Genomic DNA, 87456 nt, shown 5'->3' on the forward strand with positions numbered 1-87456 from the left:
TGATATCGGCAGCCATGTTTTTCCGTTCAGATTGTTCAATTTATTGAACACTTTAATCGTCTTCGGCCGGCTTATCCAATCGACCGGGCCGACCTAGACTGGAGGCCTTGCTCTTCTTCTCAGGATGACCGCCATGTCCGCTTCCATCGTCCATTGGGTGGACGGCCGCAAGATGCCTTCGCAGGGATCGCGCGTCGCCGACGTCTTCAATCCCGCCACCGGCGCCGTCTCCGGCCAGGTGGCGCTGGCCGGCGCCACCGACGTCGATGCCGCCGTCGCCAGCGCCCGCCGCGCCTTCCCCGCCTGGGCGGACGTGCCGCCCATCCGCCGGGCGCGCGTGATGTTCCGCTTCCTCGAACTCTTGAACCGCCACAAGGACGAACTGGCCCGCGCGATCACCGCCGAGCACGGCAAGGTGTTCACCGACGCGCAGGGCGAAGTCGCGCGCGGCATCGACATCGTCGAGTTCGCCTGCGGCATTCCGCAACTGCTCAAGACGCAGTTCACCGACCAGGTTTCCACCGGCATGGACAACTGGACCCTGCGCCAGCCGCTGGGCGTGGTGGCGGGCATCACGCCGTTCAACTTCCCGGTAATGGTGCCGATGTGGATGTTCCCCGTGGCCATCGCGGCGGGCAACTGCTTCGTGCTCAAGCCCAGTCCCATCGACCCCACCCCTTCGCTGATGATGGCCGAGCTGCTCAAGGAAGCCGGCCTGCCGGACGGCGTGTTCAACGTCGTGCAGGGCGACAAGGAAGCGGTGGATGCCCTGCTGGCCCACCCCGACGTGGCCGCGGTGTCCTTCGTCGGCTCCACACCCATCGCGCAGAGCATCTACGAGACCGGCGCGCGCAACGGCAAGCGCGTGCAGGCGCTGGGCGGCGCGAAGAACCACATGGTGGTCATGCCCGACGCCGACCTGGACCAGGCCGTGGACGCGCTGGTCGGCGCGGGCTACGGCTCGGCGGGCGAGCGCTGCATGGCCATCTCGGTGGCGGTGCTGGTGGGCGAGGTGGCCGACCGCATCGTGCCGCGCCTGGTCGAGCGCGCGCATGCGCTGAAGGTCAAGAACGGCATGGAGCTCGACGCCGAGATGGGCCCCATCGTGCATGCCGGCGCGCACCGCCGCATCAGCGACTACATCGGCCTGGGCGTGGAAGAAGGCGCGAAGCTGCTGGTGGACGGCCGCCGCTTCGATCCGGCGTCGGCAGGCGCGGGTTGCGAGCGCGGCTTCTGGATGGGCGGCACGCTGTTCGACCATGTCAGACCCGAGATGCGCATCTATCGCGAGGAAATCTTCGGCCCCGTGCTGTCCTGCGTGCGCGTGCCCGACTTCGCCTCGGCGGTCGAGCTGATCAACGCGCACGAATTCGGCAACGGCGTGAGCTGCTTCACCAGCGACGGCAACGTGGCGCGCGAATTCGGCCGTCGCATCCAGGTCGGCATGGTGGGCATCAACGTGCCCATTCCGGTGCCCATGGCCTGGCACGGCTTCGGCGGCTGGAAGCGTTCGCTGTTCGGCGACATGCATGCGTACGGCGAGGAAGGCGTGCGCTTCTACACCAAGCAGAAGAGCATCATGCAGCGGTGGCCGAGCAGCATCGAGAAGGGCGCGGAGTTCGCCATGCCCATTGCCAAGTAGAGGATCCCCCCTACGCGCTTCGCGCGCCCCCCAGGGGGCGATGCGGGTGGACCGGCAAAGCCGGATCCACCGCATCCTGGGTCTGCGTAGGGGGGTTACCTATTCATCAGGAAGTTGACTAATGCGGCGGCGGGGGCTGAGAGGCCCTCGCGCTGCCGGAAGACCACGAAGAGTTCGCGCGCGGCCCAGGGTTCGTCGATGGGGATCAGCGCGAGGTCCAGCGTGCCCACGTACAGTTCGCCGCTGTGCTGCGGCACCACCGCCACGCCCAGGCCGACGTGGACCATGCGGCACAGGGCATCCAGGCTGCTGACGCTGATCTTGACGTGCAGCGTGGCGCCCAGATGTCCGGCTTCCTTGACCAGCAATTGCGTGAGCGACGTCCCCTGCCCCATGCCGACGATGTTCTCGTCCATGAAGTCGCGCAGGCGCACCACGGGCGCCTTGGCCAGGCGATGGCGGCGCGGCACGGCCAGCACCAGGCGGTCGCTGCGGTAGGGCAGGTGCTCGAGCCGCTCTATGCCCGGGACCTTGTTCGAGAAGCCCAGGTCGAAATCGCTTTCGGTCAGGCTGCGCAGCACCTGGCTGCTGGTCTGCTCGTCGATCTGGATGTCCACGTCGGGGAACACGCGCTTGAAGGCGGCGATGTCCTCGGGCAGGAACTGCACGATGGACGACATGTTGCCGACGATGCGTATCGTGCCCTTGGCGCCGGTGGCGTACTGGGACAGCTCGGCTTCCATGCGTTCGATATCGGCCAGCACTTCGCGCGCGTGGCGGTACACGGCCTCGCCTATCGGGGTGACCGAAATGCCGCGTGATTCGCGGTGGATGACCGGCTGCCCGATCACGCCTTCGATCTCGGCGATGCGGCGGCTGACGGCCGAAGGCGCGATGGCCTCGCGCTCGGCCGCGCGCGCGATGTTGCGTTCCTGGCAGACGGCGACGAACAGGCGCAGCGAGGTCAGGTCGAGTTTACGGACGAGATTGCTCATGGTCTTGCCTTCCTGTCGCTGCGCCGATTGTGGCACGGCGGGCGACAGGGGGCAACGCGCTCAGGCGCTCCGGCGCGCGGGCGACAGCCAGGGATACGCCCGCAGGTGCGCATCCTCGAAGGCGCGGATCTGGTCGGCCTTGCGCAGCGTCAGGCCGATGTCGTCCAGGCCGTTCAGCAGGCAGTACTTGCGAAAGGGCGCGATGTCGAAGGCGAACGACGGCGTGCCGTTCGGACCGGACACGGTTTGCGCCTCGAGGTCCACCAGCAGTTGAACCGGCCTTTCCCGCGTCGCCAGCGCGAACAGCGCGTCCACTTCGTCCTCGCGCAGCACGACGGGCAGGAGACCGTTCTGCATCGCGTTGTTGTAGAAGATGTCGCCGAAGCTGGGCGCGATCACGGCGCGAAAGCCATATTGCTGCAAGGCCCACGGCGCGTGTTCGCGCGACGAACCGCAGCCGAAGTTGGCGCGGGCCAGCAGGATGGTCGCGCCCTGGTAGCGCGCCTCGTTCAGCACGAAGTCCGGATTCAGCGGACGGCCGCTGCAATCCTGGCCGGGCTCGCCCTGGTCCAGGTAGCGCCATTCGTCGAACAGATTGGGACCGAAGCCGGTGCGCCGGATGGACTTCAGGAACTGCTTGGGAATGATGGCGTCGGTGTCGACGTTGGCGCGGTCGAGCGGCGCGACGAGCCCTTGCAGACGATCGAATTTTTCCATGATGGACTCCTTACAGGGCGCGCACGTCGACGAAGCGGCCGGCGATGGCCGCGGCGGCCGCCATCGCGGGGCTGACGAGGTGCGTGCGTCCGCCGGCGCCCTGCCGGCCTTCGAAATTGCGGTTGGAGGTCGAGGCGCAGCGCTCCCCCGGCGAAAGCCGGTCGGCGTTCATCGCCATGCACATGGAACAGCCGGACTCGCGCCATTCGAAGCCGGCGTCGATGAAGACGCGGTCCAGGCCTTCCTGTTCCGCCTGCGCCTTCACCAGTCCGGAACCCGGCACCACCATCGCGAGCCGGATGTTCGGCGCCTTGCTGCGGCCCTTGACCACGGCGGCGGCGGCGCGCAGGTCCTCGATGCGCGAGTTGGTGCACGAACCGATGAACACCTTGTCCAGGGGAATGTCGGCGATGGGCGTATTGGCCGCCAGTCCCATGTAGGCCAGCGCCTTGCGCATCCCTTCGCGCCGGACCGGATCGGCTTCGGCGTCGGGGTCCGGTACCCTGCCATCCACGGCCACGACCATCTCGGGAGAAGTGCCCCAGGTCACCTGCGGCACGATGGACGCCGCATCGATCTCCACCACCGTGTCGAACACCGCGTCCTCGTCCGAACGCAGCGTGCGCCACCAGGCCACGGCCTGGTCCCACTGCGCGCCCGACGGCGCGAACGGCCGGCCGCGCAGGTAGTCGATGGTGGTGTCGTCCACCGCGATCATGCCGGCCCGCGCGCCGGCCTCGATGGACATGTTGCAGATGGTCATGCGGCCTTCCATGGACAGCGCGCGTATGGTCGAGCCCGCGTATTCGATGGCGTGGCCGGTGGCGCCCGCGGCGCCTATCCTGCCGATCAGCGCCAGCACGATGTCCTTGGCCACCACGCCGGGCTGCAGCATGCCTTCCACGCGCACCAGCATGGATTTCATCTTGCGCGCAATCAGCGTCTGCGTCGCCAGCACGTGCTCGACTTCCGAGGTGCCGATGCCGTGCGCCAGACAGGCGAAGGCCCCGTGCGTGCTGGTGTGGGAATCCCCGCACACCACCGTCATGCCGGGCAGCGTCGCGCCCTGCTCGGGACCGACCACGTGCTCGATGCCCTGGCGGCGGTCCTGCATGCCGAAGAAGGTCAGGCCGAAGGTGCGGGCGTTGTCCTCCAGCGCGCCCACCTGCGCGCGCGAGAACGGATCGTCGATGCCCTGGCTGCGGTCGGTGGTGGGAACGTTGTGGTCGGCGATCGCCAGACAGGAATCGGCGCGCCACGGCGCGCGGCCGGCCAGCCGCAGGCCCTCGAAGGCCTGCGGGCTCGATACCTCGTTGATCAGGTGCCGGTCGATGTACAAGAGGCAGGTGCCGTCGGGTTCGGCGGCGAAGGCGTGCGTGTCCCAGAGTTTGTCGTAGAGCGTGCGCGGCATGCGGTGTAGCCTTTTCATCATGAACCGCTTCATTCTAGGAGTGGCGCGTTGTTCGAGAGATGATGAATCGAGATGGCTGCCGTCGCGGCGGAAACCGGTTTGCAACGATTTCGCCGATGGAGATGCCAGCCATGCCCATTTGATGCTTCATGAGCGTTCCGAACCTCTCTACAGTGCGGAAAAGGAGTCGTTCATGCAAGACAGCATTCGTTTCGAGGGCCGCGTGCTTTACCTGTCGCGCGATCCGTCCTGTATCCGCCGCCAGCTGGCCGGCGAATCCGTTTCGCTCGCCCAGGCCGGACCGCTGCGCGACGACGTGTCGACCGACGAGATCACGCCGGTCACGACCATGCTGGTGTACGACGAGCGCCTGGGCCGCTATCCCTACGTGGGGTTGAAGGCCGGCGACGAGCTGCCCATAGGCGAGGACGCCGTGCGCCGGGGCGGCTTCGGGATCACGGTAGCGGGCAAGCGCTACGGCAAGGGTTCGTCGCGCGAGCACAGCCCGCTGGCCGAGCTGTCGGCCGGCATACGGCTGATCGTGGCCGAGAGTTTCGAGCGCATCTATCAGCAGAACTGCGACAACATCGGCATCCTGACCACGACGGACTTCGACGTGCTGCGCCGGATCGAGGCCGGCGAGTCCATTCCCATCGAACTGTTCCTGAAGGGCCGCGACGCGCTGACCCAGGCCATCATCCGCAGCGGCGGACTGATGGCCTACAGCCGGCAGGCGCTGCGGGCCGACACGGCTTCCACGCCACGCGCCCCGGGCAAGGGGCTGACGCTGGTCGAGAAGATCATCCACCGGCACCTGCACCCGGACACCGTGGACGCCGGACGCGGCAGCGGCGTGTTCATCCGCGCCGACTGGCGCTTCAGCCACGACTATTTCACCGGCATGAGCGCGCACCTGATGCACCTGGCCTACGGCAAGCCGGCGCCGCTGCGCGATCCGGACCGCATCGTGGCCTTCCACGACCATCTGGTCCTGGCGCCGCAAAGCGTGCCCCACGTCAAGGGTGGTCTCCTGCCGCGCGTGGCGACCCTGGTGCAGGGACACCATGATTTCATCGACGATTATCCGGTGCGCCACTACGGCCAGTTGCCCGACGGCAGCGGGTCGGAGGGCATCTGCCATGCGTTGATGGCCGAGCGCCACGCGCTGCCGGGCGAGGTCGTGGCCGGCACCGATTCGCATACGCCGCATGCCGGCGCGCTGGGCTGCCTGGCGTTCGGCGTGGGCTCGACCGACATGGCCAACAGCTGGGCCACCGGCTACGTTCGCTGCAAGGTGCCGGAGACCCTGCGCGTGGAGGTCTCGGGCACACTGGCGCCCGGCGTCACGGCCAAGGATATCGTGCTGGTGCTGCTGCGGTCCGAGGCCGTGCGCAACGGCGAGGCCATCGGCGCGGTGTTCGAATACGGCGGCGAGGCGGTGCGCGCCATGTCGGTGGACGAGCGCGCCACGCTGACCAACATGGTGGCCGAGCTGGGCGGGTTCACCGGCATCGTCGAACCGGACGAACGCACCGTGGCCTTCCTGAAGGAACGGCGCGGCATCGACTTCGCACTGGAGGACTGGATGGCCAGCGATGCGGATGCCACCTATCGCCGCGTGATCCGCATCGACGGAGCGGATGTGCGGCCCATGGCGGCGCGCCCGGGCGATCCGGGCAACGGCGTGGCCATCGCCGAGCTGGATGGCGAGGTTGCCGTCGACATCGCCTACGGCGGTTCCTGTACCGGCGGCAAGCGCGCCGATTTCGACGCCTACCACGAGGTCCTGAAATGGGGCCTGGACCAGGGGCTGCGCATCGCGCCGCATACCCGTTTCTACCTGCAGTTCGGCACGATGGAGGTCAAGCGCTATTGCGAGCAGCGCGGCTACATGGACGTTTTCGAGCGTGCCGGCGTGGAGCTGGTCATGCCGGGCTGCGGTTCGTGCGCCAATTGCGGGCCGGGCCAGTCGACCTCGGCCTCGCAGGTCACCATCAGCGCGATCAACCGCAATTTCCCGGGCCGCTCGGGGCCCGGGAGCGTGTGGCTGGCCAGCCCATATTCGGTGGCCGCCAGCGCGCTGGCGGGGCGGATCGTGGACTATGGCCGGTTGCGGGGGTAGGCGGACGGGCTATTTCTTCATGCCATCGCCCATGCCGCCCTTCGACATGGAGTCCTTGGCCATTCCGTCCTTCTTCATGCCGTCGTGCTTCATCTTGTCGCCGGCCATGGCATCTTTCTTCATGTCGTCCTTCTTCATGGCGTCCTTGGCGGGCGCGGTCCTGGACATGGAGTCCTTGGCCATGCCGTCCTTGGCCATGTTGTCCTTGCCCATGGTGTCGGCGGCGTGGGCCGTGACGGCGGCCAGGGCCATGCCCAGGGAAAGAACGAGAGGGGTCAGTTTCTTCATGCGTCGCTCCTTGAAGCGTGGGTCGAAAGAGGGCGCGGGGAATCCGCGCCGTATGGAACCTCGGCTCAGCTGCCGCCGAACCAGTTGTATCCCTGGTCTTCCCAGTACCCGCCCGGATAGGCGTTGGTGACGAAAATCGCCTGGACGTGCTTGGGATTCTTGTAGCCAAGCTTGGTCGGCATGCGCAGCTTCATGGGAAAACCGTATTCGCGTGGCAGCGTGCGCCCGTCGTAGCTCAACGTGAGCAGCGTCTGCGGATGCAGGGCCGTCGCCATGTCGATGCTGGTGTAGTAGTCGTCCGCGCACTTGAAGCCCACGTATCGGGCGCCGGTGTCGGCGCCGATGCGGGCCAGGAAGTCCGAGAAGCGCACGCCGCCCCAGCGGCCGATGGCGCTCCAGCCCTCCACGCAGATGTGCCGGGTGATCTGCTCGGCCTGGGGCAGGGCCCGCAAGTCGGCCAGGCGCCATGGCCGGCGGTCGGCCACGCGGCCGGCAATCTCGAGCCGGTAGTCCGCCTCGTTCACCTCGGGGGCGTCTTCCACGCCGTAATAGGCGTTGAAGGGAAAGGGGCGCGTGATCATGGACGCGGGATAGGTCGGCGCCAGGGCGTCCGGATCGAAAAGCCAGCCCTGCACCTTGTCGTTGAAACGGGAAACGGCCGACAGCGCCTGCTCGACACCGGCCTGGCCGGTGATCTCGCAGCCCGACAGCAGGGCCAGCCCGCCCAGGGACAGCGTGCGGGTCAGGAAGGCCCGCCGCTCGGGCCGTTCGATCCGAGGGGCCAGCAGCCGCCGGGCTTCGCGCAACGCCAGGTCGGCATCGGAGGCGGACAGGCGGGAACGTTTTTCCATGGCCGTCCCCTACCTGCCCAGTACCATGGCGCGCAGGGTGCGCGGCACCAGCGCCACCATGGCCAGGTGCACGACCACGAATCCCACCAACGCGGCCATCGCGGCGAAATGCACGCGGCGCGCCATCTCGTAGCCGCCCATCAACTCGCGCAGCATGCCGAACTGCACCGATTTCCACAGCACCAGGCCCGACACGACCAGCAGCGCGACATCGACCATAACGAACAGGTAGGCCAGGCGCTGTACCTGGTTGTACCGGCGCGGATCGTCGTGGGCCAGGCGGCCGCGCAGCGCCGCCGCCAGGTCGCGCAGCACGCCGCGGGGCGAAAGCGGCAGGAAGCGACGGAACAGGCGCCCGGTCGCCAGGTTCAGCGCGAGATAGGCCGCGCCGTTGCCGGCCAGCAGCCACATGGCCGCAAAATGCCATTGCAATGCGCCGGCCAGCCATCCGCCCAGGGTGACCGCCTCCGGGAACGTGAAGCCGAACAGCGGCGAGGCGTTGTAGATGCGCCATCCGCTCGCCACCATGACCAGCACGGCCAGCGCATTCAGGGCATGCGACATGCGCACCCACGCGGGATGGACCGGGGGCAGGCGGGAAGCGGGGGGGTGAATCGCCGGGACGGCCGTCGGGGACATGCGGGCTCTCCGTTCGAGGTTTGCCGCATTGTTGGCCCCCCGCCATACCGGAGTCCTCACGCAAACTTAAAATAAATGTGATGATTTCCCGCGCCGGGATTGGCGAGAATGCGGTCTACGGTTTTCTACAGGCAGGCTCATGGAACGGGTCAAGCGCGTCCTGATCGTCGAGGATGATGCCCATATCGCCGAACTGTTGCGCATGCACCTGCGCGACGAGGGCTATGCCGTCGAGCATGCGGCCGACGGCGAGCAGGGCATGCGCATGCTGGAGGGCGGGACCTGGGATGCGCTGGTCCTGGACCTGATGCTGCCTGGCGTGGACGGACTGGAAATCTGCCGCCGGGCCCGGGCCATGGCGCGCTACACCCCCATCATCATCACCAGTGCGCGTTCCAGCGAAGTCCATCGTATCGTCGGACTGGAACTGGGCGCCGACGACTACCTCGCCAAGCCCTTCTCCTTGCTGGAGCTGGTGGCGCGCGTCAAGGCGCTGCTGCGCCGCGTGGACGCCCTGGCGCGCCATGCGCGCATCGAGGCGGGGTTGCTGTCGTTGCACGGCGTGGACCTGGATCCGCTGGCCCGCACGGCCTGGCTGAACGGCAGGGCCATCGACCTGACCCCGCGCGAGTTCGACCTGCTGGCCTTCTTCGTGCGGCATCCGGACAAGGTGTACTCGCGCATGGACCTGCTGGACGAAGTGTGGGGCTACCAGCACGACGGCTACGAACACACGGTCAATACGCACATCAACCGCCTGCGCACCAAGATCGAGGACGACCCGTCCGAGCCGCGGCGCATCCTGACGGTATGGGGCCGAGGCTACAAGTTCGCCTCGGGCGTGCGGGACGAGGCCGCGGCGCCATGAAACGCCTGTCGCTCACGCAGCGCCTGTCCCTGGTGTTCGCCGTGCTGCTGCTGGCCTGCAGCGGGATCTCGCTGCTGTTCCAGATCCAGGCCACGGCGCGCCACGAACAGGAGGTCGTGCAGCAGTTGTCCAGCGGGCTGGCGGCGCACATCGCCGGTACCGCGCAGTTGATGGACGCGGGCGGCTGGAAGCCGGATGCCGTGCGCGACCTGTTCGACAAGCTGATGGCGGTGAATCCCGCCGTCGAGCTCTACCTGCTCGATCCCGACGGACGCATCGTCGGCCATGCGGCCCCGCCCGGCCGCCTTGTGCGCGATCACATCGACCTGGCACCGGTGCGCCGCCTGATGGCCGGCGCCGAATTGCCCATACTCGGCGACGACCCCCGGAGCACGGACGCGCGCAAGGTGTTCAACGCCGCCCCGGTGCGCGTCGACGGCAAGGAAGCCGGCTACGTCTACGTCATCCTGCAGGGCGAGACGCACGATGCGCTGGCCGCCGGGCTCGCCCGCCATTCGGTGTGGCGCATGACGGGTCTGGCCATGGGACTGGTCGCGCTGCTGGGACTGATCATGGGCCTCGTTGCCTTCCGCCTCATTACCCGCCCCTTGCGCGCACTGGCCGATACCGTGCGCGACTTCGACGCCGCCAGCGACGTGCCCGTGGTGGCGCCGGAGCCGGTGCCCGACGACGGCCGGCGCGACGAGATCGCTACGCTGCGCGCCGCCTTCGCGCAGATGAGCCGGCGCATCGCCGAGCAGTGGCGCGAACTGACCCGCCAGGACCAGCAGCGGCGGGAACTGGTCGCCAACATCTCGCACGACCTGCGCACCCCCCTGACCTCGCTGCATGGCTACCTGGAAACCCTGCGCGTGAAGGACGGTCTGTTGTCCCGGTGCGAGCGCCATCGCTACCTGGACATCGCGCTGGACCAGAGCCGCAAGGTCGGCGTGCTGGCGCAGGCGCTGTTCGAACTGGCGCGCCTGGAGTCGGGCCTGGTCCAGCCCGAGCGGGAAACCTTCGCCCTGCCCGACCTGGTGCAGGACGTCGTGCAGAAGTTCGAGCTGGCGGCCGAGGCGCGGGGCCAGCGCTTGCAGACCGAGATCCCGCCGGCATTGCCGCAGGTGCATGCCGACATCGCGATGATCGAGCGCGTGCTGACCAACCTGCTGGACAACGCCATCCGCCACAATCCACCCGGCACGCAGATCACCGTGGGGCTGGCGGCGGCCGGCAACGGCGTGCGGGTGGACGTCCGTGATACCGGAGCGGGTATCCCCGCGGCGCTGCGGCCCCGCCTGTTCAAGCGGATCCCCGCCTGGGGCCGCAAAGCGCAGGACAGCGGCGGGCTGGGGCTCATGATCGTCCAGCGCATGCTCGCGCTGCATGGCAGCGACATCCGCCTGGTCGAAGACGGCGGACCCGGGACCGTGTTCCGGTTCAGGCTGGGAGTCGACTGAACGGCCGATAGGGCCGGGCGGCCCGCACGCATCCCTATCCGCCTACAATCGGCGGCATCACCGATGCTTCCCCTCGTGCCATGGATACCTCCACCAAGCCCCGGTTCCAGTTCCGGCTGCGGGTCTACCGCGACGCTTCCATCGCGATCGGACCGGGCAAGATCGCGCTGCTGGAAGCCATTCTCGAGGCGGGCTCCATCACCGCCGCCGCCCAGCAGATGGGCATGTCGTACCGCCGAGCCTGGCTGCTGGTGGACGAGTTGAACCGGTCCCTGCGCGAGCCCGCGGTCGAGAGCGCCGCCGGCGGGGCGCGCGGCGGCGGCACGGTCGTGACCGACGCGGGCCGCGAACTCATACGGCGCTACCGTTCGATCGAGGCCACCGCCCGCTCGGCCGCGGCCGAGGACATCGCCGCCATGGCAAGCATGCTCGTCGACTGACGCGAGTCCGGGCCCCGCCCGGCATTCGCTCGCGCTACCGTCCAGCCAGGATTCGCTGTATTCTTCGGAATATGACGAATGCGCTGCTGGATTCCTTCGACGCTTTTCCGCTGATCCTGTCCCTGAAGGTCGCGGCCCTGGCCACCGTGCTGGCCCTGGTCGCGGGCGTGGGCCTGGGCTGGCTGTTCGCGCGCAAGCCGTTTCCGGGCAGTTCGATGGCCGAGGCCGTGTTCATGCTGCCGCTGGTGCTGCCGCCCACGGTCATCGGCTACGCCATCCTGCTGGCGGCGGGCCGGCGCAGCCCCCTGGGCCGCTGGATCTACGAGCACTTCGACTACACCATCATCTTCAGCTGGCACGGCGCGGTCGTGGCCTCGGCCATCGTCGCCCTGCCGCTGGTCCTGAAGTCGGCCAGCGCCGCATTCGGCGGCATCGACCGTACCCTGGAAGCCGCCGCCAGCACGCTGGGCCAGTCGCGCTGGTCGGTGTTCGTGCGCGTGACCCTGCCGCTGGCCTGGCCGGGCATCCTGGCCGGCACCCTGCTGGCTTTCGCGCGCGCCATGGGCGAGTTCGGCGCCTCGCTGATGGTGGCGGGCTCGATTCCCCAACGCACGCAAACGCTTTCCATGGCCATCTACGACGCCACGCAGGCGGGGCAGGACGACCTGGCCCTGCTGCTGGTGCTCATCACCTCGGCCATTTCCATCGCCATCCTGGTGGCCTGCAACCGCTATCTGTCGCTACGCTGAAGGAACCCCATGTCCCGCATCCGCCATGCCGCCCTGTTGCTTGCCTTCGCCCTGCCGTTTCAGGCTTGCGCCCAGGAGATCACCGTATCGGCCGCGGCCAGCCTGACCAACGCCTTCAAGGACCTCGGCAAGCAATTCGAGCAACGGCATCCCGGCACCACGGTGCGGCTCAACTTCGCGGCCTCGGGCACGCTGCTCCAGCAGATGAGCCAGGGCGCGCCGGTGGACGTGTTCGCCAGCGCCGACCAGGCCACGATGGACAAGGCCGTGGCGCAGAACCTGATCGACGTGCCGACGCGGCGCGATTTCGCCGCCAACAGCCTGGTGCTGGTCACGCCCGCGCAGGGCGGTCCCGCCATCGCCTCGCTGCAGGACCTGGCCGGCGCGCCGGTCAAGCGCATCGCCATCGGCAAGCTCGCCACGGTGCCGGTGGGCAACTACACCAGGCAGGCGCTGGACCGCGCCGGCCTGTGGACCGCGCTCGAACCCAAGTTCATCCAGGCCGACAGCGTGCGCCAGGTGCTGGACTACGTGAGCCGGGGCGAGGTGGACGCCGGCTTCGTCTACCGTACCGACGCGGCCATCATGCAGGACAAGGTCAGGATCACGCTGACCGCCGGCGGCCATACGCCGGTGACCTATCCCGTGGCGGTGCTGTCCGGCAGCAAGCACCAGGCGCAGGCCAGGGCCTTCATCGACTTCCTGCTGTCCGCGCCCGGCCAGCAGGTGCTGGACCGCTACGGATTCGGCAAGCCGTGATCGACGTCGACATCGCACTGACGGTGCGCGACGGCAACCGGCGCTTCGACCTGGCCGCGCGCTTCGCTTCCGATGCGCCCTTCGTCGCGCTGTACGGGCCGTCGGGCTCGGGCAAGTCGCTGACCCTGCAGGCGGTGGCCGGACTGCTGCGGCCCGGAGCCGGCCACATCCGGCTGGACGGCCGGACCCTGTTCGACGCCGCGCAAGGCATCGACGTCGCGCCGCCCGCGCGCGGTATCGGCTACCTGTTCCAGCATTACGCGCTGTTCCCGCATCTGTCGGTGCGCCAGAACATCGCCTTCGGCCTGACCTCGTGGCGCCGTCGTCGCCTGTCGCCCGAGGACGGGCGGCGCGTGCAGGCCCTGATCGACCGCTTCGGGCTGACCGCCATGGCCGGCAGCCGGCCCGGCGTGCTGTCGGGCGGCCAGCAACAACGCGTGGCGCTGGCGCGGGCCCTGGCCTGCCAGCCCCGCGCCCTGTTGCTGGACGAACCCTTCGCCGCGTTGAATCCCATGCTGCGCGGCGAACTGCGCAAGGAGCTGGCCGAGGTAGCGCGGCAGTGGGGCATCCCCGTGCTGATGATCACGCATGATATCGACGACGTGCTGAAGCTGGCCGATGTCGCCTTTCTTTACCAGGACGGGCAGGTCACGCGCAAAGTGAAGCTGCGCAGCGGACAAAGCCGCGATTTCGTCCGCCGCGCACTGGGTGACGACGCGCCGGCCGAGACGCCGATGCGCCAGCGCCTGCGCACGCTGCTGAACCCGGGCGCGTCCTGAACGCACGGCGTTAGAATCGTCGATCAGACGACTCTGCGGTGGCACGCTGCGCGCGGCCGCCCGCCATTCCATGCCACCCTTCGACCGTTCCGCCGCCGTGGGCTTCGGCCTCAATCCGCTCGACCGCATGTCCGAGGCGCGCGCCGACGGCGAGTTCGTCCGGGCGCGCCGGCACGATGCGGCGGCCCGGTTCATGGTTTTCGTCGGCGACGTGCCCCTGCTGGATGCGAGCGGCGCCGCGTCTTCCCCCCTGTTCACCGCCGAGGCCTGGATAGGCCTGGGACCCGCGCGGCAGGAGATCTTCCTGGGGCAGGACGAGCAGGGCCGCCCGCTGTTCGCCGTGGCCCTGGACGGCGGGCTGGCCGAGGCGGCCGCCTCCCGGTCCGGGCTGGAACTGCTGGACCTGCGCAGCATCGCCATGCGCGGCCTGTTCCCGCCCGACGTGCTGGGCGAACTGGGCGGCGCCAAGGCCATCCTGAGCTGGCACGACCGGCATCGCTATTGCGCCAACTGCGGCGAGCCCAGCCGCGTGGCCTGCGCGGGCTGGCGCCGCGACTGTCCGGCCTGCGGCGCCCAGCACTTTCCGCGCGTGGACCCGGTGGTGATCATGCTGGCGGTGGACGGCGACCGCTGCCTGCTGGGCCGCCAGCCGCGCTTCGCGGCGGGCATGTACTCGGCCCTGGCGGGTTTCCTGGAGCCGGGCGAGACCATCGAGGACGCCGTGCGGCGCGAGATCCGAGAGGAAGCGGGCATCGCCTGCGCCGAGGTGGCCTACTTCGCGTCGCAGCCCTGGCCCTTCCCGTCGTCGCTGATGATAGGCTGCTTCGCCCGCGCGCAAGGCACCGGCATCGTGATCGACCGCAACGAGCTGGAAGACGCGCGCTGGTTCACCCGCGAGGAAGTCCGCCAGATGCTGGACGGCACGCATCCCGAGGGGCTGTCCGCGCCCAGGCCCTACGCCATCGCCCATCACCTGGTGCGGGCCTTCGTTGAAGGGACCGGTCCCGCGCTGGGTTGAGCGCAGGCCGGGCGGCCTGGGAGCCTGGGGCGCGCGGGGGGACGATCCCCGGAAGCGGGGGGCCGGAGCCGGACCGGCGGATTAGGACTTCCCTCCATATAGTTTCAAAATTGTTTACATCGGAACAAGTTTATGGACGAGCGTGAAGTCGCCGGCCGGGTCGAAGGGCAGCGACTTGTACAGCCCCGGCGCCGCCGAATGGCCCGAGGCCATGAAGAACAGCGTGTAGCCGTCGGGCGGGGCCTTGGCCACGAAGTTCGCGCCCAGCGTGCCGCCCGCGCCGGGCTTGCCCTCGACGTAGGCGGTCTGGCCCAGGCGTTCGGTCAGTTGCTGCGCCAGCAGGCGCGCCTGGATGTCCACCGCGCCGCCGGCGGTGAAACCGTGGATCAGGCGGACGGGCTTGGCGGGCCAGGCATCCTGGGCCAGCGCGCGGGCGCCGGGCAGGGTGGCGGCGGCCCCGGCCAGCGTGGCCAGGTCGCGGATGAATCGGCGGCGTGTCATACCAGGAACCTCCCGGGTTGGGGTCCGCGCTCGACCGGCACGCTCTTGAACGAGCCTTCCTGGAAGAGGCGCAGGCGGGACGCCAGCAGTTCGTCCGTCAGGCGGGCGAGGCGGCCGGCGTCGAAGACGAGGCGGCCGTCGCGCTTGACGAAGCGGCCCGCCACCATGACGTTCTCGATGTCCGAGGTTTCCGCGTACATGACGACGATGTGCGCGGGATTGCCGCCGGCATGGGCGGGAAAGATGTTCATGCCGCGCGTGTCGATCATGATCAGGTCGGCCTGCTTGCCCGGCGCCAGCGAGCCGGTCTTGCCGTCCAGGCCGAAGGCCTTGGCCCCGCCCATGGTGGCCCAGTAGATGGCGTCGCGCGTCAGCGTGGAGTGCTGCGTGCTGGCCGGCCACTTGCCTTCGGCGTGCAGGCTGCGGTTGTCCAGTTCGCGCTGGTGCAGGAAGGCATGGCGCATGACCCACAGCATGGAACTGTTGAAATAGGGATCGCAGTCCGTTCCCAGCGAGGGCGTGGCGCCGTGCTTGACCAGGCGTCCCAGCATGGCCGGCTGCTCGTAGTTCAGCATTTCGGTCAGGTTGGTGGCGGTGATGGTGCAGCCGGCGTCCAGCACGATCTTCAGTTCGGTGTCGTCGAAGCAGTTGCCGTGGCCGATGTTGTGGTCCGGGCCCAGCAAGCCCTCGTGGGCCAGGCGCGGATAGCCGTCCTCGACCACGCGCTTGCCCTTGCGGCCATAGGTGTGGGCGGAGTTGAACAGGCCGTATTCGCGCGCCAGGCGGATGTCGTGGACGGCCACGTCGTACTCGCCCCAGTCCGGGCCCAGGATGGCCATGGCCAGCGTGACGAGCCCGTCGTCGGTGGCCAGCCGGCCGGTGCGCAGGCGATGGATCTCGTCGCGCGGGAAAGGCTGCTTGTAGTAGGGGACGGCGCCCTCGCGCTCGGGCGGCTTGACCGTGCCGCGCGCGAACACGGCGCGTATGCCCGATTCCTCCAGCGCGTCGATGGCGGCGTCGGTCATCTCGGCGTCGCGCAGGATGTGGCACCAGTCGACGATGGTGGTGGTGCCGTTGCGCAACTGGTTCAGCGCGCCCAGCAGGTTGCCCAGGTAGACGTCGCGAGCGGTGTAGTAGGTGGCCAGTTTCTTGTGCAGGTTGGCATGGTAGTCGCGGCTGCCGACCCAGTCGGCGCCGATGCCGCGCAGCTGGAATTCCCAGGTATGGATATGGGCGTTGACCATGCCCGGCATGACGATGCGGTGCGTGCCGTCCACCACCTCGTCGGCGGCCGCGTTCAGGCCGGGGCCGATGGCGGCGATCCTGTCGCCTTCGATGAGGATGTCGGCCTGGGCGAAGTCGCCCACGGCGGGATCCATGGAAAGAATGGAAGCGTTCCTGATCAGCGTGCGGCTCATGTGTCCCCTCGGATGCGATGGCGGAGATCCCCGGGGCCCGGGCCACCAGGCCGTGGGCCGCCGGGTGGGCGGAGGCAGGACGCGCGCGACTGCGTGTGGAAGCCATGTTGACATTTTCCACATCGGCGATAAACATCGTCAGATCAAAAAATTGCTTTCCAATCCGGAAAAAATATGGACCGGTTCGTGGCGATGTCGGTGTTCCGCAAGGTCGTCGAGCACGAAAGCTTCACGCTGGCCGCGCGCCAGCTGGGCATGTCGGTCGGATCGGTCAGCAAGTACCTGACGTGGCTGGAGCTGCACCTGGGCACCTCGCTGGTGGCCCGCACCACGCGCCGCCTGAACGTGACGGAGGCGGGCCGCAGCTACTACGCGCAGTGCGCGCGGCTGCTGGATGACCTGGAGGAAGTCGAGCGTTCGGCCGCGTCGATGCAGACCATGCCGCGCGGCGTGTTGAAGGTGCGCGCGCCGGTTTCGCTGGACTACGCGGGCTTCGGCGTCATGATGGGCGAGTTCCTGCGGCAGTTTCCCGCCGTCAAGGTCGAGATGACGCTGAACGACCGCTTCGTCGACCTGGACGACGAAGGCTACGACGTTGCGCTGGCCCTGGGCAGCAACCAGAAATACGTCAACCACCCCACGCATGCCACCCGCGCCATCGCCCGCATGACGCGCACCGTGGCGGCCTCGCCCGGCTACCTGTCGGGGCGCGAGGCGCCCGCTGCGCCGCAGGACCTGAAGCGGCACGACTGCCTGATCTACGACCGGGGGCCGGCGCCGGACGAATGGCATTTCTCGGATGGCCGCACCGAGCGCATGGTGCATGTGGGCGGCAGCCTGCGCAGCAACAACAGCCAGGTGCTCAAGGATGCGCTGCTGGGCGGCTCGGGCCTGGCCATGCTGCCGACCTTCATGATCGCGCAGGCGCTGGACGAAGGGCGGCTGGTACCGGTGCTGCCCGGCTGGACGCCGGCGTCGCGCACCCTGTACGTGATCCACCCGCGGCCGCGGCATTCGTCGCTGAAGATACGCGAGTTCGTCGAATTCGTGTCGGCGTGCTTCGAGCGGGATCCGCGCTGGCGGCTGGCGTCCTAGCGCGCCAGTCCGATGACCGCGATGATCCGCCCGAAGGCCACGGACCGGTCGATGGTCAGCGAGCCGCCGTGCTGTTCGCAGATGCGCCCGGCCAGCCGCAGCCCGAAGCCGGCATCGGCCGGCAGCTCGAATTCCGGAGGAAAGCCCACGCCTTCGTCCTCGACGATCACGGTGACCAAGCCGGGGCCGTACTCCACGTCGAGATGGACGTTGCCGGCGCCGTACTTGACGGCATTGGTCGCCAGCTCGATCAGGACCGAGCCGAGCGACATCGCGGCTTCCCCATCCAGCGGAACCGCGCCGTTGGAGACGATGGCCAGCATGCGGTCCGAGCGGGGATCGATCAGCGCCGATTGCAGGTGCCGGGCCAGGTCGGCCAGGTAGGTGGCGGCGTCGGGCGCCGCCTCGGGCTCGTGCCGGTAGGCATGGTCGTGCAGCCGCACCAGGCTTTCGATGCGGCTGACCGCGATACCGAGTTCGCGGCGCACGTCCTCGTTGTCGGAGCGCCTGGCCTGGACCTGCAGGGCGCTGGAAAGGAGATGCAGGCCGTTGCGCATGCGATGGTGCAGTTCGCGCAGCCGCAATTCGTGGGTGGTGCTGGCGTCCTCGGAGGACGGAGTGGAGACCGGATCGGCTGGCGGGGCGTCGTGTTGCGGAACGCGCTTGCTTGTCATGTAGGCTGCTGGTGGACCGGATGCGAAGGTCCCGGTTGGAATGGGACGGCGGCCGCTGGGTCCGGGACCGGGACCGGGGGCCACCGCTGCGTCATTTCTCGTTCAGGTCGCCACGCAGCTTGTCGTTGGCTTCGCCGATGCGATCCTTGTCCATGCGAACTCCTCATCGATGGTAAGGGTGCCGTCCGTCGCCGGACTGGGGGAGGAACAGACTGTAGCGTCGAGCCGGGACAGCGGCTAGATGAGTCCGTACCAGCGGCGATAGTATTTCTGTCCCGAAGACGGCGGCCTAGCGGGGACGCGCGTGCCGTCTTCCCTTGGCCGGCGCTTCGTAGCCGGTGACGCCGCGCTGGCGCGCCCAGACGATGGCGTCGCTGCGGCGATGCACGCCGATCTTGCTGTACAGCATCGCGATGTGGTTGCGCACCGTATTGGGCGACACCCGCATCGCCGCCGCGATCTGCTCGTTGTTCTCGCCCTGGCACATGCGTCCCAGGACTTCGTATTCGCGCGGCGTCAGCTCCGACAGCGCCGCGGTGCTGGCAAGCGTGTCCTGCGGACGCCGGATCTGGGCCAGCTTCTCGATGACGGTGCGGCTGAACCACGAGGCGTCCTGCATGACCGCGTCGATGGCCGCGACCAGCTCTTCCTCGCCGCGCTTGCGGTCGGTGATGTCCTGGATCGCCACGAGCACGCAGGCCTGGCCATTGATGGTGGCGGTCTCGGCCGACAGCAGGCAGTCCAGCACGTCTCCCCCGCGCGTGCGCAAGGCGACTTCGGCGTTGCGCACGCTGCCGGTGGCATCCAGGTCGTCCTTCAGCTTGCGATGGACGGCGGCATCGGCCCACAGGTGCAGATCGGCCGGCGTCTTGGCCAGGACTTCCGGGGCCTCGTGGCCGGTGGCGGCGATGAAGGCCTCGTTCACGGCCATCAGCGCGAAGTCGCCGCGATTGCACACCGCCATCGGCACGGGAGCCAGCATGAAGGCCTTCGAGAAGCGTTCCTCGGTCTGGCGCAGGGCGTCCTCGGCGCGGCGGCGGGGCTCCAGGTCCATGAAGGTGAAGAGCATGCACGGGTCCTCGCAGACCTCGAGAGGTTGGCCGGCCACGATCACCAGCTTGGTGCCGCCGTCCTTCAGGCGCAGCGTGGCTTCCATCTGGGGGATGGTGCGTCCCTGTTGGAGCAGGCGTATCGCCTCGTCGCGCCGCGCCGCTTCGTTGAGCACGTCGAGTTCATACATGGAACGACCCAGGACTTCTTCCCGATCATGTCCGGTCATGTCCAGGAAACCCTGGTTGACCTTGAGGTAGCGCAGATCGGTCAGGCCGCAGATGATGGCGGGCGCCGGGTTCGTACTGAAGGCGCGCTCGAAGCGTTCCTCCGCGCCGTACCGGTCCGTCGCGTCCTGGATCACGAGCACCAGGGCCTCGGGTTCCTCGGACGCGCCGGTCAGGACCAGGCCGCGCACCTGGTGAATGCGGCGGAATGATTCGTCGGCGGGGCGGGTCACTTCGACCACGACGTCCGTGAAGCTTTCGCCTGCGAGGACCCGCATGATGGGATACTGGGCGGGAGCCAGGACGTGGTTGTTGCGGTACTTCAGCGTATGGGCGGCAACGTAGTCCTGGGCCGTGCGGCCCAGGGCGGCCAGGTTTCCCGCGCCATGGATGGCCAGCGCCGTTTCGTTCGCCCAGACGACCGAACCGTCGGGATCGAGAAGCACGACGCCCTCGGCCAGCCCCGAAATGATCTGCTGCAGCAGGCGCCGGTCGGCGCGTGGCTTGTCGGTGCTCTTGCTCATCCCGGTGCCCCTGTGGGTTGCGTGGCGACTATCGCCGGATGACGCGGTGGGGCTTCATCTGGAGTCGGACCTGGCGCGATGGTGCCGGGCAGTGTATCCCATCGCCCTGTCGGGCGGACTGAGGTCGCCGCCCCATTGCGCGACGATGTCCTGCAACATCGCTGAAACCGCCTGGCAGGCCGGGGTCATCACGCCCGATTTGGGCAAGGCCAGCGTGACGTAGCGGCGCAGGTCCGGATTGACCAGGCGGGTGGCCTGCAGCGACCCCTGGCGCAGTTCGTGCATGATCGAATAAGGCCCGAGGACGGCATATACCGACTGGGTGGCGGCCAGTTCCTTCTGCGCGGTCAGCGAGTCGGCCTCGATCACCGCCTGCAGCGCGAAGCCCTTGCTGCGGGCGGTCTCGTCCAGGATCGCGCGCCAGTGGGCGGGCCGCCGGGGCAGCACCAGGGGCAGGTCCTGCAGGCGCGCGAAATCGACGGAGGGCGCCCGCGTGAGCGTATCGCCGGGGCGCGCCACGAGATAGGTGTGGCCGGTGGCCAGCAGCCGTTCCTCGGCGCTGGCCGGCTTGTGGAAGCGGAACAGGACGGCCATGTCGACCAGGCCCGCGTCCAGCAGCGCATCGAGTTCCCCGCCCTGCCCCTCGCGCACGTTCAGGCGGATCAGGGGGTATTGCTCGCGCACGCGGCCGAACAGCGTGGTCAGGAGCGGATGGGCGGCCGAAGGCAGGATGCCCAGGCGGACCTCGCCCATGGGCACCGTGGACGTGGAGCGGATCTCGCGGAACAACTGATCGGTGTCGGCCAGCCAGGTGCGCACGCGGGCGATGATGTGCTCGCCCAGTTCGGTCAGGACCACGCCGCGGCCCGTGCGGCGGAACAGCCTGCCGCCGCACTCGCGTTCCAGGTTGCCGATCTGGCGGCTGACGTGCGACTGCACGGTCATGCGCGCGGCCGCCACCTTGGTGAAGCTGCCGCTTTCGGCCACTTCGACGAACAGTTTCAGATCGGCATGGTTCATGGGACGGCGCCTGCGTGAAGACATCTCTATTTTGGCATGTCTGAAATCTCGGATACCAGTCTAGGAAGATATCTGCGCGCTTCCTACACTGCCAGCCGTCACGACATCGCGCGCATCGCGCCCACCACCATGACCGCACCCAATCTGGCACCCGCACCGGCGCCCCTGCGCATCGCCGTCGACATCGGCGGCACGTTCACCGACATGGCCGCGTTCGACGAAAGCGCCGGCACCCTGCATTTCGGCAAGGCCTTGTCCACGCACGGCCGGCTGGTCGAGGGCATCCAGCACACGCTGGACGGCGCCGGCATCGACCTGCGCAACGGCTATCTTTTCCTGCATGGCTCGACCATCGCGATCAATACGCTGCTCGAACGCAACGGCGCGAAGACGGCGCTGCTGATCACCGAGGGATTCCGCGACATCTACGAGATCGGCCGCGTCAACCGCCCCGATGCCTACAACCTGTTCTTCTCCAAGCACACGCCGCTGGTCAAGCGTTCGCTGCGCTATGAAGTCGCCGAGCGGCTGCGCGCGGACGGCAGCGTCCACAAGCCGCTGGACGAGGCGCGGGTGCGCGAGGTCGCGCGCGAGCTCAAGGCGCAGGGCGTGGAGGCGGCGGCGGTGCTGTTGCTGCATTCCTATCGCCAGCCCGACCACGAGAAACGCGTGAAGGAAATCCTGCTCGAGGAACTGCCGCACGCCTTTGTGACCGCCTCGCACGAACTGTCGCAGGAATACCGCGAGTTCGAACGCGTGTCGACCGCCGTCGCCAACGCCTATGTGGGTCCGCGCGTGTCGGCCTATCTGGGCCAGTTGGAGACGCACCTGGGCGAGCGCGGCTTCGGCGGCGACTTCTATGCGGTCCAGTCCACCGGCGGCCTGTTCCCGCTGGAACATGCGCGGCGCGAATGCGTCCGCATGCTGGAATCGGGTCCGGCCGCGGGCGTCATCGGCGCCCAGGCGATCTGCGCGCAGCTCGGGCTGCCCGACGCCATCGCCTTCGACATGGGCGGCACCACGGCCAAGGCCGGCGTGATCAGCGAAGGGCGGCCGCTCACCACGGGCAGCGCGCTGATCGGCGGCTACGAGAAGGCCCTGCCGATCCAGATCCCCATGATGGACATTTTCGAGGTCGGCACCGGCGGCGGCAGCATCGCGCGCGTCGAGCTGGGCAATGCGCTGCGGGTGGGGCCGCGGAGCGCCGGCTCCATGCCGGGCCCGGTCTGCTATGGACGTGGGGGCACCGAGCCCACCGTGACCGATGCCAACCTGGTCCTGGGCCGCCTGGATGCCGGGCACTTCCTGGGCGGCGAGATGCCGCTGGACCTGGAAGGCGCGCGCGCCGCCATGCACGAGCGCATCGCCGCGCCGCTGGGCCTGGAGACGGTCGAGGCCGCGGACGGCATCCTGCGTATCGCGGTGACGGCGATGTCGCACGCCGTCAAGGCCGTCACCACCGAACGCGGCCTGGACGCCGGCAGCTTCACCATGGTGGTCTACGGCGGCGCGGGGCCGCTGCATGCCTCGGCCATCGCGCGCGAGCTCGGCATCCGCCGCGTGCTCATTCCCTACGCGCCGGGCTACTTCTCGGCCTACGGCATGCTGTTCAGCGACCTGCGCTACGACTACGTGCGCTCGGTGTTCCGCCACCTGGACGACCTCTCGTTCGACGAGATCGAGTCGCTGTACGCGTCCATGGAAGAAGAAGGGCGCGCGGCCGTCGCGGCCTCGGCGGTGCGGCCGGACGATATCGTCATCGAGCGTTCGGCCGACATGCGCTACGTCGGCCAGGAGCACGCGGTCACCGTCGACCTGCCCCGCGTGTATTTCGAACGCCAGGACCGCGATGCGATCAAGCGCCATTTCGACGACGTCCACGCCATCCGCTACGGCACCAGCGCGCCGGCCGAGCCGGCCGACATCGTCAGCCTGCGCGTGACCGTGCTGGGCGTGATGCGCAAGCCGCCGCGCCACGCGGTGCGGGCCGGTGGACAGACGCCGCCCGAGGACGCGTTGCGCGCCACCAAGCCGGTGTACTTCCGCTCGCACGGCCAGGTGCCGACGCCGGTGTACCGCCGCGACGCCCTGCTGGCCGGCAACCGTATCCCGGGGCCGGCCCTGATCGAAGAACACGCCTCCACGACCGTCGTCCAGCCGGGCGACGAATTGACCGTGGACGACTGCGGCAACCTGCATGTGGCCATCGGGAGCGAACGTTGATGAACGCGCGAGAAACGAACCAGCCCACCGTCGATCCGGTCACGGTGGAGATCATCCGCAACGGCCTCCTGGCCGTCACGGAGGAAATGAAGACCAACCTGATGAGGACCGCCTACAACCTCATCATCTACGAGGCGCTGGATTTCACCGTGGGCCTGTTCACGCCCGAGGGCGACACGGTGTCCATCGGCCTGGGCCTGCCCATGTTCATCCGCGGGATGTCCGAGACCGTCAAGGCCAAGATCCGCCACTTCGGGCTGGAGAACATCCATCCCGGCGACATCCTGGTCACCAACGACGCCTATGTCACCGGTAGCCACCTGAACCATTTCACCTTCACCATGCCGGTGTTCCACGAAGGCCGCATCGTAGCCTTCACCTGCTGCATGGCGCACTGGCTGGACGTGGGCGGCACGCTGGGCCAGGTCACGACCGACATCTTCTCCGAAGGGATACAGATTCCCATCGTCAAGTACCGCCGCGCGGGCGTGGTCAACCAGGACCTGGTCGACATCATCGCGATGAACGTGCGCCTGCCCGAGCGCGCGCTGGGCGACCTGCGCGCGCAGATCACCGCCATCACCACCGGCGAGCGGCGCTTCCTGGAGCTGGTCCAGCGCTACGGCGCCGACGCCGTGCACGGCTCGATCGCGCAGATCATGGACCAGTCCGAGGCGGTGGCGCGGCAGAACACGCTCAGCATTCCCGACGGCGTCTACGAGGCCGAGTCCTACATGGACGACGACGGCGTGGACGTGGGACGGCGCATTCCCATCCGCGTCAAGGTGATCAAGCAGGGCGACGAGATGACCATCGACCTGTCGGACGTGAGCCGGCAGGTGCGCGGCTTCTACAACTCCGGCTTCACCACCGGCATCGCCTGCGCGCAGGTGGCCTTCAAGTGCCTGACCACGCCCACCGACTATCCGGTCAACGACGGCAGCTTCCGTCCGCTGAAGGTCGTCATGCCCATGGGCACCGTCATCAGCGCCGAACGCCCGTTCCCGATGCGGGTCTGGATGACCTTCCCCATGACCGTCATCGACACCATCTTCAAGGCGCTGGCGCCGGCCATACCCGACCGCGCCATCGCCGGCCACCATGCCGACCTGGTGTTTCCCAACATCCACGGCATCTCGCCCGAGGACGGCCGCCTGTTCATCGTCGGCATCGGCCCGCTGGGCGGCGGCTGGGGCGCGAAGTCGCGCGAGGACGGCGTGTCGGTCACGGTGTGCATCAACGACGGCGATACCCACAACAGTCCCACCGAGCAGCTCGAGGCCAAGTATCCGGTCCTGGTCGAACGCTACGCCATCCGCACCGACAGCGGCGGCGCGGGCACCTATCGCGGCGGGCTGGGCGCGGAGATGGTGGTGCAGGCGCTGTCCCCCTTCGCGGTGACCACGCGCATCGACCGCATGCATTGCAAGCCCTGGGGGCTGGAGGGCGGCCACGAGGCCGCGGGCAACGGCATCGCCATCCGCCGCAAGGGCGAATGGGACGACGGCATGCCCAACGCCAAGATCTTCAACGTGCGGCTGGAGCGCGGCGATGCCTACAAGATGCTGTCGGGCGGAGGAGGCGGCTTCGGCGATCCGCGCGGGCGCGATCCCGAGACCGTGGCCGAGGACGTGCGCGAAGGCTATGTCAGCGCACAGGCGGCGCGCGATGTCTATGGCGTGGCGGTGACCGCGGAAGGCGCGGTGGACCAGGCCGCCACCGAGGCGCTGCGGGGCCGCCGTGCCGCCTGATGCCGCCGCCCGCGCCGCCGCGCTGCTGCGCCTGTGGAACGACGTGGCGCTGCAGCACGTGTCCATGGGCGGTGCCTGCGCGTGCGGCATGGGTGGCGTGACGCTGCGACTGCAGGATTTCGAGCGCGACATCCTGGACTATTTGCGCGACGAGGCCGGGCGCCTGGGCGAGGCCGAGGCCCATGCCCTGCTCGAACGCCACGCCCCGGCCGGGCAGGAGGGTGGCGTGGCGGCGGTGCTGGCGGCGCTGGCCGATCCCGGCAACGATGCCGCGGCCGCCGGCGCCGCATGGCTGCTGGGCCGCCTGGATCGCACCCTGAGTTCTTTCGCGCGCCTGCACGGCGGCGCGCGTTCCGGAGCCTTGCCATGACGGAGACGGACGACCGCATACCGGTCACGGTGCTGACCGGCTTCCTGGGCAGCGGGAAGACCACGCTGCTGAACCGCCTGCTGGCGCGGCCCGCGCTGCGCGACACGGCGGTCATCATCAACGAGTTCGGCGAGGTCGGACTGGACCACCATCTGCTGGAGCAGAGCGCCGAGGACATGGTGCTGCTGGCCAACGGCTGCATCTGCTGCACCATACGCGGCGACCTGGTCGAGGCCTTCGACCGGCTGGACCGGCGGCTGGCGGGCCAGGCCGCGCCGCTGCGGCGGGTGGTGATCGAGACCACCGGGCTGGCCGACCCCGCGCCCATCCTGCACACGCTGATGAGCGAGCCGGAGGTTGCGCGCCGTTATCGGCTGGACCACGTGGCCGCGACCGTCGATGCCTGCAACGGCATCGATACGCTGGACCGGCAGGAGGAAGCCGTGAAGCAGGCGGCGGTGGCCGACCTGCTGGTGCTGACCAAGACCGATCTCGCGTCCGCCGCGCAGTCCGAGGCCCTGCTGCACCGGCTGCGGGCGATCAACCCCGGGGCCGAGCTGGTACGCGCCGGCAAGGACGACGGCGACTGGCTGGCGGCGCCCGACGGCCGTCCGCGTGACGTGCGGCGCTGGCTGCGTGCCGAGGCGCACGAGGCACATGGCGACGCGCACGGACACCCCGCCCATCATGGGCACGGACATGAACACCATCACCATCACGACCGCACCCGCCACGGCGACCGCATCCGCTCGTACGTGGTGACCCGCGACGAACCCGTGTCATGGGCCGGCGTGCAGCGCTGGCTGGCCATGCTGGCCACGCTGCGCGGCCCCGACCTGCTGCGTGTGAAAGGCATCCTCAACGTGGTCGAGCATCCCGGCACGCCGGTGGTCATCCACGGCGTGCAGCACGTGTTCCACCCCCATTCCTTCCTGCCCGCCTGGCCCGACGACGACCATCGCACCCGCATCGTGTTCATCACCCGCGACGTCGAACGCGACCTGGTCGACGACACGCTCAGGATCTTCGAGCGCCGACAACCCTAGCCCCGCCCCATCACAACGACAAGGAGACCGACGTGAAGCCTTTCATCCGATATCTCGCGGGCCTGCTGGCCTGCGCCGCCACCATGGCCGCCAGCGCGCAGGCCTATCCCCAGCGGCCCGTCCGCGTCATCGTGCCCTACCCGCCGGGCGGCACGGTGGACGCGGTGGCGCGCGTGTTCGCCGACAGCCTGGGCCAGCAGCTGGGCCAGACCTTCGTCGTCGAGAACCGCGCCGGCGCCAGCGGATCCATAGGCAGCGAAGCCGTGGCGCGCGCCCCGGCCGACGGCTATACCCTGCTGGTCAACGCCTCCACCTTCGCGGCGGGCCCGTGGCTGCTCAAGTCGCTGCCCTACGACATCCACAAGGACTTCACGCCCATCACCAACCTGGGCGAGGTGCCGCTGCTGGTTACCGCCAACCCCGGCGTGCCAGCCAAAGACCTCAAGTCGTTCATCGCGCTGGCCCACCAGGCGCCCGGCAAATACTTCTTCGGCGCCTCCGCCGCCGGTTCGGCCAGCCACCTGGCCGAAGCCGCCATTAGCTACGAGGCCAAGGCCGACATCCCCGTCGTGCTGTACAAGGGCACCGGCCCGGCGCTGACTGATCTCATGGGCGGGCACATCAGCGCCGTCATCGACGCCGTGCCCTCGTCGCTGCCGCCGGTCAAGGCCGGCCGCACCAAGGCGCTGGCCGTCACCAGCGCCCAGCGCCTGCCTTCGCTGCCCGACGTGCCCACGGTGGCCGAATCGGGATTGCAGGGATTCGAGATGGTGTCCTGGTACGGCCTGTGGGGTCCGGCGGGGCTGCCCGCCGACGTCGTGGCCAAGCTGCACGAGGCCGTGCGCAAGGCCATCGACTCGCCGCGGGTCAAGCAGACCTTGAGCGAACAGGCATTCGTCGGCAAGGGGTCGTCGCCCCAGGCGTTCGCGGACTATGTCCGAGCCGAGAGCGCCAAGTACGGGAAGCTGGTCAAGGCGGCGAACATCACGGTCGAGTGAGAGAGGTAGGCGGTGCCTTGGGTCGGTGGCGAACCGACTCGGATGTTGGCCAGTTTCGAATCAGCGCATTTTCAACTACAGACGCGTGAAGTTCTGAGGGCTCACTAACGTGAGCTCTTACTTAGGGCTTTTCCGGTTTCGTGATTTAAAAACATCGCTTATTTTCTTTATTCACTAATCAGAGAATATTGCGGGAGGGAAACATGAAACGCGTGCTCACAGCTGCAGCATTCGCCTGCGCTGCTACCCTCGTTCACGCCGCGGACCCCTGGCAGAACGCAGACATGGTCGGCCGTGACCTAAACGTGCCTTTGCTTGGTTCGATCGGTCACGTCGGTCTTTGGAGTGGCGCAGTTGGATATGTGATCGAGATGTTGGATGAAGCGACTCCGCTTCAACAGAATACGCTCGCAAACTTCAAGTCGAGGACGTCCTATTGGGGGGCGAGTTATTACTCCTCGCTAATGAGCCGACCGAATGTCCAGGTGTGCAACAACATTGCCTATTGCGACAACCTTATTTCTTATGCGCCGGACTATGCGCTCCAGTGGCAGGCAAGCCTCTGGTGGGCCGCTGGAGCTACATACACGACAACTGTGTTTTATACCCATCCACAACCTGGAGGCTGGTACACCCCAGAATCGCCTCCTTGGGGACCTCCGGCCCAGCCGATCTACAAGGGGCCGACGATGGGTCAGTTCCGATGCGATACCTTCGTACGAGAGGTGTGGAGAACCGGCAATACGGTTCCCGTTGCTTCTTTTCCCGGCACGCAATTGCCCAACACGATGTTTTACGCGTTTAGCATTCGGTAAGGGAGGCCGAGATGACATTCAACATGCGCAATATTGCACTTGCGATCGTCCTTTCTGGCTTGTCCCAGACTCTTGCCGCACAAGACATTTCGGCTAGTCCGGCTGAGACCTATTTGGGCTCTGTAAACGAAGCGGCAAAGAGTCAGAACATCGGCGGTCTGGATGTCGCGACGCGTGCTTTGATCGAGAACCAACGCGTGAGTGCCCAGGCCAAGTTCGACACACTCTGGAAGGCCTACCAGATGTATCGTACCGAGCCGACCCTCGCGGCTTATACCGTAAGTGCTATCGGGTTTCTCAAGCCAGTTGACCGGCTGCAGGCGCTGAAGGACGAGTTTGCACGGAAGGACACACCAAGCAAGAACCGCGTACAGCTGGTCCAGGCCATTGCCGGCCTCTATCGTGCGCCCTCGGCCGGTCCCGCTCTTACCGACGCTGATCAGACCCGGAATGGCGATGTCCTGCTTTTTCTTCAACATGCAGCGGCTGACCAGGATAGCGACGTTGTCCGTGCAGCGGTGCTGGCTTATTCGCGCGCAGTTCCTGGGCCGCGCGCGGCGGCTTTGATCCAGCAGGCGAACCAGCGGGGCGCCCTGGGGGCGGAGCATTTCATGCGGGAATCCATCATCCAGATTCCCGCTTTGCCCGCTGCCGACCAGGACGCGACCATAGATTCCATTCTCGTGCTCGGCGGGCTTCGCGCAAATGGACCGGAAGCCGTCACGCTGACGCGTCTTCTTGGCGCCTACCTGAAGTCCGAAAAGTTCACTGAGTCCATCGGCGCAGGCAGCCGGCAGAAGCTCGATGCGTTCCTCTTGACGCAGGAGCCCGGCCGCACGCCAGGATGGGCCTCCGGAGGATTCCCCTACGTGGACTACAACAATTGGCTGGAGGCCCGGGGGCGCTTGGCCGGCGTATCGGATAGCGCCATGCCGGATTTCATGCTCGGCCAGTTGCTTGGATCGTCTTCCGGTGGAGAGCAGGTCGCTGCGGTCATGGCGGCGCAGTTCGGTCCTACGATTGCTTCGAAGGCCACGGAGCCCCAGCGCAAGCAACTGTTGCGACGATTGTCCAACACCGGGCAGGTCTCGCTTCTGCCCGGGGTGGGGCAACATGACTTGCATGCGCGAGCGGTTCAGATGCTGGCGCGATAGCAAGGCATGAGGGAGGAAATGGCAGCGTTGCTGCCATACCCATCAAGGCGCAGCCGCCAGGATTAGGAAGGTACCGCCGGCGCCACGCCCGCCATGGTCGGCATGGCGGCGCGCATCATGTCGATGAACGCGCGCAATTTGGCCGGATAGTAGCGGGCGTACGGATAGATCAGGTAGACCGGCAGCGAGGCGGCGCGCCACTGGGGCGCGACGTGGCGCAGCCGGCCCTGGCGCAGGTCGTCGGCCACCACCCAGGCCGACGTGATGCCGGCGCCCACGCCGTCCAGCATGGCGGCGCGCAGCGCGTACAGGCTGTCGGTGCTCATGCGCGGGCGGATGGGGAAGCGGTGGCTGAGGCCGTCCGCGCCGCGCGTCAGCACCACCTCGTTGCGGTAGTACATGTTCAACGCGACCCAGGGCAGTCTTTCCAGGGTCGTGATCTCGTCCGGCGGCGCGTCGTCCGGCAGCAGGGACGGCGCGGCCACGACGATGCGGGGTACCTCGGCCAGCAGGATGGCGACGACGTCCGGGTCGTTCACCGCGCCTACCTGGATCGCGCAGTCCAGCCCTTCGGCGATGAAATCGGCGTGGCGGTCCTGCAGCAGCCATTCGACCGAGGCCTCGGGATAGCGCCGCAGGTAGTCGGTCAGCGGCGCCATCATCTGGTCCTGGCCGAAGGCGTGCGGCACCAGCACGCGCAGCGTGCCGCGCGGTTCGTCGTGGGCGCTGCGCAGGTCGGCTTCCATGGCGTCCCAGGTTTCGCCCAGTTCCTTCGCATGGGCGTAGCACCGCTCGCCGTCGCTGGTCAGCATCATGCCGTGGGTGGAGCGCTGCAGCAGGCGCAGTCCCAGCAGGCGTTCCAGCGTCTGCAGCCTGCGGCTGACCGTGGGCTGGGTGGTGCCCAGTTGCACGGCGGCGGCGGACAGGCTCCCGGCTTCGACGATGCGAACGAAGGTCTGCATCAGTTCGATGCGATCGATGGACGGGGAGGCGCCGGTTTTCATGCGTCAAGCGTATAACGAATCTGCGCCTACAGGGGCTACACGACGTAACTACCGCCATGCACAATCCCGTCCACACTTCTGTTTACGGGTTTACGAGCATGTCATCCATACAAATCGCGCATGGTGCGTCCCTATCTGCCGCACCCGCCACGCGGTTGACCACCTCGCTGGTCGGCCTGCTGGCCGCCGGGGCGGGGCTGAGCGTCGCTTCCATCTACTACAGCCAGCCCATGCTGGGGTTGCTGGGCCAGGACCTGGGGGCCGGTGAAGGCACGGTGGGCCTGGTGCCCACCCTGACCCAGCTGGGCTACGCGGCCGGCATCCTGCTGCTGGCGCCGCTGGGCGACCGCTACGACCGCCGCCGCATCATCGTCGGCAAGTCGGCCGTGCTGGCGCTGGCCCTGTTGCTGAGCGGCCTGGCGCCGGGCGTAGGCTGGCTGCTGGCCGCCAGCCTGGCGGTGGGACTGGCGGCCACGCTGGCCCAGGACATCGTGCCGGCGGCCGCGACGCTGGCGCCGGATGCGCAGCGCGGGAAGGCCGTCGGCACCGTCATGACCGGCCTGCTGCTGGGCATCCTGTTGTCGCGCGTGATCAGCGGCTTCGTGGCCGAATACTGGAACTGGCGCGCCATGTTCGTGGTGGCCGCGGTGTCCATCGCCGGCGTGGGCGTGGTGGCGGCGCGCGGCCTGCCGCGCTTCGCGCCCACCGCGCAGCTGGGATACGGCGCGCTGCTGGCTTCCATGGCGCAGTTGTGGCGCCGCCATGGCGCGCTGCGCCGCGCGGTCTACGCGCAGGGCCTGCTGGCGGTGGGCTTCAGCGCCTTCTGGTGCACGCTGGCCGTGATGCTGCATGACCGCTTCCACCTGGGCAGCACGGCCGCCGGCGCCTTCGGCCTGGCCGGCGCGGCGGGCGCCCTGGCCGCGCCCTTCGCGGGCCGGCTGGCCGATCGCCGCGGCTCCGACGGCGTGGCCCGCATCGCCACCATCATCGCGGCCGTCTCGTTCGCCAGCCTGGCGCTGACCGAGGTGCTGCCGGCACAGGCGCAGCTCGCCTTGCTGGTGGCCAGCGCCATCGGCTTCGACTTCGGCGTGCAGGCCTCGCTGGTTGCCAGCCAGACCCAGGTCTACGGCCTGGAGCCCGCGGCGCGCAGCCGCCTGAACGCCCTGCTGGTGGCCGGGATGTTCATCGGCATGGCCGCCGGCGCGGGGCTGGGCAGCCTGGTGTGGGCGCATGCGGGCTGGCTGGGCGTGGTGGGGCTGGCCACCGCGACGGCGCTGGGGGCGTTGGGGGTGAGGATGGCGCGCGTGGGGGGCTAGCAGGAGCGGGAGGCTGTGGGCCTCCCGTTTTTCATGCGATATCAAATGAAAATATTCTTGTAAAAGAACTTGCATATGCAAGTTTATTTGTGAGTAAATAGGCCATCGCAACCATCACGGTTCCTGCGCCATGGCCTCCAGCTCGACGCGTTCCTCCCGCCGCAAGCCGGTCGATCCGGTCGATGACGAGCCGGATGCCTTCTCGGACCAGCGCAGCGAAAAGAAGACGGCCTACCTGCTGCGGCAGGTGTCCGAACGGCTGGCCATCAGCCTGACCGAGGCGTTGCGCCCCTTCAACCAGACCACCAGCGTCTACCGGGTGTTGATCGCGCTTACCCGCCGCGACCATGCCCGCATGCGCGACCTGATCGAGCTGACGCTGATCGAGTCCTCCACGCTCAGCCGCACCATCGGCCGGATGGAGGCGCAGGAGCTGGTCACCGTCGAGCAGGACGATGACGACGGCCGCGCGGTCATCGTTTCGATCACCCAGGCCGGGCGCGACCTGCTCGACGCGATGCTGCCCGCGGTGTCGGCGCAGTACGAGTGGTCGGTGCACGACGTGCCGCCGGCGGACCTGGAGATCCTGCGCACCACGCTGCAGCGCATGCTGCGCAACCTGAAGATTTCTCCCATCAAGTAAGCGGCAATCCCTTCAAGCAGTTCTTGCAGTCGGCCTTTCCTGGAAGGAGGCGGTCATGGAAGAGCAGGGTTCACCCATCTGGATCGATGGCAAGCTGGTGGATTGGGCGGATGCGTCCGTCCATTTCGTCAGCAACAGTTTCCAGTATGGGTTCGGGGTCTTCGAAGGCATACGCGCCTATGACGGCGAGCAGGGCACGTCCATATTCCGGCTCGACGCCCACATCGACCGATTGTTCAAGTCGGCCAAGATCATCGGGCTGGACATTCCCTACACCCGGGAAACCATCGTCGAGGCCTGCCGCGAAACCGTCGCGGCCAGCGGCCACTCGCAGTGCTATCTGCGGCCGGTGGCCTACATCGGCTACGGCGGCATGGGGCTGAACTACACGGGGTGCAAGGTCAGCGTGGGCATCGCGGTCTGGTTCTGGGGCGAATACCTGGGCCAGGGCAAGCTGGAGCAGGGCACACGGATCAAGACTTCGTCCTATACGCGGCATCACATCAATTCGAACATGCCCAAGGCCAAGGCCTGCGGCAACTACATGCTGTTCCAGATGGCACGCACCGATGCGCTGCGCGGCGGCTACGACGAGGCGCTGCTGCTGGACGCCGAGGGGCACGTGGCCGAGGGCTCGGTCGAGAACGTCTTCATCGTGCGCGACGGGCAACTGATCACGCCGCCGCTGACCTATATCCTGGACGGCATCACCCGCGACTCCATCATCCAGCTCGCGCGTGGCGCGGGCCTGGTGGTGCGCGAGGAGTTCTTCACCCGCGACGCCATGTACATCGCCGACGAGGCTTTCTTCGTGGGCACCGGGGCCGAGGTCACGCCGGTGGTGGCGCTGGACGACCGGCCCATCGGCCAGGGCGTGCCCGGGCCGGTGACGCGGCGGCTGCAGTCGCTGTATTTCGATGCCGTGCGCGGACGCGACGAACGCTACGCGCATTGGGTGACCCCGGTGTCCCGCGTTCCCGCCTGAGCGCCATGGATCTCGACTACGCATTGCCGTATCCGTCGCAGCGTTCGCCGGTGCTGGCGCGCAACGTGGTGTGCGCCTCGCAGCCGCTGGCGGCGCAGGCCGGGCTGCGCATGCTGCTGCAAGGCGGCAACGCCGTCGATGCGGCGGTCGCGGCCGCCATCGCGTCCACGGTGGTCGAGCCCACCGCCAACGGCGTGGGCAGCGATGCCTTCGCGATTGTCTGGGACGGCGCGAGCCTGCACGGCCTGAACGCCAGCGGGCGCGCGCCGGCCGCCTGGGATGCGGCGCGTTTCGCCGGGCGCGAGACCATGCCGCGCCGTGGCTGGGACAGCGTCACGGTGCCGGGCGCGGTGTCATCGTGGGTAGCGCTGAGCCGGCGCTTCGGCACGCTGCCTTTCGAGCGCTTGTTCGAACCGGCCGTGGACTACGCCCGGCGGGGGTTCGCGGTCAGTCCGCTGATCGCCGCGCTGTGGCATCGCATCGCGCCCAACTATGCCGACCAGCCGGGCTTTGCCGAAGCCTTCCTGCCCGGGGGGCGTGCGCCGGCCGCCGGCGAGATCTTCCGCAACGCGCCGCTGGCCGGCACGCTGGAGGCCATCGCCGCCACCGGCGGCGAGGCCTTCTACCGGGGCGCGCTGGCCGAGGCCCTGGTCGCGCATGCCGCGCGCCATGGCGGCGCAATGACGCGGGACGACCTGGCGGCGCACGAGGCGCACTGGTGCGGCACGCTGTCGCAGCGCATCGGCGACGTCGACGTGCACGAGATTCCGCCCAATACGCAGGGCATCGCCACGCTGATCGCGCTGGGCATCCTGGCGCGCCACGACCTGCGGCGCCACGCGGTCGACAGCGTCGAGGCCATGCACCTGCAGATCGAGGCGATGAAGCTGGCGTTCGCCGACGTCGAGGCCTTCGTCGGCGATCCGGCCGGTATGCAGGTCGACCCGAAGTCCCTGCTGGCGGATGACTATCTGGATGCGCGCGCGGCGCTGATCGATCCGGCGCGCGCCGGCGATTTCGGCGCGGGCGCGCCGCGCCAGGGCGGCACGGTTTATCTGGCCGCCGCCGACGCGGCGGGCATGATGGTCTCGTTCATCCAGTCCAACTACGAGGGCTTCGGTTCGGGCGTGGTCGTGCCCGGCACCGGCATCAGCCTGCAGAACCGCGGCATGGGCTTCTCGCTGCGGCCCGGGCATCCCAACTTGGTGGGGTCGCGGCGGCTGCCGCTGCACACCATCATCCCCGGCTTCGCGATGCGCGCGGGCCAGCCCGCGATGAGCTTCGGCGTGATGGGGGGGCCGATGCAGGCGCAAGGGCATCTGCAACTGGCCGTGCGTACGCAGCTGTACGGCCAGAATCCGCAGGCCGCGTCCGACGCGCCGCGCTGGCAGGTGGTGTCGGGACGCAAGGTGCTGGTCGAGGCCGGCATGCCGGAATCCAGCGTGGCGGGCCTGCTGGCGCTTGGCCACGAAGTGCGGCAGGAATCGCCGCAGGCGGCCTTCGCGTTCGGCGGCGCGCAATTGATCCTGCGCGGCAGCGACGGCTACGTGGCGGGATCGGACCATCGCAAGGACGGCGCGGCCGTCGGCTTTTGACTACCGCGTCGCACGCTTCCAAGGGACGCGGCGCGGCGACAGGAGGAGCGAACAGTGAGCGTGCCACGGCAGGAGTTCGAAGCGAGGATGGCCCGCGCGCGGGCGGAAATGGCGCGCGCCGGCATGGACGGGCTGGTGGTTACCGACCCCGTGGGTTTCTATTACTTCACCGGCGAGAAGGCCAGCCCCGGCCGCCCGGCGGCCTTCGTGCTGCCGGCCGAGGGCGAACCGGCCCTGGTGAACTGGAGCGGTCCGGACATGTTCGCGCGCCTGTATCGCCGGCCGGGCAATCCTTGCGTGGCCGACCGGCGCATCTACCCCGAGGTGCCGTTCGACCGCGAGCCGGCCACCGACTGGGGACTGCGCGACATCCTGGCCGAACGCGGGCTGCACGCCGCGCGGCTGGGCATCGAGCTGGGCAACGAACCCCGGCTGGGCCTGGGGCTGGCGGACCTCGACCGCCTGCGCGGCGAATTGCCCGGCATACGCTGGGTCGATTCCTCGCCGGTGATCTGGGCCTGCCGCATGATCAAGTCCGAATGGGAGATCGAGCAGCTGCGACAGGCATGCGCGATCGGATCGCGGGCCTGGGCGCAATGCCTGGGATCCTTGAACGAGGGCGTGACGCAGCGCGCGGTCCAGCAGCGCATCATGGCCCTGTACGCCGAACTGGGCGCGGACCTGGATTCCGGGCCGCCGGTGGCGCTGGGCGCCACGGGACCCGGCGGCGCCTTCCGGCGCGGGGACATTCTTTACCTGGACGGCGGCTGCAGCGTGAACGGCTACAAGATGGACATCACGCGGCGCGCGGTGTTCGGCGCGCCCAGCGCGCGCCAGCAGGGCGAGCATGACGGCATGTGGGAAATCCTTTTCCAGGTGATGGAGAAGATCCGGCCCGGCGTCACGACCGCGTCGGTGTTCGAGTACTCGCAGTCGCTGCTGGCCCGGACCGGCTGGACCAACTATTCGGACCACCCCGCCAAGCGCATCGGCCACGGCATCGGGCTGGTCAACGAGCCGCCCTACATCAACGCGTTCGATGCGCACGTGTTCCAGGAAGGCATGAGCATCACGCCGGAACCCAAGATCGAGACGCAGGAAGGGCTGCTGAACGCCGAAGAGCACGTGATCGTGCGCGCGCGGGGGTGCGAGATCATCTCGGGCTCCCTGGACTGGCGGCTGCACGTCATTTCCTAGCGAACCCACAGGCTTCGATGGAGACCGACATGCCCGCCGCCATACGACCGCTCCTGCTGTCCGCCGCCGACGTCGCGCGCTGTGCGCCGCCGCTGGCCGATGTCATCCGTGTCGTCGAGGACACCTACCGCCGCGACGCGGCAGGCGAGGTCGAGGTGCCGGCCAAGGTCGCGCTGCATCCGCACGGGCCGTCCAGCTTCCTGCACGCCATGCCCGCCTGGGTGGCGGGGCAGCAGGCGCTGGGCATGAAGTGGGTGTCATTCTTTCCGGGCAATGCCCGGCATGGCGCGCCGGACTCCAGCGCGCTGATCGTGCTGAACGATCCGGTCACCGGCGTGCCGGTGGCCATCATGGAAGGGATGTGGATCACCTATGCCCGCACGGGGGCGTGCGCCGCACTGGCGGCCAGGTACTGCGCCAACCCCATGCCGCGCCGCGTCGGCCTGGTGGGCTGCGGCGGACTGGGCGAATGGTCCCTGCGCTGCCTGGCGGCGCTGTTCCCGTCGATCTCGGACGTGTTCGTGGCCTCGCAGCGCCCCGCTTCGCGGGCTGGCTTCTGCGCGCGCATGGCGGACCAGGGGGCGTGGACCATGACGCCGGTGGACGAGGTCCGGCAGGCCGTGCAGGACATGGACATCGTGGTGTCTTCCGTGCCCAAGCTCCAGACCCACCCCATCGCGGCCGAATGGTGGTCGCCGGGCACGGTGCTGATCCCGCTCGACATCACGGGCTCGTGGGACGACGCCACGTATGGACGGGCCGACCGCGTGGTGTGCGACCACCGGGACAACCTGGCGCGCGCCTTCGAGCGCTACCGGCCGGGGCTGGCCATCGACGATGCCCGCGGCATCGGCATGCAGGACATCGTGAGCGGCCGCGCCCCGGGACGGGCCGCCGCGACGGATCGGGTCATGGCTTTCATGACCGGCATAGGCAGCATAGACGTGGCGCTGGCGTGGGACATCTACCGGCGCGCCGACAAGCAGAACCGGGGACAGCGCTTCGACCTGGCCTAGGTTCCGGCCGGCCAGGGTTTCCTTACGTTCATGGGAGTTCTTATGAGCAAGCCATGCAGTGGATGCCGTGTGGTCCTGGCCATCGCCAGCCTGTCGTTCGCCGCCGCCGCCTTCTCCGCCTATCCCGAGCGGCCGGTCAAGATCGTCCTGCCCTATCCGCCCGGCGGCGGCGGAGACCTGGTGCTGCGCAACCTGCAGCAGGCCCTGGAGAAGCAGCTCGGGCAGCCCGTCATCATCGACTACAAGGCCGGCGCGGCGGGCAACATCGGCACGCTGGACGTGGTCAACGCCGCGCCCGATGGCTATACGCTGCTGATGGGGCCGACGAACAACTTCGTCATCAACCAGTTCCTGTTCCCCAAGATGGGCTTCGATCCGCTGGCGGCGCTGACGCCGGTCAGCCTGCTGGTCGAGCAGCCCTATCTGGTCACGATCACGGGCGCATTGCCGGCCCGCGACTACGCCGGTTTCGCCGACTATGCCAAGGCCCACCCGGGCAAGCTGAACTACGGATCGCCAGGCGCGGGTACCGTGCCGCACGTGTCCGCGCTGATGCTGTCCGATCAGTTGGGCGCGCGCATGGTCCACGTACCCTACAAGGGTTCGCAGCCCGGGGTGCAGGCGCTGGTCGCCAATGACGTGCAATTGCTGATCGCCAGCTACGGCATCGTCGCCGGGCAGATCGCGGCGGGGCGCATCCGCGCCGTGGCGGTGGCCGCCGACCAGCGGCTGCCGGCCCTGCCGCAGGTGCCGACCACGGCCGAGGTCGGCCTGCCGCCGGGCGTCATCCTGGCCAACTGGTGGGGCATCGCGGCGCCGCGCGGCACCGATCCGGCCATCGTCGAGCGGCTGGCCGGCGCCTTTCGCGCGGCGGTGGGGGATCCGGACGTGCAGCGCAAGTTCGTTGAGCAGGGCACGCTGCCGGTGGCGAATTCGCCTGCGCAGTTCGCCGACCGCATGCGGAACGAGGCCAGGGCCTGGAAGGACATCATCGCCCGGACGGGCGTGACGATAGAGTGACCGCCATGCGATGACCCGTGGCGGGGCCATCGCGGCGCGTCAGCCGGCCGGGTCCGGATCGCGCGGCGCGCGCCGCGGCGGGATCGAAGCGAGGCCACCGCCGGCGGCTGACCGGGCACCCTCGCCTTTTCTTGACACGGTTTCTTGCTTTGCCGCACTATGGTCGATAAGCGGTCATAAGTAACCGCCAAGCGGATAAACAGGAGACCATCGATGAAACGCTTCATTCGTGGGGCCTGGGCACTTGCCCTGGCCCTGCTGCTGCCTGCCGCGCCCCAGCCGGCCGCGGCCGCGCAGCAGGACTACCCCAGCCGGCCGATACGCATGCTGGTCGGCTTCGGCCCGGGCGGCCCCACCGACCTGACCTTCCGCAAGCTGGCCGAACTGGCCTCGCGCCACCTGGGCCAGCCCATCATCGTCGAGAACAAGCCGGGGGTCGGCGCCACGCTGGCCGCTTCGACCATGGCCAGGCAGGACAAGCCCGACGGCTATACCATCGCCTCGGCCACGGCCGGCATGTTTCGTGTCCCGTACATGCAAAAGGTGGACTGGGACCCGATCCGCGATTTCACCTGGATCGCCGGGTTGGGCGGCTATACCTTCGTGCTGGCGGTGAAGGCGGATTCCCCGTACCGGACGGCGGCCGACCTGGTGCGGTACGCCAAGGCCAATCCGGGCAAGGTGTCGGTGGCGACCGCCGGCGCGGGCACCAGCATGCATCTGCTGACCGAGGCCTTCGCCGCCGCTGCCGGCGTCGAGCTGACCCACGTCGGCTACAAGAGCAGCAGCGAAGCCGCCGTCAGCCTGCTGGGCGGCCAGACGGTGGCGGCGGTGGACGCGGTGGGCAGCCTGCTGCCGCACGTGCAGTCGGGCGCGCTGCGGCTGCTGATGTCGTTCGACGCGGAGCCGACGCCGCTGCTGTCGGACCTGCCTACCGCCCGCAGCCTGGGCTACGACATCGCCAATTCCGCACCCTATGGATTGATCGGGCCCAAGGGCATGCCGCCGGACGTGGTGCAGAAACTGGCGGCCGCCTTCAAGGCGGCGGTGGACGACCCGGAGTACGCCAAGCTGCTGGAGAAGCTCGGGCAGACCTACTGGTTCAGTCCGCCCGCCGACTATGGCAAGTTCGCCGCCAGCTACTACGTCTCGGAACGCAAGCTGGTCGAGCATGCCAAGCTGATGCGCCAGCCCTGACCGCGCCAGGGAGGAATGGCACCATGAAGATCGTGATCGCGGGCGCGGGCATAGGCGGGTTGACCGCCGCGCTCAGCCTGCATGCCGCGGGCATCTCCGACGTGACGGTGCTGGAGGCCGCCCGGCGGATCCAGCAATTGGGCGTGGGCATCAACCTGCCGCCGCACGCCGTGCGCGAGCTGGACGAGCTGGGACTGGGCGAGCGGCTGGCGTCCTTCGGCATCCCCACGTCCGAGCTGGCCTACATGGACAGCGGCGGCCGGCTGATCAACGCCGAGGCGCGGGGCCTCGCGGCCGGCTACCGGTGGCCGCAGTATTCGGTGCACCGGGGCAAGCTCCAGGAGCTGCTGCTGGCCGCGGTGATCGAGCGCCTGGGCCCGGAGGCGGTCATGGCCGGGCAGCGCGTGCAGGACGTGGCCCAGGAGGCCGGAGGCGTGCGGGTGACGGCGTCGCCTGCCGCCGGCGGCACGGCTGTCTTCGAGGCCGACGTGCTGGTGGGCGCCGACGGCATACGCTCGGCCGTGCGCGTCGCGCTGCATGGGCACGGATCGCCGCTGGCCACCAACGGCTGGACCATGTTTCGCGGCGCGGCGCCGGGGCCGGCCTTCCGCGGTGGACGCTCGATGGTGATCGTGGGCGACGAGCATCTGCGCTGCGTGGTCTATCCCATCGGCCCGGGCGTGCTGAACTGGCTGATCGTGCGGCCCACCGAGCCGGGCGCCGCGGGCGAACTCGGCAACTGGAACCGCCCCATCGCTCCCGAGGCGGTGGCCGCCCACGTCGCCCACTGGGACTTCGACTGGCTGGACATCCCGGCGCTGGTGCGCCGGACGGACGCGGCCTACGAGTATCCGATGGCGGACATCGATCCCTTGCCGCGCTGGACGGCCGGGCGGGCCACGTTGCTGGGCGACGCGGCCCATGCCATGTATCCCTTCGGTTCCAACGGCGCATCGCAGGCCATCATCGACGCGCGGGTCCTGGCCTACCACCTGGCCATGCAGCCCGGTCCGGACGCCGCGCTGTCGGCCTACGAGCAGGCGCGCCGCGAGGCCGTGGCCGCTGTGCAGCGGGCCAACCGCAGCATGGCGGGCGATGTGATGAAGCGGGTCAGCACCCTGGCGCGCGCCAGCGACCATGCCTCGGCGGCGGCCGAACTGGAGCGGGTGGAGCAGTCGTACCGCCAACTGGCGGGTTTCGACGTCGCGACGCTGAACGAACGGCCGTCGTGGAGCGTGGCGCGGACCTGAGCCCGCGTCGCTCTACATCGTGGCCGCCCGGATCTGCGAGGCGGCCTGCCGCAACTCGGCCAGGTACAGCTTCAGGGCTTCTTCCTGCGTGACCTGCCCGGTCGGCAGGCTGACGTTGATCGCGGCGATGGTGTTGCCGTCCTGGTCGCGCACCGGCACGGCCAGGCCGCAGATGGCCTCGTCCAGTTCCCCGTCTATCCAGACGTAGCCCTGCTTGCGCGCCGCCAGGATGCGCTCGCGCAGCGTGTCGGGATCGACCACGGTGGCGCCGGTCAGCCGCTTGAACGTGGCGGTTCGCAGATACTGTTCCAGCGCGTCGTCTGGAAGGCCGGCCAGCAGGATGCGCCCCATCGACACCGCGTGCGCGGGCAGGCGGCTGCCCAGCGACGGGCTCATGGTCAGGATGCGCTTGGAGTGCTGGCGCTGGATGTAGACGATGTGTTCGCCATCGAGCACCGACAGCGCGCACGATTGCTTGATGCGCCCGCACAGTTCTTCCAGGCTGAGCTGGGCCTGGCGCCAGTAGGGCAGGCTGTTCAGGTAGGACAGGCCCAGGCGCAGCACGCGCGGCGTCAACCAGTAGCGCTTGCCGTCGGTCTGCACGAAGCCGAGCTCGATCAGGGTCAGCAGGAAACGCCGCACCGCGGTGCGCGGCAGGTCCACTTCTTCGGCGATTTCCGCCAGGTTTTTCCGATGCGCGCCGTGGCCCATGGCCTCGATCACGGCCAGGCCGCGGGCGAAGGTGCGGACGAACGATTCGCTTTCTGGGGTCGCCATGGGTCCTCCACGGCCTTGACAGCGCAGGCCGGAATCCAAATAATGGTCATAGAGCGGATACTTATATCCGCTAAGCGGTCATTCTAGCAGATCCAGGCCGCAGGTCAACACCTCTCAATGGACTTCCATGGCAACCGAGACAAGCTTCGAGACCGATTTCTGGAAAGACGAGCAATTGCGCAAGACCTGGGACGACATCGTCCCCGGCGAACCGCGCAAGACCCTGCCCTACACGCTGACGCTGGAAGCGATCCAGAAATACTGCCGCGTGGTCGGCGACATGCACCCGCTCTACTTCGACGAGGAGTATGCGCGCAACAGCCCCTACAAGGGCCTGATCGCCCCCCCGGCCATCCACATTCTGCTGATGTTCGCGTGCACGCCCACCGACGACTGGATGCGCAGCCCCGGCACCGTCAACGCCGGCCAGTCGTGGAGCTACAACCAGCCGGCGCGGCCCGGCGACGTCATCCGGCTCGAGGCGCGCGCGCTGGACAAGTTCATCCGGAAGAACCGCCTGTTCGTCGTGCACGACAACGTGTTCTTCAACCAGCGCGACGAAGTCATCTGTTCCGGCCGCGGCTGGACCATCCGCCCCTTCTGAAGGTCAATCATGAGCAACGCATTCGACACCCTGAAGCCCGGCCTGACCATCGAGGGCACGCCTTTCTCCCCTACCCGCGAAACCATCCGCGATTTCTGCGAGGCCTCGCTGGACTACAACCCGCTGCACTGGGACGACGAATACATGAAGGGTGATTTCGGCCGCACCAACTTCGGCGGAATCATCATGCACGGCATGAACAACTTCGGCGTCATCACGAAGATGCTGACCGACTGGCTCTATCCGCTGGGCGGCATGCAGCGCCGGCTCGAGACGCGCTGGAAGATTCCCGTCAAGCCGGGCGACACCATCACGCCCACCGCCAAGGTGTCGGCCGTGCAGGCCACGAAGAAGAGCCGCTGGGCCACGCTGGAGGTGCAGGTGGCGAACCAGCGCGGCGAGATCGTCGCCGCGGGCGAGGCCATGGTCGAGTTCCCGCACGAACTGGGCGCGGCCTGAGCGCTTCCGAACGATAGAAGAAAGGAGACGACATGACGATGCGCATCCAGCGTGCCCTTGCCGTGCTGGCCAGCGCGGCGGGCATGGCACTGCCCGCCCTGGCCCACGCCCAGAACTTTCCCACCCAGCCGGTCAGGGTCGTCGTGCCGTTTCCCCCGGGCGGCACCACCGACATCCTGGCCCGCCAATTGGCGGCCGAGCTGCAGAAGAACTGGGGCCAGCCGGTCGTGGTGGAGAACCGCGCGGGCGCCAGCGGCACCATCTTCTCGGAGCAACTGGCGGGCATGCAGCCCGACGGCTACACGCTGATGCTGACGGCCACGCACCACGTCATCAATCCCGGCCTGTACAAGAACCTGCGCTACAACACGCGCACGGACTTCACGCCCATCGCACAGGTCGCGGCCGTGCCCAACGTGCTGGTGGTGAACCACGCCTTCCCGGTGCGCACGGTGCAGGAGCTGATCGCCTACGCCAGGCAGCATCCCGGCAAGGTGGACTTCGGTTCGGCCGGCACCGGCGGCGCCAATCACCTGTCGGGCGAGCTGTTCAAGTCCATGACCGGCATCCAGATGACGCACATCCCCTACAAGGGCGCGGCGCCGGCGCTGAACGACCTCTTGGGCGGACAGATCCCCGTGATGTTCGACTCGGTGCCGGGCGTGATCCAGCACATCAAGTCCGGCCGCCTGCGGGCCCTGGGCGTGACCTCGCTCAAGCGTTCGCCGGCGCTGCCGGACGTCCCCACCATCGACGAGGCGGGCGTGAAGGGTTTCGAGGCCACCGCCTGGTTCGGCCTGTACGGTCCCGGCCGCATGTCGCCCGAGCTGGCGAACCGGCTGTCGGCCGACGTGCGCAAGGCCTTGTCCAGCGCCGCGGTGCGCAAGGAGTTCGCGGCGCAGGGCGCCGAGCCGGGCACCATGACGCAGCCCGAGTTCGCCGCGTTCGTCGACGCCGAGCTCAGCAAATGGTCCAAGGTCATCGCCGACGCCAACATCAAGATCGACTGATTCCGACATGTCTTCCGAAACCACATGGGCCGCCATGGGCGGCCAGACCGGCGCGCTGTCGCACATTCGCGTCCTGGACCTGTCGCGCATCCTGGCCGGACCCTGGTGCACGCAGAACCTGGCCGACATGGGCGCCGAAGTCATCAAGGTGGAACGCCCCGGCACCGGCGACGACACCCGCGCCTGGGGGCCGCCGTGGGTGCGCGACGCCCAGGGCGCGGACACCACCGACTCCACCTACTACGCCGCCGCCAACCGCGGCAAGAAATCCATCACCGTGGACATCGCGCGGCCCGAGGGGCAGGCGCTGGTGCGGCGGCTGGCGGAGCGGTCCGACGTGGTGGTCGAGAACTACAAGATCGGCGACCTGAAACGCTACGGGCTGGACTACGACAGCCTGTCGCGCATCAACCCGCGCCTGGTCTATTGCTCCATCACGGGCTACGGGCAGGACGGCCCCAGCGCCCACAAGCCGGGCTACGATTTCGTGTTCCAGGCGCAGGGCGGCCTGATGAGCATTACCGGCGAGAACGACCAGCTGCCGGGCGGCGGGCCGCAGAAGGTCGGCGTCGCGATCGCCGACGTGATGACCGGCATGTACGCCACCATCGCCATCCTGTCCGCCCTGCAGCATCGCACCGTATCGGACCGCGGCCAGTACATCGACATGGCGCTGCTGGACTGCATCGTGGCCCTGGGAGGCAACCAGGTCACGGGCTACTTCGCCAACGGCAAGGTCCCGCACCGTTACGGCAACGCCCACGCCAGCCTCGTGCCCTACCAGGTGTTCGCGGTGGCCGACGGCGAGATCGTGGTCGCGGTGGGCAACGACAAGCAGTGGCAGCAATACTGCGCCGCCATCGAACGCCCGGACCTGGCCGGCAACGAACGCTGGAAGAAGGTGACCGGCCGCATCGTCGGCCGGCAGGAGCTGGTGCCCGAGCTGGCCCGCACCATGCTGGCCCGGCCGCGCGACGAATGGATCGCGCGGCTGGAGGCCCACGGCGTGCCCTGCGGCCCGATCAACGACTACGCCCAGGTGTTCGAGGACGCCCAGGTGCGGCATCGCGGGCTGCGCGTGGACATGCCCAAGGCCGACGGCGGCATCGTGTCGACCATCGCCAGCCCGCTGCGGCTGCGCGGCACCCCGCCGGCCTACGACCGACCGCCGCCCGTGCTGGGCGACTCCACCGACGCCGTGCTGCGGGAGCTTCTGGGCTGCAGCGAAAAAGACATCGCCGCCTACCGCCGCGATGGCATCGTGTGATGCCCGCGCCCCGACATCCCGCTTTCCATTGAGACCATGGATTCCCATACCTCCGCCTCCGCAGCGCCGGCCTCGCCGCTGGCCATCTTCCGCGACCACCTTTCCCGCGGCGAACTAGCCTATCAGTACGACCCGGCCAGCGGCCGGCCCGTGTTCCATCCGCGCGTCATCGGCCCGGGCACCGGCAATGACGACCTGCAATGGCGCGTCAGCGCGGGCAAGGGCACCATCCATGCCGTCACGGTCATCAGTCCTCGCGGCGAAGCGCCCTACAACGTCGTGCTGGTCGACATGGACGAAGGCTTTCGCCTGATGAGCCGGGTCGAAGGCCTGGCGCCCGAAGAGGTCCGCATCGGACTGCGCGTGCGCATGCAGGTCCACCAGCCGCAGGATGGGCAGCCTCCCTATCCGGTCTTTCGCCCGGAGGCCGCATGAATTCCCAAGCATTGAAGCGCGGCGCCTGCGCCATCGTCGGCGTGGCGGAGTCGGACCTGGGCGAAGTCGCGGCCGGGTTGTCGCCGCTGGATCTCATGGGCCAGGCGACTTCCCGCGCCCTGCGCGACTGCGGCCTGTCGCTGCGCGACGTCGATGGCGTGTTCGCCACCACCTCGCAAAGCCGCATGCCTACCCTGGCGCTGTGCGAATACCTGGGCATCGCGCCGCGCTACCACGACGGCACGAACATAGGCGGATGCAGCTTCATGTCCATGGTGGCGCACGCGCAGCTGGCGATCCAGGCCGGCCTGTGCGAGGTCGCGCTGATCGCCTATGGCAGCACCCAGCGCAGCGCCGGCCGCAGCAACGTGGCCGCGCCCGACGTCAATCCCTACGAGGCCCCCTACCGGCCCATCTACACCGCCAGCTCGTACGCGCTGGCGGCCTCGCGCCACATGCACCAGTACGGCACCACGCGCGAACAACTGGCGCAGGTCGCGGTGGCCGCGCGGCAATGGGCCCTGCTCAACCCCGTTGCGTGGGAGAAGACCCCGCTGACCGTGGACGAAGTCCTGGGCGCGCGCATGCTCAGCCATCCCCTGACCGTGCGCGACTGCTGCCTGGTCACCGACGGCGGCGGCGCGCTCATCGTGACCTCGGCCGCACGGGCGGCCACCCTGCGCAAGCCGCCCGCCTACATATTGGGCGTGGGCGAACACCTCAGCCACTACCACATCACCAGCATGCCCGACCTCACGGTCACCGGCGCCGCGCAGTCGGGCGCGGCGGCCTACGCCATGGCCGGCCTCGGTCCGCGCGACATCGACGCGGTCCAGGTGTACGACGCCTTCACCATCACCACGCTGCTGTTCCTGGAAGACCTGGGCTTCTGCCCCAAGGGCGAGGGCGGCCGCTTCGTGGCGGACGGGGCGATTGCGCCGGGCGGCAGCCTGCCCGTCAATACCAACGGCGGCGGGTTGTCGTACTGCCATCCCGGCATGTATGGGGTGTTCGTGCTGATGGAGGCCGTGCGCCAAGTGCGCGGCGAAGCGGGCAGGCGCCAGGTGGCGGGCTGCGAGACGGCCATCGCGCATGGCAACGGCGGGACCTTGTCCAGCCAGAGCACGGTCATTCTGGGAGGCGCGGCGACGGTCTGAAGCGGCCACATGCGGCAAGGGCGGAGCGCCGGTTCCGCCTGGTGTTCGCCAGTCCCCCCTGGTGGCTACCAGCGATAGGTGGCGGTGGCTACCACGGAGCGCGCCGGTCCGTAGTAGCAGTTGCCGAATCCGCAGTTGGCGATGTAGGTCTTGCCGGCAAGATTGCGCAGGTTCAAGGCCAGGCTCCAGCGGTCGATGTCGTAGCCAAGCATGGCATCGAAGATCGTGACGGCCGGAATCTTCGCGGACGCCGTTTCGTTCTCGCCCCGGGTCGTGCCGGTATAGCGCATGCCCAGGCCCACCTTTACGCCGCTCGCGAAGCGATAGTCGCCCCATATCGACAGCCTGTGGCGGGGCACGGCGGTTGCCTGTTTGCCGATCTCGTCGGGATTGGCGCTGCCCGTGACGATGGCCCGGGGCGTGAAGCTGTAGGAAGCCGTCACGTTCAATTGGTGCGTCAGTGCGGCCGTGGCCTCGAGTTCAATCCCGCGCACCGACACCTCGCCGGTCTGGCGGGGCTGGAAATTCACGTCGTAGGTGACGTAGTTCTGGCGCCGCAGGTCGAAGACCGCCGCGCTGTAGCTCTCCTTGCGCCCCGGGGGCAGATAGCGGACGCCGGCTTCGTACTGGCGGGCGGTCTCGGGCTTGAAGGCCTCGCCCGTCGCCGGATCGAGCGCGAGCGTAGGGATGAACGACTGCGCATAGCTCAGGTAAGGAGCCCAGCCGCCGGGCGCCAGGTACACGACCCCGCCGCGGGCGGTGAACTTGTGGTCCTTCATGATCGTCGTCGTGCCATCGGCACGGCTGAAGGTCTTGGCTTCGGCGCTGTCGTAACGGCCTCCCAGCGTGAAGACCCATTTTTCGCGCCATTTGATCTGGTCCTGGACGTAGGCGCCGGTCTGCGACAGCCGGGTGATGCCGTCGGTGTAGGGATCGGCGAGTTCCACCGCGCCGCCATAGACGGGCGCGTAGATGTCCAGCACGGGCGCGGTGCCGCTGCTGCGGCTGACCTGGTCTATCCGGGTGCGCTGGTGGTCCAGCCCGAACAACAGCTTGTGCTGCCAGTCCCCGGCTCGAACATCGGCTTGCAGTTGATTGTCGATGGCCAAGGCCGTCATCTTCTCCTTGCTGCTGAAGGGCGTACGCGACAGCAGCCGGAAGTTGGCCGGATCGAGCGCGTCGTTGTCGTTCACCGTAACGAAACGCGGGCCGCTCAGTTGCCGGTAGTCGACATCGAGATGTGCGTAGCGGGCATTCTGGCGCACGGTCCAGGTGTCGTCGAAGCGATGTTCGAATTGGTATCCGACCATTTGCTGGTCCTGGTTCAGGCGATCGAAATTGCGATCGCCGATGAACAATGAATCGGGTATCCGGGTGCCGATGGGGGTGGGCACGAGAGATCCGTATTCAGGCGCTACGCGGGTCAGCGCACCCGCGCGAATGCGGCCCAATTGCGACAGCAGTGTCAGCGACGTATCGCTCGAGGGCTTCCAGGTCAACGAGGGCGCGATATAGGTATGGTCGTCCCGCATGCCGCCTTGGCCGAGCTCCCTATCGCGAACCACGCCCGTGATGCGATACAGCAGCTTGCCGTCGGCGTCCAGCGGGCCCGAGAAGTCGGCGGCGACCTGCTTGCGCCGATGGTCGCCCATCTGTACCTGCAGTTCCCGCACGGGTTCCGCCGTGGGACGCTTGCTGATGACATTGACGACGCCACCCGGGTTGCCCTGTCCGTAGAGCACGGAAGCCGGCCCCCGCAAGATCTCGATGCGTTCCGCGCCGTAGTTCTCGATCTTCCAGAGGCCGAAGTTCCCGTTGTTGCGCAGGGGCAGGCCGTCCATATAGAACCCGGGGCTGTAGGCGTCGAAGCCCCGCACGGTGATCCAGTCGAAACGAGAGTCGATGCCGTAGGGCGAGATGCCGACGCCGGGGGTGTAGCTCAACGCGTCCTTGAGTGTCGTGGCGCCGATCGCCTGGATGCGGTCGGCGGTGATCACCGAAATCGACTGCGGAGTTTCGATGATCGGCGAATCCGTCTTGCTGCCGGTCGAGCTGCGCCTGGCTACGTAGCCAGAGACCGGTCCGTAGGCATTCTCCCTTTCGAGATTGGCGGTGACGACGACCGGCGCCAGCATCGTGGCCGGACCCGGGTGCGAAGCGGCCCTCACGATCACGGTATTGCCTTCGCTGACCGCTTCCAGTCCGGTTGCGGCCAGGAGCCGGTCCAGCGCCTGCCTGGGGGTCATGCGGCCGGATACGGCCGGCGCCACCTTGCCCGCCACCAGTTCGGGAGAGAACAAGAGCTGTAGCCCGGCCTGGCGCGCCAATTCGTTGAGCGCCTGTCCAAGCGGCTGGCTGGCAAGCGAGACGTCCAGGGCGGCAGGGGCCGATTGGGCAGCGGCAGGAAGGCCGGCCACCAGCATGGCGACGCAAGCCAGGGGAACGAGGATAGGGCGCAACGGCCGCATGGTTGTCGACTCCGGACAGTAATGGAAACGAGAAGCACTACTGATGTAGTCGTACGAGGCGGCAAAACCCGCATGTGTGGCGAAACAGAGGACTGGAAGTTTTTTCCGGGTGCCGGGACCCGGGTCGTTCGTCAGCGCAGGCCGACGATCTCGGTCGTGCCGCCGCGCCGCTCCAGCCGTACCGGCAACAGTCGTGGCAGCGCCTGCGCGAAAGCCCCGGCCTGTCTCAGGTCGAAGCTGCCCCCGAGGCGCAGGGCGGCTACCGCGGGATCCCGGACTACCAGACCGGTGTCGGCATAGCGCTCGAACTCGGCCAGCGCCAGGGCCAGCGGCGTATCGCCGAAGGTCACCCGGTCCGCGCGCCAGGCGCCCACGGCTTGCACCGGCAGATCGACGATCGCCTCCAGCCGGCCAGCTTCGTCGGCCGTGACGCTCTGCCCCGCATGCAGCTCGACACGGTCGCCGGCCGCCGTCTTCCGTTCTTCCTGTCTTGGGACGCCGGTTACCTGCACCTGTCCTGACTCGACCGCGACGATAGCCTTGCCCGCGTCAAGGCCGTCATGCGTATACCGCACCGAGAAGCGCGTGCCCACGACGGTGACTCGCGCGGCGCCCGCCGCGACGTCGAAGGGGCGGGTCGGATCGGCGCTGACCGCGAACGTGGCTTGACCGTCCAGCAGCTTTGCATCGCGCCGATGCCGATACAGGTGCACCTGGACCCGCGTGGCGGTGTCCAACTGCAGCATGCTGCCATCGGGCAGCTCGACATCGAGGCGCTGGCCTCGGGCCGTGACGTAGTCGCCGGCGAAAACGGGTTCGCTGCGCCAGTGCTCCAAACCGGCCCAGCCCGCCATCAACACCACCGTCGCGACGGCCGTGGCCGCCCACGGCCATGCCCAGCCCAGGCGGGGCACCAGGCGAGCGGACAGAGATGGGCGAGACCGCCGGGCCGTCCCAGCTCCGGCCATGGCGGCCGGCGGGCCGCGCCGGTTCAGGCCCGTCCTGATCGATTCAATGGCATGTTCCGGAAGCGCGCTGACCCGCTGGGAGCTTTCTTCCATGGCACGATAGGCCTCGACATGAGCGGGATCCGCGGCCAGCCATGCCTGGAGCCGGCTCGCGGAGGCTTCATCCATGCCGTCCTTCCCGCGCGACACCCACAAGGCGGCCTGCAGTTCCACTTCGTCCTGAGTCTGAACGTACCCGTCCAACTCGCGCAGATCGGCGTCGTTCGGCTTCATGGAATCCTGACGCCCGGTACGTCTGCCCCGGCTTGCGGAGCATCCTGCCCCTGCAATCGTTTTTCGCAGGCGCGGCAAGCCAGCCGGCCGCGGGCCACGTGCTTTTCCACCATGCTGACCGAGGTATTCATGCGCTGGGCGATCTGGGTGTGCGACAGGCCGTCGAACACGTGCAGGACGAAGGCCTCGCGGCAACGGGGCGGCAGCGCCTCGATGGCGGAGACATAGGCTCGTACTCGTTGAGTCGATGACAGGATCGCATCAGGCTGCGACTGGGACGGTATCGCCGGATGCTCGGCCTCGGCCAGCAAGTCGATGCTTTCGTGGCCGCGCACGAGCTCGCGCCGATGCTGGTCCACCATGATATGGCGCGCCGTCTGGTACAGCAACGCCCGGGGCTCCGCGATCGGCTGCCTGCGCTGGATGGCCAGGAAGCGCGCATAGCATTCCTGCACGATGTCGGCCGCCGCATCGCGGTTGTTGACCGCTCGGGCACAGAAATTCAGCAGTTCTCTGTAGTAGTGGGCAACCACGAAGCGTCCAGGACCATGGGATGGGCGTCCCATCGACCGGCGGCGTTGGAAACAGACGGCTGACCTGTCGCGTCTAGAAGATAGGAATGGTTCGCATTATCATCGCGGTGTGAGTGGCTGTCAACGCCCGGCCGAACCAGACTTCCGATGCGCGCCGAAGAGCGGCTCCGCCGCGCCGCGCAGCACATCGAACCGCTCGCCCGCCTGCCGGTACTCCCGCTCCAGCCGATCCACCAGTTCCGCCACGTTCGGTACGTCCCCTATCACCCCCAACCCCTGCCCCGCGGCCCACACGTCCAGCCAGCGTTTCTTCGCGAAGGGCGTGTTGCTGTCGTAGTGCCGGGTGCTGCTGGCGGCCAGCGTATCGGGATCGATGCCGTTGGCCGCCAGCGACGGCTTGAGCCAGCTCGCCGGCGTGCCGGTGATGCCGCTGCTGACGATCAACTGTTCGGTGTCGCACTCGACCACCATCTGCTTGTAGGCTTCGGGCGCCCGGCTTTCCCGGGTCGCCAGGAAGCGGGTGCCCATGTAGACCAGGTCCGCCCCGGCGGCGATCGCGCCGGCCGCGCCCCAGCCGTCGGCGATGCCGCCGCCGACCGCGATGATGCCGTCGAAGAACTGCCGCACGGCGCTGATGAAGGCGAAGGGCGACAGGCTGCCGGTATGGCCGCCCGCCCCGGCGCTGACGCAGGCCAGTCCGTCGGCGCCGGCGGCGATGGCCTTGCGGGCCAGCCGCAGGTCGATCACGTCGGCCAGCACGATGCCGCCGTAGCCGTGCACGATGTCGATGGCGGGCCGCGGGCTGCCCAGCGCGGTGATGACGATGGGCGGCCGGTAGCGGGCGACCAGCGCCAGGTCCTCGGGCAGCCGGGAGTTCGAGGAATGGGTGACCAGGTTCGCCGCCCAGGGGCCGAGCCGCGCGTGAGGATCGGCGGCGCGCGCCGCTTCCAGGCCTTCGGTGATGGCGCGCATCCATTGGTCCAGCACGTCGATCGGACGCGCGTTGGGGGTGGGGAAGGCGCCCACGATGCCGGCCTTGCATGCGGCAAGCACGAGTTCCGGCCCGGACAGCAGGAACATGGGAGCCGAGACGACGGGCAGGCGCAGGCCGCGCAGGAGTTCACGAGACATGGGAGGGCACTTCTTCTTGCGTTGTGGGCAGGCGCACGCACCGGGCGGCGACCAGTTGCCGGATGTCGCGCTCGGCCAGGCCGGCTTCGCGCAGGATGTCGCCGCCGTGCTGTCCGATCGCGGGCACGGCGGGTACACGCGCCCGCGCCGACCAGGCGGGCGCGCCGGGCAGCCGCACGAGCGGGCACTCGCCCACGCCCGCCACGTCCACCGTTTCCACCAGCCCGGCGAACCGCATCTGTTCGGACGCCATGAACTGGCCGACGCTGCGCACGACGCTGGCCATGACGCCGCGCTCGTTCAGCAGGGTCTCCCATTCCTCGGCGGTGCGCGTGGACAGGCTGGCGGCGATCTCGCGGTCGAGCCCGGCGGCGTTGCGGTTGCGCGCTTCCTGCGTGGCGTAGCGTTCGTCCGTATGCAGGTCGGGACGGCCGATGGCCTCGCAGAAGCGCTGGTACTCCGCGGGCTTGCGGGCGGCCAGCATCAACGTGCCGGCGCGCGTGGGGTATTCGCCGGTGGGGGCGGCGAAATAGACCTGTCCGGCCTCGCCGCCGCCGGTGCCGGCGGCCACCAGCCGCGGCGCGAGAAAGGCTGCCATGGCGCCCATCAGCGAGATGTCCAGGCGCGCGCCGTTGCCGTGGCGCAGCTTGCCGATCAGGGCGCCGCCGACGGCCTGGTACGCGTAGAGTCCGGTGACCTGGTCGGCCAGCACGACGTTGCGCGTGCGCTGGGGCTGGCCCGCGGCATCGGCGTTCAGGGTCATCCAGCCGCAGAATGCCTGCATGATCTGGTCCACGACGCCGCGCCGGCTCAGCGGCCCGTCCTGGCCGAAGCCCGAGACCGAGGCGTAGATCAGGTCCGGCCGGCCGGCGCGCAGCGTGGCATCGTCCAGGCCCAGCCGCGCGGCCACGCCGGGACGGAAGCTTTCGATCACGATGTCGCAGCCGGCGGCGATGCGGCGCGCCACGTCCGGGCCGTCGGGATGTTTCAGGTCGAGCGCGATGCTGCGCTTGCCGAGATTGACGGTGATGGAGGCCGGCGTGTGCCCGCGATGCTGGTTACGCCCCGACCGTATCCAGTCGCCTTCGAAGGGTTCGACCTTCACCACATCGGCGCCTTGCGCGGCCAGCAGCATGGTGCAGTAAGGGCCGGCCACGCCCTGGCTCAGGTCGAAGACGCGCAGTCCCTGCAGGGGAAGCGGCATCATGATGCGTCTCCATGCGCGATCCATCGCGCCAGGACCCCGGCCAGCGCGCGGGGTTGTTCCAGCGGCACGAGGTGCCCGGCATCCGCCACTATCTCCAGCCGGCTGCCCGGCACGTCGGCCGCCAGGCGCGCCAGGTTCTCCGGCGCGACGACGCGGTCGTGGGTGGTGGTCACCAGCAGGGTCGGGTGGCGGCCGTCCAGCAGCCCGGTGCGATCCGGCCTGGCAATGCAAGCCAGGCAATGCGCGATATAGCGCTGCGCACCATAGGCCTGCACGATGGCCCGGCGCCGGGCCAGCAGATCGGGACGGGCCAGGCTGTCCGGATGGAAGGGGGCGGTCGAGGCGGCGGCCGTCTCCAGGTAGCTTCCCTGGCGCGCGCCGGCGATGGCTTCGCGCCGTTTGGCCGCCTGGACCGGCGTGTCGGCCGCCGGCCCGGAACAGATCAGCGCGATGCCCTGGATCCGTTCGGGCGCCCGATCCAGCACCGCCATCGCGACGTAGCCGCCGAACGAGAAGCCGCCCAGCCAGAAGCGCGGGGGGGCGTCACGCAACACGTGGTCGGCCAGATCCTCCACCGTGTCCAGCGCGGGCAAGTCGGGACAGTGCGCGCGCAGGGTGTCCGGAAGCGCCGCCTTCACGTCATCGAACACGGCCGCCGTATTGTTCAGCCCCGGCAGCAGGACCAGCTCGGCCGGCGTCATGCCCAGGCCGCCGGATCGCGATGTTCGCCGTGAATGCGGTCGCCTTCCACCCAGCAGGCATGGGTGCCCACGGGGATGCGCTCCGGCAGCACGATGGTGGCCAGCGGCCCGCGCGAGATGTCGCGGGCGTCCAGCACCAGGCATTCGGACCGGTCCTGGTTCATGTCGGTGACGAACACGGTCACGTAGCCGTCGTCCTCGCCGCGCGCGCCCAGGCGGCGCGCTACCTGTGGTTCGCTGCCGTAGCGGCCGGGACCGTATTCGTAGCGCTGCACGGCGCCGGTGTGCAGGTCGAAGCGCTTCAGGCCGCGGAACAGCCACTCGCCCGGCTGGTAGAGCACGTTGTAGCTGTAGCGGTAGGGCCGGCCCACGTAGTCGTTGCTGACGACCGGGAACTCGGTGATCTCGTCGTCCAGGTACTGCTCGGTGGTGGCGCCGGTGCGCAGGTTGAAGCGCCAGCGGTGCATCATGGTGGGGTTGTTGTGCTTGTCCAGCCGCGCCTTGATGCGGGCGTAGATGTCCTTGCCGTCGGTCGCGCCCACCGGGTGCAGCTTGGGCTCGGGCATGATGCAGCCGTCCATCACGATCTCGTCGCCGTCCTCGTAGCAATTGGCCAGGTGCAGGATGTGGCAGGCCTTGGCCTCGAACCATCGCACCTGCGAGCCGTCGCCGTGGCGCGGGATCACGCCGAAGCGCGCGGGCATCTCGGGATGGAAGGTCATCTTGTGCTGCCCGCGCTTGAGCAGCTCGGGATCGAAGAAGTGCGGCGTGTCGTGCAGGATGGAATAGTTCCTGGTGATGCCCAGGTCGTGCGGCCAGCGGGCGCCCGGCAGCTCCACCGGCACGTAATGCACCAGGCGGTTGTTCCGGTCGATGACGCCGTAGTGCATGTATGGCCAGTGTTCCGGGTAGTTGAAGAACATCATCTCGCCGGTTTCCGGATCGACCTTGTAGTGCGAGCTGATGCCGTCGGGGATCTTGCGTGCCCAGTTGATGTCGGGCCCCAGCGTGTCCAGCGTGACGGGATCCAGGCGCCACGGTTCGCTGCCCTGCGACATCGTGGCCAGCAGCAGCCCCGCGTGGCAGATGATGTCGGTGCCGGCGTTGTCCTTCATCGCGCCCATGGCGCCGGACCCGCGCCGGGACGCCTTTTCGGGTTCCAGCAGGCCCGACCACAGCGACCGGCGGGCGGCCTGCTCGGCCAGGAAGCCCGTGGTCTGCACGAAGCGGTTGCGGTAGGTCGCGTGGCCGTCGTGGAAGTGCACGGCATGCAGCATGCCGTCGCCGTCGAAGGGATGGAACATGCCCAGCGGCTGGTGGATCTGGTTGTGCGTGTTGCGGATGAAGATGCCGTCCAGGTCGCGGGGGATCTCGCCGATGACCTGCAGGCTGCGGGTGTCGGCGATGTACTCGTTGAACATCGGCCGGAACGGGCCGTTCAGGAACGGATGGTCGGTGGGCTGCAGCGTGGACATCACGCCGCCGGGCAGGGTCTGTATCGTCATGGCGGTAGGCACCGGGAGGAATGGAGGCCGCTCAGGCGGCGGCGCGTTGCGGCAGGCCGTCCAGGAAGGACAGCAGCGCGGCGTTGAAGGCCCCGGGCTGTTCGGCGAAGGAATAGTGGCCGGCGCCCTCGATGCAGACGAAGCGCGCGCCGGGGATGACGGCGGTGAGCTCGCGCATGCCGTCGGGCCGGCCGACCTTGTCCTGCGCGCCGGCGATCAGCAGCGCGGGCACGCTGACTGCCCGCATCGTCTGCAGGCCGTCGTAGTTCACGATGGCTTCGATGGCCGCGCAGAAGGTGTCGGCCGACATCGACAGGGCGACCTCGCGCACCTGGTCCACCAGCGGACCGGCCGAGCCGGGCGCGAACATCGAGCGCACCACCGCCTCGGCCGCCGTGCGGAAAGGCACGCCGCGTTTGAGCGGTTCGATGCGTTCCTTCAGGAAGGTCACCTTGTCCTCGGCCGACTTGCGGGCGAAAGAGCCCAGCGTGGCGGATATCACCAGCCCGTGCACCCGATCGCCCGCCAGGCGCGTGACCAGCGGCGCCGTGATGCCGCCCATGCTGTGTCCCATGACGACATTGCGCCGGCCGCCGGTGTGCTCGATCAGGCGGGCTGCGGCCTCGGCCAGGCGCTCGATCGACAGCCCGCTCGCGGGCAGCGGACTCAGTCCGTAGCCCGGCGCGTCCCAGGCCACGACGCGATAGCCGGCCTGCACCAGGGTGGCGGTCAGGTCCCGGAAATAGTCCTTGGAGCCGTAGGCGCCATGCAGCAGGAACACGGTGGTGTCGGAGTCGCCGCTGACGGCGTGATCGGGCAGGCGGTATCTGTTCATCGAAGCGCTCGTTGGGGAAATCGGTACGCTTCGAACTCTAGGCAGCGGCCGCCACGGGGGAAACGGCCGCATCGGCCGAGTTCCGCAATCCGGATCGGGATGGCGGGCGGTGCGTCCTATCCGCGGTCCGCCGCCCGCATGGCCTGCCCGATGGCGGCCACCGTTTCCACCAGGCGCGGCCCCAGCACCTGAACCAGGCGGACTTCGGACAGCTGGATGGACGGCCCCACGCAGGCGAAGGAGAAGACGCCGTTCGGGCCCAGCACCATCGGTACGCCCACGCCGCTGATCAGTCCGCCCCGGCCGCGCTGGGACACCACGAAGCCGCGCTCGCGGTAATCCTTGTGGGCCCGCTCGACCACGCCGCGTATGTCTTCCCAGTCGTCGGGATGCGCGTCGCGCAGCGCCTGCAGCATGTGCACGCGCTCGGTCACGGGAGCGGCCACCAGGTATGCCAGCCCGATGGACGTACGCTCGATGGGCACCACCGAGCCGGAGTCGGTGTTGATCGTCAGCGCGTTGCGCGGCGGATGGATCACTTCCAGGAATACCAGGCCCGTGCGGTCGCGCGCCCCCAGCACCACGGCGATGTCCAGTTCGTCCGCCAGGCGCTGCATGTGGGGACGGGCCGTGCGTAGCAGGCCGATGTGACGTTGTACGCTGGCGCCCAGTCCCAGTACCCGGGCACCCATGGCGTATTTGCGGCTCTGTTCGTCCAGGCGCAGGTAGCCCAGCGATGCCAGCGTGCCGGTGATGCGCGAGACCGTGGTCTTGGGCAGGCCCGTGATGGCCACCAGTTCCTGGTTGCCCAGGGGATGGCCGACCTCGAAGGCGGCCAGGATCTCCAGCCCCTTGGCCAGCGAGGTCATGAAGTCGCCGCGCCGGCCATCGATGCCGGCGGTCCGGGTCTTGCCGGGAGAGGATTTCCGCATATCGGGAATGATGGCCATGAAGGCTCCGACTACACAACGCGCAACCGTGTCCGGCCTGCGCATGGAATCATGCCAGATCCGCATGCCGGAACGGGGCCGGGTTGCTGTCGTCAACCCGCCGCCGGTGACCAAGAATCCTCGTCCATGGAAGCGAGGCAGGCACCGCAGCCTGACCCGCGGGAAGGAGACCCATACATGATACGCACCGCCATGCTCATCGCCGCGCTTGCCGTGGCCGCCGCCGGCCCGGCGCGGGCGGACTGGCCCACCCGGCCGATCACCATCGTCGTTCCCTATGCACCCGGCGGGCTGACCGATGCGGTGGCGCGCACCGTCGCCGAGGGCGCCGCGCACGAACTCGGCCAGCCGGTGGTGGTCGAGAACAAGCCCGGCGCGGGCGGCAAGATCGGCATGGACCAGCTGCGGCGGGCGCCCAAGGACGGCTACACGATAGGACTGGCCGTGCCCGCCACCATGGTGACCCTGCCGCTGACCGATCCCGGCTACGGCATCGAGCCGCTGAAGGAATTCGCGCCCGTCACCATCGCCGTCGATACGTTCATGGTGCTGGTCGCCAGCAAGAAGATCCTGCCGTCGGGTGGGCTGAAGGAATTCATCGCCCTGGCCAAGAGCCGGCCGGGCCAGTTGAACTACGGCACGCCGGGGGCCGGTACCAGCTTCCACTTCAACAACGTCTATTTCGCCAACCTGGCCGGCATCCAGACCGTGCACGTGCCCTACAAGGGGGAAAGCGGCGCGCTGGCCGACCTGGCGGGCGGGCAGATCGACTACATGCTGGCCGGCCAGGGCGCCAAGACCTTCGTCGACACGGGGAAGGTGCGCGCGCTGGCGGTCGCGGCCAAGAAGCGGGTCGAGGCCTACCCCGACGTGCCGACCTTCAAGGAGGCGGGCATGGATTTCACCACCGACGGCTGGGTCGGATTCATCGCCCCGGCGGGCATCCCCCCGGCGGTGCTGGAGCGGTTGAACGCGGCGCTGGTCAAGACCATCCAGTCGCCGTCCGTGCGCGCATCCTTCGCGTCCATGGGCTACGAGCCGGTGGGCAGCACGCCCGCGTATTTCCGCAATGTGGTGCAGGAGGCGTCCAAGCGCTATGGCGCGATGATCGAAAGCGGGCAGGTGAAGCTGGCGCAGTGACGGCAGACGGCCCGCAGGGCAGCGTTACCCGCGCTGGAAACGCTCGAACCCGTGCAGCGCCTCGTCGATGGCCGTCTTCCACGCTGGCCGCTGCGCCGCGATCCAGGTCCATTTCTGCACCAGCAGCCGGCCTGCCTGGCGGTCCATCTTCAGGTCCAGCGCCGCCACGACCTGGTCGCCCACCAGCACCGGCAGCGCGAAATAGCCCAGCACGCGCTTCTCGGGCGGCACGTAGGCCTCGAAGCGGTGTTCGTAGTCGAAGAAGGCATGCAGCCGCTTGCGTTGGATGACCAGGGGATCGAAGGGCGACAGGATATGCGTGGCGGTGGCCGGTGGCGCCGGCGTGTCCAGCGCGGCGGGCTCGATCCAGTGTTGGGTCCTGGCTTGTCCCGCGATATGCACGGGGACCAATGCCTTCTTCTTGACCAGGGTGTCGATCAGCGCGCGCACCGCGGGTTTGGCGCCGGCGTCGCCATAGCAGATCGAGTCCAGCCCGACCATGCCCTGCGAGCGCAGCGCCCGCCGCAGCAGGTATTCGGCATACTTCGCCTCGCCCACCGGCCGGGGGCGGCGTGCCCAGCCGAAGTGGCGCCTGGACAACTCGTAGGTCTTGAGCATGCCCGTGCGCTTGCTGACCGTCAGGTCGCCCACGAAGAACCCCAGCCGCAGCGCGCGCTTGGAGGGCTTGCGGCTGCCCCAGGGATGGGTCTTCTCGACCAGGGCTTCGTCGATGTCGCGGATGGACAGGGCGCCTTCATCGCGGATGCGCCGCAGCAGCGCCGCGTAGTCCGTCTCGTCCACGCCGGCGATCCAGGGCCCGGGCCGCGCGCGGCGCGCGTCCATGGCGGCCACGAATTGCCGGTAGTCGGCCGTCGGCACGTAGGCCAGCGCATGGGTCCAGTATTCGAACACGCTCTTGTCCGCCGATTGCGCCTGCTCGAGGTCGGCGCGGCGATAGCCGGGAATGCGGGAATACAGGATGTGATGGTGGCAGCGTTCGATCACGTTGATGGTGTCGATCTGCACGTAGCCGAGATGTTCGATGGCCCGGCCCACCGCCCCGGGGCCGGCGCCGAAGGGTGCCGTTGCATCCAGCCGCTGCGCGCGCAGCCAGATCGCGCGGGCCCGCGCGGCGGGCAGTTCGAAGGAAGCGGGAGCCACGGTCAGGCCCCCCGCGATGTCGGAACGGGCGCAGGATACGGTCCGCCCATCGGGCGTAGCAGGCGAAGGTCGCTTCGTGGCGGCGCGGCGTGCTGGTCCATCTCGGGGCTTCCTTTCCGGGTTCGGGCTGTATGGGCTGGATCTCGCCCGCGGCCATGGCCAGCGCCGGGGCGGGCGTGGGAGTGAACGATACACCGGTTGTCGGGCCTGATCCCGTTGACGCCGGGGGTGGTCCACCATCCTTCCCGGCGGGAGCGGCACAGCGGCCGCGCTAAAGCTTGTCGATGTGCGCGGCCATGCGCTCGCGCATCGCGCGATCCGGCAATTCGCCGCGCGCCGCGCCCAGGTTGTCGATGGCGTTGGAGGCGCGGCTGGTGGCAGGGGTGGCGCAGGTGATGGCGGGATGGGCGATCACGAACTTCAGGAAGAATTGCGCCCACGACCGTATGCCGATCTCGGCCGCCCAGGGCGGCACGTCGTGGCCGCGCACCTTGTCCCACAGCCGCGTGCGGCCGAACGGCGCGTAGGCCAGCACCGCGATGCCGCGGTCGGCTGCCAGCGGCAGGACGCGTTCTTCCATCACGCGGTTGTCGATGGCGTAGTCCACGCCGATGAAGTCCAGCGGTTCGTGCCGCATGGCCTGCTCCAGCATGTCGTACTGCCGGGGAAAGGTGGTGGTGACGCCGGCATAGCGGATGCGCTTGTGGTCGCGCAATTCCTTGAGCAGGCCGAATTGCGTCGCGACGTCGCCCATGTTGTGGACCTGGATCAGGTCGATCACCGGCTTGCCGACCCGCTGGAACGAGGCCTCGACCTGCGCCCGTGCCTGCTCCAGGTCGGCCCGTCCGCCCCGGGCCACGTTCAGCTTGGTGGCCCAGAACAGCTTGCCGGCCATGTCGTTCTCGCGCACGATCTGCCCGGCCACTTCTTCCGAGGCGCCGTAGGCCGGGGCGGTGTCGAACACCGTGCCGCCCTGCTCGATCATGGCGGCGAAGACCTCGCGCAGCCGCTGTTTCTCGTCGCCCGCCGCGGTGCTCGAAAAGGTGGCCGAGCTGCCCAGGCCGACCACGGGCAGCCGTTCGCCGGAGCGGGGGATGGGCCGGGTGATGACCGGCGCGGAGGCATCGGCCCCCCAGGACCACGCGGGCGCGGCGGTGGCGGCCAGCGCGAGTTTCAGCGATGCGCGGCGAGTAATCATGGTTCGGTCCTTTTCTGCAAGACGGGAAAGACGGTGGAAGCCGCCGGCTCCGTGCCCGGAGTGGCCGACGCCATGCGCTGCTGGGCGCGGCCCAGCCACAACGCCAGGCCGATCCAGGCGAAGGCCAGCGGCACGGCCACGCCGGCGATCGCGTACAACCCCATCGCCAGCCGGCCCAGCGCGCCTTCGAACTGCGCGCCGGCCACGTCGCCGAAGCGATAGACGAAGGTGTCGATGAAGGCCTTGGCCTTGTACTTGTCCTCGCGGTCGAGCACGGTGAACAGCGTTTCGCGGGCGGGCCGCATGATGGCCCGCTGCACCGCGCGGAACGCGGCCTCGAAGGCGATCAACGCGGCCAGCGACCCGACCAGGGCCAGGCCGACGAAGCCCAGCGCGGTGGTCAGCGGCAGCAGGGCCAGCGTCACGGCCACGCCCAGCCGCTTCATCAGGTGTCCGGCCAGGACGAGCTGGATCGCCAGCGTGGCGGTCTGGGTCAGCATGTCGATGCGCGCGAACAGCGCGGTGCGTCCGTCCAGTTCGTGTCCCAGCGCGGCCACCATCTGCAGCCGCGTGAAATACAGGAAGGTCGCCATCACCGCCAGGATGACCACGTAGGCCGCGATGCCGGCCAGGTAGCGCGACCGCGCCAGGGCCTTGATGCCCTCCCAGGCGCCGCCGCCGATGCGCTCCGCGTCATGGGCTTTCCGCCCGGCGGGGGCCGCGGCGGACGGCTGGCGCACGATGCCCCAGCCCAGCGCCAGCGCCAGCAGCAGGAAGCCCGCGGACACCAGCAGCAGGCCCGCCGTCCCCACGGCACGCACCAGCACCGACGCCAGCCATGGCCCGAAGATCGCGCCCAGCGTACCGCCCACCGAGATCAGGCCGAAGAAGCGCTTGCCCTGCTCCAGCGTGAAGCGGTCGGCCATCAGTGCCCAGAACACCATGGTCGAGAACAGGTTGAACACGCTGAACCAGACGTAGAACACCTGCCCGCTGGCCGTGCCCACGGCGGCCGGCGCCCAGGCCAGCAGCAGGTAGAAGCCGGCCAGGCTGGCGGCGAAGAACAGATAAGTCGCGCCGATGAACTGCATGCGCCGGAACCGGCTGACCAGCAGGCCGAACACCGGATTGACCAGCAGCGTGACGACGGCCGTGCCCACGAACAGCCAGCGCACGGCATCCAGGCCGCCGCGCATGCCCAGGGCTTCGCGGGCGGGGCGCAGCATCATCAGCGCGGTCAGCACGCAGAAGAAGAAGCCCACGGCCAGCGAAACGTGAAGGATCTCGCCGCGGCGGACGTTGAACAGACTCGGAAGGTCGAGCTTCATGAGCGGTTCCGGTTCGTGGGGGCCGGCCCGCGCGCCGGCCCGGACAGCATATCGGTTTTCGGCCCATCAGGACCAGGAAGGCCGCCCGGATGGTGAACGATCATTGAAAGTGGGTAGTTACTGTCAGTAATCGCGCGATATCATTGCGGGGTTTGCCGGATGTCCGGCGGCATCTCGAAGAACAAGGAACCCCATGCGCCTCGCCTCCCGTCCCTATTCGATCTTCCTGCTCGCCCTGTTCGCGCTGCTGTTGTCGGCCTGCTCCGGCGGCAAGCCCGAGTCCGCCATCGAGGATTTCTATCGCGCGGCGGCCAAGGGCGACGTGGAAACGGCCACCGAGCAGATCTCCTTCGCCCAGGTGCCCGCCGCGCAGATGGTGCAGGCCAAGGGCAAGGTCCAGATGATCGTGGGCGAAATGCAGAACCGCATCAAGGCCAACGACGGCCTGGACAAGATCGAGATGGACCAGGTCACCGTCGACGAGGCGGGCAAGACCGCGCAGGTGCGGGCCCGCATCAAATACAAGAACGGCAAGGACCAGACCCAGGTCCACAAGCTGGTCAACGAAGACGGAACCTGGAAGATCCTGCTCAAGTGACGTCCGCCCGCGCCGCGCTGCGCCGGTCGGGCGGCGCGTTGCTGCTGGCGCTGCTGGGCGCGGCGGCGCACGCGGCGGACGCGCTGGCGCCCGGCGCCCGGGAGGGGGATCTGATCTTTCGCGAAGGCACCGAGGCGGTCAGCGCCGCCGTCATGGCGGTCGACCGTGGCGCCTACAGCCACGTCGGCATGCTGGTGGGCCAGCCGGGAAGCTGGCGGGTCGTGCACGCCACGCCCTCCGAAGTGCGCGGCCGGCCCGACGGCGTCGTGGTCGATACCCTGGCGTTTTTCACCGACGCGCGGCGGTCCAGGCGGCATGCGGTCTACCACGTCCAGGCCGGCGACGACGCGCGCCGGCGCGCCGTCGGCCTGGCGTTGTCCATGCGTGGACGTCCGTTCCGCATCGCCGATCCGGCGGGGACCTATTGCACCGAGCTCGTCTGGAAGGCCTGGCGCGATGCCGGGCTGGACCTGGAGGTACGGTTCACTCCGCTGGCGCTGCCCCTGATGCCGGGACGCTATCTGTTGCCGAGCGATCTGCTGGCGTCGCCCCGGCTGCGGCCGCTGGCGCAGGACGTGCTCTTGCCGGCAGGAAGCTAGGCCTGCTGCTGCGTCAGCTGCTCGAACAGGTCGAACAACCGGGGATCGCTCTTGCGCCCCCGTTCCTCGCGCATGATCCGCATGATGTCCCCGTGCGTGCGCGGCCGCTGGTAGGGCCGCGTCGAGGCCATCGCGTCATAGCTGTCGGCCAGGTTCACGATGCGCGACAGCAGCGGGATCTGCTCTCCATGCAGGCCGTCGGGATAGCCCGCGCCGTCGAACCATTCGTGGTGATGGCGGATGGCCGTGGCGACCACGCCCGCATCGCCGCAGCGAACGGCGGCGAAGATGCGCTCGCCGCGCTCGGAATGAGTCATCATCAGCTCGCGCTCTTCGGCATCCAGGCGGCCCGGCTTGAGCAGGACCGCGTCGGGAATGCCGATCTTGCCTATGTCGTGGAAGCGCGCGGCCGCGGCCAATAGTCCGAGTTCGTTCGCGGGCAGGCCGCAGGCGCTGCCCAGCATCCAGGCAAGTCGGCCCACGCGGCCGCAATGCTCGTGGGTTTCAGCACAGCGTTCGCCGAGCGCGATGAAAAGGGGATCGAGGGTGGGCTGTTCGGGGATGATGTCGGACATCGGTCGATTGCGGGACAAAATCATGCGAATTCTACCGCGCGGCGCCCGGACCCATCGTGGTACCCTGGCGCCCGGCGGACGACGGAAGCCCACCGCAGGCCTTCCGCCAGGCCGTCGTCCTCGCGCCTGATGCGCGGGGCCCAGCATGGGTGTCTGACGATATGGCTTCCCCTCCACTGGTCGATTCCAGGGCGTCCTGGATCATCGCTACCGCCGCCCTCTGCTGCCTGGGCATGACCTTCGGCGCTCCGCTCATCTCCACGGTCGGGCTCAAGGCCATCGCCGGCGAAATGGGAGGCGCCCGATCCGTGCCCGCGCTGGGAGGCTCGCTGGCCTGGCTCGGCTCCGCCGTGGGCGGCGTGATGATGGGCCGGCTCGCGCATCGCTTCGGCGTGCGCTGGACCGTGATGGCCGGTTCCGTGTCGGTCTGCCTGGGGCTGTTCATCTCCACATTGGGCGAACCCTGGCTGCTGTACATCGGCCACGGCGTCTTCATCGGATTCCTCGGCATGGGCGGCCTGAACGCGCCGCTGTACGTCTACGTCAGCCAATGGTTCGAACGCCGGCGCGGCTCCGCGCTGGCCCTGCTCTCCAGCGGAAGCTACATCGCCGGCGTCGTCTGGCCCCTGGTGTTCGAACACACCATCGCCACCTGGGGCTGGCGCGCGACCATGATGGGATACGGCCTGCTCGAGGCCGGCATCGTCCTGATGCTGGCATCGCGCTTCCTGCGGCCCGTCGCCGACACCGCCGTCCGCGCGGCGGATCGCCAGGGCGGCGAACGGTCCACCGTATTCGGGCTGCGTCCCAACATCGCCTTCGCCATGCTGGCGGGCGCGGCCTTCCTCTGCTGCATTCCCATGGCCATGCCGCAAAGCCATCTCGTCGCGCTGTGCTCCGACCGCGGCCTGCCGGCGGCCGTGGGCGCCGCGATGCTCTCGGTCCTGCTGGCCGCGGCCTTCATCAGCCGGCAGGCGTGGGGGCTCGTCGCCGACCGCATCGGCGGGTTGCGCACGGCGCTGATCAGCTCCGTGATGCAGGCCACCGCCGTTTCCGGCTACCTGTACGTGACCGAACAGTTCGGCCTTTTCACCGTCTCCATCGCGTTCGGGCTGGGTTTCAGCGCGCTGATCCCGGCCTATGTGCTGGCCGTGCGCGAGGCCTTTCCCGCGAAGGAAGCCTATTGGCGCGTACCGTCGTTGATGCTGATGAGCGGATGCGGCATGGCGGTGGGCGGGTGGCTGGCGGGCTACATGTACGACCGGTATGCGTCGTACGATCCGGCGTTCTTCACGGGCGTGCTGTCCAATGTGGCGAATCTGGCGCTGCTGGGGACGCTCGTCGTGTTGCAGTTCCGCTGGATGCGGCGGGCGGTGGCGAAGGCCGCGGCGCCGTCCGGCTTGGGTTAGGTTGAAGGCGGTGTCCCGCGAGGCCGGCCAGCCGCGGCGTTTTGCAGGAACCGGTCCAGCGCATTGCCGAACGCCCGCCGGTCCGCCTGGCTGAACGCCGCCGGCCCGCCGGTCGCCACGCCGCTGGACCGCAGTTCCTCCAGCATGTCCCGCATGGCCAGGCGCTCGCCTATGGTCGCCTCGGTATAGCGCTCGCCGCGCGGGTTCAGGACCGCCGCGCCCTTTTTCAGCACCTCGGCCGCCAGCGGAATGTCGCCCGTGATCACGAGATCCCCCTCTGCCGCCTGACCGGCGATGTAGGCATCGGCCACATCGAAGCCGCGCGGCACCTGGACCGCGTTCACCCAGCGCGACGGCGGCGTGCGCAGCATCTGGTTGGCGACCAGCGTGACCTGGACGGCGCAGCGGTCGGCGGCGCGGAACAGGATGTCCTTGACGACGGCGGGGCAGGCGTCGGCGTCGACCCAGATGCGGAGGGGATTCATGATGGCGTTGGTGTCGAGGTGATTCAGGATGATCGCATTTTCTGCAGAACGGGTGTAAATGGGTGTGGTAATGGGATAGAAACCAATAATTGGGTGTAAATGGGTGTAGGATTGGATGCCATGATTCGTACCGACACCCTCCAGATCACCCCGGAGATACTTCGCCTGATCGCCGGCATCGATGAGTTCAAGGGAGCTTGGCGCGCCCTGGGCACGCTCGCGCCGGACCGATTGTCGGCGCTGCGACGGGTCGCGACCATCGAAAGCATCGGTTCCTCGACCCGGATCGAGGGCAGCAAGCTGTCCGACCGCGAAGTCGAACGCCTGCTCTCTAACCTGCAGATCAAGTCGTTCGAGACCCGCGATGAGCAGGAAGTGGCAGGCTATGCCGAGGTCATGGAGCTGGTGTTCTCGTCCTGGCAGGACATCACACTGACAGAGAATCACATCCGGCAGTTGCACCGCGACCTGCTGGCCTACAGCGACAAGGACGCCTGGCATCGCGGCAACTACAAGACAACCACCAACAGCGTGGCCGCGTTCGACGAACAAGGCAAACCGTTGGGAGTGGTGTTCGAAACCGCCACGCCTTTCGACACACCGCGCCTGGCGGCCGAGCTGGTCGCCTGGTTCAACGAGGAGCTCGGCGCCGGCCGCCTGCATCCCCTGCTAATCATCGGTATCTGGGTGGTCGTGTTCCTGGAAATCCATCCCTTCCAGGACGGCAACGGCCGCTTGAGCCGGGTGCTGACCACTCTGCTGCTGTTGCGGGCCGGCTATGCCTACGTGCCCTACAGCTCGCTCGAAAGCGTCATCGAGCAGAACAAGGAGACCTATTACCTCGCGCTGCGCCAGACCCAGGGCAGCATCCGCACCGACAATCCCGACTGGCATCCCTGGCTGGCGTTCTTCCTGCGCGCGCTATCGCAGCAGGTACGCCGGCTGGAACGCAAGGTCGAGCGCGAGAAACTGGTGCTGGCCAGGCTGCCGGATCTGGCGTTGCAGATCGTCGAATTCGTGCGTGAGCACGGTCGCATCACCATGGCCGAGGCGATCCGCCTGACCAGCGGCAATCGCAACACGCTGAAGCAGCACTTCAGGACCCTGGTGGAGCAGGGCCATCTGATGCAGCATGGTGCTGGTCGCGGAACCTGGTATGAGCTGCGTTGAGCCGCGGCGCTCACTTCCCGATGCAGAACCGCGAAAAAATCACGCCCAGCAGATCATCGCTGCTGAACTCCCCGGTAATCGAGGTCAACGCCTCGTGCGCCAACCGCAATTCCTCGGCGAACAGATCCAGCACCCGATCGCTTTGCGCCGCATGCCCGGCCGCCAGTTCCAGATGATTCGCCGCCGTCAGCAGCGCATGGATATGCCGCTCGCGCGCCAGATAAGGTGATTCCGCCGAGGGATTCCATCCGGCGATCGCCAGCAGTTCGCGCTTCAATGCGTCCAGGCCCTGCCCGGTCCTGGCCGACACGGGCAGCCGCTTGGCGCCCGCGGCCTGGGCCTGTCCGATCTGTCCGTCCTCGACCAGGTCGATTTTGTTCACCACTTCCAGCACCGGGGTGCGCGGCGGCAGCCGCGAGGTGATGGCGGCGTCGAGTTCGGGGCCCGGGCGCGTGGCATCGAGCAGGTGCACGATGACGTCGGCCTTGCCGATCTCGGCCCAGGTGCGTTCGATGCCGATGCGCTCGACGGTGTCCTCGGTCTCGCGCAGGCCGGCGGTGTCGACCACGTGCAGGGGCACGCCGTCGATGTCGATCTGTTGCACGACCTTGTCGCGCGTGGTGCCGGCGATGGGGGTGACGATGGCGGCGTCGAAGCCGGCCAGCGCGTTGAGCAGGCTGGACTTGCCGACGTTGGGCTGGCCGGCCAGCACGACGTGCAGCCCTTCGCGCAGGATGGCGCCCTCGCGCGCCTGCGACAGTAGCCGGGCCAGGTCGGCCTGGATCGCGGCCAGGGTTTCGCGGGCCTGGTATTTCTCCAGGAACTCGATCTCTTCCTCGGGGAAGTCCAGCGTGGCCTCGACCAGCATGCGCAGGTGCACGATGCGGTCGGCCAGGCCGTTGACCTCGGCCGAGAACACGCCCGTCATCGAGGCCGCCGCGCTGCGGGCGGCTGCCTCGGACGACGCGTCGATCAGGTCGGCTACGGCCTCGGCCTGGGCCAGGTCCATGCGGTCGTTCAGGAAGGCGCGACGGGTGAACTCGCCGGGCTCGGCCAGCCGCATGCCCATCTCCATGCCCGCCTGCAGACAGCGCGCCAGCAGGCGCCGCAGCACCACCGGCCCGCCATGGCCCTGCAGTTCCAGCACGTGTTCGCCGGTGTAGGAATGCGGCGCGGGAAAGGACAGCGCGATGCCTTCATCGATGATCCCGCCGTCGGCATCGCGAAAAGGCAGGTAGTGCGCATGGCGCGGCACCAGCGCGCGGCCCAGCAGCGCCTGTATCAGTCCATCGAGCGGCTGGCGCGCCGACACGCGCACGACACCGATCCCGCCGCGTCCGGCGGCGGTGGCGATGGCGACAATGGGATCCTGGTCGGAAATCATGGGCGAAGTTCGGAAAAGGCGGCGAAGCCCGTCCCCGCACTGTAAAACAAAAGGCCGTCCCGGTTTCCCGGAACGGCCCGACAAGCGCGCAGGAGACTCCTACCGATTGTTTTTTGTGATGAACCACTGCTGCGCGATCGACAGGCAGTTGTTCACCACCCAGTACAGTACCAGGCCCGCGGGGAAGAAGAACATCATGCCGCCGAACACCAGGGGCATGATCATCATGACCTTGGCCTGCACGGGATCGGGCGGCGTGGGGTTGAGCTTCATCTGCAGGAACATGGTGGCCATCATCAGCGCCGGCAGGATGAACCAGGGGTCGGGCGAGGCCAGGTCATGCACCCACAGGATCCAGGGCGCGCTGCGCATTTCCACGCTGGCCAGCAGCACCCAGTACAGCGCGATGAACACCGGCACCTGGACGATCATCGGCAGGCAGCCGCCCACCGGGTTGATCTTCTCGGTGCGGTACAGCTCCATCATCGCCATGTTGAGCTTCTGGCGGTCGTCGCCGAACTTCTCTTTCAGCGCCTGCATGCGCGGGGCGACCTTCTTCATCCGCGCCATGGACTTGTAGCCCGCGGCCGACAGCGGGAAGAACACCGCCTTGATGATGACGGTCAGCGCGACGATGGTCCAGCCCCAGTTGCCCAGCAGCTTGTGCAGCCAGGTCATCAGCAGGAACAGCGGCTTGGCGATGATGGTCAGCCAGCCGTAGTCCACCACCAGGTCCAGGCCCTGAGCCACGGCGGCCATGGCGGACTGGTCCTGCGGGCCGATCCACAGCTTGGCGTCGACGGTGTTGCCGGTGCCGGGAGCCAGCGTGCCGACGGGTTCGATGGCGCGCACGGCGTACAGGTTATTGCCGACCTTGGACATGTCGTAGGTGCGGGCCACGCCTTCGGGCGGCACCCAGGCCACGGCGAAGTAGTGCTGGATCATGCCCAGCCAGCCGTCGTTGGCCGACTTGTTGAACGATGCCTTGCCCTTCTCGATGTCCGAGAACGTGACCTTCTGGAACTTGTGCTCGGCGGTATAGATGGCCGGGCCGGTGAAGGTGCTGTAGAAATGGCTTTCGCCGGGCGGCTTGTTGCCGTCGCGGGTCAGCTGGAAGTAGAGCGAGGGCGAGACGGGCTCGGTACCGACGTTGGCCAGGTTGTGGCGCACGTCGATGGCGTACTGGCCCTTGTGCAGGGTGAAGGTCTTGATCAGCTTGACGCCGCCGCTCTCGGCCTCGAACGAGATCTCCAGCTTGTCGCCGGCCAGTTCGCGCGCCGGGGTGGTGACGTGGAAGGGCGTGCGGTGCGTCGGGAACGACGCGCCGTTGGCCGCGCCGACCACGCCGCTTTGCGCGAGGTAGACGCGCTGCGCGGAATCGTCCAGCAGCACGGTGGGGTGCTCGTGGTCTTCGATGTCGGCGTGCTTGAGCAGTTCGGCCTTGACGATCTGCGCGCCAACGGTGTCGAAGGTCAGGCGCAGCACGTCGGTGGTGACGACGATTTTCTCGGCGGGCGCGGGCTGCTGGGCCTGCGGCGCGCTACCGGGAACGGCGTCTGTGCCGGCCGCGGGCGCGGCCGCCGGCGTCGCGGACGGCACGCCGGCCTGGTCGGGCTGGGCCTGCGGAGCCTGCGCGGTCGCCGTCTTGGCGGGGGTGGAGCCGAACATCGAGGGATGTCCGTTGTACTTCTGCCAGCCATCCCACAGGAAAAGCAGGGATAGCGAGAAGATCATCCAGAGGATGGTGCGTTGCATGTCCATGGACGGATAGTTCCAATCGTCGTCGCGGCAAAGTCCGCTAGTGTAGCAAGGCCCCCCCCTACGCGCTTACGCGCGCCCCGAATGGTGGGCCCCCCAAGCCGCTACGCGGCAGCCCCCCGAGGGGGCCGGGACCCGGCTTGGGGCGGCCCGGCGCCGGGTCCCGTGGGGGCGATGCGGGTGGACCGGCAAAGCCGGATCCACCGCATCCTGGGTCTGTTTCGTGTCTTCCTACCGGTTTCCTCTTATCCAAAACGCCAGTCGTCGCCAGCCTGGTTTTACCCCAGGGCACAGCGGATCCGGCTTTGCTGGTCCGCCAGTGCCGCCCCCTGGGGGGCGCGCGTCAGCGCGTAGGGGGGGGACCATGTCCAGACCTCCTTGGGCATAGGGGTGGCAGCGGCAGATGCGGCGCAGGCCCAGATAGGTGCCATGGACGGGGCCGTGGCGGTCGATGGCTTCCATCGTGTAGGCGGAGCAGGTGGGGGTGAAGCGGCAGGACTGGCCGATCCAGGGGCTCAGGAAGTACCGGTAGAAACGGATGGGCCAGATCAGCAGGCGGCGCGGGAGCGTCGAGCCGGTGGGCAGCGCGTTGCTATGGGTTTCCGTCACGATGGGCCCCTGTTGCGGGAAATACGCCCGCCTTCGGCCGTCCGTCCGGTCTAGCCGGGGCGGTTCGCCTTCATTGCCCGGGCCAGGTGGGCGTCGATTTCCTGCCTGGCCTGGCGCTTGAGTTCGGTCAGCGAGCACGAAGGAATGCGGGCGTGCAATCTGAAGACATAATCGCCGGCCGGCAGTTCCGCGCGCCGCAGCCGGAAGGCCTCGCGCGCGACGCGTTTCAGGGCGGCGCGGCTGACCGACAGGGGGGCGTAGCGCTTGCCCACCACCAGGCCCAGCCGGGGCTGGGCCGACGGCGCCATGCTCAAAACAAAAAGCGCCCCTCTTGCAAGGCGGCGCCCTTTCAGCGCAGGAGCGAATTCCGCCGGGCTGCGCAACCGCGCGGTGCCGGGAAACGACGCGCGCGGATTCAATGCTGTAACGCTGCGTGGCCGGCCTGTACGACGGCCGGCACTGCCGTCAGATGGCCAGGCGCTTGCGGCCCTTGGCGCGGCGGGCGTTGATGACGGCGCGGCCGCCACGGGTCTTCATGCGCACGCGGAAACCGTGGGTACGCTTGCGGCGGGTGACGGAAGGTTGGTAAGTACGTTTCATGACAGTTCCTGAGTTCCGGTATGGGTATGAAAGCCGCCCCGGAAGCTTGCGCAGTCCCGGCCTGCGTGCGGCCCGGCAAAGCTTGAAGTTAAGCGCGCGCGAAGCCCGGCATGCATCCTTGGAAAGACTGCCAACCCAGGGTCTTGGATTCAGCCCGAATCTCTTCGTGAAATTCGGAAAGCCCTCCATGGTGTCAAATAAATCCAATGTTGTCAATCAGTTAGGCGCGACGCAGCCGGGATGGACCGGGCGCGCCTGTGGATAACTTCCGCCCGGAGGAGTAGAATCGGAGGTTTCGGGATCGGCCACTAGAACATCCTTCGCGCCCCCTGTCCTGCGTGGGCGCACCGGTCCTATTAGCGAGATTCATGGAAGATTTTTGGCAAACCTGCGCCCGGACGCTAGAGCAGGAACTCACTCCTCAGCAGTACAGCGCCTGGATACGTCCCCTCGTCCCGCTCGCCTTCGATGAAGCCGAGGCGGTGCTGCGGGTCGCGGCGCCCAATCGTTTCAAGCTCGACTGGGTGCGCAGCAATTTCTCCGGCCGTATCGAATCTCTGGCGGCGCAGTGGTTCCAGCGCCCCGTGCAAGTCAAGTTCGAACTGGATACCCCCCGCATGGTGGCCCCACTGCGGCCGCCCGCGCCCAGCCCCGCTGCCGTTGCCGCCAACGGGAACGGCCACGCCGGCAACGGCCATGCCGCGCCGCGCCAGGCTGCGCAGGCGCCGCTGGGCTTTCCCGGCGATCCGGTCGCCGCGGTCAATTCCGCGGCGGCCCGGGCGGCGCAGCGGGCAACCGAGGCGCCTCGTCCCGCGCCGCGTCCCGCCGCTCCGGCCAAGGCCGAAGCCAGCGAAGCCACGGGCATCTACGAACGGTCGCGCCTGAACGTCGAGCTCACCTTCGAGAACTTCGTCACCGGCAAGGCCAACCAGTTGGCCCGCGCCGCCGCGCTTCAGGTGGCCGAGAACCCCGGCACCTCGTACAACCCGCTGTTCCTGTATGGCGGCGTGGGCCTGGGCAAGACCCACCTGATCCACGCCATCGGCAATTCCATGATGGCCGAGAACGCCGCCGCGCGGGTCCGCTACATCCACGCCGAGCAGTTCGTGTCCGACGTGGTCAAGTCCTACCAGCGCAAGGCCTTCGACGATTTCAAGCGCTACTACCATTCGCTGGACCTGCTGCTGATCGACGACATCCAGTTCTTCTCGGGCAAGAACCGCACCCAGGAAGAATTCTTCTACGCCTTCGAGGCCCTGGTGGCGCTGCGCAAGCAGATCATCATCACCAGCGATACCTATCCGAAGGAGCTGTCCGGCATCGACGACCGGCTCATCTCGCGTTTCGACTCGGGCCTGACCTGCGCCATCGAGCCGCCCGAGCTGGAAATGCGCGTCGCGATCCTGCTGAAGAAGGCGGAGACCGAGGGCGTGCACCTGCCCGAGGAAGTGGCCTTCTTCATCGCCAAGCACCTGCGCAGCAACGTGCGCGAGCTGGAGGGCGCGCTGCGCAAGGTCCTGGCCTACGCCAAGTTCCACGGCCGCGCCATCACGGTGGACGTCTGCAAGGACGCCCTGAAGGATCTGCTGTCCGTGTCCAACGGCCAGATCACCGTCGAGAACATCCAGAAGACCGTGGCGGACTTCTACAAGATCAAGGTCGCCGACATGTATTCCAAGCGGCGGCCCGCCAACATTGCCCTGCCGCGCCAGATCGCCATGTATCTGGCCAAGGAGCTCACCCAGAAGAGCCTGCCCGAGATCGGCGAGCTCTTCGGGGGCCGCGACCACACCACGGTGCTGCACGCGGTGCGCAAGATTTCGGAATCCCGGGCCAAGCAGGCGGAACTGAACCATTCGCTGCACGTGCTCGAACAAACCCTGAAAGGATGACGAACCGCGACGAACCCCATCCGGGACCCTGTGAGTTGGAGTGTGGAAAAACCGTGGAGCATTTCTGGACAACCCGACGCCGTTTTTTTCGATCGAAAGTTGTTCATGGTTGTGCGCTATTCTCCAGGCCGGTTCCCCACTCGCTAAAAACTGGACAAGTTCTTGATTTATAATAGTTTTTTGAAGAAATTCCAGTTATTCACAGGGTCCTATTAACTACCAACCCAAAGAAGGATTGGATATGCAATTGGTCAAAGCCTCACGCGATGCATTGCTGAAGCCGCTCGCGACCGTTTCAGGCATCGTGGAACGGCGGCACACCCTGCCCATCCTGGCCAACATCCTGTTGCGCAAGGAAGGCAGCCGCGTGTCGTTCGTGTCCACCGACATCGAGGTTCAGATCACCACCCATGCCGATTTCGGCGTGGGTGATGCGTCTGAGTCCACCACGGTGGCAGCCCGCAAGCTGCTCGACATCCTGCGCGCCCTTCCCGACACCGGCGACGTGTCCCTTTCCCTGGCCAACAAGAAGCTGTCGGTCCAGTCCGGCAAGAGCCGCTTCGCGCTGCAGACCCTGGCGGCCGAGGAGTTCCCCACCGTGGCCCAGCCGGCCTCGTGGAACGCTTCGCTGACCATGACGCAGAAGTCGTTCAAGCACCTGATGAACATGGTGCACTTCGCGATGGCGCAGCAGGACATCCGCTACTACCTGAACGGCATGCTGCTGGTGCTGGACGGCAACAACGTGCGCTGCGTCGCCACCGACGGCCACCGCCTGGCCTATTGCGCGGTCGCCATCGATGCCGATGCCCCCAAGCAGGAAGTGATCGTCCCGCGCAAGACGGTGCTGGAACTGCTGCGCCTCCTGGACGACAGCGAGGAGCCCATCGAGATCTCGGTGGCAGCCAATCAGATCCGTTTCCGCTTCGGCGACGTCGAGCTGATCTCCAAGCTGGTCGAAGGCAAGTTCCCCGACTACCAGCGCGTGATCCCGAACGGCTACACCAAGCATTTCCCGATCGCCCGCGAAGCCCTGCAGCGCAGCTTGCAGCGCGCCGCCATCCTGACCACCGACAAGTTCAAGGGTGTGCGGATGCAGATGGCCGATCATGTCCTGAAGATTTCCGCCAGCAACGCGGAACAGGAAGAGGCCCAGGAAGAACTCGAGATCGACTTCGGCTTCGAGCCCCTGGACATCGGTTTCAACGTCAGCTACCTGCTGGACGTGCTGGGCAACCTGAAGGCCGAGACGGTGCAGTGGAGCGTGGGCGACGCCAACTCCTCGGCGCTGATCACCTTGCCCGACGACACGGACTTCAAGTATGTCGTGATGCCTATGCGGATATAGATCCCCCCCTACGCGCTTACGCGCGCCCCCAGGGGCGGCACTGGCGGACCGGCAAAGCCGGATCCGCTGTGCCCTGGGTCTGGGGAGGATGTCTTGGGGTGGGGCGGTGGTTTTTTAGGTTGTTCCTTTGGGGGGCAACCGTGGGTGGCCTGAGTGGGCGCCCACTTTTGTTTTTTCTGGCGGGTGGGGTATTGCCTGTGCAGAGTGGATGGTTGGATATCTATGACCGAACAGAACACTACGCCCGAGTCGGGCGAGATCGATAACAGCCTTGACGGGACGCCCGTGGTGGCCGCTGCCCCTGTGGTGGACAGCTACGGCGCCGACTCCATCAAGATGCTGAAGGGGCTGGAGGCCGTGCGCAAGCGGCCGGGCATGTACATCGGCGATACGTCCGATGGCACGGGCCTGCACCACATGGTGTTCGAGGTCGTGGACAACGCCATCGACGAAGCGCTGGCCGGCTATTGCGACGAGATCATCGTCACCATCCATGCCGACAACTCCATCTCGGTGTCCGACAACGGCCGGGGCATTCCGACCGCCGTGCACAAGGACGACGAATTCCAGCGCAGCGCCGCGGAGATCGTCATGACCGAGCTGCACGCGGGCGGCAAGTTCGACCAGAACTCGTACAAGGTCTCGGGCGGCCTGCACGGCGTGGGCGTATCCTGCGTGAACGCGCTGTCCGAATGGCTCCGTCTCAGCATCCGGCGCAACGGCGAGCTGCACCAGATGGAGTTCCGCCGCGGTGAACGCGTCGAGCCGCTGAAGGTCACCGGCAAGACCGACAAGCGCGGTACCCGGGTGCAGTACCTGGCGGATTCGCAAATCTTCACCAACGTCGAATACCACTACGAGATCCTGTCCAAGCGGCTGCGCGAGCTCTCGTTCCTGAACAACGGCGTGCGCATCAAGCTGGTGGACGAGCGCCAGGGCAAGGAAGAAGACTTCGCTTTCAGCGGCGGCGTCAAGGGCTTCGTCGAGTACATCAACCGCGCCAAGACCGTGCTGCATCCCAACGTCTTCGCGGTGGCCACCGAGTCGTCGGCCGGCGGCGTGCCGGTGGGCGTGGAAGTGGCGATGCAGTGGAACGACAGCTACACCGAAAGCGTGCTGTGCTTCACCAACAACATCCCGCAGCGCGACGGCGGCACGCACCTGACCGGCCTGCGCGCGGCGATGACGCGCATCATCAACAAGTACATCGACGAGAACGAACTGGCCAAGAAGGCCAAGGTCGAGACCACCGGCGACGACATGCGCGAGGGCCTGACCTGCGTGTTGTCGGTGAAGGTGCCCGAGCCCAAGTTCAGCAGCCAGACCAAGGACAAGCTGGTATCCAGCGAAGTGCGTCCCGCCGTGGAAGACGCCGTGGCGCGCAGCCTGGAGAGCTGGCTGCTCGAGAACCCCATCGACGCCAAGGCCTTGTGCGGCAAGATTGTCGAGGCCGCCCGCGCCCGCGAGGCCGCGCGCAAGGCGCGCGAGATGACGCGCCGCAAGGGCGTGCTGGAAGGCGCCGGGCTGCCCGGCAAGCTGGCCGACTGCCAGGAAAAGGATCCGTCCAAGTCCGAGATCTACATCGTCGAGGGCGATTCCGCCGGCGGTTCGGCCAAGCAGGGCCGCGACCGCAAGTTCCAGGCCATCCTGCCGCTGCGCGGCAAGGTGCTGAACGTCGAGAAGGCGCGTTTCGACAAGCTGATCAGCAGCGAGCAGATCGCCACCCTGATCACCGCGCTGGGCACCAGCATCGGACCCGACTTCAACATCGACAAGCTGCGCTACCACCGCATCATCATCATGACCGACGCGGACGTGGACGGCGCGCACATCCGCACGCTGCTGCTCACACTGTTCTATCGCCAGATGCCGCAGCTGATCGAGCATGGCTATGTCTACATCGCCCAGCCGCCGCTGTACAAGGTCAAGGTCGGCCGCGACGAGCGCTACCTGAAGGACGACGCCGAAGAGGCCGCCTTCATGCTCGAGCTTTCGCTCAAGGATGCCCGGCTGTTCCCCTCCGCCGACGCCCAGCCCATCGCCGGCGACGCGTTGAAGGAACTGGCGCGCCAGTACAACCTGGTCGACGCCGTGATCGAGCGCCTGTCGCGTTTCGTGGACCTTGCCACGCTGTCGGCCATCGTGCGCGGCTTCGAGGCGGACCTGTCGTCCGTGGACCAGGCCGAGCTGTCGCGCCAGCGCCTGCAGGCCGAACTGGAAGACCCGTCCATGCCCGGCGTGGTGCAGGTCAAGGTCTCGGTGGACGAGGAAACCCAGCAGTCCAGGCTGGAGATCCATCGCAACCACCACGGCAATATCCGCGTCAGCGTGATCGACCAGCATTTCGTCGACGGCCCCGACTACAGCGTGCTGCGCAACGCCGCCCAGACCTTCCAGGGCCTGATCGGCCCGGGCGCGAAGATCGAGCGCGGCGAAGGCGACAAGCGCAAGGAACTGCCGGTGGCCGACTTCCGCGAAGCCATGCAATGGATGCGCGCCGAGGCGGAACGCTCGCTGTCCAAGCAGCGCTACAAGGGCCTGGGCGAGATGAACCCCGGGCAGCTGTGGGAAACCACCATGGATCCCACCGTGCGCCGCCTGCTGCGGGTGCAGATCGAGGACGCGATTTCGGCGGACGAGATCTTCACGACGCTGATGGGCGACCACGTCGAGCCGCGCCGCGCGTTCATCGAGACGCATGCGTTGATGGCGGGGAATATTGACGTTTGAGGCACGGCTGACTTACGGCGCATCGACCGTCCAGCAAGACAATTCGACGGCCACCTTTGGTGGTCGTTCGTTTTTGTGTTTCGTTTCAGGACACTCCAGTGACCGGCCAATTGATGTGCGAAACATTGCTGCGATATAAACTCCAGGCATGACTCGCGTCTCCATACAACCAATCATGTTCATCTGGGCCCGCCAGCGCGCCCAGATGGATGAGGCTGTGCTGCTGGCGCGTTTTCCTCGCCTTATGGAGTGGGAGTCCGGCGCTATCCAGCCCACTTTGCGCCAACTCGAACAGTTCGCGCAGGCTACGCACGCGCCGTTGGGGTATTTCTTCCTTCCCGAGCCTCCGCGAGAGGACTTGCCGATTCCCGATTTTCGGACAATGGGCCGAGATTCGCCACGCCTGACTGCCGATCTGCTGGATGTGATTTTCACCTGTCAAACGCGACAAACTTGGTATCGGGACGAAGCCCTGGTTAACGGCGAGAAGCGACTGCCCTTCGTCGCCTGCGTGACGATGGAAACGCCGCCGATGGAAGTGGCGCAACGAATCCGCGAGGTGCTCGGGTTCAGCGTGGAGGCTCGTTCTGAATGTCCCACGTGGGCTGAGGCATTGCGCCTGTTTATTGCGCAGGCCGAGCAAGCAGGTGTGATGGTGATGGTCAGTGGGGTGGTGATGAACAACAACACCCGGCAGCTGAACCCCCGTGAATTTAGAGGTTTTGCCCTTGCGGATAAGCTGGCACCCTTGGTGTTCATCAACGGAGCGGATAGCAAGGCTGCCCAGATGTTTACGTTGGCGCACGAACTTGCGCATTTGTGGCTGGGGCAGTCGGCTTTGTCGGATGCTCGGATATCGGAAGTTTCCGATTACGCCGTGGAAGTATGGTGCAACCAGGTAGCAGCCGAACTGCTTGTTCCCCGGGCGGACTTTCTTGATGCGCTTCGCGCCGATGAGCCGCTGGATGCCGCATTGAAGCGGCTGGCACGACATTTCAAGGTAAGCACCTTGGTGCTTCTGCGACGGATGTGGGACGTGGGATATCTCGATAGAGCGGCGTTCTGGCGGGCTTATCGGGATGAAGAGGCGCGTTTGAGGAGTTTGGCTGAGCGCAATGCAGGAGGCGGCGATTTCTATCGAACCACTGTCGCTCGCGTCAGCAAGCGATTTGCTCAGTCCTTGGTTGCAAGCACCCTTGAAGGGCGAACTTTGTACCGGGATGCGTTTCGCATGCTTGGCATCGCAAAGTCGGGCACGTTCAACGAGCTGGGGCGAATACTGGGATTTCCGACCTGATGGCCTACCTGCTGGATGCCAACGTCTTCATTCAGGCCAAGAACCTACAGTACGGGTTCGACTTTTGCCCCCGCATTTTGGTCTTGGCTTGACCAGGCATATGACGCCGGGCGACTCTGCAGCATTCGCCAAGTGGGTGATGAACTGACTGGTGGTGGGGACGAATTGGCCGAGTGGGCACTGGGTAGGGAGGACGGATTCTTCCTGGCCCCGGACGCCGCTGTGCTTACTGCCGCCCAGCACGTAAGCGCATGGGTAGTCCAACAAGGGTATGAGCCTGCGGCTGTGAATACCTTTATGCAGGTAGCGGACTTCTGGTTGGTTGCAACCGCGTTGACCGGCCATCATACGCTGGTGACGCATGAAGTGGCGTCAGCATCCGTCAAGAAAATCAAGATTCCCAATGTGTGCATTGGACTAGGGGTGGACTTCATGTCTCCCTACCAAATGCTGCGCAGGGAGCAGGCTAGATTCGTCTTGGGGCCAACGCCGACTTGAGGCTAGGCGCCGGATCGTGGCTCATCGAGCATCTAGCGCTTTCAGCCCGGCGCCTGCGCGCCGTCCATGCCGCGCAGCAGTTCCTCCAGTGTGGCGCGCGCCGCCTCCCCCGCCGGACTCAACGGCCGCGCGGTACTCCACACGACGCTGATGCCACGCTGGATGGCCGGCTCGGCAATGGGGATGAAGGCAATGCCGTCCACCACGGCCGGCACCGGGCCGATGCGGGGGCGGATCGTATATAGCTCGCCCTGCCGCATCAGCGCGGTGATCAAGTGGCTAGAACTGGCGTTCAGCACCGGGCGCACCTCGCGGCCTATGCCGGCCGCGGCGCTGTCGACCAGCCGCCGCAGCCGGTTCGGCGGGATGGACAGAGCCAGTGGATAGGACAAGGCATCCCCCAGCGGCATGGACGCCGGCAGCACGGGGAAACCGTCCGCGGGGCCGCAGAAGCAGAACACCTGCCGGCCGCACTCGATCGCATGCAGGCTGGTGTCCGAGCTGCCTTCGGGCAGCACGCCTATGTCGGCCTCGTTGCCCGCCATCCATCTGGTGATGGCGTGGCTGTCTCCTTCCAGCAGCGTCAGGCGCACCCGCGGATGGCGGTCGCGCATCGCGCCGAACAGGACGGGGCCGAGCTGGTCGGCCAGCGAGGTCGGGATCGCCACGATCAGGTCGCCGGCCGGTTCCGTGGCGACGCGCGCCATGGCGGCTTCGGCCTCGGCCACGTCGCGGAAGATGCGCCGCGCATGGGCGATGAGCTGTTCGCCCGCGGTGGTGGGTTGCACGCCGCTGGACGAGCGTTCCAGCAGCGGCGTGCCCAGCGATTCTTCCAGCAGCCGGATCTGCCGGCCCACCGCGGGCTGCGCCCGCAGCAGGCGCGCGGCCGCGCGATTGATGCTGCCTTCTTCCACCACCACCAGGAACGCGCGCAGATGATCGAGATTGAGTGCCACGCAGCGTCTCCAGGCCTGGCCGCTATCCATTTTTTTTAGAAAAGCTCTAAAGGAATTGTACTTCCGCGCCTTCGCCGCGCTGATTAGACTGCCCGGCATCCCGGGGCATGTCAGGCCGCGGTGGGAGGAGGAGATGACTCAGGATATCGATCGGGGCCGGCGCCGCGTCCTGGCCACGGCCGCTCGATCCGCCGCGGTGGCCGGGCTGGTTCCGGCCTGCGCGCTGGCGCAATCCTATCCCTCGCGTCCGGTGCGCCTGCTGGTGCCGGTCAGCGCGGGCGGCGGCACCGACATGATCGCGCGCGTCGTGGCGGACCAGTTGTCGCGGGGCATGAAGCAGCCGTGGGTGGTCGAGAACCAGGGCGGAGCAGGCGGGCAGATCGCCAGCCAGGCCACGGCGCGGGCCGAGCCCGACGGCTACAACCTGATGATCGGCTACGTCAGCACCCACGGCACCCTGCCGGCGGTGCGCAAGGTGCCTTATGACCCGATCCGCGATTTCACGCACATCGCGATGATAGGCGGCGCGCCCAACGTGCTGGTCGCCCAGCCGTCGGGCCCCGCCAGCTTCGAGGATTTCCTGGCTGAGGTACGCGCGCATCCGGGCAAGGCGAGCTATGCGTCGGCCGGCGTGGGTACCATCACCCACCTGGTGTTCGAGGGGCTCAAGCTGGCCACGAACACCTCGGTCCTGCACGTGCCCTATCGCGGCATCGCGCCGGGCATCAACGACATGGTGGCGGGCCAGGTGCAATACGCGATGCCGGGCCTGGCGGGTGTGCTGCCCTACATCCGCGCGGGCAAGCTGCGCGCGCTGGCCGTGACCGGGCCGGATCGCCATCCGCTCCTGCCCGAGGTACGCACGCTGAAGGAAATCGGCATTCCCCATTTCGAGGCCGTGCAGTGGGTGGGCATCATGGGGCCGGCCCATCTGCCGCCGGCCGTGGTGCAGGATCTGTCGGCCGCCGTGGCGCAGGTACTGGGCCGCAAGGAAACGGCGGACAAGCTCGCCGGCGAAGGCATACGCGTCATGCCCATGTCGCAGCAGGATTTCTCCGCCTACGTCGCCGCCGACCTGGCCCGGTGGCGCACGATCGTCAAGGAACGCGGGTTGCAGGAGACATGAGATGAAGCCGGGATCCCGCCGTATCGCCATCGTCGTCATGTCCGACGAACATTCCGGGGTCGCGCTGTCGTGCGCGGGCCATCCCTGGATACGCACGCCGCACCTGGACCGTTTCGCGGCCGCCAACACCCGGTTCGCGTCGGCCTACACCAACTCGCCCATCTGCATACCCGCGCGCGCGTCGTTCACCACCGGCCGCTATACCCACGAGACGCGCAACTGGGACAACGCCCTGCCCTATACCGGCCAGTTGCCGGGCTGGACCCATCGGCTGCGCGATGCCGGCGTGGACGTCACGTCCATCGGCAAGCTGCACTTCCGCAACGAGACCGACGACACCGGCTTCACCCGCCAGATCCTGCCCATGCACGTGGTGGACGGCATCGGGGACCTGCTGGGCGCGGTGCGAGACCCGCTGCCCGTGCGGCACAAGACGCGCGCGCTGGCCGAGGAAGTCGGCATCGGCGAAAGCAGTTATACCCGGTACGATCGCGCCATCGCGCAGGCATCGACGCAATGGATACGCGAACACGCCCGGGATGACGGCTGGGTCCTGTTCGCCTCGTTCGTGGCGCCTCATTTTCCGCTGATCGCCCCGGAAGAATTCGCCTCGGCCTACCGGCTGGACGACATCCCGCTGCCCAAGCTCTCGCGGGCGGCAGACCGGATCGACCATCCCTGGATCGCCGCACTGCGAACCTGCTTTCCGCACGACAGCTTCTTCGACGACGAACTGCGGCGCCGTGCCCTGTTGAGCTACGGCGGCCTGTGTTCCTTCATGGACTGGCACTTCGCCCAGATCTGCCAGGCCATCGACGAATCCGGGCTGGCCGACGAGGCGCTGGTCATCTACACCAGCGACCATGGCGACAACATGGGCACGCGGGCCTTGTGGGGCAAGTCCACGCTGTACGAGGAGGCGGCGCGCGTGCCCATGCTGCTGAGGGCGCCGAGCCATTCGACGCGCAAGATCGTCGGCACGCACGTCTCCCTGGTGGACGTGGGAGCGACCCTGCTGGCCTGGATGGGCGTGGAGGCGCCCGCCGACCTGCCGGGGCGGTCGCTGGTCGACCTGGCGCAGGCACCGGACGACCCGGCGCGCCCGGTGTTCTCGGAATACCATGCGGCGGGCGCGGCTACCGGCGCCTACATGCTGCGGCAGGACCGGTGGAAGCTGATCCACTACGTGGACATGGCGCCCCAGTTGTTCGACCTGGTCGCGGATCCCGAGGAGCGGATCGATCTCGTCCCGGGCGGGCGGCATGCGCAGGTGGTGGACGAACTGACCGCGGCGTTGCGGCGGATCGTCGATCCCGACGCGCAGGATCGCATCGCCAAGGCCGACCAGCACGCACTGATCGAAGCCCACGGTGGCCGCGAGGCGGTGGTCCGGCGCGGGGGATTCGGCGCCACGCCGGCGCCGGGCGTGGAGGCGAAGTTCGCATAGCAGCCGGGACTCGTGGATTGGATCGCCATGCTGGATAATCCATCCAGAAGCCGGGGACTTATCGGCCCCGGCCGGCTGCCCTAAGCTGAAGCTCCCAAGTGAGGCCACCATGCGTACCCTGATCATTATCGCCATCGGACTGGTCCTGGCCATCGCGCTGCTGCGCGTGGTCCCCGCGCCCCATCGCACCTGGGCCGCCGGGCTCTTCACGCTGGCCTGGCTGGCGGCGTGCGCATGGAACCTGCGCACCGGCCTTTCCCACGGCTATACCCTGGCCGAGGAACTGCCCATCCATGCGGCGCTGTTCGGCATCCCGGCGCTGGTCGCATGGGGCCTGTGGTGGTGGGCGCGCCGCGGGTAAGGCGCATTCGATCACGTCGCCCGGCTCCAGCGTCAGCCCCGAGGACAGCGGCGTGCTGGTGCATCGGTGCGGCGGATTATCTCGACGGAAGGGGTTCGCGCGCAGATCCGCGCGAACCGCTTCAAGGACACGCGGGAGGCTTATTGCGGTTCGATCCCCGCCGCCTGGATCACCGGCTTCCACTTGGCCGTCTCTGCCTTGATGCGGGCGGCGAACACGTCGGGCATTTCACCCAGCGGCGTGATGCCGGCGTTCTCGAGCTGTGCGCGGAAAGCCGGTTCGTTGATCATCTTGCGGCCTTCCTCGGCCAGCCTGGCGACCACGTCCGCCGGCATGCCGGCCGGGCCCATCAGTCCGTTCCAGGTGTCGACCTCGTGGCCCGGGTAGGTTACCGCGATGGTGGGTACCGAAGGCAGCTGCGGCAGGCGCTTGTCGCTGGAAACCGCCAGCAGCGTGAGCTTCTCGGGCGTCTTGGCGTAGGACATGACTTCCGAGACGCTGGCGCTGTACATGTCGATCTGCCCGGCCAGCACGTCGGCCAGGGCCGGCGCGCCGCCGCGGTAGGGAACGGTGGTGGCGGTCACGCCGACGCGGCTCAGGAACAGCAGCGCCGACAGGTGGGTCAGCGTGCCGTTGCCGCCGTGGCCCACGTTCAGCTTGCCGGGATTGGCCTTGGCGTAGTTGACGAGGTCGGTCACGGTGCGGAAGTTGCGCTGGGGGTTGACTGCCAGCACGAAGGGGTTGCCGCCCACGTTGACGATGGGGGCGAGGTCGCGGATCGGGTCGTAGCGGATCTTGTTGGTCATGGGCGCCGTGACGATCTGCGTCATGGTCGCCATGAACAGCGTGTAGCCGTCGGGCTGGGCGCGCGCGACCTGCTCGGCGGCGATGGTGCCGGCCGCGCCGCCCTTGTTGTCCACGATGAAGGGCTTGCCGAAGATCTTGCTCATGCGCTCGGCCATCATGCGGGCCATCATGTCGGTATTGCCGCCCGGGGCGAACGGCACCACGATGGTGACCGGCCGGCTGGGCCAGGCATCGGCGGCCAGGGCGGTGGCGGGGCCCGCGGCGATCGCGGCCGCCGCCAGGGCCAGGGGAATGCGGCGCAGCCATTGCTGGAGGGGGTTCATGGTGTCGTCTCCTTCATCGGTCGTCATTGTCGTCGGTGGAGCAGGCCGCCGTTCGGTGCGAGCGCGGCCGGCGGCCGGAAAACGGGCGCGAAAGGGGCCTCCCCGCGCGCGCGAACGCGCCGGGGCAATGCCTGTGGAAAGAATCCCCTTGCGTGCCGGGTTCGTATGTGCCGGGCTGGCGGGCGCCGGGGCCGCCGGCGCTCGTGCTCAGTCTTTTTTTCCCGTGTCCTTCTTGCCGTCCTTGGCGGCCAGCACCGCGGCGGGCGGCTGGACGACGAAGTGGGCGAGGCGGTGCCGGTCGAACGATTCCAGGTTGCGCTCCCAGGTCTGCGGCTGGTGGTCGGCGTCCATCGGAATCTGGTCCATGTCGGTATAGATCTCGACGTTGTTGCCGTCCGGATCCTTGAACACCAGGAACCAGTTCGCGCCGGGGCCGTGCTGGCCGATGCCGCGCTCGATCGTCACGCCCAACTGGCGGGCCACGTCCACGGCGCGGCGCATTTCCTCGACCGATTCCACGTAGTACGAGAAGTGCTCGAGCCCTGGGCGCGTATAGCGCGGAAGATCGTCGCGGTCGGGGGCGTCGTCGGGGATGCGCGACAGGGCCAGGTCATGGTGGTCTTCACCCGCCCGCAGGAAGACCATCTGGTCGCCGATGCGGTCGGACACGCGCAGGCCCATGACCTCGGTATAGAAGCGGGTGGAGGCTTCGAGGTCGCGAACCATCAGGACCAGGTGGCCCAGTTTGCGCGTACGGATGGGAGCGACCGGTTGCTGGTCAGCGGATGTCACGTTTGCCTCCTTGCCTATCGGCTTTCCTGCACGACGGTGTTCTCGATCGTGCCGATGTTCTCGATGCGCGCCACCATCCTGTCCCCCGCCTTCAGGTAGACGCCGCGCCCCATGCCCACGCCGTCGGGCGTACCGGTGGCGATGAAGTCGCCGGGATGCAGGGTCAGGATGCGCGACAGGTAGGCGATCTGCTCGGCCACCGAGAAGATCATTTCCGAGGTGCTGCCGTCCTGCATGGTCTCGCCGTTGACCGCCAGCGACATGCGCAGTTGCTGGGGGTCGCCGATGCAGCCCGCCGGCACCAGCCACGGGCCCATGGGACCGAAGGTGTCGAAGCTCTTGCCGCGGAACCAGTCGTGGGTGAAGGGATAGTCGGTGCGGCGGTTGAGGTCGCGCGCGCTGATGTCGTTGAATACGGTATAGGCGGCGATGGCCGACAGGGCGTCGTCGACCGGTACGTGGCGGCAGGTCTTGCCGATGACCACGCCCAGTTCCACTTCCCAGTCGAGCCGACTGGTCTCGGGCGGCATCTGGACGTTTTCGCCGGTGGCGACCACGCTGGTCTCGGCCTTCATGAAGATGTAGGGCTGGCTTTCGCTGCGCGCCGCCAGCTTGGTGCCCATCTCGTCGGCGTGTTCGTAGAAATTGGAAGCCGTCGCGAAGATGCGGCGGGGCTGGTAGGGGACCGCATAGGTGGCGTCTTCCACCACGGCCAGCCGGCCGCTTGCGGCGAGTTGGACGGCGCGATCGGCCATCGTGGCGATCAGCGGGCCGCTGCCGGCCCAATCCGCGATCAGCGCGCCGATGCCCCCCGCCACGCGGGCCGGGTCCACGTCGCAGGCTTTCGCCAATTGCGCCAGGTCATACAGGGTGTCGTTGACCACCAGGCCAGGATGCTTGCCGCCGTTGCGCTGATAAGTCGCCAGACCGTGCCAGTTCACGGAATCTCCTCGTTGCTGTCTGTGTTGGATCCGGGGCGTCGACCCGGCGGGACCGCCAGTTTTACCCCATGCTTTGGGATACTTTAAGCATGTCGTGTATACACGTCAACCGTTTTAAGATAAATTTTTTGCCAGGTGTGTGCCAGAAAAAGGGGGGGGACAAACCCTGAATGGCTGGGCGGGGCAGGAGTCAGGCCATCGAATGCGGCTGTTTTTTGTATGCAATATCGTCCTAGTGTGTTCAATAAGGGAGGTCAGGCATATCCAGGTGCCGCTCATGTTCATGGTCGAAGCGGTGCCGCGTATAATCCGCAGGCATTCGCTGGCCCATGTTGAAGGATGCTTTCGTGACCACCATTGCCGCTCGGATCAGCCAGTCGCTGGCTGACGAGATCATTGCGGGTACCCTGGCCCCGGGCGAGAAGCTCGAGGAGCCCTCGCTGGCCGAGCGCTTCCAGGTATCGCGCACACCCATCCGCGAGGCGCTGCGCCTGCTCAATGCCCGCGGCCTGATCGAGCTGGTGCCGCGCCGTGGCGGCGTGGTGGCCAACGTCAGCGCCGAACAACTGGCCGACATGCTCGAGGCGCTGTGCGAACTGGAGTCGCTGTGCTGCCGCATCGCCACCCAGCGCATGAGCGCCATGCAGCGCCGCCAGCTCGAACTGCTGCACGAACAGGCCCAGCAGGTTTCCGAGCGCGGCGATGCCGATGCCTATCTCAAGATCAACGCGCGCTTCCACCAGCTCATCTGCCAGGGTACGCAGAACCAGACCCTGGTCGCTCAGGTCGAAAACCTGCGCGACCGGCTGGCGCCGGTGCGCGCCGCGCAAAGCGGGGTCGAACGCCGCTTCGAAACTTCCCATCGCGAACACGAGAAGATCGTGGAAGCGGTGCTGGCCGGCCAGCCCGAGCAGGCCTACCTGGCCATGCGCAGCCACACCACCCGGCTGACGCTTCATGTGATGGAGCAGATCGAGGCCCAACGCGCCGGCTAGCGACCATTCCTCGCGCGTCGGCCACTGAAGGAACTGATTCGCCATGCAACCGACCGAAGCCCTTCGCGCCGCCTTCACGCCCCAGCAGGTCCTGCGCGCTTCCATCAACGTCGGCAATCCCATACTCGCCAGCCGTGACGACGAGCACGGCGCGCGCGGCGTATCGGTGGACCTGGCGCGGGAACTTGCCAGACGGCTGGGCGTCGGGCTGGAACTGGTGGTCTTCCCGTCGGCCGGCGAATCGGTCGAGGCCGTGGCCGCCGAACAGGCCGACATCGGCTTCTTCGCCATCGACCCCAAGCGTGGCGAGCACATCGCCTTCACCGACGCCTACGTGGTGATCGAGGGAGCCTACCTGGTACGCGACGGCTCGCCCATCGCCGCCCATGCCGACGTGGACCGGCCGGGCGTGCGGGTCACGGTCGGCAAGGGCAGCGCCTACGATCTCTACCTGACCCGGAGCCTGCTGCAGGCAAGCATCGAGCGGGCGCCGACGTCGCCGGCCGTGGTCGACGTGTTCCTGGAAAGCGGCGCGGACGTGGCGGCCGGCGTGCGCCAGCAGCTCGAAGCCGATGCCGCGCGGCTGGGCGGCGTGCATCTGTTGCCCGGTCATTTCATGTTGATCCGGCAGGCCATGGGCGTGCCCAAGTCGCGCGGCGATGCCGCCGCGGATTACCTGCGCGCCTTCGTCGAGGAAATGAAGGCCTCGGGGTTCGTCCAGGAAGCGCTGGCGCGCCATGGGATAACCGGCGCGGCGGTGCCCCGCGCCGAAGACTGAACAGGCGCTAGGCTGACTCGACATTCATTTTCTTTATCCGGTCT

General features: G+C 67.8%; 84 protein-coding genes and 1 pseudogene (1 of these 85 running past the window's edge). 48 read left to right on the top strand and 37 right to left on the bottom strand.

From position 1 onward, the window contains the following. Positions 1-16 carry the start of a LysR family transcriptional regulator gene (locus N5K27_RS13290; RefSeq protein WP_087840435.1) on the bottom strand. The gene continues 920 nt to the left of window position 1, outside the view, so only the first 16 of its 936 coding nucleotides appear in the window; it begins with the start codon at positions 14-16; its stop codon lies beyond the left edge, outside the window. A 117-nt stretch (positions 17-133) separates the two neighbouring features. Between N5K27_RS13290 and N5K27_RS13295 the strand changes: the two genes are divergently transcribed. Continuing rightward, positions 134-1642 carry a CoA-acylating methylmalonate-semialdehyde dehydrogenase gene (locus tag N5K27_RS13295; protein ID WP_132980155.1) on the top strand — a complete coding sequence of 503 codons (1509 nt, stop codon included), beginning with the start codon at positions 134-136 and terminating at the stop codon, positions 1640-1642. 95 nt (positions 1643-1737) lie between these two features. On the opposite strand, the gene N5K27_RS13300 is transcribed toward N5K27_RS13295, so the two are convergent. The 3 genes from N5K27_RS13300 to leuC are packed head-to-tail and all read right to left on the bottom strand — an operon-like array spanning position 1738 to position 4765. Beyond that, positions 1738-2637: a LysR substrate-binding domain-containing protein gene (locus N5K27_RS13300; RefSeq protein ID WP_132980156.1), complete on the bottom strand. Its 900-nt coding sequence runs from the start codon at positions 2635-2637 to the stop codon at positions 1738-1740. 60 nt (positions 2638-2697) lie between these two features. Beyond that, on the bottom strand, positions 2698-3354 hold the full coding sequence (gene leuD, locus N5K27_RS13305; RefSeq protein WP_132980157.1) for a 3-isopropylmalate dehydratase small subunit: 657 nt from the start codon (positions 3352-3354) through the stop codon (positions 2698-2700). Between the two features lie 10 nt (positions 3355-3364). Next, complete coding sequence (leuC, locus tag N5K27_RS13310) at positions 3365-4765, bottom strand: 3-isopropylmalate dehydratase large subunit (RefSeq protein WP_279817144.1); 1401 nt, start codon at positions 4763-4765, stop codon at positions 3365-3367. A 193-nt stretch (positions 4766-4958) separates the two neighbouring features. Here leuC and N5K27_RS13315 point away from each other — a divergent pair, with 193 nt between their 5' ends. Beyond that, positions 4959-6887 carry an aconitase family protein gene (locus N5K27_RS13315; RefSeq protein ID WP_279817009.1) on the top strand — a complete coding sequence of 643 codons (1929 nt, stop codon included), beginning with the start codon at positions 4959-4961 and terminating at the stop codon, positions 6885-6887. A 9-nt stretch (positions 6888-6896) separates the two neighbouring features. Here the strand turns inward: N5K27_RS13315 and N5K27_RS13320 are convergent, their stop codons facing one another. From N5K27_RS13320 to N5K27_RS13330, 3 genes are all read right to left on the bottom strand, one after another. Then, entirely contained in the window at positions 6897-7175 is a 279-nt protein-coding gene (locus N5K27_RS13320) for a pentapeptide MXKDX repeat protein (RefSeq protein WP_279817011.1), read from the bottom strand. Positions 7176-7240: 65 nt separating this feature from the next. Beyond that, the gene (locus N5K27_RS13325) at positions 7241-8026 is read right to left on the bottom strand and encodes a molybdopterin-dependent oxidoreductase (protein ID WP_087840443.1); all 786 of its coding nucleotides are present in this window, start codon (positions 8024-8026) and stop codon (positions 7241-7243) included. 9 nt (positions 8027-8035) lie between these two features. Next, complete coding sequence (locus tag N5K27_RS13330) at positions 8036-8665, bottom strand: cytochrome b/b6 domain-containing protein (RefSeq protein ID WP_279817013.1); 630 nt, start codon at positions 8663-8665, stop codon at positions 8036-8038. Positions 8666-8804: 139 nt separating this feature from the next. On the opposite strand from N5K27_RS13330, the gene N5K27_RS13335 reads away from it, so the two are divergent. The 7 genes from N5K27_RS13335 to nudC all read left to right on the top strand — a co-directional run bounded on the left by N5K27_RS13335 (position 8805) and on the right by nudC (position 14738). After that, positions 8805-9533 carry a response regulator transcription factor gene (locus tag N5K27_RS13335; RefSeq protein WP_279817015.1) on the top strand — a complete coding sequence of 243 codons (729 nt, stop codon included), beginning with the start codon at positions 8805-8807 and terminating at the stop codon, positions 9531-9533. Continuing rightward, on the top strand, positions 9530-10993 hold the full coding sequence (locus tag N5K27_RS13340) for a HAMP domain-containing sensor histidine kinase (protein WP_087840448.1): 1464 nt from the start codon (positions 9530-9532) through the stop codon (positions 10991-10993). Before N5K27_RS13335 ends, N5K27_RS13340 begins: the two co-directional genes overlap by 4 nt. A gap of 80 nt (positions 10994-11073) precedes the next feature. Next, complete coding sequence (locus N5K27_RS13345) at positions 11074-11433, top strand: LysR family transcriptional regulator (RefSeq protein WP_087840449.1); 360 nt, start codon at positions 11074-11076, stop codon at positions 11431-11433. 71 nt (positions 11434-11504) lie between these two features. Further along, the gene (gene modB, locus N5K27_RS13350; RefSeq protein ID WP_087840450.1) at positions 11505-12182 is read left to right on the top strand and encodes a molybdate ABC transporter permease subunit; all 678 of its coding nucleotides are present in this window, start codon (positions 11505-11507) and stop codon (positions 12180-12182) included. 9 nt (positions 12183-12191) lie between these two features. Continuing rightward, a complete protein-coding gene (modA, locus tag N5K27_RS13355) occupies positions 12192-12941 on the top strand; it encodes a molybdate ABC transporter substrate-binding protein (RefSeq protein ID WP_279817018.1) in 750 nt (249 codons plus the stop codon). After that, the gene (locus N5K27_RS13360) at positions 12938-13720 is read left to right on the top strand and encodes an ATP-binding cassette domain-containing protein (protein WP_279817020.1); all 783 of its coding nucleotides are present in this window, start codon (positions 12938-12940) and stop codon (positions 13718-13720) included. The genes modA and N5K27_RS13360 overlap by 4 nt, the downstream gene beginning before the upstream one ends. Positions 13721-13790: 70 nt before the next feature. Continuing rightward, complete coding sequence (nudC, locus tag N5K27_RS13365; protein WP_279817022.1) at positions 13791-14738, top strand: NAD(+) diphosphatase; 948 nt, start codon at positions 13791-13793, stop codon at positions 14736-14738. 114 nt (positions 14739-14852) lie between these two features. Here the strand turns inward: nudC and N5K27_RS13370 are convergent, their stop codons facing one another. Then, positions 14853-15239, bottom strand: coding sequence for a tripartite tricarboxylate transporter substrate-binding protein (locus tag N5K27_RS13370; protein WP_279817024.1), 387 nt, complete (start codon positions 15237-15239; stop codon positions 14853-14855). Beyond that, a complete protein-coding gene (locus N5K27_RS13375) occupies positions 15236-16657 on the bottom strand; it encodes an amidohydrolase family protein (protein WP_165963245.1) in 1422 nt (473 codons plus the stop codon). Before N5K27_RS13375 ends, N5K27_RS13370 begins: the two co-directional genes overlap by 4 nt. A gap of 174 nt (positions 16658-16831) precedes the next feature. On the opposite strand from N5K27_RS13375, the gene N5K27_RS13380 reads away from it, so the two are divergent. After that, positions 16832-17752, top strand: a complete 921-nt coding sequence (locus N5K27_RS13380) for a LysR family transcriptional regulator (protein ID WP_087840458.1) — start codon at positions 16832-16834, stop codon at positions 17750-17752. Here the strand turns inward: N5K27_RS13380 and N5K27_RS13385 are convergent. The 3 genes from N5K27_RS13385 to N5K27_RS13395 all read right to left on the bottom strand — a co-directional run bounded on the left by N5K27_RS13385 (position 17749) and on the right by N5K27_RS13395 (position 21247). Next, entirely contained in the window at positions 17749-18426 is a 678-nt protein-coding gene (locus tag N5K27_RS13385; RefSeq protein WP_087840459.1) for a sensor histidine kinase, read from the bottom strand. The genes N5K27_RS13380 and N5K27_RS13385 overlap by 4 nt on opposite strands. Before the next feature lie 289 nt (positions 18427-18715). After that, entirely contained in the window at positions 18716-20227 is a 1512-nt protein-coding gene (locus N5K27_RS13390) for a helix-turn-helix transcriptional regulator (RefSeq protein WP_279817028.1), read from the bottom strand. Between the two features lie 54 nt (positions 20228-20281). Continuing rightward, positions 20282-21247, bottom strand: a complete 966-nt coding sequence (locus N5K27_RS13395) for a LysR family transcriptional regulator (protein WP_279817030.1) — start codon at positions 21245-21247, stop codon at positions 20282-20284. 129 nt (positions 21248-21376) lie between these two features. Between N5K27_RS13395 and N5K27_RS13400 the strand changes: the two genes are divergently transcribed. From N5K27_RS13400 to N5K27_RS13430, 7 genes are all read left to right on the top strand, one after another. Next, positions 21377-23470: a hydantoinase/oxoprolinase family protein gene (locus N5K27_RS13400; RefSeq protein ID WP_087840464.1), complete on the top strand. Its 2094-nt coding sequence runs from the start codon at positions 21377-21379 to the stop codon at positions 23468-23470. After that, positions 23470-25221 (top strand): hydantoinase B/oxoprolinase family protein, encoded by a 1752-nt coding sequence (locus N5K27_RS13405; protein ID WP_087840466.1) that lies wholly within the window; start codon positions 23470-23472, stop codon positions 25219-25221. Before N5K27_RS13400 ends, N5K27_RS13405 begins: the two co-directional genes overlap by 1 nt. After that, on the top strand, positions 25211-25591 hold the full coding sequence (locus N5K27_RS13410) for a hypothetical protein (RefSeq protein ID WP_087840468.1): 381 nt from the start codon (positions 25211-25213) through the stop codon (positions 25589-25591). Before N5K27_RS13405 ends, N5K27_RS13410 begins: the two co-directional genes overlap by 11 nt. Then, positions 25588-26637, top strand: coding sequence for a GTP-binding protein (locus tag N5K27_RS13415; protein WP_279817034.1), 1050 nt, complete (start codon positions 25588-25590; stop codon positions 26635-26637). The genes N5K27_RS13410 and N5K27_RS13415 overlap by 4 nt, the downstream gene beginning before the upstream one ends. A gap of 32 nt (positions 26638-26669) precedes the next feature. Beyond that, positions 26670-27635, top strand: coding sequence for a tripartite tricarboxylate transporter substrate binding protein (locus N5K27_RS13420; protein WP_279817036.1), 966 nt, complete (start codon positions 26670-26672; stop codon positions 27633-27635). A gap of 203 nt (positions 27636-27838) precedes the next feature. Next, a complete protein-coding gene (locus N5K27_RS13425) occupies positions 27839-28450 on the top strand; it encodes a hypothetical protein (RefSeq protein ID WP_279817039.1) in 612 nt (203 codons plus the stop codon). A gap of 11 nt (positions 28451-28461) precedes the next feature. Next, complete coding sequence (locus N5K27_RS13430; protein WP_279817041.1) at positions 28462-29604, top strand: hypothetical protein; 1143 nt, start codon at positions 28462-28464, stop codon at positions 29602-29604. Between the two features lie 62 nt (positions 29605-29666). Here the strand turns inward: N5K27_RS13430 and N5K27_RS13435 are convergent, their stop codons facing one another. Then, complete coding sequence (locus N5K27_RS13435; RefSeq protein ID WP_279817044.1) at positions 29667-30608, bottom strand: LysR substrate-binding domain-containing protein; 942 nt, start codon at positions 30606-30608, stop codon at positions 29667-29669. Between the two features lie 98 nt (positions 30609-30706). Between N5K27_RS13435 and N5K27_RS13440 the strand changes: the two genes are divergently transcribed. The 9 genes from N5K27_RS13440 to N5K27_RS13480 all read left to right on the top strand — a co-directional run bounded on the left by N5K27_RS13440 (position 30707) and on the right by N5K27_RS13480 (position 40827). Beyond that, entirely contained in the window at positions 30707-31924 is a 1218-nt protein-coding gene (locus tag N5K27_RS13440) for an MFS transporter (protein ID WP_279817047.1), read from the top strand. 130 nt (positions 31925-32054) lie between these two features. Then, the gene (locus N5K27_RS13445; RefSeq protein ID WP_279817049.1) at positions 32055-32567 is read left to right on the top strand and encodes a MarR family transcriptional regulator; all 513 of its coding nucleotides are present in this window, start codon (positions 32055-32057) and stop codon (positions 32565-32567) included. 55 nt (positions 32568-32622) lie between these two features. Next, positions 32623-33552: a branched-chain amino acid transaminase gene (locus N5K27_RS13450; protein ID WP_279817050.1), complete on the top strand. Its 930-nt coding sequence runs from the start codon at positions 32623-32625 to the stop codon at positions 33550-33552. Positions 33553-33557: 5 nt separating this feature from the next. Next, entirely contained in the window at positions 33558-35147 is a 1590-nt protein-coding gene (locus N5K27_RS13455) for a gamma-glutamyltransferase family protein (RefSeq protein WP_279817053.1), read from the top strand. Positions 35148-35201: 54 nt separating this feature from the next. Further along, positions 35202-36344 carry a Xaa-Pro peptidase family protein gene (locus N5K27_RS13460; RefSeq protein ID WP_279817056.1) on the top strand — a complete coding sequence of 381 codons (1143 nt, stop codon included), beginning with the start codon at positions 35202-35204 and terminating at the stop codon, positions 36342-36344. Between the two features lie 29 nt (positions 36345-36373). Beyond that, on the top strand, positions 36374-37360 hold the full coding sequence (locus N5K27_RS13465; protein ID WP_279817059.1) for a hypothetical protein: 987 nt from the start codon (positions 36374-36376) through the stop codon (positions 37358-37360). A 42-nt stretch (positions 37361-37402) separates the two neighbouring features. Next, the gene (locus tag N5K27_RS13470; RefSeq protein ID WP_132980187.1) at positions 37403-38380 is read left to right on the top strand and encodes a tripartite tricarboxylate transporter substrate binding protein; all 978 of its coding nucleotides are present in this window, start codon (positions 37403-37405) and stop codon (positions 38378-38380) included. Positions 38381-38593: 213 nt separating this feature from the next. After that, on the top strand, positions 38594-39577 hold the full coding sequence (locus N5K27_RS13475) for a tripartite tricarboxylate transporter substrate binding protein (protein WP_132980188.1): 984 nt from the start codon (positions 38594-38596) through the stop codon (positions 39575-39577). 23 nt (positions 39578-39600) lie between these two features. Continuing rightward, complete coding sequence (locus N5K27_RS13480; RefSeq protein WP_279817064.1) at positions 39601-40827, top strand: FAD-dependent monooxygenase; 1227 nt, start codon at positions 39601-39603, stop codon at positions 40825-40827. 12 nt (positions 40828-40839) lie between these two features. On the opposite strand, the gene N5K27_RS13485 is transcribed toward N5K27_RS13480, so the two are convergent. After that, complete coding sequence (locus N5K27_RS13485) at positions 40840-41604, bottom strand: IclR family transcriptional regulator C-terminal domain-containing protein (protein WP_087839070.1); 765 nt, start codon at positions 41602-41604, stop codon at positions 40840-40842. Between the two features lie 127 nt (positions 41605-41731). Between N5K27_RS13485 and N5K27_RS13490 the strand changes: the two genes are divergently transcribed. The 6 genes from N5K27_RS13490 to N5K27_RS13515 are packed head-to-tail and all read left to right on the top strand — an operon-like array spanning position 41732 to position 46536. Further along, the gene (locus N5K27_RS13490; protein WP_087839069.1) at positions 41732-42208 is read left to right on the top strand and encodes a MaoC family dehydratase; all 477 of its coding nucleotides are present in this window, start codon (positions 41732-41734) and stop codon (positions 42206-42208) included. Between the two features lie 9 nt (positions 42209-42217). Beyond that, positions 42218-42667, top strand: a complete 450-nt coding sequence (locus N5K27_RS13495; RefSeq protein WP_087839068.1) for a MaoC family dehydratase — start codon at positions 42218-42220, stop codon at positions 42665-42667. A 32-nt stretch (positions 42668-42699) separates the two neighbouring features. Then, entirely contained in the window at positions 42700-43677 is a 978-nt protein-coding gene (locus N5K27_RS13500; protein ID WP_207958673.1) for a tripartite tricarboxylate transporter substrate binding protein, read from the top strand. Between the two features lie 7 nt (positions 43678-43684). After that, positions 43685-44944 carry a CaiB/BaiF CoA-transferase family protein gene (locus N5K27_RS13505; RefSeq protein WP_279817072.1) on the top strand — a complete coding sequence of 420 codons (1260 nt, stop codon included), beginning with the start codon at positions 43685-43687 and terminating at the stop codon, positions 44942-44944. A 36-nt stretch (positions 44945-44980) separates the two neighbouring features. Beyond that, positions 44981-45379, top strand: a complete 399-nt coding sequence (locus tag N5K27_RS13510; RefSeq protein WP_279817075.1) for an OB-fold domain-containing protein — start codon at positions 44981-44983, stop codon at positions 45377-45379. After that, a complete protein-coding gene (locus tag N5K27_RS13515) occupies positions 45376-46536 on the top strand; it encodes an acetyl-CoA acetyltransferase (protein WP_087839066.1) in 1161 nt (386 codons plus the stop codon). The genes N5K27_RS13510 and N5K27_RS13515 overlap by 4 nt, the downstream gene beginning before the upstream one ends. Before the next feature lie 65 nt (positions 46537-46601). On the opposite strand, the gene N5K27_RS13520 is transcribed toward N5K27_RS13515, so the two are convergent. The 9 genes from N5K27_RS13520 to N5K27_RS13560 all read right to left on the bottom strand — a co-directional run bounded on the left by N5K27_RS13520 (position 46602) and on the right by N5K27_RS13560 (position 57107). Then, a complete protein-coding gene (locus tag N5K27_RS13520; RefSeq protein ID WP_279817078.1) occupies positions 46602-49004 on the bottom strand; it encodes a TonB-dependent siderophore receptor in 2403 nt (800 codons plus the stop codon). 131 nt (positions 49005-49135) lie between these two features. After that, positions 49136-50245 (bottom strand): FecR domain-containing protein, encoded by a 1110-nt coding sequence (locus N5K27_RS13525; protein WP_279817081.1) that lies wholly within the window; start codon positions 50243-50245, stop codon positions 49136-49138. Beyond that, positions 50242-50778 (bottom strand): sigma-70 family RNA polymerase sigma factor, encoded by a 537-nt coding sequence (locus N5K27_RS13530; RefSeq protein WP_176400748.1) that lies wholly within the window; start codon positions 50776-50778, stop codon positions 50242-50244. Before N5K27_RS13530 ends, N5K27_RS13525 begins: the two co-directional genes overlap by 4 nt. Positions 50779-50898: 120 nt before the next feature. Next, entirely contained in the window at positions 50899-51909 is a 1011-nt protein-coding gene (locus N5K27_RS13535) for a nitronate monooxygenase (RefSeq protein ID WP_279817085.1), read from the bottom strand. Continuing rightward, entirely contained in the window at positions 51899-53116 is a 1218-nt protein-coding gene (locus N5K27_RS13540; RefSeq protein WP_279817088.1) for a CoA transferase, read from the bottom strand. The genes N5K27_RS13535 and N5K27_RS13540 overlap by 11 nt, the downstream gene beginning before the upstream one ends. Continuing rightward, a complete protein-coding gene (locus N5K27_RS13545) occupies positions 53113-53817 on the bottom strand; it encodes an alpha/beta fold hydrolase (RefSeq protein ID WP_087839060.1) in 705 nt (234 codons plus the stop codon). Before N5K27_RS13545 ends, N5K27_RS13540 begins: the two co-directional genes overlap by 4 nt. Next, positions 53814-55322 carry a carotenoid oxygenase family protein gene (locus N5K27_RS13550; protein WP_087839059.1) on the bottom strand — a complete coding sequence of 503 codons (1509 nt, stop codon included), beginning with the start codon at positions 55320-55322 and terminating at the stop codon, positions 53814-53816. The genes N5K27_RS13545 and N5K27_RS13550 overlap by 4 nt, the downstream gene beginning before the upstream one ends. 31 nt (positions 55323-55353) lie before the next feature. Next, positions 55354-56157: an alpha/beta fold hydrolase gene (locus N5K27_RS13555; protein WP_279817092.1), complete on the bottom strand. Its 804-nt coding sequence runs from the start codon at positions 56155-56157 to the stop codon at positions 55354-55356. A gap of 116 nt (positions 56158-56273) precedes the next feature. Beyond that, on the bottom strand, positions 56274-57107 hold the full coding sequence (locus tag N5K27_RS13560; protein ID WP_176400746.1) for an IclR family transcriptional regulator: 834 nt from the start codon (positions 57105-57107) through the stop codon (positions 56274-56276). 177 nt (positions 57108-57284) lie between these two features. On the opposite strand from N5K27_RS13560, the gene N5K27_RS13565 reads away from it, so the two are divergent. Next, the gene (locus N5K27_RS13565; protein WP_279817095.1) at positions 57285-58247 is read left to right on the top strand and encodes a tripartite tricarboxylate transporter substrate binding protein; all 963 of its coding nucleotides are present in this window, start codon (positions 57285-57287) and stop codon (positions 58245-58247) included. 24 nt (positions 58248-58271) lie between these two features. Here N5K27_RS13565 and N5K27_RS13570 read toward each other — a convergent pair whose 3' ends face one another. From N5K27_RS13570 to N5K27_RS13580, 3 genes are all read right to left on the bottom strand, one after another. Continuing rightward, on the bottom strand, positions 58272-59408 hold the full coding sequence (locus N5K27_RS13570; RefSeq protein ID WP_279817098.1) for a crosslink repair DNA glycosylase YcaQ family protein: 1137 nt from the start codon (positions 59406-59408) through the stop codon (positions 58272-58274). Between the two features lie 271 nt (positions 59409-59679). Continuing rightward, complete coding sequence (locus N5K27_RS13575) at positions 59680-60606, bottom strand: aldo/keto reductase (RefSeq protein ID WP_279817101.1); 927 nt, start codon at positions 60604-60606, stop codon at positions 59680-59682. Then, a complete protein-coding gene (locus tag N5K27_RS13580) occupies positions 60603-61934 on the bottom strand; it encodes an MFS transporter (protein ID WP_279817104.1) in 1332 nt (443 codons plus the stop codon). The genes N5K27_RS13575 and N5K27_RS13580 overlap by 4 nt, the downstream gene beginning before the upstream one ends. Before the next feature lie 193 nt (positions 61935-62127). On the opposite strand from N5K27_RS13580, the gene N5K27_RS13585 reads away from it, so the two are divergent. Next, positions 62128-62532, top strand: a complete 405-nt coding sequence (locus N5K27_RS13585; RefSeq protein WP_087839053.1) for a DUF4878 domain-containing protein — start codon at positions 62128-62130, stop codon at positions 62530-62532. Next, the gene (locus N5K27_RS13590) at positions 62529-63131 is read left to right on the top strand and encodes a YiiX/YebB-like N1pC/P60 family cysteine hydrolase (RefSeq protein WP_176400744.1); all 603 of its coding nucleotides are present in this window, start codon (positions 62529-62531) and stop codon (positions 63129-63131) included. The genes N5K27_RS13585 and N5K27_RS13590 overlap by 4 nt, the downstream gene beginning before the upstream one ends. On the opposite strand, the gene N5K27_RS13595 is transcribed toward N5K27_RS13590, so the two are convergent. Beyond that, the gene (locus tag N5K27_RS13595) at positions 63128-63706 is read right to left on the bottom strand and encodes an HD domain-containing phosphohydrolase (protein ID WP_279817109.1); all 579 of its coding nucleotides are present in this window, start codon (positions 63704-63706) and stop codon (positions 63128-63130) included. The genes N5K27_RS13590 and N5K27_RS13595 overlap by 4 nt on opposite strands. A gap of 161 nt (positions 63707-63867) precedes the next feature. Between N5K27_RS13595 and N5K27_RS13600 the strand changes: the two genes are divergently transcribed. Next, positions 63868-65115 (top strand): MFS transporter, encoded by a 1248-nt coding sequence (locus tag N5K27_RS13600; RefSeq protein ID WP_087839051.1) that lies wholly within the window; start codon positions 63868-63870, stop codon positions 65113-65115. Here the strand turns inward: N5K27_RS13600 and N5K27_RS13605 are convergent. Next, the gene (locus N5K27_RS13605; RefSeq protein WP_279817113.1) at positions 65112-65600 is read right to left on the bottom strand and encodes a YaiI/YqxD family protein; all 489 of its coding nucleotides are present in this window, start codon (positions 65598-65600) and stop codon (positions 65112-65114) included. The two genes, N5K27_RS13600 and N5K27_RS13605, sit on opposite strands and share 4 nt — an antisense overlap. A 120-nt stretch (positions 65601-65720) precedes the next feature. Between N5K27_RS13605 and N5K27_RS13610 the strand changes: the two genes are divergently transcribed. After that, positions 65721-66770 carry a Fic family protein gene (locus tag N5K27_RS13610; protein ID WP_087839049.1) on the top strand — a complete coding sequence of 350 codons (1050 nt, stop codon included), beginning with the start codon at positions 65721-65723 and terminating at the stop codon, positions 66768-66770. A gap of 10 nt (positions 66771-66780) precedes the next feature. On the opposite strand, the gene mnmE is transcribed toward N5K27_RS13610, so the two are convergent. The 5 genes from mnmE to rpmH form a co-directional block, all read right to left on the bottom strand. After that, complete coding sequence (gene mnmE, locus N5K27_RS13615) at positions 66781-68151, bottom strand: tRNA uridine-5-carboxymethylaminomethyl(34) synthesis GTPase MnmE (protein ID WP_279817145.1); 1371 nt, start codon at positions 68149-68151, stop codon at positions 66781-66783. A gap of 102 nt (positions 68152-68253) precedes the next feature. After that, entirely contained in the window at positions 68254-69915 is a 1662-nt protein-coding gene (gene yidC / locus N5K27_RS13620; protein WP_279817117.1) for a membrane protein insertase YidC, read from the bottom strand. Between the two features lie 228 nt (positions 69916-70143). Further along, positions 70144-70497: a membrane protein insertion efficiency factor YidD gene (gene yidD, locus N5K27_RS13625; protein WP_279817147.1), complete on the bottom strand. Its 354-nt coding sequence runs from the start codon at positions 70495-70497 to the stop codon at positions 70144-70146. Positions 70498-70571: 74 nt separating this feature from the next. Beyond that, positions 70572-70940, bottom strand: a complete 369-nt coding sequence (locus N5K27_RS13630) for a ribonuclease P protein component (protein WP_087839047.1) — start codon at positions 70938-70940, stop codon at positions 70572-70574. A 46-nt stretch (positions 70941-70986) separates the two neighbouring features. After that, on the bottom strand, positions 70987-71121 hold the full coding sequence (rpmH, locus tag N5K27_RS13635; RefSeq protein ID WP_008650850.1) for a 50S ribosomal protein L34: 135 nt from the start codon (positions 71119-71121) through the stop codon (positions 70987-70989). Between the two features lie 368 nt (positions 71122-71489). Here rpmH and dnaA point away from each other — a divergent pair, with 368 nt between their 5' ends. From dnaA to N5K27_RS13660, 6 genes and pseudogenes are all read left to right on the top strand, one after another. Then, the gene (dnaA, locus tag N5K27_RS13640; RefSeq protein ID WP_279817122.1) at positions 71490-73013 is read left to right on the top strand and encodes a chromosomal replication initiator protein DnaA; all 1524 of its coding nucleotides are present in this window, start codon (positions 71490-71492) and stop codon (positions 73011-73013) included. A 241-nt stretch (positions 73014-73254) separates the two neighbouring features. Then, complete coding sequence (gene dnaN, locus N5K27_RS13645) at positions 73255-74361, top strand: DNA polymerase III subunit beta (protein ID WP_087839045.1); 1107 nt, start codon at positions 73255-73257, stop codon at positions 74359-74361. 222 nt (positions 74362-74583) lie between these two features. Beyond that, positions 74584-77091, top strand: coding sequence for a DNA topoisomerase (ATP-hydrolyzing) subunit B (gene gyrB / locus N5K27_RS13650; RefSeq protein WP_087839044.1), 2508 nt, complete (start codon positions 74584-74586; stop codon positions 77089-77091). Between the two features lie 175 nt (positions 77092-77266). After that, positions 77267-78388 (top strand): ImmA/IrrE family metallo-endopeptidase, encoded by a 1122-nt coding sequence (locus N5K27_RS13655; RefSeq protein WP_279817124.1) that lies wholly within the window; start codon positions 77267-77269, stop codon positions 78386-78388. Further along, entirely contained in the window at positions 78388-78480 is a 93-nt protein-coding gene (locus tag N5K27_RS29065) for a DUF4411 family protein (protein WP_338616997.1), read from the top strand. Before N5K27_RS13655 ends, N5K27_RS29065 begins: the two co-directional genes overlap by 1 nt. 28 nt (positions 78481-78508) lie before the next feature. Continuing rightward, positions 78509-78886: pseudogene (locus N5K27_RS13660) on the top strand (DUF4411 family protein); the annotation flags it as partial. Positions 78887-78927: 41 nt separating this feature from the next. On the opposite strand, the gene N5K27_RS13665 reads toward N5K27_RS13660, so the two are convergent. Beyond that, a complete protein-coding gene (locus N5K27_RS13665) occupies positions 78928-79842 on the bottom strand; it encodes a LysR family transcriptional regulator (protein ID WP_279817129.1) in 915 nt (304 codons plus the stop codon). Between the two features lie 133 nt (positions 79843-79975). On the opposite strand from N5K27_RS13665, the gene N5K27_RS13670 reads away from it, so the two are divergent. The 3 genes from N5K27_RS13670 to N5K27_RS13680 all read left to right on the top strand — a co-directional run bounded on the left by N5K27_RS13670 (position 79976) and on the right by N5K27_RS13680 (position 82776). Then, the gene (locus tag N5K27_RS13670; protein ID WP_279817132.1) at positions 79976-80968 is read left to right on the top strand and encodes a tripartite tricarboxylate transporter substrate binding protein; all 993 of its coding nucleotides are present in this window, start codon (positions 79976-79978) and stop codon (positions 80966-80968) included. A 1-nt stretch (position 80969) separates the two neighbouring features. Then, on the top strand, positions 80970-82415 hold the full coding sequence (locus N5K27_RS13675) for a sulfatase-like hydrolase/transferase (protein WP_279817134.1): 1446 nt from the start codon (positions 80970-80972) through the stop codon (positions 82413-82415). A gap of 109 nt (positions 82416-82524) precedes the next feature. Further along, positions 82525-82776, top strand: coding sequence for a hypothetical protein (locus N5K27_RS13680; RefSeq protein ID WP_087839039.1), 252 nt, complete (start codon positions 82525-82527; stop codon positions 82774-82776). Positions 82777-82916: 140 nt separating this feature from the next. Here N5K27_RS13680 and N5K27_RS13685 read toward each other — a convergent pair whose 3' ends face one another. The 3 genes from N5K27_RS13685 to N5K27_RS13695 all read right to left on the bottom strand — a co-directional run bounded on the left by N5K27_RS13685 (position 82917) and on the right by N5K27_RS13695 (position 85639). Then, positions 82917-83906 carry a tripartite tricarboxylate transporter substrate binding protein gene (locus N5K27_RS13685; RefSeq protein WP_279817135.1) on the bottom strand — a complete coding sequence of 330 codons (990 nt, stop codon included), beginning with the start codon at positions 83904-83906 and terminating at the stop codon, positions 82917-82919. Positions 83907-84113: 207 nt separating this feature from the next. Then, on the bottom strand, positions 84114-84698 hold the full coding sequence (locus tag N5K27_RS13690; protein ID WP_254914602.1) for a VOC family protein: 585 nt from the start codon (positions 84696-84698) through the stop codon (positions 84114-84116). A 14-nt stretch (positions 84699-84712) separates the two neighbouring features. Beyond that, positions 84713-85639 (bottom strand): fumarylacetoacetate hydrolase family protein, encoded by a 927-nt coding sequence (locus tag N5K27_RS13695; RefSeq protein ID WP_087839031.1) that lies wholly within the window; start codon positions 85637-85639, stop codon positions 84713-84715. Positions 85640-85986: 347 nt separating this feature from the next. Between N5K27_RS13695 and N5K27_RS13700 the strand changes: the two genes are divergently transcribed. Both N5K27_RS13700 and N5K27_RS13705 read left to right on the top strand, forming a co-directional pair. Continuing rightward, the gene (locus tag N5K27_RS13700) at positions 85987-86634 is read left to right on the top strand and encodes a GntR family transcriptional regulator (RefSeq protein ID WP_087839113.1); all 648 of its coding nucleotides are present in this window, start codon (positions 85987-85989) and stop codon (positions 86632-86634) included. Positions 86635-86677: 43 nt separating this feature from the next. Further along, a complete protein-coding gene (locus tag N5K27_RS13705) occupies positions 86678-87412 on the top strand; it encodes an ABC transporter substrate-binding protein (protein ID WP_087839030.1) in 735 nt (244 codons plus the stop codon). Positions 87413-87456: the final 44 nt, after the last annotated feature.

Origin of the sequence: Pigmentiphaga sp. GD03639 (assembly GCF_029845405.1) — a bacterium.
GTDB lineage: Bacteria > Pseudomonadota > Gammaproteobacteria > Burkholderiales > Burkholderiaceae_B > Pigmentiphaga > Pigmentiphaga daeguensis.

What these genes read in the sequence shown, in the direction of transcription:
- N5K27_RS13670 (WP_279817132.1), top strand. Translation starts at nt 79,976, where the DNA reads ATGACTCAGGATATCGATCGGGGCCGGCGCCGCGTCCTGGCCACGGCC.
- N5K27_RS13320 (WP_279817011.1), bottom strand. Translation starts at nt 7,175, where the DNA reads ATGAAGAAACTGACCCCTCTCGTTCTTTCCCTGGGCATGGCCCTGGCC.
- N5K27_RS13490 (WP_087839069.1), top strand. Translation starts at nt 41,732, where the DNA reads ATGGCAACCGAGACAAGCTTCGAGACCGATTTCTGGAAAGACGAGCAA.
- N5K27_RS13315 (WP_279817009.1), top strand. Translation starts at nt 4,959, where the DNA reads ATGCAAGACAGCATTCGTTTCGAGGGCCGCGTGCTTTACCTGTCGCGC.
- N5K27_RS13525 (WP_279817081.1), bottom strand. Translation starts at nt 50,245, where the DNA reads ATGAAGCCGAACGACGCCGATCTGCGCGAGTTGGACGGGTACGTTCAG.
- modB (WP_087840450.1), top strand. Translation starts at nt 11,505, where the DNA reads ATGACGAATGCGCTGCTGGATTCCTTCGACGCTTTTCCGCTGATCCTG.
- N5K27_RS13335 (WP_279817015.1), top strand. Translation starts at nt 8,805, where the DNA reads ATGGAACGGGTCAAGCGCGTCCTGATCGTCGAGGATGATGCCCATATC.
- N5K27_RS13510 (WP_279817075.1), top strand. Translation starts at nt 44,981, where the DNA reads ATGGATTCCCATACCTCCGCCTCCGCAGCGCCGGCCTCGCCGCTGGCC.
- N5K27_RS13450 (WP_279817050.1), top strand. Translation starts at nt 32,623, where the DNA reads ATGGAAGAGCAGGGTTCACCCATCTGGATCGATGGCAAGCTGGTGGAT.
- N5K27_RS13565 (WP_279817095.1), top strand. Translation starts at nt 57,285, where the DNA reads ATGATACGCACCGCCATGCTCATCGCCGCGCTTGCCGTGGCCGCCGCC.
- N5K27_RS13415 (WP_279817034.1), top strand. Translation starts at nt 25,588, where the DNA reads ATGACGGAGACGGACGACCGCATACCGGTCACGGTGCTGACCGGCTTC.
- dnaA (WP_279817122.1), top strand. Translation starts at nt 71,490, where the DNA reads ATGGAAGATTTTTGGCAAACCTGCGCCCGGACGCTAGAGCAGGAACTC.
- N5K27_RS13675 (WP_279817134.1), top strand. Translation starts at nt 80,970, where the DNA reads ATGAAGCCGGGATCCCGCCGTATCGCCATCGTCGTCATGTCCGACGAA.
- N5K27_RS13295 (WP_132980155.1), top strand. Translation starts at nt 134, where the DNA reads ATGTCCGCTTCCATCGTCCATTGGGTGGACGGCCGCAAGATGCCTTCG.
- N5K27_RS13520 (WP_279817078.1), bottom strand. Translation starts at nt 49,004, where the DNA reads ATGCGGCCGTTGCGCCCTATCCTCGTTCCCCTGGCTTGCGTCGCCATG.
- N5K27_RS13370 (WP_279817024.1), bottom strand. Translation starts at nt 15,239, where the DNA reads ATGACACGCCGCCGATTCATCCGCGACCTGGCCACGCTGGCCGGGGCC.
- N5K27_RS13430 (WP_279817041.1), top strand. Translation starts at nt 28,462, where the DNA reads ATGACATTCAACATGCGCAATATTGCACTTGCGATCGTCCTTTCTGGC.
- N5K27_RS13610 (WP_087839049.1), top strand. Translation starts at nt 65,721, where the DNA reads ATGATTCGTACCGACACCCTCCAGATCACCCCGGAGATACTTCGCCTG.
- N5K27_RS13605 (WP_279817113.1), bottom strand. Translation starts at nt 65,600, where the DNA reads ATGAATCCCCTCCGCATCTGGGTCGACGCCGACGCCTGCCCCGCCGTC.
- N5K27_RS13465 (WP_279817059.1), top strand. Translation starts at nt 36,374, where the DNA reads ATGCCCGCCGCCATACGACCGCTCCTGCTGTCCGCCGCCGACGTCGCG.
- N5K27_RS13325 (WP_087840443.1), bottom strand. Translation starts at nt 8,026, where the DNA reads ATGGAAAAACGTTCCCGCCTGTCCGCCTCCGATGCCGACCTGGCGTTG.
- N5K27_RS13300 (WP_132980156.1), bottom strand. Translation starts at nt 2,637, where the DNA reads ATGAGCAATCTCGTCCGTAAACTCGACCTGACCTCGCTGCGCCTGTTC.
- N5K27_RS13345 (WP_087840449.1), top strand. Translation starts at nt 11,074, where the DNA reads ATGGATACCTCCACCAAGCCCCGGTTCCAGTTCCGGCTGCGGGTCTAC.
- N5K27_RS13330 (WP_279817013.1), bottom strand. Translation starts at nt 8,665, where the DNA reads ATGTCCCCGACGGCCGTCCCGGCGATTCACCCCCCCGCTTCCCGCCTG.
- N5K27_RS13485 (WP_087839070.1), bottom strand. Translation starts at nt 41,604, where the DNA reads ATGGCGACCCCAGAAAGCGAATCGTTCGTCCGCACCTTCGCCCGCGGC.
- N5K27_RS13395 (WP_279817030.1), bottom strand. Translation starts at nt 21,247, where the DNA reads ATGAACCATGCCGATCTGAAACTGTTCGTCGAAGTGGCCGAAAGCGGC.
- N5K27_RS13560 (WP_176400746.1), bottom strand. Translation starts at nt 57,107, where the DNA reads ATGGCCATCATTCCCGATATGCGGAAATCCTCTCCCGGCAAGACCCGG.
- yidC (WP_279817117.1), bottom strand. Translation starts at nt 69,915, where the DNA reads ATGGACATGCAACGCACCATCCTCTGGATGATCTTCTCGCTATCCCTG.
- modA (WP_279817018.1), top strand. Translation starts at nt 12,192, where the DNA reads ATGTCCCGCATCCGCCATGCCGCCCTGTTGCTTGCCTTCGCCCTGCCG.
- N5K27_RS13435 (WP_279817044.1), bottom strand. Translation starts at nt 30,608, where the DNA reads ATGAAAACCGGCGCCTCCCCGTCCATCGATCGCATCGAACTGATGCAG.
- N5K27_RS13390 (WP_279817028.1), bottom strand. Translation starts at nt 20,227, where the DNA reads ATGAGCAAGAGCACCGACAAGCCACGCGCCGACCGGCGCCTGCTGCAG.
- N5K27_RS13655 (WP_279817124.1), top strand. Translation starts at nt 77,267, where the DNA reads ATGTTCATCTGGGCCCGCCAGCGCGCCCAGATGGATGAGGCTGTGCTG.
- N5K27_RS13585 (WP_087839053.1), top strand. Translation starts at nt 62,128, where the DNA reads ATGCGCCTCGCCTCCCGTCCCTATTCGATCTTCCTGCTCGCCCTGTTC.
- N5K27_RS13375 (WP_165963245.1), bottom strand. Translation starts at nt 16,657, where the DNA reads ATGAGCCGCACGCTGATCAGGAACGCTTCCATTCTTTCCATGGATCCC.
- N5K27_RS13480 (WP_279817064.1), top strand. Translation starts at nt 39,601, where the DNA reads ATGAAGATCGTGATCGCGGGCGCGGGCATAGGCGGGTTGACCGCCGCG.
- N5K27_RS13500 (WP_207958673.1), top strand. Translation starts at nt 42,700, where the DNA reads ATGACGATGCGCATCCAGCGTGCCCTTGCCGTGCTGGCCAGCGCGGCG.
- N5K27_RS13550 (WP_087839059.1), bottom strand. Translation starts at nt 55,322, where the DNA reads ATGACGATACAGACCCTGCCCGGCGGCGTGATGTCCACGCTGCAGCCC.
- N5K27_RS13505 (WP_279817072.1), top strand. Translation starts at nt 43,685, where the DNA reads ATGTCTTCCGAAACCACATGGGCCGCCATGGGCGGCCAGACCGGCGCG.
- N5K27_RS13515 (WP_087839066.1), top strand. Translation starts at nt 45,376, where the DNA reads ATGAATTCCCAAGCATTGAAGCGCGGCGCCTGCGCCATCGTCGGCGTG.
- leuC (WP_279817144.1), bottom strand. Translation starts at nt 4,765, where the DNA reads ATGCCGCGCACGCTCTACGACAAACTCTGGGACACGCACGCCTTCGCC.
- N5K27_RS13680 (WP_087839039.1), top strand. Translation starts at nt 82,525, where the DNA reads ATGCGTACCCTGATCATTATCGCCATCGGACTGGTCCTGGCCATCGCG.
- N5K27_RS13705 (WP_087839030.1), top strand. Translation starts at nt 86,678, where the DNA reads ATGCAACCGACCGAAGCCCTTCGCGCCGCCTTCACGCCCCAGCAGGTC.
- N5K27_RS13595 (WP_279817109.1), bottom strand. Translation starts at nt 63,706, where the DNA reads ATGTCCGACATCATCCCCGAACAGCCCACCCTCGATCCCCTTTTCATC.
- N5K27_RS13340 (WP_087840448.1), top strand. Translation starts at nt 9,530, where the DNA reads ATGAAACGCCTGTCGCTCACGCAGCGCCTGTCCCTGGTGTTCGCCGTG.
- N5K27_RS13495 (WP_087839068.1), top strand. Translation starts at nt 42,218, where the DNA reads ATGAGCAACGCATTCGACACCCTGAAGCCCGGCCTGACCATCGAGGGC.
- nudC (WP_279817022.1), top strand. Translation starts at nt 13,791, where the DNA reads ATGCCACCCTTCGACCGTTCCGCCGCCGTGGGCTTCGGCCTCAATCCG.
- N5K27_RS13380 (WP_087840458.1), top strand. Translation starts at nt 16,832, where the DNA reads ATGGACCGGTTCGTGGCGATGTCGGTGTTCCGCAAGGTCGTCGAGCAC.
- N5K27_RS13580 (WP_279817104.1), bottom strand. Translation starts at nt 61,934, where the DNA reads ATGAAGCTCGACCTTCCGAGTCTGTTCAACGTCCGCCGCGGCGAGATC.
- N5K27_RS13475 (WP_132980188.1), top strand. Translation starts at nt 38,594, where the DNA reads ATGAAACGCTTCATTCGTGGGGCCTGGGCACTTGCCCTGGCCCTGCTG.
- rpmH (WP_008650850.1), bottom strand. Translation starts at nt 71,121, where the DNA reads ATGAAACGTACTTACCAACCTTCCGTCACCCGCCGCAAGCGTACCCAC.
- N5K27_RS13455 (WP_279817053.1), top strand. Translation starts at nt 33,558, where the DNA reads ATGGATCTCGACTACGCATTGCCGTATCCGTCGCAGCGTTCGCCGGTG.
- N5K27_RS13400 (WP_087840464.1), top strand. Translation starts at nt 21,377, where the DNA reads ATGACCGCACCCAATCTGGCACCCGCACCGGCGCCCCTGCGCATCGCC.
- N5K27_RS13445 (WP_279817049.1), top strand. Translation starts at nt 32,055, where the DNA reads ATGGCCTCCAGCTCGACGCGTTCCTCCCGCCGCAAGCCGGTCGATCCG.
- N5K27_RS13535 (WP_279817085.1), bottom strand. Translation starts at nt 51,909, where the DNA reads ATGTCTCGTGAACTCCTGCGCGGCCTGCGCCTGCCCGTCGTCTCGGCT.
- N5K27_RS13555 (WP_279817092.1), bottom strand. Translation starts at nt 56,157, where the DNA reads ATGAACAGATACCGCCTGCCCGATCACGCCGTCAGCGGCGACTCCGAC.
- N5K27_RS13540 (WP_279817088.1), bottom strand. Translation starts at nt 53,116, where the DNA reads ATGATGCCGCTTCCCCTGCAGGGACTGCGCGTCTTCGACCTGAGCCAG.
- N5K27_RS13685 (WP_279817135.1), bottom strand. Translation starts at nt 83,906, where the DNA reads ATGAACCCCCTCCAGCAATGGCTGCGCCGCATTCCCCTGGCCCTGGCG.
- N5K27_RS13470 (WP_132980187.1), top strand. Translation starts at nt 37,403, where the DNA reads ATGAGCAAGCCATGCAGTGGATGCCGTGTGGTCCTGGCCATCGCCAGC.
- N5K27_RS13575 (WP_279817101.1), bottom strand. Translation starts at nt 60,606, where the DNA reads ATGATTACTCGCCGCGCATCGCTGAAACTCGCGCTGGCCGCCACCGCC.
- leuD (WP_132980157.1), bottom strand. Translation starts at nt 3,354, where the DNA reads ATGGAAAAATTCGATCGTCTGCAAGGGCTCGTCGCGCCGCTCGACCGC.
- N5K27_RS13385 (WP_087840459.1), bottom strand. Translation starts at nt 18,426, where the DNA reads ATGACAAGCAAGCGCGTTCCGCAACACGACGCCCCGCCAGCCGATCCG.
- dnaN (WP_087839045.1), top strand. Translation starts at nt 73,255, where the DNA reads ATGCAATTGGTCAAAGCCTCACGCGATGCATTGCTGAAGCCGCTCGCG.
- gyrB (WP_087839044.1), top strand. Translation starts at nt 74,584, where the DNA reads ATGACCGAACAGAACACTACGCCCGAGTCGGGCGAGATCGATAACAGC.
- N5K27_RS13545 (WP_087839060.1), bottom strand. Translation starts at nt 53,817, where the DNA reads ATGACGCCGGCCGAGCTGGTCCTGCTGCCGGGGCTGAACAATACGGCG.
- N5K27_RS29065 (WP_338616997.1), top strand. Translation starts at nt 78,388, where the DNA reads ATGGCCTACCTGCTGGATGCCAACGTCTTCATTCAGGCCAAGAACCTA.
- N5K27_RS13440 (WP_279817047.1), top strand. Translation starts at nt 30,707, where the DNA reads ATGTCATCCATACAAATCGCGCATGGTGCGTCCCTATCTGCCGCACCC.
- N5K27_RS13405 (WP_087840466.1), top strand. Translation starts at nt 23,470, where the DNA reads ATGAACGCGCGAGAAACGAACCAGCCCACCGTCGATCCGGTCACGGTG.
- N5K27_RS13425 (WP_279817039.1), top strand. Translation starts at nt 27,839, where the DNA reads ATGAAACGCGTGCTCACAGCTGCAGCATTCGCCTGCGCTGCTACCCTC.
- N5K27_RS13600 (WP_087839051.1), top strand. Translation starts at nt 63,868, where the DNA reads ATGGCTTCCCCTCCACTGGTCGATTCCAGGGCGTCCTGGATCATCGCT.